Genomic DNA, 113,691 nt, shown 5'->3' with positions numbered 1-113,691 from the left:
GGTGTTTGCCTTTCGCGGCGCCTTCATTTTGTTTCCTGCTTCTCTTCCTGTATACTGACAGTAGAGTTCAATCGCAGGGAGTTGTTCCGTTTGCTGATGAATTTTTTCAGACGAAAAGCAGTGATGCTCTTAACGGTTTTGGGAATTTCCGCTCCTTTTATCGGTATGAAGATGGTCGGCTTTTATTATTACAGCTCTATCATAGGCTGTGCAGCAGGCTTCCTATGCTGCATCCTCGCTCTCATCATCGTTATGAAAAGATCGGATAAAGACAAAAAAGAAGGAAACGCTTGATACATAAAAAACCAGCAGCCCTAATGGACTGCTGGTTTTATTTTAGGAGTCTTAACCCGTTTAATATAACTAAAATCGTACTTCCCTCATGGCCGATCACACCAAATGGCAATTCCATCACCTGCAAAAAGTTTGCACAAATCAGCAGGCAGATCACTGCTAGAGAAAACACGATATTTTGTTTGATAATCTTGTTCATTTTCCGTGACAAGCGGCACATGTTGACGAGCTTTTTTAAATCGTTTTGCATGAGGACCATATCAGCGGTTTCAAGAGCAACATCTGTTCCTCCGCCCATTGCAATGCCGACATCCGCTGCTTTGAGTGCCGGCGCATCATTGATCCCGTCACCGACCATTGCAATCGTTCCGAATTCTTCTTTTAACCGTTTGATTTCATTCACTTTTTGGTCAGGCAGGCATTCTGCCGCAACAGTTGTCATTCCGGCTTCATTCGCTATCGCTTGAGCCGTGTCCTCATGATCTCCTGTCAGCATGGCCGTTTTAATCCCAAGTCGGTTCAGTTCTTCCATGACCTCTTTTGCTTCGGGCCTGATTTGATCTTTCAGTGCGATACAGCCGGCGATTTGATCATCCTTTTTCACAAATACAATCGTGTGGCCGCTTTGAATCACATCTGATGCTGTTTGTTTGATAAATTGTGCTGTGATTTCCTCACCGATAAAACCCGCTTTACCAATCTTCCATTTCGCGCCAGAGACTTCTGCCATCACGCCAAACCCTGATGTTTCTTCTATAGATATATAGCCGGACTGATTCACGCCGCGGCTTTCAGCGTACGTTGTGATCGCTTGAGCGAGCGGATGGCTTGATTGCGTTTCGATAGCATAGACGGCCTCAAGCACCTCCGTTTCATTGAACCCTTCTGCGATTCTGATCGTCTCAACGGCAGGCTGGCCTTTTGTTACAGTGCCCGTTTTATCAAAGGCGATCATTTGCACAGAGCCGAGCTGTTCAAGAAAGACGCTTCCTTTTACAAGCATGCCGTTGCGAGCGCCATTTGAAATCAAAGAAAGCGCTGCTGGCATAATAGAGGCGACAAGCGCACAAGGTGAAGCGACAACCATAAACACCATTGCGCGGTAGAAGGTTTCACTCCAGCTCCAGCCCAGCGCAAAGTGCGGGACGAATAACAGGAGAGCCACCGCAATTAACACACCTTTAACATAAGCATTTTCAAATCGTTCGATGAAAGCCTGTGCGGGTGAAACACTGTTTTGCGCAGATTCAACCAGTTTGATAATTTTTCTGAATAACGAATCTTCATTGGCTTTCGTGACACGGACGGTCAAGGAGCCGTTGCGATTCACAGTTCCCGTAAATACAGCGTCGCCGGTATTTTTTTCTACAGGCATTGATTCACCTGTTAATGCTGACTCATCAAGGCTTGTTGAGCCCGATTCGATGACACCGTCTGCCGCTACGCGTTCTCCTGGTTTAATCACAATCATGTCACCGGCCTGCAAGTCCGAAACCGGAATTTTTTTGGTTTCGCCATTGACCATCAATGTTGCTTCTTCAGGCTCAAGCTGCATTAAAGATGTTAAATCTCTGCTGCTTTTATTCATCGTATATGTTTCTAAAGCGCCGCTTAAGGAAAAAATAAATATTAAAATAGCACCCTCCGCCCAGTATCCGATCAAGGCTGAGCCTATGGCGGCAAAAATCATTAACAGTTCTACATTCAGCGTTTTGGATTCGAGTGTTTCTTCGATTCCTTCCTTTGCTTTTGCAAATCCGCCAATCACAAAAGCCAGCAAGTAAAGCGTTACCGAAAATACTGGATGTTCAGATAAGAGCCAGCCTGCCAAAATAAGCGCGCCTGATACAAGAGCTGCAATAAGCTCCGCATGCTGTGCCCAGTTCTTTTCTCTCTGTTCTGTTTGTAATGGCTCTTGCGGATCACGTTGAACGATAACTTCTTCATTCATATCGAATTCTCCTCTCTAATTGAGAACGCAAATCATATTCATTTCTCTTATAAAAAACAAAATCGCCGCCCAAAAGGCAGCTTGATCTCAGTTATTTCTTGATATCTTCCTTTATTATAGCATGCGGGTTGAGAATTTCAATTATAATTATTTTAATTTCTTTTTGATAATAATTATCATTAATAATTAGCCAATTCTCCACGATATGAAAAAAGCTGAGAGCATATGCTCTCAGCTATTCTTCCGTCCATTCTCTCAGTTGTTCCGCCGTCATCGGGCCAGTCTTTGTTTTTTCAATTTCTCCCTTTTCATTAAGCAAAAACGATGTCGGGATTGTGATGATGTGATACTCCTTCATCAATTCTCCTTTTGAATCAAGAACAATCGGGAACGTCAGCTTGTTAGCTTTAATAAAGTCTTCAACAGCTTGCTGGTTTTGTTCCGAGTTCACTAAATTCACCGTTATCAGCCTTACGCTGCCTGATTGGTGGGCATCATAAAATGATTGGAACTGGGGAAGCTCCTTTTTGCAGGGCGGACACCACGAGGTCCAAAAATGGAGGATGGTTTTTTGCCCTTTATTCGGAATCGAGATATCCTCCCCTTCTATCGTTTTCATAAGAAAAACAGCAGGAACTGCAGGCTGTTTTTCCTCGGCAGCTGCTGTATCAGGAAACCATGCAATCATCACCAATAACAAAAGGGATAAGGTAAGCAAGCGTTTCGTGAACATGGAATCTTCCTTTCATGCTTTTCAATTAGCTTGCCCCAGCTTTTCTTTATCATCCTTCAATCCGCGGCGTTCTGTTTCCTCCTGTAAGGAAAACAGATACCTGCAGCGCTTTGCAGATCGTGGCATAGTGAAGGCTCGTCAGCAAAATCATGCCGGTATTCATTCCCAAGATAATCCCGAGCATTTGCAAATTTTCCATTGATCCCAGCACATACATCATACTTAGTGCAACGATATGGCTCCACACATTGTGATAAAAAGCCTCTTTCACAAACCCCATCCCGATTAAACACGCCTGAAGCGGCATGACAAATAGATGGAAAAGAAAGTATGGCCACAATAGCTGCAAGTAATACTGCGCTTCAGGAGAGTGAAAAAAAAGATGTGTGAGAGGTCCCGCAAACTGGAACATGATCCAGACAGCCGGTATGCCGTATCCAAGTGTAATGAAAATGGACTGCTTCAGCCTTTTTAGTACGATATCATACTGCGAAAGCGCATAAGCTTCCGAAATACTCGGTATCATGACAACCATTAACGAATGAGCAATAAAAGCGGGAAACGCCCCTATCGTTACAGCCACTCCGGCCAGCATCCCGTATTGATCGATCGCCGCTGTCCCGGCAACGCCCGCTGCCAAAAGCGCTCCTTTTACTAAAAAAGGTTCAATCGCGTTGACAACTGCATGGAAAATACGCAGTCCTGTTGTAGGAATGGAAACGGCAAGCAGTCTTTTTCTCACATCCTTTCCGCGCAAATGAATGTGCTGCTGACCGGCTACCGCCCGCCTTGCTATGATGAATTGCGAGTATAAATAAACAAGCACGACCACATCACTTACCACTAGGACAAACAAGGAAATCAGCACAGCCATGTCCAATTCAAATGAGTACCATTGAAAAAAGAGGAATAAGCACAAGAGCTGGATGATTTTTTTCATCACATTGGCGATTGCGATCTTCCCCATTTTCTGCACACCCATAAAGTAGCCTCTGGCAATTGATGTAAAGGCGACAACAGGAATTAAGCCGATGACAATTCCTTTAATAAACGGGTGGTATGTATCAAATACCGGAATAAACGGAAGCGCAATACTGGCGGCGGCAGTAGAAAACGCTGTAAAAATGGCTGTCATTCTGAAAGCGTGCCTCAGCATGCTTTCATGAAGCTTAGGATTGGATTCGGCTATGAATTTAGAAATCGAGATCGGCAGTTCCAGGCTTGCGATGACAATAATTAAAAAGATCGTGGGCAAAATACTCATGTAAAGCCCCATCCCATGCTCGCCAAGCTCCCGCGCCAAAATCATGTTCACGACAAATTCAAGGCATTCAGCGAAAAAGGCGGCAATAGATAAAAGAATGATCCCTTTCACAAATCGATTCATGGTGTCTCCCCTTGTCTCTTGTACTACCAACATCATATGAGACAAGTTCAAAAAATATTTTATTTTTACTCTTTATATGAAAAAAAGCACAGCTGAGACAATTTGTCTCTTCTATGCTTAGATGGCAAAAACATGCCTGCCGATTTTTTCTACGGTTTTTCTAGAACGAATCCAATTATCTGAAGCTGTTTTCGGATTATAAAAGAATATGGCATCTGTTTCTCTATTTTTTGAGGACATCGCTTCTTTGGCAGCAGCAATCGATTCTTTATCAGGCTTTTGATTAATGCTTCCGTTTCCAACCGGTTCAAAGGCGTTTTTCTGATAAATAACCCCTCTTATGGTATCAGGAAACCCTTTTTTCTCCGTCCTGTTCAGCACAACGCTTGCTACAGCGACCTTGCCCTTATAGGATTCTCCCTTAGCCTCTGCGTGAACCAGACGGGAGAGCAATTCTTTTTCAGACGTTGTATATGTCTCTTTCTTTTCAGTTGTTTTATCTGGCTTGTCATTCTCTTTCTTTTCAGTGTGTGCTGATAGCTTGATCGGCTTTATTTTTTTCTGGTCCTTATCAGCAGACAGTGAAGGGAAAGATTCGTATCTGTCTTTCTCTATATGGGTAAGCCATTTCGCTTCTTCATGTTTTGTCTTCTTTGTGCTCAGTAGTGAAGCATGTGTATGTTCAATTTTTGCTGCAGGCATGAAACAAAGAAGAAAAACAGCCAGAGCAGTGAATTTCGCCGTCATACAGTTTCCTCCTTAAAGTGCTCAAAAAACACTTTACTACCTTAACAAGAGATCAATACATTTTCACGGAAAAAGATTTTCCAACAATCCCAAGAAGGCACCAGAATGGAATATGCAGGATAACCGTCTGGTTAATGGAAGGAAAACAACCTATACATTCTATAATTTTTGGAAATACAACACACATTTATCCACTTTTGGTGATTTACAATTTATTTACGCCTGTTACAGCCGAGTGTAATAAAGGGCTTGGAAGTTGTCATATATGATAAAAAGGCTTCTCACGGATGAGAAACCTTCAGCTTCTTGGCTGTTCTAAGTATTGAAAGATGACATCTCCGCCTTGCTGGGCAATTCCTCGGAAATGTTTAAAATCAGCTTGTTTAGATAACACGGACCTAAAATCCAGGAAATGCTCTTTCTGGACTCTCAGTTCGTTTATGGCGCCGGTGCGCAGCTGTTCAATCATTTCTGTTATCTCTTCGGGACGCAACAAAAATTCCCCCTTTTCTTTCTTTTGACGAAAATCAATATATCATCTTTATAGCGACAGGACAATTCATATGGAAAGAAAACTCCTTATCGCTTTACTTCTCAATAAAAATACTGCAAAATACTTTCAAAAGGCATTATTATGTTTAAAGGAGAGGAAGCTTGTGAAAATCGCTAAGGTTGGTAATGTCATTGAATTTAAAAACGGATTAACCGGTGTTGTTGAAAAAGTAAATGAGAATTCTGTTATCGTTGATGTGACGATTATGGATAACTATCGGGATCTTGAGTTAGATTCATTGACAGTTGTTAATCATAAAAATTATAAGATCATCAGAGACTCCTATTAAAACCTCCTAATTTCCACATTCTTTCGCAAAAACTGCAAGACAAAAATTAAACACCTTACATATGAAATTCGCTTTCTCAAAAGCTGCCGGCCGGCAGCTTTTTTACATAAAAACACCGATCACGAATCGGCGTTTTTGTCTATTTCAGTTATTTCTATATAAAACTCGCTGACGGCTCCAGGTTCATACAGGTTGGTCAATGACGTTGAATAATTTGTGATTTCTCCCCGGAAGGCAAGATCGCGTTCCGGAACCTCAACATTAAACGTTTTTTCATACAACAGGACAGCGATATCATGGTAAGTCTCACTCGTAACGTTTAGGGTACATGCAACTTTCCGCTTCGGCCCGCTCTCCTCTTGATATGCAGCTATTTCTAACGTTACATCATTTAATCGCAATGTCTTCACTTCGTATCACTCCTTTATAGTCCATGCATCTTAGCATACCTAAACGAACGTTTACAATAAATCTGTTCTGATCAGTTATGTTAACCAATTCTTTAGAAAAGACACCTTTACAAACATATGTTCGATAAACTATAATAAAACTGACGAGCTGCCATCCAGCATCCCGTCTTTTCATTAGAAAGCGGCGAGTGGAAATCCCCCCGGATTCACTCGTCTTTTTTTAGATTAAGTCCCAAGCGCTGTGGGTTCATACATAAATTTTCACTCTCAAATTATTTTGCTCTCCACCTCCAATTTTTGTTTCTAAAGCTTTCGTACTGTGCTTTTAAAACTTTCATCGTCAACCTTAAGCTTATGAATAACGTCACTATATTTTGTATGTAGACTGTTTGGAATTTCGCGTATTGAACTAGGCTCTTCTTGAATTAAGTGGTGTAAAATTACTCATGATCCATCTTTTATATAGTGCATTCCCTTTTCATAAGCTGAAGGTTTGAAACACCAAATTCAGTTTTTTGATTAATATCAATATCTTTCATTGCGCATTTAATCTTTAATTTCCCCAAGCGGGTATGACGCAAGTAGCAAATACTAAGCTAGAGACAGGAGGAAAACGATTTTTTTATACGACTTCTTCAAGTAAATCCCCATTAACCTTTTTTGGGGACTATTTGTAATCTCTGCGCAGTGAAATTATACCTGTGCTAGCCCGCCATCTACGAACAATTCAACACCCGTCAAGTAACTGCTTTCGTCTGAAGCAAGGAAAGATACAGCGTTTGCTACTTCTTCAGGTGTCCCAACTTTTCCAGCTGGAACAGTATTTCTGGTATTCTCCATTGCTCCTTCAAGTGCATCACCAAAAAGCTCATCGTATGCAGGTGTAAGAATAACTCCTGGACTAACCACATTTACGCGGATTTCAGTCCCTTTTAGGTCAAGAATCCAGTTGCGAACTAGTGCTCTTAATGCTGCTTTAGATGCTCCATATACACTAAACGCTGGGTTGCCAATTGATCCAGCAGTAGAGCCCGTTACAATAATAGAACCTACTTTGTCCGGGAATAGTGATAACGCTTTTTGAACAGTAAAGATGGTTCCTTTAACGTTAATGTCGAACGTTCTATCAACCTGCTCTTCAGTAATTTCACCTAATGGAAGGAAGTTGCCGGTGCCTGCATTAGCAAAAAGAATGTCCAACTTACCTTTTTCCTGCTTTATAATGTCATATAGTTTGTCTAAGTCTTCAAGCTTAGAAATATCACCTTGAACACCGGTTACGTTCTTGCCAATTTGGTTAACAGCTTTATCAAGTTCATTTTGTCTACGTCCCGTGATATAAACATATGCACCTTCGTTTACAAATTTTTGTGCTGTAGCAAGACCAATACCACTTGTTCCACCCGTTACAAGCGCTATTTTACCTTCAAATTTACCCATACTTAACACTCCTTTAGAATTAATTTTATTTTATGTCTAGTACCTTTAAGTACTTGAAGAACAACTTACAAGATATAGTATCCTTCAGTAAGCACTTTATCGGAAGTACCCACTTTTTTGTGATATAGTAACTAAAAAGTAACAAATGTGGAATGGAGAGCTTTAGACATGAAAAAATTTAGCTGTGGGTTTGAAGTGACAAAGGAAGTTATTGGCGGAAAATGGAAAGGTCTTGTATTATACTTTTTAATGAATGGACCAAAGAGAACGAGTGAATTAAAGCGCATTATCCCAAATATAACTCAGAAAATGCTGATTCAAACACTTAGAGAGCTTGAAGCCAGTGGACTTGTGAGCAGATAGATGTATAATCAGGTACCGCCGAAGGTTGAATATTCATCCACTGAACTTGGAGAATCTCTTAAACCTATCTTGCAGGAGCTCTGTCAATGGGGAGCCCATTATGCGGAGCAAGAGTATGCAGAAGGTGAATATGAAATTGTACAACCAGAACACCTAAAGTATTGATAATAATATTTAATGCCTATGATCTCTAGATAAGCATTTTTTCTTTCGAATAAAAAAGAAAAGACGTACAAATTGTACGCCTTAATCTGCTTCTGTACTATCAATTTTTCACTGCATTAAAGTCACAGTTCAGGTTGCACCTTAGGTCACACTTTTTGATGCAATTCCCATGAATAGAGCCATTTTCAGGTGTGACTTTTCCCACTTTTACTGTGACTCCACTTCGTCTCACACTCGGTATCACACAACGGAATGATTAACGATTATCAACCGTCTCCGGATACAAATCATGATTCATCATACGGTATTCCGCCATCTTCTCATACTTCGTGCCCGGCTTTCCGTAGTTTGTATATGGGTCAATGGAAATTCCGCCTCTTGGTGTGAATTTGCCCCATACTTCGATGTAGCGCGGATCCATTAATTCAATCAGGTCGTTCATGATGATGTTCATGCAGTCTTCGTGGAAGTCACCATGATTTCTGAAGCTGAACAGATACAGCTTCAATGATTTGCTTTCAACCATTTTTTCATCAGGAATGTAGCTGATGTAGATGGTCGCAAAGTCAGGCTGCCCTGTTTTCGGACATAAAGACGTGAATTCAGGGCAATTGAATTTTACAAAGTAATCGCGGTTTACATGTTTATTAGGGAAGGATTCCAGCACGTCCGGCGCGTATTCAAACAAATAATTTGTGCCTTGGTTGCCAAGCAGTGTGACACCTTCTAATTCTGATTCTTTTCTTGTCGTCATATTTATCTTCCTTTCTATTATACTCCGCGTTTGTTGCCCCATAACAGGGTATGCAGCTGCGGAAGCACTCTTACGAGATTCAGCTCCGCATCGGCAGCTACCTTATCAACAAGCGCTTCATATTTTCCAAGCAAATGTGCAATCAATGTCTGATCATCTGTCGTGTGCACGTCATCGTTGCCGACTTGTAAATAAAACGGGATTCCCGGGTAACGCTTGTGCACCGTTTTGGCAAACGCCAAATCTTCATCATTGAAAATAACAACCTTTAAGCTGACAGCATGCTGTCTGTTATTCTCTTTAAGTGAAGTCAAAATGTGATCAAGCTTTTGAAAGTCCGTCACCATTTTTGAGCTTGGCGGCTTTGGAGAAATTGTCAAATCATCGATCAGCGTAAACCACTCCTGATAAACAGTCCCCTGGGTTTCGAGCGCTGCACGGATGTTGTTTTCCTTCAGCAGCTCAATAAAAGCATCCAGCTGTTTTAACAAAGCCGGGTTTCCGCCCGAGATCGTCACATGGGAAAACGCATCTCCCCCAATCTCCTTAAGCTCTGTAAAAATTTCCTCAGCCGTCATCCAGCGAATATCTTTTTTAGCAGACCCGTCCCAAGTGAAAGCAGAGTCACACCAGCTGCAGGAATAATCACAGCCGGCTGTCCGGACGAACATCGTTTTCTGTCCGATCACCATGCCCTCTCCTTGAATCGTCGGGCCGAAAATTTCTAATACAGGGATTCCTTTAGCCATTCAAACCACCCTTTTTCGGACGGTAGACACAGTAGCTTGTCGGTGTTTCACGGACAAACACCTGTACACAGGCCGGCTTATTCTCCAAAGTGTCTAAATAAGCCTGTACGTTGTCATAAATCGTTTTCGCCACGACTTCAGTTGTCGGCAGCGAATAGCAATCATCCTGAGAAAAATCTTCATGATCATTCAATAGCGTATGATCATAGTTTCCGTGCACAAGTTTTTTGAGCACGCTGAAATTGACAAGGAAGCCGGAATCGTCAAGTTCGTCGCCGGCAACGGTTATATTTACAGTATACGTATGTCCATGAACCCTGCTGCACGCTCCCGCACTTTCCCGAGGGATAAAGTGAGCGGCTGAGATGTGCATGTCCTTATTCAGTTCAAACGAATAAGGATGCTGGGCCTGCGGATAAATTTGAGATAACAATTTATGCACGCTCTCCTTTCATCACCATATATTCTTCATAACCTTTGGAACGGAGGTGGCATGCCGGACATTCGCCGCAGCCGTCTGCGATGATGCCGTTATAGCAAGTCAGCGTGTTATTTTTTACAAAATCAAGCGCGCCAAGCTCATCTGCAAGCTTCCATGTTTCCGCCTTGTTGAGCCACATAAGAGGCGTATGGATGACAAACGGCTTCTCCATCGCCAGGTTTACCGTTACATTGCAGGATTTCACAAATTCATCACGGCAGTCAGGATAACCGCTGAAGTCTGTCTCGCAAACTCCTGTAATAATGTGGCGCGCGCCAATTTGGTATGCCAGGATAGACGCAAAGGATAAAAACACCAAGTTGCGGCCCGGAACAAATGTAGATGGCAATTCGCCGTCTTTTACTTCTATTTCAATATCATCTCTTGTCAAGGCATTCGGTGCAAGCTGATTTAAAAGAGACATATCAAGCAAATGGTTTTTCACACCAAGCTTTTCTGCAATGGATTGTGCCACTTCAATTTCCTGCGCATGACGCTGATTATAATGAAACGTCACTGTTTCGACTTCTTCGAATTCTTTTAGAGCCCACAGTAAGCATGTGGTGCTGTCTTGACCGCCGCTGAATACGACAATTGCTTTTTCTTTTTTCATAATTCCTCTCCTTCTCCGCAATAAAAACGTCGGCGAGAGACATTGCTACAGCTGATTCACACAAAAAAACACCTTATCGGAAGGTGCTCTAGAAAAACATAAAAAAGGCCGTATCCAAGGATACAGCTCGTCCTTAGTTTTTTATAGAGGGTGTAGCTAGAACCTCTCCCGCATATCGCACGGATTTTCTTCAATTTTTCACTTCTGCTATCTTACCATAATGTTGTTTTTCTTGACAATAAAAAAAGTCGGCTACCAGCTTTCTGATCAAGCTTTGTTCTGCAATGACGGCCCGCTTCATTATATATGTATGTTACAAACTGCGCCGCCGGGGAGCCTTTTTGCAAATCAGTGCGCCTATGAAGGCCAGACTCACATAGCCAAACAAGGGATAAATCGTTGAAATCAGGTTGCCGTATCCAATTTGGCTCGTGATATAAGCTGTAAGCATAATGGCCGTAAATATATATTTTCCTTTCATTGGCAGAAAGCTCTGCACTTGCTTTTCCAATCCATAAAGGTTGCCGATCACTGATGTGAACACTTCGCCGAAAATAATGAGCAAATAAATCAAATGGACAGATCGCGCAAAGAGATAAACCACTTGAGCCATCGGTATATCATACAAAAAAACATCCGGGAGAGTCGACAAAGACAGAAAGCTCGCGGAAAGCACAATCGTCAGCATCGTGCCTCCGATTAAAGCTCCTTTTTTGATCACTTTTTCCGATGACATTTCATTCGCAAGCGGGACCAAAACCGCTTGGGCAAGCGATAAATTCAATGCGCCGTAAGAGAATGCTGACAGGAGCCAATCCCAGCGATGCGGCCAGACCCACTGAACCGCGTTCCGTGTCTCGCTGAAAATAAAAGAGTCGGCCACCACAATCATAGAAAAGATAATCAAAAGAGGAACAACAAACACATTGACACCAAAAATGCCTTTTACTCCTCTGGTCATCACAATTAAGCTCAATCCGATCGTAATCAGCATCCCAATTTGTGCGGACATCCCCAGCTGTTCCTCAAAAAGCGCCCCTGCCCCAGAGAGCATGACAGAAGTTACACCAAGGAGAACAAACAGCATAAAGACATTGATAATCCGCCCAGCCGTCTCCCCGAACAAAAATATGTTCATTTCTTGATATGACTTGGCATTGATTCGCTTAGAAATAATCATCAGCTTGGCACCCAGAAACGTAAACATTCCGCCGCTGACAATAATACCGACTAACCCGAACCAGCCGAATTTCAGAAAAAACTCAACAATTTCCCTGCCAGTCGCAAATCCAGCTCCGACTACTGTACCGACATACACAAAAGCAAGCTGACTTGCAGACCCTTTTGACTGTTCCATTTCTCCCCTCCGAACGAACCGCAGTTTTGTCCATATATGCCTTTTTATAACCTATGAGACAAGTTCCTTGAAAAGACGAAGAAAACATGTTTTACTGTGTGAACAAACCAAAAATTTTTTGTGCAAAAGGCTTGAAAGTCAAAGAAGGTCAGAGTATACTGATAATCAAAGTTGGTCAAACAAACCGGCCTTTTTTAAACATCAATTGGTCAAAGTTAGTCAAATAGTCAGATTGCTCTGAGCATATTGTTTTGAAAGCCTATGGGTTTGCCGTATACTAATAGTCAAAGAAGGTCAAATCAAAACGGCCTTTTTATTCACATTCATTGGTCAAAAAAGATCAAATTTTTAAGGAGGTTTTGGCAAATGCGTTGTCAACATTGTCATCAAAACGAGGCGACGATTCGCCTTAACATGCAAATAAATTCCGTTCATAAACATATGGTTCTATGTGAAACTTGCTATAACGAACTGATCCGTAAACCTTCAATGAGTATGGGTCCTCAATCTTTCGGATTTCCGTTTGAGCAGGCATTCCAGCCGAAAGAACAAAACGCAGCAAAACAAAGCCAGAAAAAAGGCTTGCTTGATGAGCTGGCTCAAAATGTGACAAACGGTGCAAAAGCCGGTCTCATTGACCCCGTCATCGGCCGTGATGAAGAAGTGGCGCGCGTGATCGAAATTCTGAATCGCCGCAACAAAAACAATCCGGTTCTCATCGGGGAACCGGGTGTAGGGAAAACCGCCATCGCCGAAGGGCTCGCTTTAAAAATTGCTGAAGGTGATGTTCCAAACAAACTGAAAAACAAAGAGCTTTACTTGCTGGATGTTGCATCCCTTGTTGCAAACACAGGGATCAGAGGCCAATTTGAAGAGAGAATGAAACAGCTGATCAATGAGCTGAAAGAACGAAAAAATGTCATTCTGTTCATTGATGAAATTCATCTTCTCGTCGGCGCAGGCTCTGCAGAGGGATCAATGGACGCCGGCAACATTCTGAAACCTGCCCTTGCCAGAGGCGAACTGCAAGTCATTGGTGCCACAACACTGAAGGAATACCGTCAAATCGAAAAAGATGCCGCACTGGAAAGACGTTTTCAGCCTGTCATGGTGCAAGAACCTTCCATTGAACAGGCCATCCGCATTTTAGAAGGGATTAAAGACAAATACGAAGCATACCATGGCGTGACATTCAGCGATGATGCAATCAAAGCATGTGTGACTTTATCATCCCGCTACATTCAGGACAGACACCTGCCGGATAAAGCGATTGACTTATTGGATGAAGCGGGTTCAAAAGCCAACCTGTTACTTGATGAGTTAAGTGATGAAGATGCGGCTGAACGCTTAACTGCGATTGAAGCTGAAAAAACAAAAGCCCTGGAAGAAGAAAATTATGAGCTGGCTGCCGAACTCCGTGATGAGGAAATCTCATTGGAGAAAAAGCTGAACAGCTCTTCCGCTCATTCCGATGTCACTGTGGAAGCTGAGCACATTCAAGAAATTGTTGAACAAAAAACAGGCATCCCTGTCGGCAAGCTGCAGACTGATGAACAAACAAAAATGAAAGAGCTTGAAGCAAAGCTTCAGGAACGTGTAATTGGACAAGAAGCTGCCGTTCAAAAAGTGGCAAAAGCGGTAAGACGAAGCCGTGCAGGATTAAAATCCAAAAACAGACCGGTCGGCTCCTTCCTTTTCGTCGGCCCTACCGGTGTAGGGAAAACAGAGCTTTCAAAAACACTGGCAGATGAATTATTCGGCACAAAAGAAGCAATTATCCGCCTCGATATGAGCGAGTACATGGAGAAACACGCCGTATCTAAAATCATCGGTTCGCCGCCAGGATATGTCGGTCATGAAGAAGCTGGACAATTAACAGAAAAAGTGCGCCGTAATCCTTACAGCATCGTGCTATTGGATGAAATTGAAAAAGCACACCCAGACGTTCAGCATATGTTCCTGCAAATCATGGAGGACGGCCGTCTGACAGACAGCCAAGGCAGAACCGTTAGTTTTAAAGACACTGTGATTATCATGACAAGCAATGCGGGCACCGGCGAAAAACAAACAAAAGTCGGTTTCCAAGCAGAGGACAGTGCCATCGAAGAACAAACGTTGATTGATTCACTGAGCATGTTCTTTAAACCTGAGTTCCTCAACCGTTTTGACAGCATTATTGAGTTCCGCTCATTGGAAAAAGAACACCTTGTCAAAATCGTCAGCCTTCTTCTTGGTGAACTTGAAGAAACATTGGCTGAACGCGGCATTAGCTTGAATGTGACAGACGAAGCGAAAGAAAAAATCGCTGAGCTGGGCTACCACCCTTCATTCGGTGCGCGTCCGCTTAGAAGAACCATTCAAGAATGGGTTGAGGACGAAATGACCAATCTGCTGCTTGATAATAGCGAGATCACAAGTTTTCAGGTCACTTTAGAAAATGATAAAATCAAAGTGCGAGCGAAATAACAATTAGCGGTTTCCTTTTAGGAAGCCGCTTTTTTATACATTCATACTCTTGACTGAGAAAATACCGTCCCTTCCCACGAAGCGCTGCTCCCCTTTATCCTTTACACTTTTTTTAAGGAGGAATGGAACATGTTTATACACAGTGAATATTTATTTCTACTCATATATGAAAACAATCTGAAGGAAAGCCTGCAAGCAAACTGCCAATTTCATTAAACCCCAGGGCTTTTCAATTTTGAAAAGCTCATTTTGTTTATTTCTCCCTTCTATGCCTCTTCCTTGAAAATTTCATGAACAAATTCACAATGTCCCTAAAGTTCCGGGCACCAAAACCGATATTAACCATAGACAAGCTAGTAAAAAAGGATTTGGTGAAAACTATGGATAAAACTTCGTTAATTGGTATTATTCTTGCTTTTGTGGCATTGAGTGTGGGAATGGTTCTAAAAGGCGTCAGCTTCAGCGCGCTTGCAAACCCAGCTGCCATTTTAATTATTATTGCCGGGACAATCTCAGCAGTCGTTATTGCGTTCCCAACAAAAGAAATTAAAAACGTGCCTGCGCTGTTCCGAGTGTTATTTAAAGAAAACAAGCAGCTCACAATAGAGGAGCTCATTCCTAAGTTCTCTGAATGGGCTCAGCTTGCACGCCGCGAGGGTCTGCTTGCTTTAGAAGCAAGCATTGAGGATGTAGATGACGCTTTCCTGAAAAACGGGCTCAGCATGGCTGTTGACGGGCAAAGTGCGGAATTTATCAGAGATATCATGACAGAGGAAGTCGAAGCGATGGAAGACAGGCACCAAACCGGAGCCGCTATTTTCACACAGGCAGGAACATACGCGCCGACACTTGGAGTACTTGGCGCCGTAATCGGTCTGATCGCCGCCCTCTCTCATATGGACAATACAGATGAGCTCGGACACGCCATCAGCGCAGCCTTTGTTGCCACCCTTCTCGGTATCTTTACGGGATATGTATTATGGCATCCTTTCGCAAACAAATTAAAACGTAAATCAAAACAAGAAGTAAAACTGCGTGAGGTCATGATTGAAGGTGTTTTATCCGTTTTAGAAGGACAGGCACCGAAAGTCATCGAACAAAAACTTTTAATGTACCTTCCTGCGAAGGACCGCTTGAAATTTGCAGAACAAGGAGAGGCGCAAAATGGCGAGAAAAAAGAAGAAGAAGCATGAGGACGAGCACGTTGATGAATCATGGCTCGTTCCTTACGCCGACATCCTAACTCTTCTCCTGGCATTATTTATCGTGCTGTATGCGAGCAGCTCGATTGACGTAGCTAAATTTAAGATGCTTTCAAAATCATTTAATGAAGTCTTTACAGGCGGCACCGGTGTAATGGACTATTCCAGTGTCACCCCTCCTAAAGAGGAGAAAGATGGAATCGATAAAGTTCAAAAGGATAAAGAAGAGAAAGAAAAAGAGAAAAACAAGAAAGAAAAAGCAGCTGATCAAAAAGAACTTCAAAGTGTGAAAAGCCAGGTGGACAAGTTCATCAAAGATAAAAAGCTGGAACATCAGCTAGAAACAAAGATGACTAGTGAAGGGCTTTTGATTACGATTAAAGACAGCATCTTCTTTGATTCTGGGAAAGCGACCATCCGTAAGGAAGATGTTCCGCTTGCACAAGAGATTTCCAACCTTCTTGTGATTAATCCGCCGAGAAATATCATTATCAGCGGACATACTGATAATATGCCAATTAAAAATTCCGAATTCCAATCAAACTGGCATTTAAGCGTCATGAGAGCGGTAAACTTTATGGGGCTCCTGATTGAAAACCCTAAGCTCGACGCAAAAGTGTTCAGTGCTAAGGGCTATGGGGAGTATAAACCGGTGGCTTCCAACAAAACTGCGGAAGGCCGAGGCAAAAACCGGCGCGTTGAAGTTCTCATCTTGCCAAGAGGCGCAGCGGAAACAAATGAGAAATAGAAAAAAGGAAGCCTTATGAATATCAGGCTTCCTTTTTTTACTTATTATGAAACTGTTTTGCGTTTAAGCCTACTCTTTTTAACATTTCCGTGCACATCTCTACCTCTTCTTCACTTAATACGCTGATCATTTCATCAATTTCTGCAGCATGACCAGGGAAAATATCATCCAAAAGACCGATGCCTTTTTCAGTGATTTGTGCAAATGTCACTCGTCTGTCTGTAGGAGACGCTTTCCGAATGAGGAGTTCTTTTTTCTCCAGCTTATCTACAACGTATGTGATACTCCCGCTAGCCAAGAGAATTTTATCCCCTATCTGCTGCAGCGGCTGATCGCCTTTATGGTACAACAGCTCCAGCACAGCAAATTCAGTCGGATTCAGTCCATGCTTATGAATATGCTTATTCATATGATCATTAATAGACCGATACGCGCGCGACAGCACGATAAATAATTTCAGTGATTTTTCTGTCATGTCTCAATCATCCTTTTAGAAACCGTTACAGAGAAACATTAATAAACAAAGACCGAAATGTCAATAAAAATCTTTCCAATATTTCTCTTCTTTTTTATGATATAAGCATCTAAACATCTTTTTCTATTTTTTTTGGTTATTTTTTCTTATTAAAGAAGAAGAAACAATGATATAATACCTCTAATCAGGTGTATGTTGGAGCGATGCAAATTGAAAATACTAAAAGGCGCCTGCGGGAGTGTCAAACTTTATCTGATACTAGTCGTGATTCCGGCAATCGTCATCAGCTTTTTCGTATATGAAAAAGAAAAAGATACAATAGCTGCAGAACATAAGCAAGAAGCGAGTGTCCTGCTGAACCTTCACCGCAACAAAATCAACTATTTAATCGGAGAAACAAAGGCGAGAATGACTTCCTTGTCCATCGCCATCGACAGACCGGTTGATATAAAGAAAATGCAGTCGATTTTGAAAAAAACCTTTGATTCGGAGCCGAGGTTTTCCGGTCTCTATTTACTGAATGCCAAAGGAGATGTCACCGCAAGCACAACAGAATTAAAAACGCAAGTAAACCTGGCCGACAGATCTTTTTTTACAAAAGCGAAGGAAACAAAAAAGACAGTCATTTCAGATAGTTATTCGAGCAGAATTACAGGCCAGCCGATTTTCACCATTTCTGTCCCTGTTTTGGATTCAAAACGAAATGTGACAGATTATCTTGTCGCAGCTATTCAGGTTGATTATTTAAAAAATCTCATTAACTTGCTGAGTCCTGATGTTTACATTGAAGTTGTAAACCAAGACGGAAAAAGGATTTTTTCGAGCGGACAGGCCTCTCATGCAGAAGATCAGAAACCAGTCAGCGGCTATCTGGATGATATCAGCTGGAATATGAAAGTATATCCGAACCCGGTCACAATAGAAGAACTGACGAAAAGCCTTTTGCTTCCGCTTTCTTGCAGTATTGTACTGCTGAATATTCTTTTTATTCTCGTGCTGTATTATTTGCTGAAGCGGCAGACCCAGCTGGAGCGCTCGGAAAACGAGGCGCAAAAATTAGAGCTGATCGGAACGCTTGCTGCCAGCACAGCCCATGAAATCCGCAACCCGCTCACCGGTATCAGCGGCTTTATTCAGCTGCTTCAAAAGAAATATAAAGGTGAAGAAGATCAGCTGTACTTCTCCATTATTGAACAGGAGATCAAGCGCATCAATCAAATTGTGAGTGAGTTTCTCGTTCTCGGCAAGCCGACAGCTGAAAAATGGGAGCTGAACTCGCTTCAGGATATTATCGGTGAAATTATGCCGATCATCTATTCTGAGGGCAATCTATACAATGTTGAAGTCGAATTACAATATTTAACCGAGCAGCCTTTACTCGTAAAATGTACAAAAGATCATATTAAACAAGTGATTTTAAATGTAGCAAAAAACGGCCTTGAGTCAATGCCTGATGGAGGCAAACTGACGATCTCCCTGGGAGCTTTAGATAAAAAGGCCGTTATCAAAGTTGTGGATAACGGTGAAGGGATTTCTCAGGAAATGCTTGATCATATCTTCCTTCCCTTTGTGACTTCCAAAGAAAAAGGAACCGGCCTCGGCCTTGTTGTATGTAAACGGATCGTGCTGATGTACGGCGGCTCCATTCATATTGAAAGTGAAGCGCGGAGAGGCACAGAGGTAACGATCACCCTCCCCGTATCCGATTCATAGCCCCCCTGACCTTGTCAGGAGGGTTTTTTATTTTCGTGACCGGGCATTGCCATTCGACTTGCTTGCTGTCCTGCCAGAAAAGAGTCTGTTAATGAAGCGCACCAGCAGTTTCAGCAGCAAAAAAAACATAAAGAATACTAAAAACCCCTTTAAACCTTCCGTGGCATCTAAAAACTCCATATTCCCTCTTCCCGTCACCTTTTGCTGAATTTCAATCGCAAATACGATAACGATGATGACTGTAACGGTATAGATAAAGGACAAGGCTGTCATGCTCCATTTAGATAACCATTTAAACACAGCATGCGTGACACCGAAAAAGAAAATGCCAAAAATGCCGATCACCCAAAAATGCATTTCTTTGTCGGTTAAATGAATCCCCAACATTCCGCAGAAAGAAATAAAAGCATCATGAAATTGATTAACCATTTCAGTAATGAGAATCGCCAGTTCTTTCATTAGTTCCCTCTTTCATATGAATTTTTCCAGAAAAAAAGAGCGCTTCTGAAAAGCTCTCTCTTTATATATGCATTTGATAGCGCCGCTATTTATTAGCATCGTATGCTGGCATAACATCTCTGCGAGGCCACAAGCCTAATTTCTTTACAAGGCCTTGAATCCCTTGAGAAAGTTCGTTTTCTTGCATGAGCTGGTGATATTCGTTCATTAAACAATCCAGCTCCTGACTGTGTCTGATCGTGTCATGCCCTGTAAACCCCTGCTTTCTAGCGGCATCTATCATTAACTTTCTTTTTTCATCAATAGACACCAACAATCTTTCTTGTTCAGAAGAACCGCCCATTCACTTCACCCCTCGCCGCTAAGAAATAGGAAACAAGTTTGATTGGGTTATTGTGCATTATTACAGATTATACTTTATTTGTAAACATATTTTCATTAAAATAAGTTATTTTTTCAGGTATAATAGATATATTGATAGGATTAGAAGAACAATACCCAGATGAAGAATATCTTAAACACATCGCCAGGCAGGAGGTATGCTCAATGAAGAAAAGAAAAGCAATGATGCTCGGAGCAGCAGGCGGTAAAGCGATGTTAAAAAGGAAAAACCGAAAAAAATCGATTCAGCACATCCAGGTTTTTTTTCAAATGCTCCGCGATTGGAGAAACGGTGACTATCCCCGTTCACAAGTGAAAACCCTTTTGCTTCTAGCTGCTGCGCTCTTATATATCGCCATGCCTCTCGACATTATTCCGGACTTTATCCTCGGTCTTGGGATCATTGACGATGCAGCTGTTTTAGGTTTGATTTGGATGCTGATAAAAAAAGAAATGTCACAATATGAAAAGTGGCGTTTGCAATAAATCTAAAAAGCCCCGTTCGATGAACGGGGCTTTTCCTGCTTATTGATTCACACTGTCTTTTTCATAAATCGGAACCCAGCCTTCAGTTGTGACAAAGATTCTCACCGCGACAACTTTGCGGTCCTCCTGAAGCGTGAAGTAATGGCGGATATTTTCAGGCACGGAGATTAAATCTCCAGGATTTAAACGGACATCAAAAAACGTGCCGTCCTTGCCTTGAATGACAAAAATGCCGTGTCCGCTTACGATAAAACGAACCTCATCGTCTGTATGGTGATGCTCTCTTTTAAAGTTCTCAAGCAGTTCATCAAGTTTTGGGTTGCTGTCTGACAAGGAAATAACATCCTGCGCTTTGTAACCGCGGCGGGCTGAAATATCTTTAATTTCAGCTTCAAAGGTATCAAGAATTTGCTGTTTTTCTCCTTCTGTCAGATCATATTTCTCCGAAAGCTGATCAGGGAGCTTCGCAATATCCCATTGTTCATAAATCACCTCTTGACTGTCCAGAAAACTTGCTACTTCCTCTTGATTCTCAATGGTTGTATTTGCCTCATTATGAATTCGAATTGTTGCCATTTCAGTTCCTCCTTTTTATTTAACCAGCTGGTGCTGGAGTGTTTTCAATTTCAAATGGCAGCTGAACAAAAATTCATATGCCTCAAGCACTCTTTTTGCTTCAAATGCCGTTTTCCCCCAAGCGGTAATGCCGTGATTTCGGATCAGAACAGCTCCTGAATCTTCTGAAACTTCTCCCGAAAACAGTGCCGCGAGCGTCGGAATATGAGCCGGATTTTCAATGATCGGTATGGTCGCTTCTGCATTCTCTTCCCACAGGCCGAGCGCTTTTATGATTTCCTGGCCTCTGAATGTGATTTTCTTTTGGTCTCCGTACAGCTCTGAGATGACATTATTGTTTACCGTATGAACGTGCAGACAGCATCCTGCATTGGTTTTATTGTACAAATGTGTATGAAGGAGTGTTTCCGCTGACGGTTTTAAAGAATGCCCGCTTTCGACAGGCTCTCCGTTTTGATCCACCAGCAGAAAATCTTCATCGGTTTCTTTTCGTTTATCTTTCCCGCTCGCGGTTACGAGAAATGTTAAAGGCTCATCAGAAACTTTAATTGACAGATTGCCGCTAGTCGCCGGAAACCAATCTCTTTCTGCCAATTCCCGTTTTACTTCAGCGAGCTCTCGCCAGCGTTCTTGTTTTGCAGCCATTCCTGTACCTCCGTTACATTCTCAATCTCTTTTCTAATCTCATAAAAATCGTGATACGGGAGATGATTCAGGTTACGCTCTCGGCATTCGTTTAATAAATAATCCCTTGCAAAGCAAAGGTCAGACAGCTTTGCCGCCTCCACATCTGTAACGGAATCACCGATCATGATGATATATTGGTTCGGTTCAGAAAGGTCATGTATCACCGACGGCTTGCAGCATCCGCATTGATTGCTGCACGTTCCCTTGCAAGAATGCGGCCAGTCAATATGAATATAGTCTTGGTCAAATGACGCATGGTTGCAATAAATATGGTCTTTTTCCACAATGCCTTCAAGCAATGGATACACAAAAAAATCCATACCTCCGCTTACGACATAAAACGGAAGCTCATGCTCCTTGACAAACGCTACAAATTCCCGAAAGCCTTCCCTGATTTTTGCATCTTCCAATACGAATCTCGTCATCTCTTCTTTTAAACTGCTCGGCAGAAGGCCGAACATCCGCCCGACACCTTCCTTAATCGACAGCGATTTGGAGAGCACGCCATCTTTTAATGCCGTCCATTCCGGCGGAGCGAACGTTTTCATAATGCTTATAATGTTATCGTTCATCGTGATGGTTCCGTCAAAATCACAAATAATGAAAGGTTTTCGAGTCGTCATTCTTCCTCAACCTTTCCCCATTTATCTAGCGCAAGCTTCAGATCCTTGCATTGCTTGACTTTTTCATCAATCGGCTGGGCTTCCAGGACAGCATCAATGACGGCTCTGAACGCTTTGCCTCCGCCTTGGGCGCCATTCGGATGTCCGTGTACGCCTCCTCCGGCGTTAATAATATGATCTATGCCGAAATCCCGCATCAACAGCGGAACCATGCCGGGATGAATGCCTGCTGACGGAACGGCAAATGTCTGATTAAAGGCATCCTCTCTCACACATTCTTCGTGAATCGCGAGCGCATCCTCTCTCGGAAGCGCGACCGAACCGTATGGAGACGGAAAGAGACTGAAATCAGCACCGCAATACCGGTTTAATTTTCCGAGCAGAAGAGCGTGAGAAAAGCCATAATCCGGAGAAGACGTAAACGCCCCGCTGACAGCTGGATGCGCCATAATCGGGATCTGGATTTCACGATCTTCCGCAAGGCTTTGCATGACGTCCAGGCCGTAAGCAAAGACATTAAACAAAAGTGCATCCGCTCCCAATTCGGCGGCGCGTCTCGCTTTGTCTTTCAAATCAGCCGTGCGCCCAGTCAAATTCACCGCATACAGCGTTTTATGTCCGGTTTGCTCATATGTTTCCTTCAATATCTGCTTTCCCTCTGTAATTCTTGTTTCAAAAGGCGCCAGACCTGTTTCAAAGAAAATTTCATCGTCCTTAATCAAGTCAACTCCGCCTAGCGCCTGCTGTCTGAGCTGTTCTTTAATATCATTCAGACCTCTTCCGATAACACCTTTAAAAATGCTCATTAACAGCGGTCTTTCAAACTCCCCCAGCAGCTTTCGGATACCGTATACGCCGAACTTCGGTCCAGGCAGCGTGCGCTTAAATGCTTCTGAGAAATGAAGATCAAGCAATTTGATTTTTCCGTCCAGCGACAGCTTGCCAAACACTGTTGTCAGCAAAGCCGGAATGTCCTGAGAGAAATTGATTTCAGGATAGGCAATTGTGATCACTGCTTGTTTTCCTGATGCAGGAGTTCCCTCTATCTCCTCAACCTTTATCACCCGCCCCTTGTGCTTTTGCATTTGCTCCTGTTTTAAAAGGGGCAGATCCGTCCAGGAGCCCACTGTCAATCCTGTTGCGATTTGTTCTGCTTTTTTCTCCGTATCGGCTCCCGGTTCTGTCAGGAGATATGTCGCTAATAACTCACTCATGCCAGAGCTCCTTTCATTTTCATCCATATAAAAAAACCTCTTCAAACAGCAATCGCGTCTAAAGAGGTTTCGTTTCTCGTCCGAATCTTATCTCTCAGCCGCCAGCTGCAAGAATTAGCACCGTGCTTTACAAGTCGGTTGCCGGGCTTCATCGGGCTCGTCCCTCTGCCTGCTCTTGATAAGAAAATATAGATTTTATAAATTATTTTGAATTATCCCATCGTTATCAAATCTTGTCAATGCTTTTTTGGGTAAACAGGTTCAGTTTCCCAATTCGATAGGCGGCTTCCTCAAGTCTTTCTTCACTTGTCAGCAGTCCGACTCTGACATAGCCCTCGCCATATTCACCGAAGCCGGTTCCAGCCGCAACCGCCACATTCGCTTTTTCCAGCAAAAGGTCGGAGAACTGCTCAGATGTATAGCCTTCAGGCACAGGCAGCCATGCAAAAAATGAACCTGCCGGAGCTGTCACATCCCAGCCAATCTCCCGGCATGCCGCGATCCAAGCGTTTCGCCTGCTCTCATAGCGGGCATTTTGCTCCGCCACACACGTTTGATCAGCAAGCAGTGCCGCCGCTGCAGCCTCCTGAGTCGCTCTGAAAAGACTGACAAACATATGGTCCTGATAAAGATTAATCGCTTCAATGACCGAAGCGTTTCCAACGGCAAAGCCGACCCGCCATCCTGCCATGTTATACGTTTTTGACAGCGTGTAAATTTCGATGCCAATATCCTTCGCACCTTCAGTCTGCAAAAAGCTTAACGGCTTGTTCCCGTCAAATCCTACAGCGCCATAAGCAAAATCGTGAACGACACAAATCCCGTTTTCTTTTGCAAAGCTCACGGTTTCTTCAAAAAATTCAGAGGTAGCAACAGCCCCGGTCGGATTATTCGGATAATTTAAATACATCAATTTTGCCTGATCCCTCACCTCAGCTGCGATGCTGCTATAATCAGGAAGAAACGCCCTTTCCTTTACAAGCGGCATCATTTCCATCTTTGCTTTCGCAAGTGTGACACCTGACCAGTAATCAGGATAACCCGGATCGGGCACTAAAATCGTATCACCGGGATTCAGCAAGCATTGCGGGAGCTCGACAAGACCCGCTTTCCCGCCGAATAATACAGCAACTTCAGTTTCCGGGTCGAGATCAATACCGTATTCTCTTTTGTAAAATGCTGCGGCAGCTGACTTCAGACTGTGCGAGCCGCGAAAAGACGAGTATTTATGATTTTCAGGATCGGCAACAGCCCGTTTCATTTCCTCGACGATATGCTCCGGAGTCGGCTGATCCGGATTTCCCTGTCCAAGATTGATCACGTCGTGTCCTTCCGCGAGCTTTCGATTCACTTTCTGCACCAGAGAAGCGAAGAACTGTTTAGGCAATTCCTTCAATACATGAGACTGTTCAAATATCATCTATTCTCACCTTCTAAAAAAATCTTGAAATGATAGTCCATCATCATATATGGTTAAATCAAAAAAGTAAAGAAAAATTTGGGGGCGTAAAAAAATGAAATGGACGATATCTTGTCTTCAATTTGATATTTCTTACGGAAAACCTTCAGAAAATATAAAAAAGGCTGAAAGTTTTATCGAAAAAGAAAGCAAACATGCTGATGTGATTGTTCTGCCTGAACTATGGACGACCGGATATGATCTGGCCAATCTTGATGAGCTGGCTGATGAAGACGGTCGTTCAGCTCAGAGCTGGCTAAAGAAAACGGCTAAAAAACATGGCGTTCATATTGTTGCCGGTTCAGTTGCTGTCAGAGAGGATTCTGATGTTTATAATACGATGTACATTGCAGATAAGGAAGGACAAATCATTAAGGAATATAGAAAAGCCCATCTCTTTCAGCTGATGGATGAACATGTGTATTTATCAGCCGGTTCAGAAGATGGGTACTTTGAGCTTGATGGCGTCAAATGCTCTGGGCTGATCTGTTACGATATCCGTTTTCCGGAATGGATCAGAAAACATACGACAAAAGGTGCCAACGTGCTGTTTATTTCCGCGGAATGGCCTCTTCCACGCCTTGACCATTGGAAAAGCCTGCTTATTGCCCGCGCCATTGAAAATCAATGCTTTGTCGCCGCCTGCAATTGTACCGGTTCAAATCCCGATAATGAATTTGCCGGACACAGCCTGCTTATTGATCCATGGGGGCGCGTACTTGCTGAAGGCGGCCTGGAAGAAGGTATTGTCCGAGCGGAAATCGACCTTCATGAAAGCGTTGAGGTGCGTAAGCGTATACCTGTTTTCGATGATATCAGAAAAGATTTATATTAAAAAATAGATTGACAACTTACTAAAACACCTGTTACTATGTTCATCAACTGATAAATTAGAATTGTTTAACAAGTGAATATATTCTCTTATCGAGAGTTGGGCGAAGGATTTGGCCTTTTGACCCCAACAGCAACCGACCGTAATTCCATTGTGAAATGGGGCGCATCTTTTTCGCGCCGAGACGCTTGTCTCTTAAGGCACGGTGCTAATTCCATTCAGATCTGATCTGAGAGATAAGAGAGGCGGACATAGATGTTAAGCCTCCTTCTCTCTGAGAAGGAGGCTTTTTTTACTGCGCTTCAGCTGCAAACGCATCTAGCGATTACATAAATTGGAGGTTATGACAATGGCAGTCACAAAAACACCTTTATACGAAACGTTAAATGAAAGCTCCGCAGTGGCACTGGCGGTAAAACTTGGTTTATTTCCAAGCAAAAGCACACTGACATGCCAGGAGATCGGTGACGGCAACTTAAATTACGTTTTTCATATTTATGATCAAGAACATGACAGAGCGTTGATCATTAAACAGGCGGTTCCTTATGCAAAAGTCGTCGGAGAAAGCTGGCCGCTGACAATCGATCGCGCAAGAATCGAAAGCAGCGCTCTCATCCGTCAGGGCGAGCATGTCCCTCATCTCGTTCCAAGAGTGTTCTATTCCGATACTGAAATGGCGGTTACCGTCATGGAGGATCTTTCTCACCTGAAAATCGCAAGAAAAGGACTCATTGAGGGCGAAAACTACCCTTACCTGTCACAGCACATCGGTGAATTTCTAGGAAAAACACTTTTCTATTCATCGGATTACGCGCTTGAACCTAAGGTCAAAAAACAGCTTGTTAAACAGTTTACAAATCCGGAGCTGTGCGACATAACGGAAAGACTTGTCTTTACAGACCCTTTCTTTGACCATGACACAAATGATTTTGAAGAAGAGCTTCGTCCTTTTGTCGAAGAGCTTTGGAATAATGACAACGTCAAAATCGAGGCCGCAAAGCTCAAAAAGTCATTTTTAACATCGGCAGAAACACTCATTCACGGTGACTTGCATACAGGAAGCATTTTTGCCAGCGAGCATGAAACAAAGGTAATTGATCCTGAATTTGCTTTTTACGGACCGATTGGCTTTGATGTGGGCCAATTTATCGCCAACTTATATTTGAATGCACTCGGGCGTGACGGTGATGCCAGAGAGCCGTTATATCAACATGTCAAGCAGGTTTGGGAAACATTTCAAAAAACATTCACTGAAGCCTGGGAGAAGGACAGTTTGGATGTTTACGCCAACATCGACGGTTACCTTTCTGATACGCTCAGTCATATTCTTGAAGAGGCAATCGGGTTTGCGGGCTGCGAGCTGATACGCCGCACGGTCGGCCTTGCCCATGTTGATGATCTGGATACGATCGTGCCGTTTGATAAACGAATCGGCAGAAAGCGTCTGGCGCTTACAACCGGCGCAGCCTTTATCGAAAAACGTTCGGAATTCAAGACGATAACAGATGTTACTGAATTATTTGAGTTACTTGTAAAGGAATGATCTGTTCATGACCTATTCATTTGCTGTTCCGCGTTCTGTTGAATGGAAAGAAACAGCTATTACCATTTTAAATCAGCAAAAGCTTCCTGATGTGACGGAATATTTAGAACTGGCAACGAAAGAGGATGTATTTGATGCCATTGTCACGCTCAAAGTAAGAGGCGCCCCGGCGATCGGCATTACGGCAGCCTTCGGACTTGCGCTTACTGCAAAAGACATTGAAACGGATGATGTTACTGAATTCCGCCGCAGACTGGATGATATCAAAGAGTATTTAAACAGCTCACGGCCCACCGCCATTAATTTATCATGGGCGCTTGAGAGACTGCGCCATTCGATCGAAAACGCCATTTCCGTAAATGAAGCAAAAACAAACCTTGTCCATGAAGCGATTCAAATTCAGGTCGAGGATGAGGAAACGTGCCGGATGATCGGTCAAAACGCCCTGCAGCTTTTCAAAAAAGGCGACCGGATTATGACAATCTGCAATGCCGGCTCTATCGCGACAAGCCGCTACGGTACGGCGCTGGCTCCATTTTATTTGGCCAAACAAAAAGATTTGGGACTGCACATTTATGCCTGTGAAACAAGGCCTGTTCTTCAAGGTTCGCGCCTGACTGCGTGGGAGCTGATGCAGGGCGGCATTGATGTCACTTTGATCACTGACAGCATGGCCGCCCATACGATGAAGGAAAAACAAATTTCTGCTGTCATCGTCGGCGCCGATCGCATTGCAAAGAACGGTGATACGGCAAATAAAATCGGAACATACGGTCTCGCAATTTTAGCCAACGCCTTTGATATCCCGTTTTTTGTCGCTGCACCATTATCCACATTCGATACGAAAGTGAAATCTGGCGCTGATATCCCGATAGAGGAACGCGATCCCGAGGAAGTCAGGCAGATTTCAGGAGTCCGGACCGCTCCATCTGAAGTGCCCGTCTTTAATCCCGCTTTTGACATTACACCCCATGATCTCATTTCAGGAATTATTACTGAAAAAGGGATTATGACCGGTAACTATGAAGAAGAGATTGAACAGCTCTTCAAAGGCGAAAAGGTCCACTAAAAACCGCTGCCCTTTGCTCATTTTGAGCGAGTCAGCGGTTTTTTTGTTTGTTTTTATTCATATTGATGATTTCATCTTTTTGAGCGCTTGATATGATATGCAGTTTCACAAACAGTTTGGCAAAAACGGCAATTTTCTCAGAGCGGCTCGGCTTCAATTGCTTTGTCCTCCTTTTTCATCAGACCAACTTTTTTCACTTAATAAAATGATATGTCAGCCGCGAAAAAAAGGAACGTACCATATGTTTTATTTTTCTTTGTAGGAGATTCTCTCGATGTTCAGCAAAAATGCTTTGATATCGGTTTTGCTCCCAGCGTACCCTGTTAACGAGCTGTTTTTGCCGATCACTCTGTGACATGGGACAAAAATCGGCAGGTCGTTTCGTTTATTAGCCTGTCCGACTGCGCGCACCGCTTTCGGACTGCCTACCGCTTCGGCAATGTCAGCATAGCTTCTGGATTCTCCGTATGGTATCATCGCCAGCGCCTCCCACACTTTTTGCTGAAAAGGGGTGCCCTTTTGACTCAGCGGCAGTGAGAATGTCTTTCTTTCACCGGTGAAATATTCATGAAGCTGTTTTTTCGCTTCTGCCAGATAAGGTGTTTCCTTGCGCTCAGTATTCTGAACCGTTTCTCTCCAATCCATCCAATCTTCCTGACTGAGAAACAGACGGGTAATCTGGTCATCCTCCTCGGCAATGAAAAGTTCTCCGAGCGGCGTTTCCGCTGTCGTGTAGTAGTTCATTCATCAATCCTTCTTTCTTCAGCATTTTGTCTGACGGGAAGCGTAAGGTGGAAAACGGTGCCTTTCCCTTCTTCACTTTCCACCATGATTTCGCCTTGATGTTCTTCAATAATTTTATAGCTTACCATAAGCCCAAGTCCAGTTCCCCTTTCCTTTGTCGTATAAAACGGTTCACCAAGGCGTTTTAATTTATCTTCTGTCATTCCGATTCCCTCGTCTTTTAAGGAGATGACCACATGATCCCGGTCCAATGTTCTCATCGTCACAAAAATGTTTCCGCCGTCAGGCATTACTTCGATGGCATTTTTTAATATATTGATAAATACTTGCTTCAGCTGATTCGGTTCACAGTAAATCGGAGGAATGTCGTCAATTAAATCAAGATGCATTTGTACGTTGCTGAGATTGGCTTGCGCATTCAGAAGGTCAATGGTGTCTTTCATAATTTGGGTAACGTGTTTTTCTTCATACATAATCGCTTGGGGCTTCGCTAAAATCAAGAATTCGGTGATAATGGATTCGATGCGCTTTAATTCTGAGGTGATCACATTAAAGTAAAGGGCGTAGTCTCCCTCCACACTTCCTTTCAAAAGCTGAATGAAGCCTTTAAGTGCAGTCATCGGATTTCTGATTTCATGAGCAATGCCGGCAGCAAGTTCGCCGACAACATGAAGGGTATCTGACTTGCGCAGACGTTCCTCCAGTTCTTTTCGCTCGGTTACGTCTTTAAAGATAGCCAGGTTCATATTTTGAATAATATTTCGTTTAAATGAGAATTCGAGTTTCCTATTGTCACTGCTGTTCAGCAAAAATGGAATTTCGTTGTCCATTTCATCAAAATTAATCTGCCTTGCTGATGATGCAAGATTTTCTATTTCATAGGAAGAAATAATCTCTAACAGGCTGTGCTTTTTAATCTCTTCATGTGACAGGCCTAAAATATGGCTTGCTACGGGATTAGCATCGATGATTCGGTATTGATTGTCGAACAGTACATTGCCGTCCATTGAGCCATTAAACACTTTTCTGAATTTCAGCTCACTTTCCCGTAGCTCCTTTTCCATCCGCTTTCTGTCGCTGACATTTCTTAAAATCGTCAAGTGCTGATTTTCAAGTATTGTCCGCTTTGAAGTGAATTCAAGTTCCTTAAACTGACCGTTTCCCATTTGGAACAGCAGCTCTTCTCTAATCTCTCCGTATTTTGCGTATTTCTTTTTCGTTACGCTGTATTTTTTCTGGGAATCAACGAGAAAATCACACAGCCTTCTTTTCAACAGCAAATTCATCGGCAACTCAAAAATTTTACAGGCTGACTGATTCGCCTTGACGATTCTTCCGTCATTCGACCAGATGATAATGGCATCCATCGCATTTTCAAATATTTCTCTGAAGCGCTCCTCACTTTTAAAGAGCTGCAGCTCCATAGACCGCTTCTCTGTGATATCTCTCATAATAGACATATAAAACCCGCTGATGATGTTTGAGGTAATCGTGAATTCAAATAGCTTTTGAACGCCTGAACGAAGCTTAACGGGCAGCTCCCCCTGCGCTTTTCCCTTACGGTTGAGCGTCTTCCAAATGTTGTCTAAATCTTTCCGCGATCCGCTGTCTATGAACTTATACAACGATAGATGAGACAGCTCATTATGATTGATTTCAAAGCTTTTGCAGAAGGACAAATTGGCATCGATAAAGCTGCCGTCTTTATCAAACAGGACGATTCCGTCAACAGCCCTGTCAAACAAGTCTTTAAAAAGCTGTTCATTCATTGAGAATTCCCGTTCCAGAATCTTCTTTGAAGATATATCTCTCATGACAACAAAAAAGAAATCCTCGCCAATCCCTCTTTTGGCCAGAAACTCTATGTATTTTGTCGCCCCGCCATCAAGCCTGATCGGAACCTCCTTCCACAGGAAGCCTTTTTTAAAAAACTTCTTTACGGCAACATTCAGTTCATCTTTTGGGGTTGAAAACAAAAAATCCAAAACGGAACGCTTCCTCAAATCTTCCGCATCAACTTGAAGCATCCTCTCTGTCGCTTCATTCGCCTGAACGATTCGCATTTCATTATCACATATAAAAATAGCATCGAGCGTATTGTTGACAATCACTTGATGCTGATTCAATTCCTTTTTCAGCTGGGCATTTTCTTCTTTGAGGCGCTTCAATTCTTCCCGCAGCTCCGTATTTTCCTGGACACCAAGAGTTTCCATGCGTGTACACTCCTTCTTCAAAACCTATCCCTCAATATTTCTACAAAATGCGGGAACTTCCTTCATTCGCCCTATAAATTTCAGAAAATTTCAGCTTGATTACATAAAGAAGACATTTTCTACTTTCCTTACCTTCACTTTACATCGTCCTAACAATCAGCGTTTTTTCCGATTCCTTTTTCATTTTATATTTTAAAATATATACCAGCAGGGAATAATCTCTTAGTGACTGATGAAAGAGAAGGTGATGCTATGAATAAATCGCGGGACAGTTATTTTGATAATGCAAAATTCTTATTGATATTCCTTGTTGTATTCGGCCATATTCTTCGTTCCTTTATTAATGATAATCACTTTATGCTTTACCTCTACAAGTTCATTTACACATTCCACATGCCTGCCTTTATTCTTGTATCCGGTTATTTTGCGAAAGGCTATAAACGCCCTGGATATGTAAAAAAGCTGGCGGCTAAGCTGATTATTCCGTATTTGATTTTCCAAATCATCTATTCCGTCTTTTATTACTTGATGCAAGACGAAAGCATGGCAAATGTGAATCCGATTGATCCGCAATGGTCGTTATGGTTTCTCGTAAGCTTATTCTTTTGGAACCTGCTGCTTTATCCTTTTTCAAAGCTTCCAAAGCTGTGGGCGCTGTTTGTCAGCTGCGGAATCGCCGTGCTGATCGGCTATCTCGACTTTGTAAGCAACACGCTGAGCTTGTCGCGGACATTTGTATTCTTACCGATGTTCCTTGTCGGATTTTATTTAAATAAACATCATTTTGATTTATTGAGATCAAAACGAGGCAAACAAATTGCACTCGGGGTGCTTGCCGCCGTATTCGTCATCTGCTGGGGCATTGACTTCGACTATTCATTTCTGTTTGGCTCAAAACCGTATTCTTCATTTGGAGACGTTACCTTGGCAAGCGGACTTTCCCGAATCGGCTGGTATGTTCTCGCCTTTGCGGCAACCTTCGGCTTTTTAGCGCTCGTTCCGCAAAAACGGTATTTCTTTACCAAATGGGGAACCCGGACATTTTACGTGTATTTGCTTCACGGGTTTATTATTAAAACGCTGAGACAGGTTGGGCTTGAAGATGTGCTTACTGACTATCACAGCTTAGTCATTCTCTTACTGTTAACAGCAGCCCTGACATCAGTCCTCTCCAGCAACTTTGTTAAGACCGTTGCTCAGCCTTTCATTGAGCTGAGAATGACCAGTCTATTGCAATTTGTCAAAGGGACGGGCAAAAATGCTTATTTAAAATAGAAAAGGACCTCTTAAGCGGAACACCGCCTAAGAGGTTTTTTTATTTTTGTTTTTTCTCTTTATTCTTGTCAGGCTTTGTGACTTCCAGCGTTTCGATGATCTTTCCGGCATTGTAATCCCCAAATTCACTTGAGAATTCTTCCTCCAGCACTTCCTTATTCATAGGCTTTTTATGATTTTGCATGTCACGGCTATGACGGTTTTTCTTCACCATTACATGCCTCCTTGCTGACCCTGCTTGGAATTGCGGTTTGCCCCCCTAAAATTCGGGTCGTCATGATATTGTGTCTTATATGAATTTGGGTCCATGCTCTCTGTAGGTGTATTGTTATTTTTAATGGCTTCATTTACTTCAGCTTTGCGCTTCATAGAAATCCTCCTCGCCAGTTTTTATTTCGCCAAGATGCAGGAGCGTTACACTGCACCTGTTGATGTTAGGTTCTCCAACAGAAACGGGCACCACACTTCTTTTTTTTGGCAATCAAAAAACACCGCAAAACGCGCGGTGTTTTTTCTATCCAATAATCACTCTTTCCTTCGGATAATGATAATTCGCTTCAATTTCCTTTCTGCCGATCAAATACAGGAAGGTCAGAATACCGATTCGCCCGATAAACATGACAATCATGATGACGCATTTTCCAACGTTGCTTAAATCGGCAGTAATCCCAAGTGAAAGCCCGGTTGTACCGAATGCCGAGCACACTTCAAACAAAAGCTCCGTCAGGGAATGCTTTTCTGTAATGGTCAGGATAAGTGTCGCGCCAAAAACGAGCAGAATCGCCATCATCGTGACAACAAGCGATTTCATCAGATCGGCAGGATGCAGCTCACGTTTGAATACCTTTACGGCTTTATTGCCGCGTGCAAAATGAAACAGCGCAAGAAGGTTTAAGGCGAACGTCGTTGTCCGTATGCCTCCCCCGACTGAGCTTGGCGACGCTCCGATAAACATCAGCGCGCAAATAAAAAAGATTGTCGGACCTGATAATTGGCTGATATCAATGGTTGCCAGCCCCCCGCTCCGGGTAGCCGTCGATTGAAACAGGGACAGAAACAAAATATCATGCCATGACTTACCCGCAAACGCGTGGTTTGCTTCCAGAGCATAAATGCCGATGGCCCCAAATAAAACGAGTGAACCGAATGTGATCGTGGTGATTTTCGTAAAAAGTGTAAACGGGTATCTGCGATGCTTTGAAAACAAGAAATCCTTTACTTCGACAAGCACAGGAAACCCAATTGCTCCAAATACAATTAAAAGCATTGTAATAAACTGCACAAAATAATCGTGACGGAATGGAATCATAGATCTGCCGGTTATATCAAATCCGCCATTTGTGGTTGCGCTGATACTGGCAAAAAACCCATGTAAATAAGCTTCCTGAAAGGAATCAAAGTAGGTTAAAAAATAGGTGCCAAGTATAAGCCCGCCAAAAAATTCAATCCACAAAATCAGAAAAAGAACCTGCTTCATGAGATTGACAATTCCTGAAAACTGAGATTGGTTTTGATCAACCATAATCAATTTCCGTTCTTTCAGCCCGATTCGTTTTCCCATGATCAGCCAAATGAACGTCCCGAGCGTCATAATCCCGATTCCGCCAAATTGCAGAACAAATGCCAGTATAAAGATGCCTGTTGTGCTGAAAGTATCAGCTGTATCAACGACCGTCAGCCCCGTCACGCTGACTGAACTGACAGCCGTAAACAGCGCATCAATAAACGTCCACTCCGCCCCCGGTTTATGGGCTGCCGGCAAACTCAGCAATATTACGGCCACTGTAACCGCAAGAAAATAATATAATGCAATCAGCTGGGCTGGTGATAGTGCCTGTATCAATTTTCCAAGCTTAAATTTCATGTAAAATCCTTCTGCCTCTCTTTTTAAGTACGGTAATTATTCTAAAGATATTAGGTTCATTTTTAAAGGCTTTTACGAAACATTTTCTTAACTTGCTTATTTTTTTATTATTTTAGTCAATGGATAAAAGAAAAAAACCTCTGAGGATTCTCAGAGGGACAATGTGTTTGTATTATTTAGCTTCTAACCGTCTGATACGCTCATCTAAGTCAGGGTGTGTAGAGAAAAGCGAAGAACGCTTTTTGCCATTAATCTTTAACGTTTGGACAGCGGTCTGGTCGTCCTCCATAATCCGGGAAGAATAGCCTTTAAGCGTCCGGAGCGCATGAATCATTTTATCCTTGCCGGCAAGATCCGCTCCGCCCCTGTCAGCATGAAATTCACGATGGCGTGAGTACGCAAACACAACCAGGCTGCCAAGTATCGAAAAGACAATCTGAAAAACAATCATTGCAATAAAATGAACGATCGGCGCTAGATCTTCTTTAACAAAGCGGCTTGCAATCCAAGCGGCGATACGCGATAAGAAGACGACAAAGGTATTAACAATACCTTGTAAAAGCGTCATTGTTACCATATCACCATTTGCGATATGCGCGACCTCGTGGGCAAGCACACCTTCAACCGCCGCATCATCCATCTGCTCAAGCAGTCCTGACGATACTGCGACAAGGGAACGGCGTTTTGACGGTCCAGTCGCAAATGCGTTCACTTCAGGTGAACGGTAAATGCCTACTTCCGGCATTTTTGTTAAACCGGCAGAGCGGCTTAATCGATGGACACGATCAACCAATTGCTGTTCCTCATAGCTGAGCGTGTGTTTGTTCGGATTCAGCACTCTGACGCCCATCATCGTCTTTGCCATCCATCTGGACATCGCAAGCGACGTAAAGGAACCGACAAAACCAACAACTAAACTGAACACTAGAAGCGCCATTGGGTCGATACCGCCATCAGCTTTAAAGTACGTTCCGACGCCAGTAACAGAGCTTAAAACAGACAAAACAATCCCGATTGTTGTGAGCACCAAAATATTCGTTAAAATAAACAGAAAAATTCTTTTCGCCATAGCAACCTCCGTTATTTTAAGTTCAAAGGAACCTGTATATTCAAATTATAAAACATACGTTTGAAAATGCAAGGAATTCGACGTATGATGTTAATGTAAATTGCAGACGCTTCAATTTTGAACTTATACATAGCTTGTATCCGCGTCAAATTGTTTAAAGAGGTGAACAATGAACATTTTTAAGCTCTCTCGAACCGATATGGTGCGGCTGCTCTATTCCCTAAAAGGGCAAGGAGAACATAGCCCGCTCGACATTCTCGTCCAATCAGCGAACATGTCAGCAGAAAAAGCAGCCAATCATCTTGAAATTCCTGAGTTTCTTACAAGATACGAACGAAAAAAACAGAAAAAAGAATACGGTCTTTCTACAAACGAAATCGTAGAGCTTGGCAACTTATGTGAGCTGACTTCATTAAAATCAACTGCAATTCAAAACTGGGTAAAGCGCGATATCAAGGATCTGATCGGACACCCTGAGCTGGGCAAAAAATATTCGGTTGAACAGGCAGTTATTCTTTTAATTGTACGTGATTTAAAATCCATTTATGACTTTGAACACATACGGGCTATTTTGAAAGCGGCCTTTAACACAATCTCAGACAGATCTGATGACGTCATCAGCCCGATTGCTTATTATGAGAGCTGTGCATATGTGCTTGATGCCATCCAGCACCACGAAACACCTTCTATGAAAGAATCAAACCTGCAGGAGATCGTCGAACAGGAGACAGAACGCCTCCATCACCGTTTTGAAGTACTGAATGACAGCCAATGGCTTAAAATCAGACAGATTATCGCCATTACAGTCCTCTCCATTTTGACGTTCCATATTCAGACAACCGCTCATCAAATGACAGCAGACTTTTTATAGTCTGTGTCACCCTCGGCCCCAAGGCCGGGGGTTTCTTATTCTCCAAACAATTGCCAGCATAAATCACCCCCGTATATTTCAAACTAAATACGCATTAAGAATTTCTTTATAGAAAAAGGAGATGAAAAAGATGGCGAGCAGAAATAAACTCGTTGTTCCAGGAGTGGAGCAGGCACTAGACCAGTTTAAACTCGAAGTGGCTCAAGAATTCGGTGTAAACCTTGGTTCTGATACAGTTGCACGCGCTAACGGCTCTGTAGGCGGGGAAATGACAAAGCGGCTGGTACAGCAAGCCCAATCACAATTAAATGGCACAACTAAATAAATTCAGGTCATTTATTCGCCGGGGTCACTCGGCGAATCTTCAGTTTGAGCTGAATGATTATCACTGCTTGGATTACGGCGGTCAGAAGCGTTGCCTCTGCTATGATGTTTGTCTTGTTGACCGTTATTCCAGTCCCTGTGATACTGGCCTTGGCCTCTTCCGCCGTTATTCCAGTCCCTGTGATACGGGCTTTGGCCTTTTTTACCGCTGTTGTCTTCATTTCCTTTATCTTGAGGATCTTGTGTTGGGGGTTGCTCATGATCCCCATCTTTTTCGGTATTTTCGTTTTCATCTGATTCCTTTACATTTTGATCTTTGTTACTATCATCAGTCTGCTCATCCGCTGCATCTTCTTTCTGGTCTCCGGTATCTGGATCATCCAGCTGTTCATTGTCCTCTTGCTTGCTGTCCTGGCCGTCGGTTTGATCGACGTTTTCATCCTCATTTCCGGCACCTTTTTGATCTTCTTCCCCGGATGGTTTGCCGGAATCATCTTTTGACTTTTTATCATCATTTTTTTCATTTGATTTGATGTAGCTGCCTGTTGAAACGCCTTCTTTTTTTGCTTTTTCTCTCGTTTGCATATCTGACTCGAGAGATTCCATGCGGTATGTCGTTTTATATTTTTCCGTCACGTCATTCAGCTGTTTTTTCACAGCTTTCTTATATGTATTGTCTTCCGTATTTTCATAAACAGTGGAAATCAATATTTCTTTCGATTTCTCAACATATCCGTGCTCATTGCAGTCGGTTATAATATCGTCAATCACCTTTTTAAAATCGGTCTTCTCCCAATCATCTATATCATTTACGACCTTTTTTCCCTCATCGTTTAAAGGCGTCAGTTCAATAACTTCGTAATCGCTGTTTAACGCCATTTCGAAGCTCGGATTGATATCAATTGTCATATACGCATAGGCCTTATTGTTAGAAAAAATGGGGAGAACTATAAAAATAAAAAGCATAATAGCAGTCATCGTAAAAACCCCCATTTTGAAAGGGCGCAGTTTTAAAAAATCAAAAAAGCTGGCCCTTCTGCCCATGCGTGATTCACTCGGAAGCATGATTTCTTCTCCGATTTCATAGCTGCGGCGATCATTTTTAGCTTTTAAAAATTGTCCGTCAGGGGTCAGCAATGTGACGAATTTTCTATTTTTCTCTACTATAATCCCTCTTCTCATGAGTGCAGCACCCCTTTAAGATAATCTTTTAAATAAATATAATCACCCGTAATGATAATACACATCGCAATAATATATTTCCTGTTTCTCTCAATCGTTTTTCGGCTTACAGATACAAGCTGCTCCAGCTGCTTGACCGGAAGCTGTTTCTTTGTATACAGGATAGCGGCCAATTCTTCATGTTCAACAAGCGTCATTGCCACCTTTATGGCGTTTTGCCTTGCATCCGTGTGCTTTGGAGAATTTTCAAGCAGCTCTTTAAATGATAAACCATAATCCTTGAGCTGCTTTTGAAAATAGAGGATTTCCTCCCGTCTCTGCTCCTGTTCAATCTGACGGCGGTATTCATCAATGGAAAGCTCGGCTTCAATCAGGCTTTGTGATGACTCCTGATCGTCTCCTTCCTGTAAATCGATATTGATATTTTGTGCGCTTCTGGCTTCTTTTCTAATGTAATCAATGACTTTTCTTTTTATAATAAGCTCAGCAAATGCGAGCAGAGAATTGCCTTTTTCAGGTGAGTATTTTTCAATAGCTTCATTAAATGCGATCAGTCCGATGCTGAACTCATCGTCTTTTTCATCTATATATCGTTTACAAACGGATGAAACCGTCTTTGCGATAAATGGCTTATATTGCTGTATTAATTCATTTTGCAGATCTTTATTGCCTTTTTGTATACTTTCAACAGATGTTTCAAGCGTTTGCTTCTTTTTTCCAAATTTAAACAAAAGGCTAAGCACTGGTTTCACCTCAGTTCCTCCCTATAACTACTCATTAATGATAGCTAATTTGATAGGGAATCGCAAAGGAGAAAAAGAAATATTGATTTCCAATGTCTCAATTGTGACAAACCATTCCGACGTCCTATACATGATTTCGTGTCTTTCTAAAGAATTAAGGGGGTTTTATACATGTTTTTTGTAACAAAGCTGTTATAAAAATGTTATTTTATTTCGCCTGTGAAAACGTTTCAAACACAAAAAAACACTGCTTTTCATGCAGTGTCTTTCAGATTACGCCCGTTCCCGGCTGTTATTTTGTTTGTTTTGTGTGCGCTCCGGCTGTTTTTTTACACCTGAGATGAACCAGCCGCAAACCGCAATTGCCGCTAAGACACCCCAGAATATCAGCTTCCATGTTCCCGAATGGATAAAGTGCTCAGAAACCACCGCTATGTCGTGATGGGCAAGTGTATATAAAGCGAGCTTCACTCCAACCCAGCCGACAATCACGAAGGCAGCTGTTTCTAGGCTTGGACGTTCCTTTAATAACTTAACAAACATTGAAGCGGCAAACCGCATGATCACAAGGCCAATGATACCTCCGGCCAAAATGACGATAAATTGTCCACCGTCAAGTCCGCCGATCTTCGGAAGCGATGTTCCGGGAAGCGTCACAGCCAGTGCGACTGCCGCTAAGATGGAATCAACCGCAAACGCGATATCTGCCAGCTCAACTTTTAAAACAGTCGGCCAAAAACCGCTTTGTTTCGCCTCTTTATGTGTGTCTTCCTTTTTAAATACATATCTTTTCAATAAGTGGCTTGCTGAGATATACAGCAAATAGATAGCGCCAATCGCTTGAACCTGCCACACGTTGACCAAAAAAGAAATGGCGAATAAAGAGCCAAACCGCAGAACAAAAGCCCCTGCCAATCCATAGAATAGCGCTTTTTTTCTTTTTTCCTCCGGCAAATGTTTGACCATCACCGCCATAACGAGTGCGTTATCGGCGGCTAAAATCCCTTCCAGACCGATCAAGACGAGAAGAACCCAACCATACTCTAATAATAATGCTGCATCCATAAATGATACCCTCCCAAAAAGTTGTTTTCTTTTCTTCATCCGATCTTATGCCGGCCGGTCCATGCAAAAAAGACCTTTGCCGACATAAGGCAAAGGTCTTGCTAGACATGAATTCAAGGCATGCCAACAAAGCCGATGGATATGGCAATCCATGAAATGACGACTTTGTTTCCGGAAACAAATCCGGACGCTACTCCCCTTTGGGATTTCAAGAAATATGATTTTATACGTCAATCATATGCGCGGCGCGAATTTTTGTCAACGTTTATTTTTTAAAAATACAGACAACTGTTCGGAGTTCGTGCGTTTTTTCCTCTTTTTCATCAGTAAGTAAAACACGAACAGCGCCAAAATCGCTATCCCGATAGGAAGCATATATTGATCGAGAATAGAGCCGACTTCCTTCCAGTTTTCACCGAGCTTCACACCGAGATAAACATATACAAATGTAATCGGCAGCATGGCGATGAACGTATAAAGCGCAAACACCCAAACGTTCATTTTTGCAATTCCGCACGGTATGGAGATCAATGTCCGGATGCCTGGCAAAAATCGGCCGCTGAAGGCTACAAATCCCCCATGCTTTCTGAAAAATTCATCTGATCTATCGAGCGCCTCTGGCTTCATAAAGAGGTACTTTCCAAAACGTTCAAGAAACGGCCTTCCTCCGTACCGGCCGATCCAATACAGCGTAAGCGGGCCGGCCACTCCCCCAAGAGATCCAGCCAAAACAACGCCCAAAAGTGTCATATCACCTTTAGAGACCCAATAACCCGCAAGCGGCAGTACGATTTCAGCAGGGATAAACTCAATACAGAGCGCTAGAAATATCCCTAAATAAGATAAGCTTTTAAATGCTTCAATCCATGACATAACCAGCTCTTCGATCGCCATCACTTCCCCTTGTCCACCTTTATATAGAAGCATTTTGTTTTATCAGCAAACATCAACATGATTTTAACACATTTTTCACGGTCAGCTGAACTAAAAATAGATCTCACCGTTTCTCTATGATCTTAAAGGCTGAAACTCAGCAGTTAAGCATCCGATAATAAAGAGAGTCAACAAGACTGGAACACACGACACGGGGGGAATCTCCATTTGGAAATACACGTTACATATCATACGACGCTCATATGTTTATCTATTCTTATTGCCTGCGCCGCATCGTACATTTCCCTTGAACTGTCATGGAAAGTCACGATTAATACTGGTTTAAAAAGCAAGATTTGGCTGATAGGCGGCTCACTCATTATGGGATTCGGTATTTGGTCCATGCATTTTGTGGGAATGATGGCCGCGGATATGGAAATGCCGATGCAATATGAATTCATGCCTTTAATTGCATCCATCGGAGCAGCTGTGTCTGGATCTTTTGTATCTTTATATTTAGTCAGCCGGCACATTCTTACATATTACAGACTGCTTATCGGATCAGTTGTGCTTGGCGCATCCATAGCATCTATGCACTATCTCGGAATGTCTGCCATTTCCCGGGTAATGATTATATATGAACCGTTTCTATTTACGGTATCCATTATCATTGCGATCGTGGCATCTTTCGTCTCGTTAAAAATATTCTTTGACTTGGCTTTGAAAAAACATTCCGATCATCTTATGCTCTATAAAGTCATCAGTTCGATTATAATGGGTGCAGGAATTTCAGGCATGCACTACACAGGGATGTTGGCAGCATCTTTCCACGAGGACATGGCGCCATCAGAAAGTCATATGGAGGTCTATACGTTTCATTGGTCTATTTTTGTCACTTTAATCATTTTCTGTATACAAACGCTATTATTATTCAGTTCCCATGCTGATCGGAAGTTTATTAAACAGAGCGAACGCATAAAGGATAACGAACAGAGGTTTCAATCTTTAATCGTCCACAATATAGATGCAATCTTCATTCTGTCATTAGAAGGAGAGATTATATCATCCAACCATGCCGGCGAGGATATGATCACAAAATTCGGCTTTAGCATGCAGGATTGGAGAAACTATACATCTCATAAGATCCAGCGTCTATTTGAGCAAGTCAAAAAAGAGAAGCAAGCCATTAACAGCGATAACGATCTTATCACTGAAAAAGGCCAGTTTCACTTAAATATGACGCTTATCCCTGTTGAGGTCAATCAAAAGCTGGACAGCATTTATGTTATTTGCAAAGACATGACGAAGCAGTACAGAGCAGAAAAAGAAATCCATAGAATGGCTCATTACGACTCACTGACAGATTTACCTAACAGAAGGCATGCCATTTCTCACTTAACAGAGGTGATGAAATGCGAGCATGCCTTACATTATCACACTGTTGTATTCTTTCTGGATCTAAACCGATTTAAAGTGATTAACGATGCATTAGGACATAATGTCGGCGATCAGCTGCTTCAGCTGGCGGCGAAACGCCTGTTATCTGTTGTCCCTGATAATGGATTTATCGCCCGTCTTGGCGGTGATGAATTTATTATTATATTAACGGACTCCAACAGCGGAACAGGCGAAGCCGATGCATTAGCAAGAAGAATTATCCAAAAATTCAAAAATCCTTTCAAAGTACAGGATCACACACTTGTCACATCTGTCAGCATCGGGATTGCGATTTCCCCGAAAGATGGGACGGATGGTCTTGAATTGATGAAAAAAGCTGATATGGCGATGTATGCCGCTAAAGAACGAAACAAAAGCAAATACAGATACTATTCCTTTTCAATCGGCAACAAAGAAACCGTCAAGCTTAACCAAGAAATGGCACTTAGGGAAGCAATCGAAAACGATCGATTTGTTCTGCATTATCAGCCGCAATTCAGCACTAAAATCCAAAAAATGACAGGTGTTGAAGCGCTGATACGCCTTGTCACACCCGACGGACAGCTGTGTCCGCCCGGAGAATTCATCAGTGTTGCTGAAGAAACAGGTCTCATTATTGATATCGGAAAGTGGATTATAGATGAAGCATGCAAGCAGGCAAGAGCTTGGCATGACAAAGGGTATAACCTGTCTGTCGCCATTAATATTTCCGCCAGACAGTTTCAATCCGAAGATTTGATCCCCCTGATCAAGGATACGCTTGAAAAATACCAGCTTCCTCCGCAGCTTCTTGAAGCAGAAGTGACAGAAAGCATGACAATGGACAATCTTGATCACTCCAAGAAGGTTTTGTCGTCCTTAACGGAATTAGGAATCAGAATCAGTATTGATGATTTTGGAACGGGGCACAGCTCTCTTAGCTATTTGAAGGACTTCCCGATTCACAGACTAAAAATCGACAAATCATTTATCGACGATATTCAGACCCATCCGAAAGCAGAGCAAATTACCGGGGCGATTATTGCTATGGGCCATCAGCTGTCTTTGCAGGTGATTGCAGAAGGTGTGGAAAATTCAGCTCAAAGACAGCTGCTTTACGAAAAAGGCTGTGATTATTTACAGGGCTTCTTTTTCAGCAAACCGATACCGCCGGAACAACTCGAACAATCCTTTCTGAAACAGCCGCCGCATTAACAGCACGGCTGTTTTTTCACCCATAAGTTACTACACATGAATTATACTCCTTCTCTCCACACTAAAGAAAAAAAGGGGTTTATCAATATGCATACAATGTGGAAGGGATCGATCAGTTTCGGATTAGTTAATATCCCCATCAAGCTATATGCGGCCACGGAAGATAAAGACATTAAGCTGCGCAGCCTTCATAAAGAGGATCACGCGCCGATCAAATACGAAAAAATTTGCACGAATTGCGAACAAACACTCAGTCCTGATGAAATTGTGAAGGGATATGAATATGTAAAAGGAAAATATGTGGTGCTGACGGACGAAGATTTAAAAAGTTTAAAGCAGGAGCATGAAGAGAAAGCGGTTGAAATTGTTGATTTTGTTCAGCTGCAGGAAATTGACCCGATTTATTTTAACCGCTCCTACTTTGTCGGACCGGGAGATAACGGCACAAAAGCTTATACTTTGCTGCGTGAGGCACTGCGTTCAACCGGAAAGATCGGCATCGCCAATATGACGATCAGATCGAAGCAGCAGCTAGCCATTCTCCGCGTTTATGAAAATTGCATTGTGATGGAGTCCATCCATTATCCGGATGAAGTCAGAAGCGCTGCCCATGTCCCGGGTGTACCAGATCAAACAAATGTAAACGAAAAGGAACTGCAAACCGCTATCACATTAATAGATGAGCTGACGACTGAGTTTGAGCCGGAAAAATATGAAGACACGTACCGTCACGCCCTGCTCCAAAGAGTCAACGACAAGCTTGAAAATAAAGAAACAGCCGTCACTCCTGACAAAGCGCCTCCTCGTGAAGATGTCATCGACCTGGTCAGCGCCCTGCAAGCCAGTATCGACCGCACCAGAAGGCCGAACCGGGAAACCCCGGCAGAAGCACCGGCACAAGCCGCTGAATCGAAAGGAGCCGGAGATAAAAAACGAAAAACGACAAGACAAAAAGCCTCCGGCACGTCATAGCCCATGGCGTTTACCATGCAGCCCGTCCTTACTTCGTCACCGCCAATAGGAAATGAATGGCGGTATGAAGTGAAATATGACGGGTACCGCTGTATTCTCCGCATCCATTCAGCGGGTGTGACGTTAACCAGCAGAAATGGCTTGGAGCTTAACAGCACCTTCCCTGAAATCACGCAATTCGCCAAAACAGCCTTTCAGCACATGGAAAAAGATCTTCCGCTGACACTCGATGGCGAAATCGTATGTTTGGTGAACCCTTACCGCGGAGATTTTGAACACCTTCAAGTGCGCGGGCGTTTGAAAAGACCGGACAAGATTCAAGAATCGGCAAACGCGCGGCCGTGCTGCTTTCTGACCTTTGACCTGTTAGAGCGAAACGGAGCAGATATATCGTCTCTTTCGTATCTGGACCGAAAAAAAACGCTGTACGATCTCATATCCGCGGCAAATCTTCCTGCGTCTCCCGACCCTTACGCAAAGGAAACCATTCAATATATCCCCAGTCGTGATCATTTTGATTCGCTATGGAAGATGATCATGAAATATGACGGAGAAGGAATTGTAGCAAAGAAAACAACCAGCAAATGGCTCGAAAAGAAACGGTCGCCCGATTGGCTCAAATATAAAAATTTTAAACAGGCTTATGTTTGTATAACAGGGTTCAACCCCAACAATGGATTTCTGACGGTGTCTGTGTTGAAAAACGGTGTCATGACACCGATTGCCTCTGTCTCGCACGGAATGCGCGATGAGGAAAAAAGCGCGATACGCAATATTATGGAACAGCACGGACATCAAACACCTTCAGGCGAATTTACGCTTGAACCATCAATTTGTGCAATCGTTCAATATTTAACGATTCTCCAAGGCACATTAAGAGAGGTGTCGTTTGTCGGTTTCGAGTTCCAAATGAACTGGACCGAATGCACGTATGCACAAGTCATACGCCACTCAAAACCGGTTCACCCGAAGCTGCAGTTCACTAGCCTGGATAAAATCATATTTGAAAAGAACAAAAAAACAAAAGAAGATTTTATTCAGTATATGATTGAAGCCAGTGACTATTTGTTCCCCTTTCTGAACAACCGTGCTGTCACCGTCATCCGCTATCCTCATGGGTCAAGGAGCGAATCGTTTTTCCAAAAAAACAAGCCGGACTACGCGCCGGATTTTGTTCAATCTTTTTATGACGGAAGCCATGAACATATCGTCTGCGAGGATATGTCTACACTATTGTGGCTTGCCAACCAGCTTGCTTTGGAGTTTCATGTTCCTTTTCAAACCATTAAAAGCAGTCGTCCGGCTGAGATTGTCATTGATTTGGACCCGCCTTCACGTGATGACTTTCTCATGGCTGTGCAGGCTGCGAATGAACTGAAGCGGCTGTTTGACTCCTTCGGCATTGCATCGTATCCGAAGCTTTCTGGCAACAAGGGAATCCAGCTGTATATTCCCTTGTCCCCCGAGGCCTTTACGTATGGAGAAACACGCCAGTTTACACAGCTGATCGCTGAGTACTGCACTCATGCATTTCCCGAGTTATTTACAACGGAACGCTTGATCAAAAACAGGCATGGCAAATTGTATCTTGATTATTTGCAGCATGCTGAAGGAAAAACGATTATCTGTCCCTATTCGACAAGAGGAAACGAGCTTGGCACTGTCGCTGCACCGCTCTATTGGCACGAGGTACAAACATCCTTAACACCCGCTATGTTTACAATCGATACCGTCATCGATCGGATTAAAAAGCAAGGCTGCCCATTTTTTGATTTTTACCGCAACCCGCAAGACGAGCCTCTTAGCGCCATCTTGCATCAGTTGAAGAAAAAGAGCTGACTTTTCATGTGATGGAGTGGCGTTTTGACAGATCTTACATCCAAGAGTAAGTATTAAAAGCCAGATTTGCTGCCACGCCGAAAGAGCTGACTAATGACGTCAGCTCTTTTCCGTTTAACTGTACTTTTTTTCTAACCGCTCTTTTTCCTGGCGCTGGAGCGGGCTTAGCGGCTCATTATATAAATCGATATCAATTGCATATTTAGGGCGTCTTTTCACTTCGGAAAAAATCGTCCCGATATACTCTCCAATGATCCCGATTCCCATTAATTGCAGCCCGCCCAAAAACCAAATGGAAATGATGAGCGACGCCCAGCCTGCATTTGTATAGCCAAGCAGCTTTTGAATAAAGGCGCCGATCCCCGCCACAGCGCTGAGGAAAAATAAAACAAAACCTAAAAGCGTAAAGAAGCGAATCGGCGCGACACTGAATGATGTAATCCCGTTAAAAGCAAATGACAGCATTTTTTTCAACGGATATTTCGTTTTGCCGGCAAAGCGTTCTTTGCGGTCATACAAGACTTCGGCTGATCTAAAGCCGATCATGGGAACGATGCCTCTTAAAAACAGATTCGCTTCCGGATAGCGCGCGAGCTCTTCAAGCGATCTTTTATTCATTAAACGAAAATCAGCATGGTTATAAATTAATGTAATCCCAAGCTTATTCATGAGGCGATAAAACCCCAAAGCGGTCGTGCGCTTAAAAAAGGTGTCGGTTTTTCTGCTGCGGCGCACACCGTAAACAATCTCGCAGCCTTCATGATATTTCAAAATAAAATCCCGGATCACAGAAATGTCATCCTGAAGATCGGCATCTATGGAAATGACGCAGTCTGATCTGTTTTTTGCTTTATGCAGTCCGGCTAAAAGCGCTTTTTGGTGGCCGACATTACAGGCTAATTTTAAGCCGGTTACCTTCTTGTTTCTTATGCTTTCCATGGCAATCAAAGCCCAGGTGCGGTCTTTGCTGCCATCATCGACAAACAGGATTTTACTGTCTTCAGCGATTAATTTTTCTGCAATTAAGCCGTCTACAACCTCTGTCAGCTGACGGCTGGTCTCTTGAAACACTTCCTCCTCATTGAAACACGGAACGACGATGGTTAATACGGGCTGCGACTGTTTCAATCAATATCCTCCTTATCTTGTTTCATATAAATAAATGCGCCAGGCGGAATCTTTATGGTCAAACGTCTTCACGAGTGCGAGATGGTTTTGATCAGCGTTCTTAATCGGAACTGATGAGAAAATATAGCGTCCGCCCATTTTTTTAAATACATCTGTATTTAATTGAAGGTGGTTGATCGTTTTCTTCGAGTTCTTTTTGAAATTATATCGTTTACCGAGTTCATCGACGAAAAGGTAGCAGCGGCTGCCCCATTCATCAAAGTATTGTTTCAGCTGGGCGTTTTTTTCCAGCTCTTTTTCGATGATTTTCCTAAATTCATATTTATATGAGAGCGGGTACAGATTGTTATACGTGTCTAACGTGTAAAATCCGTTATATTGGGCAATTGACGGATGCAGTCCGATACTTGCCACCCTGTACGAATCTTGCGGACGTCCGATGAATTTCTTAATCTCGTTGAATTGCTCGGATGCATAAAACTCCCTGAATGTCGGCGCGTTGTAATGAACGCCGTACGTATATTCTTCATTAAAAGGCGCCAGCACCATCAGCTGTGCAGCGACTGCAGCATATACAAGCCATTTCCACCCTCTTCCCATTCGCCAAATGAGATATAAAGCAAGCGCAAAGCTCACGTATATGACTAGCGGCCGCAGAAAATGAAAACGGGCAAAATTAAATTCAGCTAAAAAAGCAAATTTCTGCTTGGGCACCGCCCATATTTTGTTGAACCAAAACGCATACCATAATGACAGCCCATAATTAAGCACACATAAAAACAGATAAACACTTTCCGGCTTTGTCCGTTTTCGCTTGAAAAGCACAGCCGCAAATACGAGAAGCAGGATCGGCAAAATGACTGCGGTATGAGCGGTCATCACATGATTATGGCCATAGACAAAGTTTTTTACGGATAGACGAAGAGAATGCCAAACGTCATGCCGAGATGAAACAAATTCGATCCGATGCATCGGTGCGTGCTCAAACAGCATCGAATAGACAAGCCGATATTCAACGAAAAGATAAATGCTCGTCATAAATGCAATACTGCCTAAAAAGATCAGGTTCCATCTCTTTTTTGTAATGGCATCATACAGCCAAAGGCACGCCATTCCCGCCAAGAAAAAGAAGAAGCCTAAGACAAAGCTTGAATATAAAGGAAGCAAACCGAGCGTCAGCCACTCTCTCCATGAGATATCCCCTTTACGGATATTCAGAAAAGCCCATAATGCCAAAGGGTATCCAAGCGTACTCAGCATTCCCGAAGGCCAAAAAGGTGTTAAGGCAAATGCCAGTGATACGCCAATGCGGATAAAAGCCGCTTTCGGCTCCGGAATCACATGTGTCTTTAGCAGCATGTACATTCCAAAAAAAGCGACAACTCTTGTAATTGTCTGGCTTAATGCATAGGCGGTCATGGAAGAAAAGAAAGCGTGGAGCCAAACAATACCGCTCCACTCGGTGCCAAAGGCATCCCGCGGCAGTCCGTTAATGATTTGCGGAATCGCCGCGTCAACCTTGCCGACGATTTCTCCGCTATCTGCCAAAACTTTGTACCAAGCGATATTGGAATCTAAATTATCGTGGACGCGAATATGCGCATCTTCCTTTAAAATAAAAAGCGGGGATACATACAGCAAAAGAAGAAATAATGCGACCCATAGATAAAATGTTTCTTTTTTATATTGTCTCATCAATCGTAACATCGCTTACACATCCATCTGTTATTCTGACACCATATCCGGCATGTTCTGCCTCATGTGTCAAATTTTATTATCCCTTTTCCATTCCAAATCATTCATCAAAAACAATCCGTTTTTCAACCTGTCTCTTACCCATTAATTCCCGCTATCCATAAGGCTCGATCACTTACTATACTGATAGGAGGGAGGGGATATATTTTGTTTACAATCTTACTTTCATTGGCCATACTCGTATGTGTGCCATTTATATATAAAGCGAACCGCAATACAAAAGATGTAAAGGTCAACACCATCTCAATTGATCAAAAAGACGGTCTTCCAGCCAGAAAAAAATTAAATATCCTTCATTTATCAGATCTTCACTTAGAAAACATTTCTGTTTCACCTGAAGAGCTGTATCGTTTAACAAAAAATCAGCCTGTGGACATCATCGCGCTTACCGGGGATTTTCTGGATCGAAAACGTAATATCCCGAAGCTGGCGGGTTACTTAAACGCATTGCAACAACTAAAGCCTGCATATGGAATGTATGCGGTGTTTGGCAACCACGATTATGTATTGAAAGAAAAGGACTTTCAGAGATTAAAGCGTGTTCTAGAGGAAAACGGCTGTATTGCGCTGCAAAATGAACATGTTCGAATTGAGACGGCTGCAGGGCCTGTCAATATGATCGGCATTGATGATTACAGCACGAACCGAAGTAATATTACCGACTCTTACAAACATCTAGAAAACGGCTACGATCTTGTATTAACACATGACCCAAACATTATTCTGGATATGAAGGATGTTCATTATGATTACCTGCTTTCAGGCCATTTTCACGGCGGACAAATTCACTGGCCTAAACCGTTTCATTTGGTGAAAATGGGCAAGCTCGTGCGCATGAACATGATTAAAGGTCTTCACTATCATTACGATAAACCGTTTTATATCAGTGAGGGCTTGGGACAAACCGGAGTAAATATCCGTGTCGGAAGCCGCCCTGAAGTGACATTTCATCAAATTTAATCAAAAAAAGACTGTGCTGGCCATGGCATCAGTCTTTTTTTTGATAGATTTTCTGAAGCTTTTCTTTTGATATAAACAAATAGGATGAATTCGGTAAATGGCGTAAGTTCACTGGCTTTGAAGTAAGATATAAAATCGGCACATGGGAAATTTTTTTAAAGCGTCGGTAAAAAGGATTGACCGGGGTGACCACATCAAAGCCAAGTCTTTCCACTCCTTTGTCAAGCATTGTAATTCCAATGATTCCTCTGATTTTTTCACTTTTTTTATGATTGTTGATGTACTCCAAGAGCATTGGCATCGATTGATATACTTTTTGGTATAAAATGATCCCCTTTCTCACTGCGCTTTCAATGCTTTGAAGCTCACTGATCAGCTTGATGTTATGCAAATGGATTTTAACGAGCACATCATTTTTTCTTATATGCGTTCCGTCGCTCAGCACGACATGATGTCCTTTGTACTTCGTCAGCCTGACTCGAAAGACGCTGCGATCTTTGTCAAGCTGGGTCAATCTTGAAAAAAAGAAATAAATCGGGTCAACCGCTCTCCAAATGGAAAGGAAACAGGCTTTCATCTCTTCACCTTCCTCATAATCAAAAACACCCTAATATTTTGCGATTGTTCTCCTCAAAATATAGTTGCCATATTTTTTAAGGAGGACCGGCATGAAAGACATTCTCATTTTCCCTTTTTTAAGCATTTCTACAGGGCATCATCATGCCGCCGATGCCCTTCAGGCTGAATTGAAGTCTCAAGGTCTCGCTGCCGAGAAGATTGATATCTTTTCACATGCGTATAGACGGTTAGAAAAACTGTCCTCCGAAGCATATTTAAAGTGGATTCAATATGTCCCGAAAACGTACAGCGGTATTTACAAGCTCCTCGCCTGCGGAAAATATGAGAATGACAAGCGCTATACCATGTACGAATGGCTGTTCACGCAACAAATGAGGCATATTCTCCAAGAAAAACAGCCCGATACATGCGCTGCCTTCTTATCTGCTCAATCGGCTCAAGCCGGAATATCCGAATATGAGGATTGTGAATGTATACACTGATTTTTTTGTGAATCAATTATGGGGGCGGGAAAACATTGATTATCATTTTGTTCCAATCATAGATGTCAAGAGGCAGCTCGTGTCTGAAGGAATCAGCCAGAAACATATATGCTTGACCGGCATCCCCGTTCACGGGATGTTTGAAATGGCACCAAGAGACACCTGTCAGCATCATCCGCCGTATACCATCATTGTCACAGGCGGCAGTATGGGGGTCGGGGGGATTTTAAAATGGATTCGGTGCCTGTCGCCAAGCGGAAACATCTTATACAAAATATTATGCGGCAGGAACGAAAAGCTCTACTGCTACGTCAAAAGTTTGCGCCACCCTTGTATGGAGGCGATCCCCTATCTTCACAGCAAAGCAGAGATAAACCTTTTATACGAGCAGGCGTCAGGCATTATGACAAAACCCGGTGGCGTGACCATCAGCGAATGCTTGCAGAAACGGCTTCCGATATTTATTTATGACGCGCTGCCGGGACAGGAGGAAATGAATTTGACCCTTCTAAAGGAACGGGGGCTTGTCACAGATATGAGAAACTGGGACATGCAGAAAGCAGAAGAACGTATTGCGGCGTTTTTTCAATCAAATGAACAGGTGAAAGAATATGAAAAACATGTCAATGGATATCTTGCTGAAATATCTGATCGGAAAATTGATGATGCTTTAAAAACAATCATATGACATAAAAAAACACTCTCCTGAAACAGAGAGTGCAGAATGGTTAACGAAACAGCAAATGCTGGCTGTGAATGCCTGCTTTTTTCAGCAGAACAATCAGCTGATCCTGTTCATCAGGCGAAAGGCCTGAAAATGCTCTCGCAATCCGCAGTGCATGAATCGGATAAATTTTATCCAAATACTCATTTCCCTTGTCAGTTAAATGGGCGTAAACGGAGCGTTTATCTTTCGGGTCCTGCTCCCTTACTAAAAACCCGTTTCTTTCTAATTTGTCAATCACATATGTGACGTTTCCGCTCACAAGCAGAAGTCTCGACCCAATCTGCTGCAATTTTTGCGGGCCTCTTGTGTACAGGAGTTCCAGTACAGCAAATTCAGTGGGATTAAAGCCGTGTTCTTTGCTGTCACGGATACTATGTTCGGACACACTTTTGAAAGCCCTCGCAAAAACTTTGTACAAATTCATCGCACGCTCAACTTCTTCTTCGTTAAACGATAATCTCATCATATCTACCTCGTATATAGGATTTTTATAAAAAAATAATGAAAACCCTTACATATAATAAGAGTTCAGTCCCTTACTATACGTATTCGCTATAATTCGAGAGATTCCTTCTGAAAGCAAAAAATCCTTATACATTATCTTGTATAAGGATATTTTTTGTCATTTACAATGCTGCGGAAGAAATACGCGTATTCTTTTCGCAGTTCGGAAATCGTCATTTTGTTCATGACTTCTTTATTATAAACTCCGATTTGAAAGAGTTTTTCAGCATAATGGCTTCGTTCTTTTTCTAAAGCGGATTTCAATAAATTACTCATAGCGCCCTCCTTCATTTTGAGGTATCCTATACACAAGATACTTCATTTTCATGAACGTGGTATGAATCTAATGTAAAGAATTTATGTTTACGAAGATTTTCGGTACAGTCCGTTTTGCACCGATCTCAATAGTTGAAAAGCATGTTCTCCGGCAAGCTGCATAAACGTCTCCAGCATTTCATCACGTTTGATATCCAATTCTATAATTTCCTTAGCCAGTGAGACTGCTTTTTCTTCCTCCATGATTATCCTTCCTCCTCAGTTATTCGTTACATAAAGGATAAAACGCGCTTGTGTGTGATGCATTATTCTTGTTAATTTTTCTGCCGTGTTTTTTCAAAAATCTTCTATTTGATGTTAGAAAATATGACAAGCGTCAGGTTTTTTCTCTTTGTTTTTTATATACTATTATCAAAAGACAGCCAGGGGTGGAAAAATGACCACAGAAGATCATTCTTATAAAGACAAAAAAGTGATTTCAATCGGAATTGTGAGTGAATTGACAGGATTGTCCGTAAGACAGATCAGGTATTATGAGGAACGGAAGCTCATTTATCCGCAGCGGTCCTCAAGGGGCACGAGAAAATATTCTTTTGCCGATGTGGAGAGGCTGATGGATATTGCCAATAAACGTGAAGATGGCGTACAGACGGCAGAGATTTTAAAGGATATGCGCAAAAAAGAACAGATGTTGAAAAACGATCCGCAAGTGCGGAAAAAAATGCTGGAGGGGCAGCTTAATGCTCACTTTCGGTACAAAAACAGGTAAATGACAAAAGTCCGGCTCGCAATTGAGACGGACTTTTGTCATTTATAATGAGTGTATGAATGCAGTGGCAATGCCGAAATAAATTAATAAAGACAAAATATCGTTTAGCGTTGTAATCAGCGGTCCTGAAGCGATTGCCGGGTCTACTTTCAGTTTGTGCAAAATAATAGGGATAATCGTTCCTGACATCGTGCCGATAATTAACGTAAAGAGCAATGAAGAGGAGACAACAAATCCTAAAAGCGCGTTCCCCTGCCATAAGATGGCGATAATCGCAATCAGAACAGAACAAACCGCTCCGATATATATACTTGTTCTAAACTCCCGAAGGATCAGGCGGACAATCGTTTTTTTGTTCATTTCTTCTTTAGACAAGCCTCGGATAACAACCGCGAGTGATTGCGTTCCTGTATTTCCTGTCATCCCTGACACCATCGGCATGAAAAACGCCAGCGCGACAACCTGCTGCAGCGCATCTTCAAAATAACTGATAATGCTTCCGGAAATCAGTCCGATAAACAAGAGTAAAATCAGCCATGGCAGACGCCGGTATGCAGCGACGTAAGCCTTTGTGTCAAAAGTGATGTCTTTACCGGAAGCGGCAAATTTCTCATAATCCTCATCAGCTTCCCGAATGACGACGTCGATAATATCATCGACCGTTACAATGCCGACAAGCACATTGTTTTCTTCCACAATCGGAATCGCCAAGAAATCGTAACGTTCTATCAGACGGGCAACCTCTTCCTGATCCTGAAGAGCGCCTGCTGAAATAACGCGGGTAAACATTAAATCCTGCACCTTTTCTTCAGGTTCGCCAAGAATTAAATCACGGTAGGAAAGGACACCCACCAGCTGTTTGCTTTCATTGATCACATATAAGTAGTTGATCGATTCAGCGATTTCAGCAAAGCTTTTCAGTTTGACGACCGCGTCTTTAACAGTATAATGCTGAGGAATCCACACATACCGGTTTGTCATCATGCGTCCCGCTGAGTCAGCCGGATAATTCATCAAAAGCTGCACAGCTTTTGACTCTGACGCTTCCATGCTGGACAAAAGCTGTTCTTTCAGTTCTTCGTCCATTTCTTCAAGCAATTGAGCGAGATCATCGTTGTCCATTTTGTTCATCGCCAGTGTTGCTCTTGTTTTACCGACTTTATTTAAGACGACAAGCTGAAATTCGCGTTCCAGCTCCCCGATCATATCAGTAATATCATCTACAGTTAAATAAGATAAATAGCGGGCGTGGTGTTTTTCCGGCATTTCTTTAAAAATAAACGCCATATCATAGGGCTGCAGCTCATCAATAACGCTTCTGAAATCCCTGATTTTTCCGTCTCGCAATAAAATAATGATACGTAAAATGAGTTCGTCATAGGTCATGTTTTGAACCATCGGGACTCGTACCTCCTCTACGGAGACATGCCGGCCTCGCCAGAAGGTGCGGCAGATTGTCTCCTCATCGTGTAATCAATTGTCTTGCTGTCATAGTATATGGGTACTTCTTCAGATTGACTCGAATGGGGAGAATCCATACTCCGCACCTCCTTTTGTAAACTTCATTTTAAGGGCATAAAAAAAGCCTTCGGGATTGAAGGAGAAAGAAGCACGGCAAAAAAGCGTGCGGGCGCCTTCAATCGTAGAGCTTTAGCACTGTATGGCATAGGATCAAACATCCAGCTGCATTAAAAATCACCTTATGTCGATGATTTCTGTTGACCCATTGGCGTCTTTGGACATTTTTGGGCAGCAGCGTATCTCCATACAGGAGCCTCACCTAACGAAGTTCCTAATTGAATTGACACACTGAGATTACAGAAAAAAACAAGCTGTGTCAACTCAAAAAAGTATAAATGCGCTTTCATTACAATTACGGAACAAAACAAGGGCCTAAGCCCTTATTCTGTTGTTTGTGTCTCATCATCTTCCGAGAGCAAATGATATGATTCGTGAAGAAATAAAGCATACTCTCCTTCCTTCGTCGGATGAGGGACAAATTCAGCCTGATTGATGTATTGCTCCTCTTTCTTTTCCATGTGTTTCGCCTCCTTTTCCCATTAGATTGTCCAAAAGAAAGGTTCTTATCATGCAGCGGGGTTTTAGATTGTTGACAAAATCCTAAAACAGCTTAAGTTTAGGGGTTATCACCTTGTTTAACAGTAACGCTGTATCCTTCATATTCCAATTCAAGCTAAAGCACGCTGGCGATTTTTTGACAATTAATATGGAGCATTTCCCCAAATGTGATCATTCTCTCCTGCCCCTATATGAAAAAATCATTTCATTGTTTACAAAATGATTCTTATCATCTATGATGATGTCAAATAAAAAATTGCATACGGAAAGCACTAGGGGTGCTGTTTTGGCTGAGATAAAGCGCGGGAGAAACGCGCTTTGATCCCTTATGACCCGATCTGGATAATACCAGCGTGGGGAAGTGCAGGTTGACCGAATGGTGTATTTTTTGTGCGCTTAATCGATCTATGACTGCATATTCCCTTAGGATATGCAGTTTTTTTATTTCATCCTAAAAAACAGGAGGCATTTAGAAATGGAGCATATTTGCGGTACAAGCAGAATCGCCGGTTTTCGCTTCTCTTTATATCCGATGACGGATGATTTTATCAGTGTGATCAAGTCTGCTCTGAAAAAAACAGATACATCCAAGGTTTGGACGAAAACTGACCATATCAGTACAGTCTTGCGCGGATCGATTGATCATGTTTTCGACGCTGCCAAGGCCATTTACCTTTATGCGGCGAACAGCGAAAAGCACATCGTTATGAACGGCACGTTTTCCATCGGATGCCCGGGCGATACACAGGGAGATACATATCTTTTCAAAGACGATAAGCGTGTCAATGAAGATGCTGTCCGAGGCTTGAACGCGGAAGCGCCATGCCAATTTGCCCTTTATCCAATGAATGAGCCGGATTATATGGGATTGATTTTGAAGGCTGTCGACATCGCAAAAACCCAAGGCACCTTTGTACAGGGTGTCCATTACGCGAGCGAGCTTGACGGGGATGCGCATGACGTATTCAGAACATTGGAAACTGTTTTCCGCATGGCTGAACAGCAAACAAACCACGTAACCATGACGGTGAATTTTTCGGCTAACAGTCCATCAAGAAAAAACAGGAAGCAGGGATAACATGAAAAGCTGGAAAGTAAAAGAAATTGTCATCATGTCCGTTATCAGTATCGTTTTTGCCGTTGTTTATTTATTATTTACGCATTTCGGAAACGTGCTTGCCGGTATGTTCGGGCCAATCGCTTATGAACCGATTTACGGCATTTGGTTTATCGTTTCTGTCATTGCCGCTTATATGATTCGAAAACCGGGTGCGGCGCTCGTTTCTGAAATGATTGCAGCGCTCGTTGAGTGCCTGCTGGGAAACCCGTCTGGCCCGATGGTCATCGTTATCGGCATCGTTCAAGGTCTCGGGGCTGAGGCAGTTTTTCTCGCGACACGCTGGAAAGCATACTCTCTGCCTGTCCTTCTGCTGGCTGGAATGGGATCTTCGGCAGCCAGCTTTATTTACGATCTCTTTGTTTCCGGCTATGCAGCCTATTCACCAACTTATCTTCTCATTATGCTTGTGATTCGTCTGATTTCCGGTGCACTGCTTGCGGGGCTTCTCGGAAAGGCTGTCAGCGACTCTCTCGCTTATACAGGTGTATTAAACGGAATGGCGCTCGGAAAGGAACTGAAAAAGAAACGGAAGCGGGCATCAGAACATGCAAGCCTTTAATGAACTCCTGAAGGTTGACAAACTCAGCTTCTCTTATGAAGAAGACGAGAAACCGGTTTTTCAAAACCTTTCGTTTGAACTTCATAAAGGAGAATGCGCTTTATTGCTGGGCCCAAGCGGGTGCGGAAAAAGTTCGCTCGCCCTTTGTTTAAACGGCCTTTACCCTGAGGCTTGCGACGGCATACAGTCCGGGCATGTCTCCCTGTTTCAAAAGCCGGTTACAGGTACCGAATCCATTGCTCAGCGTGCCGGGATCGTCTTTCAGGACCCTGATCAGCAGTTTTGCATGCTGACGGTGGAGGACGAAATCGCTTTTGGGCTGGAAAATCTGCAGATTCCGAAAGAAGAGATGACGAAGAAAATCAATGCTGTTTTAGAAAAATTGCGTATTACCGATTTAAAAGAAAAAACGATATCCACTCTGTCAGGAGGACAAAAGCAGAAAGTGGCTCTCGCCTGTATTTTAGCGATGGAGCCTGAGCTTATTATGCTAGATGAACCGACTTCCCTTTTAGATCCTTATTCAGCGCGGGAGTTCGTTCACATGATGAAGGAGCTTCAGCGGGAAAAAGGCTTCAGCCTCCTCGTCATTGAGCACCAGCTTGATGAATGGACGCCTTGGATTGAGAGAACCATCGTGCTGGACAAATCAGGAAAAAAAGCGCTGGATGGCCGGACGAAAGATCTATTTCAGCATGAAGCAAAGACCTTAAAGGAATTGGGCATCGCGATTCCTAAAGGATGTGATCTTCAGGAAAAGCTCCGTATGCCGTTTTCTTTATCAAAAGAATCATTGTTCAATGAGCCTTTTCCTGCCGGCTATCCTGAAATAAATGAAGCTCCTTCCGGGAAGAGTGTGCTTGAAGTCAGCTGCCTTTCGTTCGCAAGAGGACAGCAGGCGATTTTCAAAGACATCAGCTTTTCATTGTGCGAAGGCTCTTTGACGGCGCTTGTCGGCCCGAACGGCACTGGAAAATCCACACTCTTATCTGTCCTCGCCCGTCTTTTAAAGCCGAAAAGCGGCAAGATTTTTCTATATGATAAGCCGCTGCAAGCGTATAAAGAAAATGAATTGCGTAAACGAATGGGATTTGTTTTTCAAAATCCGGAACATCAGTTTGTCGCCGATACGGTGTATGATGAGCTGCTGTTCGGCCAGAAAGCAAGCACTGAAACTGAGAAAAAAGCGCGGCACCTGCTGCATCGTTTCGGTCTTGCACATTTGGCTGACCATCATCCCTTCGCGATCAGCCAAGGGCAAAAAAGGCGTTTGAGTGTCGCGACTATGCTCATGCATGACGTAAAGGTTTTATTGTTAGACGAGCCAACCTTTGGCCAGGACGCCCGCACGGCGGCTGAATGCATGGACATGATTCAGAAGATCAAACAAGAAGGAACCGCTGTCCTTATGATTACACACGATATGGAGCTGGTCTCCTCGTATGCCGACAGCGTGCTCGTGCTTCACGATACAAGCCTGGCCTTTGACGGATCTCCAGCACGGTTATTTTCTGAGGAAACAGCACTTGTCCAAAAAGCGAAGCTCACTCTTCCCCTCTTATATGAATGGATGGCATATCAAGAGGAGGTGCGTGATGATGCAGTCATTACATCTCATTAATCCGACAGTGAAAGCGGCGGCCGTTTTTTCCTGTGTCGTCATGCTGTCGTTTATTTACAACCCGTACACCCCTGCGTGTTTTTATATCATCATCATTACGGGTGTCCTAACGGCTGCCAGAATCCCATTGAAAAAATGGTTCTTGTTTACGATTCCGTTTTTGATTTTGGCATTCGGTTGCGTGTGGACAGCCGCTGTTTTTGGCAAGGTGCCGACAACTCCGGATAATTTCTTGTTTCAAGCCGGCCCTATCTCGATCAACAGCGATAATGTGTCTGTCGGCATCTCTCTCGGGTTTCGTATTTTGTGCTTTTCCGCCTTGTCGATGATGTTTGTTTTTACAACTGATCCGATTTTATTTATGCTGAGCCTTGTTCAGCAGTGCAAGCTCTCACCAAAGCTTGCTTATGGCGTCATTGCAGGCTTTCGTTTTCTTCCGCTCTTAAAGGATGAGGTCCGGCTGATCCAGCAGGCTCATCAAATTAGAGGAGGAGCAGCGGAAAGCGGCTTCATCGAAAAAATCAGCGCGTTAAAGCGGTATACCATCCCGCTTTTGGCAAGCGCTATCAGAAAAGCGGAACGGACGGCGCTCGCGATGGAATCGAAAGGTTTTACAGGAAGCAGAAACCGGACTTATTACCGGACACTGACTGTGAACAGACGCGATTGGCTGTTCTTTTGCCTCGTTCTCTTGCTGTTCGCAGGATCTTTTCTCGTATCTTTTTGCTTTGTCTCATAAAAACATCCGCTATCACTGATAGCGGATGTTCTTCTTATTGATGATAGTTTAAAGCTTGAGCAAGATTGGTTTTAATTGTAATGTTCGAAAAATCAATCCCCAGCTGTACAGCGGTTTGCGCGATTTCGGGCCTGATTCCTGACAGAGTTGACCGGACACCGATCAAATTGAGCGCCTCAATCAATTTGAAAATTTGGTGAGCCACCATCGTATCAACGACCACAACGCCTGACAAATCGATCAACAGATGCTCCACTCGTCTTTTTGCACAGGCATGAAGCGTGTTTTCCAGAATAAACTTTGCCCGCTCCGTATCAATGTCACCGACAAGCGGAAGCAGAGCTGTTGATTTGCTCAGTGTAATGACAGGCGAGCTTAATTCCAATATCATTTCTCTCTGAGCGTTTAATTGCTGTTTGGCATTCGTTTCAGCGTGATCGACGAATGTATAAATGGTAAAATCAAAAACTTTCACAATCAAATCGGCCCATTTTTGTTTCTCTCCCGGTTCAAACGCCGACTCATTTTCTTCTGCGAATTGCTCAAAATACTTCGTATATAATCTACGGTTTCTCATAAACTCCCGAATGACGTACTGAACTGGAGTGTCGAGATGCTTTTGATCATTCGTCAGCTCAATGACCCACTCTTGAAATTCCTCGAGAAATTGTTTTTCCGGTAAAACATACATGTAATTCAGATGCCGGTAAAATTCCCTGTCCTGCTCTTTTAATTCTTCCGTCACTGTGGCATTATGTAAGGCGTAAAGCGAATTTGGATCACTATCCTTCATCGTTTCTATCCATTCCTCGGCCATTTGCTCTACATGCTCTGAAAAAAACGCATATAATTGTTCATTCAGTTTCATCACACTGCTCCTTTCTCCAACCCTATTATAACTTGACTCAAAGCCGAATCCCAGTCATACACGCTGAAGCCATCCAATATTTTGAAAATCACTAATTCTTTGGATTGTATCCTCTTTTTTCAAAATGCTTCAAATGGCTCTGTCCGAACGGTTGCTTTTTTCATATAATATGAGGCAACACCCTTGAATCCACTTGAAAGCATAAAAAAGGAGGGCTTTTTTATGAATGGTGAAATCCGCTTGATCCCGTATGTGACGAATGAGCAGATCATGGATGTAAACGAGCTTCCTGAGGGCATTAAAGTGATTAAGGCGCCAGAAATGTGGGCAAAAGGGGTAAAAGGCAAGAATGTAAAAATTGCTGTATTGGACACGGGCTGCGACACAAGCCATCCTGATTTAAAGAACCAAATCATCGGCGGAAAGAACTTCACGGATGATGACGGCGGCAAGGACGATGTGATTTCCGACTACAACGGACACGGCACACACGTCGCCGGAACGATTGCTGCTAATGATTCAAACGGCGGCATTGCCGGAGTTGCGCCTGAGGCAAGCCTATTGATTGTGAAGGTTCTTGGCGGTGAAAACGGCAGCGGACAGTACGAATGGATTATTAACGGCATTAACTACGCTGTGGAACAAAAAGCCGATATCATCTCGATGTCCCTTGGCGGACCAAGCGATGTGCCAGAGCTGAAAGAAGCGGTGCAAAACGCCGTCAAAAACGGAGTGCTTGTTGTTTGTGCAGCAGGAAATGAAGGTGACGGAGACGAACGCACGGAAGAGCTTTCCTATCCTGCAGCTTATAATGAAGTCATCGCGGTTGGATCTGTTTCCGTAGCGCGAAAATTATCAGAATTTTCTAACGCCAATAAGGAGATTGATCTTGTTGCACCGGGAGAAAATATATTGTCTACCCTTCCTAACAAGAAGTACGGTAAGCTTACCGGCACTTCAATGGCTGCCCCCCATGTCAGCGGAGCGCTTGCTCTTATCAAAAGCTATGAAGAAGAATCATTTCAAAGAAAGCTTTCTGAATCCGAGGTTTATGCACAGCTGATCCGCAGGACACTTCCGCTTGAGATTGCAAAAACGCTGGCAGGCAATGGATTCCTCTATTTAACCTCTCTTGATGAGCTTGCAGACAGAGCAGAGCAATCACATTTAATGGTCCTATAAAATTATTTTTCTTATATAATATATACCAAATGATGTCATTTTAATTTCAAATTCTATATTGACAACGAATTTGAATTACTGTTAAGATTACCAACAAATGATTCAACTTTTCAAAAAATTAATAACATTTTCTCTTATCGAGAGTTGGGCGAGGGATTGGCCTTTTGACCCCAACAGCAACCGACCGTAATTCCATTGTGAAATGGGGCGCACTGCTTTTCGCGCCGAGACTGATGTCTCATAAGGCACGGTGCTAATTCCATCAGATTGTATCTGAGAGATGAGAGAGGCAGTGTTTTACGCAAAAAAAGCCTCTTTCTCTCATGGGAAAGAGGCTTTTTGTTGTGAGAAAACCTCTTAGCAGCCTGTATCCGCGGGTTAACGAGAGTGTTTTATATATAAAGGAGGAGAAACAATGACAACCATCAAAACATCGAATCTAGGATTTCCGAGAATCGGACTGAACCGGGAATGGAAAAAAGCACTTGAAGCGTATTGGAAAGGCAGCACTGACAAAGATACATTTTTGAAGCAAATCGACGACCTGTTTTTATCTGCCGTAAAAACACAAATTGACCAGCAGATTGATGTTGTGCCTGTTTCTGATTTCACACAGTATGACCATGTACTCGACACAGCCGTCAGCTTCAACTGGATTCCGAAACGATTCAGACATTTGACTGACGCTACCGATACATACTTCGCTATCGCCCGCGGAACTAAAGACGCCGTATCCAGTGAAATGACAAAATGGTTTAATACAAATTACCATTACATCGTGCCAGAGTATGATGAGAGCATTGAGTTCCGCCTCACAAGAAACAAACAGCTCGAAGATTATCGCCGGATCAAGCAGGAATACGGCGTTGAAACCAAACCTGTGATTGTCGGCCCTTATACATTCGTCACGCTTGCTAAAGGCTATGACCCGTCTGAAGCAAAAGCAATCCAAAAACGATTGGTGCCGCTATACGTACAGCTTTTGAAAGAGCTAGAACAAGAAGGCGTTAAATGGGTGCAAATCGATGAACCAGCGCTTGTTACCGCCTCTGGCGAAGATGTCCGCAGCGCAAAACAATTATTCGAAAGCATAACAAGTGAGCTTTCATCTCTGAATGTACTTTTACAGACATATTTTGATTCTGTTGATGCTTATGAAGAGCTGATCTCTTACCCAGTACAGGGAATCGGACTTGACTTCGTTCACGATAAAGGCAGAAACCTCGAACAGCTGACAACACACGGCTTTCCGACAGACAAAGTGCTGGCAGCCGGCGTGATTGACGGACGCAACATTTGGAAAGCGGATCTTGAAGAACGCCTCGATGCCGTTCTCGATATCCTCAGCATTGCAAAAGTAGATGAGCTGTGGATTCAGCCTTCCAGCAGCCTGCTGCATGTTCCGGTAGCGAAGCACCCTGACGAGCATTTGGAGAAGGACCTGCTGAACGGATTATCCTATGCAAAAGAAAAACTAGCCGAGCTGACAGCTTTGAAAGAAGGTTTAGTATCAGGAAAAGCGGCAATCAGCGAACAAATTCAGCAGGCTAAAACTGACATTCAGGCGCTCAAGCAGTTTGCAACAGGTGCAAACACTGAACAAAAGAAAGAACTTGAGCAATTAACCGATAAAGACTTCAAGCGCCCGATTCCATTCGACGAACGGTTGGCTCTGCAAAATAAATCTCTCGGACTTCCGCTTTTGCCGACAACGACGATCGGGAGCTTCCCGCAGTCTGCTGAAGTGCGGAGCGCACGCCAAAAATGGCGGAAAAACGAATGGTCTGATGAACAGTATCAACACTTTATCAATGCAGAAACAAAAAGATGGATTGATATTCAGGAAGAATTGGAGCTTGATGTTCTTGTTCACGGTGAATTTGAACGGACAGATATGGTCGAATACTTCGGTGAGAAACTGGCCGGCTTTGCCTTCACGAAATACGCTTGGGTTCAATCATACGGCTCACGCTGTGTCCGCCCGCCAGTCATTTACGGAGATGTAGAATTTATTGAGCCGATGACAGTGAAAGACACGGTCTATGCACAGTCATTGACCTCCAAGCATGTGAAAGGAATGCTGACGGGTCCGGTTACGATCTTAAACTGGTCTTTCCCTCGAAACGATATTTCGAGAAAAGAAATCGCCTTCCAAATCGGGCTGGCCCTTCGCAAAGAAGTAAAAGCGCTTGAAGATGCGGGCATTCAAATCATTCAAGTCGATGAACCGGCGCTGCGCGAAGGCCTTCCATTAAAAACCCGCGATTGGGATGAGTATTTGACTTGGGCGGCAGAAGCATTCAGATTAACCACCTCTTCCGTGAAAAACGAGACGCAGATTCATACGCATATGTGCTACAGCAACTTCGAAGATATTGTTGATACAATCAATGATCTTGATGCCGATGTGATTACAATCGAACACAGCAGAAGCCACGGAGGATTTTTAGATTACTTAAAAGACCATCCTTATTTGAAAGGGCTCGGCCTTGGTGTATATGACATTCACAGCCCTCGTGTACCGTCAACTGAAGAAATGTACAACATTATCGTTGATGCGCTTGCCGTCTGTCCGACTGACCGCTTCTGGGTAAATCCAGACTGCGGATTGAAAACAAGACAGCAGGAAGAAACGGTTGCAGCATTGAAAAACATGGTTGAAGCCGCTAAACAAGCAAGAGCTCAGCAAAAACAGCTTGTATAATATAGAAATGGCCATCTGCCTCTGGCAGATGGTTTTTCTATTAGAAAGCGGAAATCGGTTTCCGATGCTTCCCGTCCCCTTCTATTATTATTTCGGCTGTTCCATTTTCATCAAATTCCACAAGACTCAATGATGTATCATGTATGTAAGCAGAATTCCATATATCATTAATGCGTCTTCCCTTTATGATATTTAGCAGCATTAATATAAAGACAGAATGGGTAACCAAGAGAACATTACCGGAAGCATGGCTGTCTAAAATGGTTTGGAGAGCCAGCCTTACCCGGTTTTCAAAATCAAAAAACGTTTCACTTCCCTGCTGGCGATAAGCTTCGGGATAATGAAAATAAGTGCGAAAAAGATCTGGTTCGTCCCGTTCAATATCCTCTTGTTTTTTCCCTTCCCATGATCCCAGTGACATTTCTCTGAACATATGATCTATCACCAGTGGAGGCCTGCGCGATCCTAATACATTTTTTGCTGTCTCTTCCGTCCGCTTGCTCGGGCTGATGTATACCTGATTCAATTCAATATCCTTCAGACGCTCCCCAAGAGCACAGGCATTGTATAGCCCAAGTTCTGTTAAATCAGAATCCATCCAGCCCTGCATCCGTTTTTCTACGTTCCATTGGGTCTGTCCGTGTCTGGCAATATATAAATGCAGCATGAGTACCCCTCCTCGTTTCTCCTCTCATCTTAGCAAATCCCCCAAATACTTTGTTTATTTTGCACTTTTTTAAGAATGTTCTTTGCATTCTTTTCCGCTATACTAATAGCACTCTATTGACAGGAGGGTTTAGGATGAACCATGAAACGTTTTTAAAACGGGCTGTCGATCTCGCTCGTGAAGGAGTGAATGCAGGCATTGGCGGGCCTTTCGGAGCCGTTATTGTGAAAGACGGATCAATTATTGCCGAGGGACAGAACAACGTCACAACAAGCAATGATCCGACTGCCCACGCGGAAGTGACGGCTATTCGGAACGCCTGCAAAGCGCTTGGAACATACCAGCTGGATGACTGCATGTTGTATACGAGCTGTGAGCCATGCCCCATGTGCTTGGGCGCCATCTACTGGGCCCGGCCAAGTGCCGTTTTCTTTGCGGCAACGCACACAGACGCTGCCGAAGCCGGGTTTGATGATTCATTTATTTATCAAGAAATTGATAAACCTGCTGAAGCAAGAACGATCCCCTTTTATCAAGTGGCTCTTACGGAGCATTTATCCCCCTTTCAGGCATGGCGGGATTTTACCGAAAAAAAGACATATTAAAAGGATCAGGCGTGTACGGCCTGATCCTTTGTTAATTCGCTGAAAACCCGTTGTGCCCGTGAGCACTTCGGATTGGCTTTCAGCGCTTTTTTCACATACAAAACAGCGGTCATAGGCTGGTGCAATTCAGCATAGCAGACACCGAGCCAGCAGCTTGATCTAAAATCGGCTGCTCCCTTCACCTGTACGTACTGATGATTGTCACTATCGGCTTGCAAACAAGCTTCGAACGCCGTGATCGCTTCTCTGACTTTTTTAAGCTGATACATAATGATCCCTTTATAATAGTGAAGCGTGCAGTAATCCGGATAATGCGCCAGCGCTTCATTGATATCCCGTGCCGCTTCTTCGTACCGTTTTGTGTCAATTAATAATTTATACTTTAAATAATAGAAAGCAGGCGGAGGAATTTGTTTTTTTCTTTTACATATGCTGATAGAATCCACTGACAGCCGTAGCGCTTTATCTTGTTCGTTTCCTCTGTCATATTCAGCGGCTTTGTGATAAAGGAAAAACGCGTCAGCGCTGGATGTCAGCAATGCGGCATTCAATAAGCTCATATTGCGTTTATGCTTTCGCTGTGCCTCCTGCTCTAAATACCCGTAATGGTGAATGATACACGGAAGCGAAAAAGCGGCGCTTGCTTCTTCCCCCTCTGGTCTTTCGCAAACCCTTCCCGTAAACGTGATGTTTCGCTGATTGCGGATCAGCCTAAACTGCCTTTGTTCAAATGCTTCATTTTCATCCCATTGCTTCCCTGTATAGTTCACAACCTTCATGCAACCGAGAGATGGCAGGCTGTCAGTCAGCAGCGAAGGCAATAGGCTGCCCGTGTCATGATCAAGTTCTTCGTCAGCATCCAGGATCAATATCCACTCTCCCTTCACATGCTGTAAACCGGCATTTCTCGCCTTGGAAAAGTCCTGTTCCCATTTGTGATGATAAACCTTGGCATGAAAACTTCTGCAAATGTCTTCCGTACGATCGTTCGATCCGGTGTCTACCACAATGATTTCATCAGCAATATGCTGCACACTCTCTAAACAGCGGACGATATGGCGTTCTTCATTCTTTACAATCATACATACTGACAGTTTTGGTCTCTTCATGTGCTCACCTTTTTTCCAGTCTGAATTCACCTATACTACATGTATTCACACTTTGAAAAGATCATACCCGCCCCCCATGCTTCCGACACAAAAAAACATCCTGAGAACCCTCAGGATGCCGGTCATTATTTTAATTCTAATTTTACATCAATATTTCCTCTGGTTGCCTTTGAATAAGGGCAGAATTCATGAGCAGCATTGACAAGCTCTTGCGCCTTGTCCCGATCCAGATCTTTCGTATTCACAACAAGTGTGACACCGATTTTAAATCCGCCGTCGCTCTCATCTTTCATGAGGCTGACCTGCCCTTCAATCTCCGAATCAATTTCAATATTCTGCTCTTTGGCCACGTGTTCAAGCGCGCCGCCGAAGCACGCAGCGTATCCAGCCGCAAAGAGCTGTTCCGGGTTGGTGCCGGTTTGCCCTTCTTTTTTTGCATTTGGCATCACAATATCAAAGTCAAGAACGCCGTCATCTGATGTAATATGTCCTGCACGTCCGCCGCGCGCGGTTACTTTCGCTGTAAATAATGCCATTTGTTTTCAGCCTCCTTATTTATATCTAGTTGTTATATTTCCCTTTTTGATCTTTTTAAACATGCTATGTTTGCCGAGAATCAGCTATGTTTTTTGCTTTATGCGAGTTTGCGGGAAATGACAAAGCAATACAAGCCGCTGCTTGAAAAGCTGAATGTGACATACCCTCAATACTTGGTTTTGCTTTTGTTATGGGAACACGAAACGCTTACGGTCAAAAAAATGGGCGAGCTGCTGTACTTAGATTCGGGCACGCTCACTCCGATGCTAAAGCGAATGGAGCAGCAGGGTTTGATCACGAGAAAAAGATCTGAAGAAGATGAGCGATCCGTCTTGATCAGCCTGACAGAGGACGGGACGTTATTAAAAGAAAAAGCGGCTGACATGCCGCGGACGATTCTGGGACTCTTAAACCAGTCCGGAGAGGATCTGAAGCAGTTAAAATCTGCTCTATATACATTGCTGGAAACACTTCATCAAAAAAATTGAGGATGCCTTTGCGAGGCATCCTCTTTTTCTTATTCAGCTACTTCAAGTGTAACATCGATATTTCCGGAGGTTGCTTTTGAATACGGGCAGACACCGTGCGCTTTTTGCACGAGTGCCTGTAATTCTGATGCACTGGCTCCTTTTCCTTTCACTTGCAGCGTCACACCAAGTTTGTAGCCTTGATCTGCTTCATCTTTTAACAGGCTGACATGCGCTGTAACCTCAGTCTCTACCTTCACCCGTTCTGTTCTTGCGACAAGCTGCAATGCGCTGTCGAAGCAGGCTGCGTAACCCGCCGCAAACAGCTGCTCCGGATTTGTCGCTTTTTCTCATTTCTTTGCTCTCGGTGTTCCCGGCATTGCGACATCGAATTCGAGAACGCGGTCTGATGAGACCACCTTTCCTTCTCTTCCTCCTACCGCTGATACGGATGCTGTAAATAATGGCTGACTCATGTTTTATTCCCCCTATTCATATTTCGAACAATTAAGCCGTATAAAAAAGCTTATCCCGTTACGGAGATAAGCTTTTTCATTGAACATTGCCGCGCTATTCGCGGATTTGCCCGGTTCCTTTAATGATGTATTTCGTCGAAGTTAATGCAGGAAGTCCCATCGGCCCTCTCGCATGAAGCTTTTGCGTGCTGATGCCGATTTCGGCTCCGTAGCCAAATTCAAAACCGTCGGTAAAACGGGTTGACGCGTTATGATAAACAGCGGCAGCATCGACAGCGGTCTGAAAATAAGCCGCGTGCTTGTCATCTTCAGTTAAAATCGCTTCAGAATGATTGGTGCCGTATTGCTGGATATGCTTCACAGCTTCTTGGACATTCTCAACCGTTTTTACGCTGATGACAGGCGCTAAAAATTCAGTTTCCCAATCTTCTTCTGTCGCTTGTTTACTTGAAGGATGAAGTTCACATACAAATTGATCACCGCGAATTTCAACTCCCGCGTTTTCCAGCTGAGTCAGCAAGTCTTTCCCGTGCTGCTGTGCCCACGCCTTGTGGATCAGCAATGATTCAATCGCGTTGCATACGGACGGGCGCTGCGTTTTCGCATTTACGACAACCTTTCCTGCCATTTGCGGTTTGGCCGTTTCGTCAATGAAAATGTGGCAGTTTCCGGCTCCGGTTTCTAATACAGGGACCGTTGATTCTTTTACAACGAGATCAATCAGTTTCTTGCCTCCGCGCGGAATCAATACGTCTAAGCCATCATTTAGCGTAAAGAGCTCTTTTGCCGTTTCTCTGCTCGTATCTTCAATCAGCTGCACAGCGTTAATCGGAAGCACTGATTGCTCAAGTGCCCTGTGAATGACACTGACGAGCGCTTTGTTGCTGTGAATGGCTGAGGAGCTCCCCCGCAGCACAACCGCGTTTCCTGTCTTTAGGCAAAGGGTAGCCGCATCAACAGTGACGTTTGGCCTCGCCTCATAAATCATTCCAACGACACCGAGCGGCACACGGATTTTTTCTATAAAAAGGCCGTTTTCCTTTTCAATTGTTTCAAGAGATTCGCCGATCGGGTCCGCCAAGCCGATTAACAGCTCGACCGCGTCCGCGATGTCACGAATGCGTTTCTCATCCAGTGTGAGACGGTCAATGACATCCGCTGATAAACCATGTTCTTTTCCGTTTTCAATGTCTTTTGCATTCTCCGACAAAAGAAAATCCAGTTCGCTGCGGAGTCCGTTTGCAATGTGGCTGAGCGCCTCATCTTTCTCGGCCGTTGTTTTCATGATCATTTCGGCTGCCGCTTCTTTCGCCAGCTTCGCTTTTATAGAAACTTCACTCATTTTTCCGCCTCCTAATCTTTTAAATTGACCCAGTCATCCCTATGAATAACCTCAAACGTTTTCTCAAAACCAAGTTCATCACTTCGCTTGCCTCTGGCCTCCATAATCTCCTCGGAGGAGTAATGCGTTTGGCCTTTGCCGATCACGCCGCCCGGTCCTCTGACTTCCACGACCGCTCCTTTCGGAAAGCTTCCGTTCACGCCTACAACGCCAGCCGGCAGCAGGCTGCTTCCATTATGGATCATCGCCTCCTCGGCACCTGCATCAATGAGGATCTCTCCTGCTATCGGCGAGTGAAACTGAATCCATTGTCTCGTGTTGTTAACCGAGGATAGTTCTTTGTCTCCGATATACGTGCCATCTCCCCTGCCGGCCAAAATGTCCGCAAGCTTTTGCTCTCCGCTGCCAGTTCCGATAAACACTTTCACTCCAAGAGACAGCGCGGTTTGTGCGGCTAACAGCTTTGATTTCATTCCGCCGGTGCCGACCTTTGATCCGGCTGAACCCGCATATCCCAGCAACTTAGGCGTAATCTCCGGCAAATAATCAAATCGTTTCGCCTCTGGATTTTCATTCGGATTGGCATCATACAGCCCGTTGATATCAGTGAGGATCATGAGCTGGTCCGCATGAATCAATCCGCTGACTAACGCAGAAAGCATGTCATTATCCCCAAATGTCAATTCTTCAACAGATGTAGAATCGTTTTCATTGATAATCGGAATGACGCCGCGCTCCAGTAATTCCATCATTGTTGCATACGCGTTTCGATACCGCTCTCTTTTCGAAAAATCATTTCTCGTTAACAGGATTTGTCCCGGAGTCAGTGCGTATTGTTTGAATTGATTCATATATTGCTGCATTAACAGTGTTTGTCCGACCGCGGCCGCCGCCTGTTTTCCTTTAATAGTAACGGGGCGGGACGGATAACCGAGGCTGGAAAATCCCGCCGCTACGGCACCCGAGGTAATCAGAATCATTTCATGCCCCGCTTTTTTCAACACTGAAATCGCTTGAACATGCTCGCTGATTTTTGCCTCATCAATGCTTCCGTTGCTGTTCGTGAGCGAACTGCTTCCTATTTTCACTACTATTCTTTGTTTTTTCATTTATTCTCCTCCGCGGCTCTTCTCCAATAAAAAAACCCATTTCGTCCTGATTCATAAGGACGAAATGGGTTTCCGTGGTACCACCTTGATTGAACGCGCTTTGCGCGCTCCGCTTTCCTGTAACGCCAGGTTACGCGCCTAGGTTTTCCCCCTAAGACTCCAAGGCAGGTTCGGCAGGTTTCATGCGGCAAAATGTTTCAGCAATTCATTTTGCTCTCTGTCACAGAAAGGTCTGCTTACTAATCCTCTTCAACGCTCAATGATTTTTTTATATTATGCAAAGAAAAAAGAGTCTTGTCAAGGTTTTTTGTCACCAAAAAGGGCCCGCATGACGCGGGCCTCCTGCCGTCTAGTTAAAGACGATTGTTTTGTTTTCATGGACGATGACGCGGTCTTCCAAATGCCATTTTACAGCACGGGCAAGCACGCTTCGTTCAATGGTTCTGCCGATGTTTTTCAGCGCTTCCGTATTGTCGCGGTGGTCTACACGCTCAATATCCTGTTCAATAATCGGACCTTCATCAAGATCGTTTGTGACATAATGAGAGGTCGCTCCGATCAGCTTCACACCGCGCTCGTAAGCCCGTTTGTACGGATTCGCACCGATAAAAGCAGGCAGGAATGAATGGTGGATATTGATGATCCGATTCGGATGAGCCGAAACAAAGTCAGGAGTTAGAATTTGCATATAGCGTGCGAGAACAATCACGTCAATCTTGTATTGCTCAAGCAGTTCAAGCTGGTTCTTTTCAACTTCCGCTCTGATGTCTTTGTTCGCTTTCATATAATGGAATGGAATGTTCAGCCTTTCAACCAGCTCTCTCGCTTCCTCGTGGTTGCTGATGACAACAGCGATTTCCGCCATAAGGTTGCCGGTTTGCCATTCCCAAATCAGCTCATGCAGGCAGTGAAGCTCCTTTGAGACAAATATGGCGACACGCTTCAGCTCGCTCGCCAAGGTTAAGCTCCATGTCATGTTGAATGTTTCCGCAACAGACGCAAACGCCTGCTGAAGTGTTTCTTTTTTCTCACGAATGTCCGCACAGTCGAATTCGATTCTCAGGAAGAACCGGCCGCCTTCAGGGTCTGTCGTGTATTGATTGGATTCTATAATATTGGCGCCGTGTTCAAATAAAAACGCGGAAACCGCCGAAACGATCCCCGGCTGATCGGGACAGCTGACCAAAAGGCGCCCTTTATCCTCGTTTCCGTCACGGTATTCGTTTAACCGCTGAGTCATATATGATTTCATGAATAATCCCTCTTATCTTTGTAAGTCTAAACTATTTATCCATTATACTGAAGATTTGATAAAAATCAATTTATGACAGAATTTTTAGACCGACCGCTGAGCATAAAATCAAAGCGATAAAGAAGATCCGTTTGGCGTCTTTCGGCTCCTTGTAAAAGAGGATGCCGACAAGCGCTCCGCCGGCGGTGCCAATGCCAGTCCAGACAGCGTAAGCGGTACCCATAGGAATCGTTTCCATGGCATACGACAGCAAGGAAAAGGAAGCGGCAAAACCAACAACGATCAGCAGCACCCATTTCACGCTTTTTTCTTTCGCATATTGATTCATAAGGGCCACGCCGGCCATCTCCAAACAGCCCGCGCACAATAAACTGATCCAGTGCAGCATTATGCCTCGCCTCCTTCTTCATCTGTCTCATCCTGTGTCACAAGCTTCAATCCGATTACACCGATTAAGAGCACGCCGATTAACAAAAGCTTCGGCCATCCAACCGGCTCATGAAACAGAACGATTTCACTCAGCACCGTTCCTGCCGTGCCAAGTCCGGTAAAGACGGCGTACACGGTTCCGACAGGCAGACTGTTTGTCGCCTTCATTAAAAGGTAAAAGCTGACTATGATGCCGACAGCAGTGAAGCTCCATGTTAAAGCTGAGTCAGCGTGCTTTAAGCCTACCACCCAAACAACCTCGAAAACGGCGGCAAGCACGACTAATCCCCATTTCATTGCAAGCCATTCCTTTCTATCTATTAAGATTCTGCGAAAACAAAAAAACCCCGGACAGTCGTCTCACATGAGATTGACTCTCCCGGGCTTTTTTCCCTCCGTGTGCATACACGCCTCTATTTACGCGTATGTGTTTTCTCTCGGACCAGTCCATGCCCAGTGACATGCGGAACCCTAGAAAACTTTAACTTACATCATGATACTATAACGTGGCTCTTTCTTTCAATTGTAAGATTTTCTTTCATATACCGCGATTCGTTTATTCCACTTTATGATCGTTCTATCGTAAAGCATGCCGATTTTCTCGGCTACCCGTATGGACGCTTTGTTATCAGGGTCAATCAAAGCCGTCATTTTGCCGAACAGCCGCTCGTTGAAGCCGTAGTCAAGGCATGCCCGAGCAGCTTCGTGCGCATAGCCGTTTCCCCAGTGGCGGCGGGCAAACATATAGCCGATTTCCATTACTGTTTGATTTTCAACCTGCTGGGGAACGATGCCGCATTGCCCCAAAAAGTCCCCTGTCCGCTTATCTTCAGCGATCCATAGACTGACGCCGTAGCCTTTCTCATTCCTTTTGTTCCAATTGATCCACTCGCGGGTTTGCCTCTTATTTTTTAATCCGGAGTAATATTTCATGACGTCAGGATCGTTAAAAAGCTCAAATAACGAGGCTTGATCCCGATCTTCCATACAGCGCAAACGAATGCGATTCGTGACAAGCTTCGTATTAGCACTCATATTTCGCCCCATCGTGCTTCCATTCTTTTTTGAGGACTTCAATATGGGCTTGATGATAGCGGTTATGATCCGCCATATGCCAAATGCCCCACCGGACAGTCGCGGTGTCACCATCGTAAGAAAGCGGCTGATGCAAATCATGCTCAGTTAAGGTGTAACAAACCGATTTTAGCTCATTTACCACATGCTGATGTCTTTTCAGGAGTTCATCTAAGCCGGGCTGATTCTCCGGTTCTGGCAGCCGTCCGCTTTCATCTGACATCGGGCCGTATACCTGTTCAATATGATCCGGTATTCGGTTTTCCTTGATACGCCAGACCCACCTGATATCAACGTTTGTGATATGGTGCAAAAGCTGGGCTGTGCTGTTTTTTGTTTGACAGCGCCCCTTATAATAAAGTTCACTATGCGTCATGTGACTTACGATAGAAGCCAGACGGAGACTGTTTTCTTCCACTGCGGAATACAGAAGACTGACTGTCGGCGCCATGTCGTTTCTAATAAATAAGTCCTTCATGTTCATTTCCCCCCTAACTAGGTACATTTGACGCCAAACTAAAATTCCCTTTAAAAAAGAAAAAGCTCTCTTTGAAAATAGAGAGCCATCTTAATTGTTATTACCCGGTTTATATAAATAGGGATCATGCTGCGGTTCATTTGAGGTATTCAAATCAAGCGATATATCACCGCGGGCATTCATCGTGCCAAGCGTGACCGAGGACAGCAGTTTGGGGCTGCACCCTTTTTCCTCGAGCTTCTCAAACAGCCATGATCGGTTTTTTTGGAGGTATTTCAAATTATGATCAAGGATTTCACCATCCAGTATAAGCGGAATCGGGATAAAATTCCGTTCAGCTTCCATATTCAAATCCCGCACCTGCACCGCTCTCGCCTCCTCTTTTGGGATGACGCTTACTTCTCCCGTTTCTTCAATGATGGCAAGATCAATGTCAGCCGGATCGGCATAGCCCTTTTCCCTCAGCTTTCCGAGCAGTTCATTAACCGTCAGCCTTTCTTTTCGCAAACCGTGTTCGTCAATGTCTCCGTTTCGGATTAAAACAGTTGGGCTTACGACCAGCAGCCATCGCCATTTATTAGAAAGAGAGAGCTTGCTCATCAGTAGATAAAGCACCAAAAAAGCGCCGGCATAATAAATCGACATCGGCAGCTTGGATGTAAGAATCGGCTCACTGATAATGGTTCCAATCGCGAAGGTCAAAAGCAGATCAAAATTGTTCATTTGTGACACGGCTTTTTTACCGGCAAGCCGAAACAGAATATACGCAATTGAAAATACGATAACTGGCTTCAGTAAAAATGCCCATATCATCCATAACACTGATCTTTACCTCCATCCGCTAGTCATATTGAGCCTATTGTGCCCCGAGGCAGCGCCTCTATGCATCATACCCTTTATCGATATTGAAATCGGCGAACGTGCACACGGCAGACACATACCATAATAGAAAGTAACATCAATTGGAGGCGCAATATGAAACATCAGCAAACGAATACCCATTGGCCCTATGATCTGTCATCCGCTCCTCATCCCGCCGGCTACAAGGAACTGCAGACGTTCGACAGGCTGGCTGGTTTAGAGCTGAAAATGGAGCAATTAATCAGAGCGATTGAGGTAAACAATGAATTGCTGAGAACCTTGCAAGAACAGCAAAGTCGCGTTTGCGCAAACGGCGGCGTCAGTGATTGTCCGGATGTAGAAGCAGGCGCTTGTCCGCATGCTTCTATCACATTAAAAAAACTCTTCTCTGAAAGGAGAAGAGTGATATGCATGTGGTTACACGGACTGTGCCATGCTTAATTGCGGGCCGAACAGTTCGTAATGAATAGACTCCGGCGCTGATCCGAGTTCTGATACAAGTTTATGCATTGCCGTAATAAATGAAGATGAACCGCAAATATAATAATCCGCATCTGTATTGGCAATCAGTTTTTTAAGGAACTGCTGGTCAATCTGCCCTTCATGAAATTGAAGATCACCTGCACGGTCTTCCTCTGTCGGCTCGCGATACACAAATGCGGTTTTGACAGAAGAATGGTCTGCCGCTTCTTCTACTTCATGACGCAATGCATGATATTCACTGTTTTTCGCGGCATGAATAAACAGAATCTGCCGTTCAGGCTGCTTAGAAACAGACGTTTTCAGCATGCTGATCATTGGTGTAATACCGACCCCGGCACTGATCAGGACAAGATCTTTTTGTGATGAAGAATCTAACACAAAGTCCCCTGCCGGTGCGCTGATTTCGATTGAATCACCCTCACGCACTCCATCGTGTAAATAGGAAGACACGACACCGTCTTTTTTCACTGAAATTCGATAATAGTCTTTACCCGGCATATCTGACAGGCTGTATTGACGGATATGGGTATATTCAGAATCAGGAATCCGCACTTTGATGCTGATATACTGCCCTGCTTGAAATTCAGGTAACGGCTTGCCGTCTTCCGGTTTCAGATAGAAGGATGTGATTTCTTTGCTTTCCTGCTCTTTTTTCGCAACGACGAATGACTTATATTCCTTCCAGCCGCCGGCTTGATGCTCCGCCTGCTCATACATTTCTTTTTCGATTCCGATGAATGCGTCAGCGATTACTCCGTATGCTTTCTCCCATGCCTGCATAATGTCAGGTGTCGCAGCGTCTCCCAGAACATCTTTAATCGCAATCAGCAAATATTTGCCGACAATCGGATAATGTTCAGCCTTAATTCCGATACTGCGGTGCTTGTGTCCGATTTGTTTGACGACCGGAATGATGTTGCCGAGCTGGTCAATATTTGCCGCCGCTGCGATAACGGCATTTGCAAGTGCAGCGCGCTGTGTTTTCTTCTTTTGATTTGTTTGATTAAAAATGTTTAGAAGCTCTGGATGGTCTCGGAACATCAAATCGTAAAAACGGCCAGTGATCGTTTCTCCATGTTGTTGTAATACGGGTACTGTGCTTTTAATAATTTCGATTGTTTTGTTATCTAACATTGTATAAACAATCCTTTCGAAAAGATGTATTTAAAATATATCTTTAAAATACATGATCTCACGAATAAAAGATATATCTAAAATGAATCTTTAATAAAGTTGTCACAAAATTATCAATTTAATATGACAATAGTTGCTTTTTTATATAATACCCTAGCAAAAATGGACTAATCGTTGTAATTATCACCATCAGAAAGATGAAAAACACAAAAAAAACCCAAAACAACATGTGTTTTGGGTTTCGCGTTTACCAAGGCTTATCCGTTCCGAGCGCATTGGCAAGCGCCTGGCTGTGTTTTTTGCGGTTCTTTCGTTCATTCGCGCGCTGAACCGCTGTATTATGCAGCATGATTTCTTCTTCTGTTTCCGGCACGACTTTCGGTACAGACACCGGCTTGCCGTTTGAATCTAATGCGACAAATGTCAAAAAGGATGTTGCCGCAAGCTCTCTTTCGCCAGTCATCAGGTGCTCCTTGATGACTTTCACGAACACCTCCATGGAGGAGGTGCCGACCCAGGTCACATAAGATTCCAAACAGACTGACTCTCTTTGCCCGATCGGCTTTAGAAAATCTACTGAATCCATTGAAGCGGTTACTGTGTCCCGTCTGCAATGGCGCGCCGCGGAAATAGAGGCGATATCATCAATGTAGCTCATTAATTTTCCGCCAAACAGTGTATTATGGTTGTTTGTATCAAGCGGGAACACCCTGCTGGTTTTGACAACCTTTGACTCTTTACAAAATTTTGTATCCGGTGTTTCCATACCTTTCTCCCCTTTGATGTCTGATCGTTTAGCTAAATGCACTCATATTCTCCTATTAAACAATATTCTCAGCCATTTGTCTAAAATTTAAAATGATTTGTCGGTCGGTTTTCTTTCTAATACGTTTAATGATTTTCATGATAAGGGAATAATACATGTATTCTTCATACGATCAGGAGGAGAAACAATGGACGTATCCATACCGAAACATCAGCACAAAACAGTATGCCGAACGGAATACGACACCCTGCAAAAAGTGATTTTATGCAAACCCGAGCATATGGCCATAAAAGATGTGATAAACGAAACCCAAAAACATTTTGAAGATGACAATATTCATGTGAAAACAGCCTCAGATCAGCATAGCCGCTTAGTTGAAACACTCAGTTTACACAACATCGAAGTCATTCTATTGCCCGTACGCGACGGACTCCCCGAACAGGTCTTCACCCGCGACATAGGGTTTGTCATTGGAGAAAAAGCCTTCCTCTCAAGCATGACTGAGCCAATTCGCCAAGGGGAAGAAGCCGTTATAACAGAATTTTTTCACAACCAAGGCATTACTTACACCCGCATGCTTAATACAAGCATTGAAGGCGGTGACGTTATCATTGATGGTGATACCGTCTACGTCGGAATCAGCCAGCGCACCGACATATCAGCCATCGGCCAGCTGGAAGATGCGCTTCCTGAATATACAATCGTTCCAGTGCAGCTGCATGAAAAATTTTTGCATTTGGACTGCGTATTTAACATCATATCTGAAAGCGAAGCGTTAATTTTTCCTAAAGCCCTTGAGCCGGAGGCAGCTGATATGCTGGCAAACCGTTACGATCTCATCGAGGTGCCTGAAGACGAACAATTTACGCTTGGCACCAACGTCCTTTCAATCGGAAGAAAAACAATCATCAGCCTCCCTTGCAACCGCCATGTCAATCAACAGTTATCGAAAAGAGGCTATCACATTATCGAAATCGACCTGTCAGAAATAATTAAATCAGGCGGCTCCTTCAGGTGCTGTACGATGCCGCTGATTCGCGGCGAGTGAAGAATATTCCCCTTTTTCATGTTTTGAACAGATTATTTTATCAAGATACGTTAATATAGAGGTGACATCATTTTAAGGGGGTAATAGCATGACAAAGTACATAGGATATGTCGGAACATATACAAAAGGCGGAAGCGAAGGAATTTATTCATTCGAGCTTGATACCGAGAAAAAAACACTCAGCGAGCCAAAGCTTGCCGCTAAGCTCGGCAACCCGACTTATGTGACGCCAAATCAAGACAACACCATTCTTTATTCCATTGAAAAAGCAGATGGCCAAGGCGGAGTGGCTGCCTATCAAATCGATAACACCAGCGGCGAATTAACATTTCTGAATCATCAGTTAATTGATGGCCCTTCCCCATGCCATGTAAGCGTTGATGATCAAAACCAATTCGTATTGACTGCCAATTATCACAGCGGGAAGGTACATGCTTTTCCGGTTCAGAAAGACGGAAGCTTGCGAGAACCTGCTTCTGAAGCGGCTCATACAGGAAAAGGGCCGCACGAAAGACAGGAAAAACCGCATACACACTACGCAGGGTTCACACCTGAACACAATTACGTTGTAGCGGTTGACTTAGGAACCGATAAACTGTACACCTATAAAATGAAAGACGGCGTGTTGACTGAATCTGGAAGCCATTCCTTCGCTCCCGGCTCAGGCCCTCGCCATATCGCTTTTCATCCAAAAGAAAAATACGCTTACGTGATGACAGAATTAAGCAATGAAGTGATTGCGCTTGAATACAATCCGACAGCCGGCGAGTTTAGAGAAATTCAGGTTGTCTCTGCCATCCCTGATGATTTTACGGATAACAGCAATGGAAGCGCAATTCATATCACACAGGACGGCCGTTTTGTTTACGTCGCAAACCGCGGCCATGACAGTATCGCTGTATTTGAAGTCAATCAATATTCAGGCGAGCTGGCTTTCGTGGAAAGAGTTTCGACTGAAGGAAATTGGCCTCGTGATTTTGTATTTGATCCAACGGAAGCATTCCTTGTCGCTTCAAATGAAGAAACAGGCAACCTTGTACTGTTTGAAAGAGACAAAGAAACCGGCCGATTGACAGTGCTCCCCTCAACTGTTTCTGTCCCTTTCCCGGTTTGTGTGAAATTTTTACATCAAGCATAAACACAAAGACTGGCTCCGAAGCCAGTCTTTGTTGTCTATCTCACCTTTTCTTTCGTCTCGGCAGTCCGATATAAATGGCAAGCGACAAATCGGCCCGCTTCGATTTCCTGAAGCTGAGGACGGGATTCCCCGCATTCAGGCATGGCCTCAGGACATCGGGTCCGAAACACACAGCCGCTCGGCGGATTGACCGGGCTCGGCAGCTCCCCTTTTAAGAGAATGCGCTCACGCTTGTCCTCCAATTCAGGGTCTGGGATCGGAATCGAGGATAATAGCGCCTTTGTATAGGGGTGCAGCGGTTCACGATACAGAGTGCCGCTCTCTGTAATTTCCATCATATGCCCTAAGTACATGACACCGATCCTGTCACTGATATGCTTCACCATCGAAAGATCATGGGCAATAAATAAAAATGTAAGCCCCTTTTCTTTTTGAAGCCGCTTCAGCAGATTGACCACCTGCGCTTGAACCGAGACATCAAGAGCAGAAATCGGTTCGTCTGCCACGATACATTCAGGATTCAGCGACAGGGCTCTCGCAATCCCGATTCTCTGTCTTTGCCCGCCGCTGAATTCATGGGGATAACGGCTGCCAAAATCGGGGTGAAGCCCCACTGCCTCAAGAAGCTCGTCCACGACGAGAAGCCGCGCTTTCTGAGTATTGTAGAGATTGTGAATCTCCATCGGCTCCAAAATAATTTCTCGAACGGTCATGCGCGGATTCAGTGAAGCGTAAGGGTCTTGAAAAATCATCTGCAGCTTGCGGTTGAAGGCAAACTGCTCTTTCTCAGTCAGTGCGTGAAGGTTTGCGCCGCGGTATTTCACACTTCCTTCTGTCGGCTGGTACAGGCGCATCAGCACTCTCCCCAAGGTTGATTTCCCGCACCCTGATTCTCCGACAAGCCCGAACGTTTCTCCTTCATGAATCTGAAAGGTGACCCCGTCGACGGCTTTGACTGTCCGCTTTTTTCCTGCGTCAAAATGCATTTTCAGCTGGCTGACCTCTAACAAAGGCAGTGGCGTCATTTCTCTCCCTCCTTATTCTGAAAAACAGCGGCGAACCGCGCATAGTTCTTTTTCATAAATTGTCTCTTTTAATGTAAGGATTTCGATTGATTTTCCCGTCTTTGGAGAATGAAGCATTTTTCCGTCGCCGACGTACAGACCGACGTGATGGACCGCTCCTTTTCCTTCCTCATAAGCAAAAAACAGCAGATCACCGGCTTTCATATTATCAAGCGGGACCTTCTCCCCCGCCTTTGCCTGATCTCCCGCATCACGGGGAATGCTGTATCCATTGGCCTTAAATATACTGTACATAAACCCGGAGCAATCAAATCCAAACCCGCTGATCCCCCCCCATAGGTAAGGAAGCCCGAGAAAAAACGCTCCGGTTTGAATGATGTCTTCGGAGGTTCCTTTCTGTTCGCGGACAGGCACTGCATCAGTCCGCTTCACAAACCTTTCTCCAAAAACGGTTGAAACCTTAACATATCCGTTTTCTTCTGCCATGAAGGGGAGGGCCGTCAAAAAGCTCAATTCGATCTCCTTTTCTCCCTGACTATTGTACAAAAAGGCAGCAGGTTTGCTGATCATGACATCGTTGTTTTGTATAGGGATGGGACTTGTTTTTTTCAGCTGGTTCTTTTTCATCCAGCCCGGATATCCGCGTGGATCCTTTCGGGATGGCTGACTTGGCACAACTACAGACACCCATTCGTCCTGTTCTCCCGTCACCAGCACCTTTTCGCCAAAGAGAACCTGAGTTTGAATGACATTGTCTGTACATAATCCAAGCCGTTCATGATACGTCATGCGCTCCAGCCAATCTCTGATCGATACGGTCGGACGGAGCATCGCTTGATCTAATGGGCGCGGTGAATCAGGCGCCGTCCAGATGTTGGCCACTGCTGATATGACAGTGTGCATCATTGCTCTATTTCCCCTTTCAAAAGTGCGGCACCGATGATTCCGAGGCCTGGTCTGTCAGGCATCGCAATCGTGCTGCCGCTGTATGTGATGCCGCCTTTGATGACATCTGTTTTCAGCATCAGCGGCGCGTCAAAATCAAAGCGTGTAATGTTTCTTTTGCTTGCCGCGAAATGGGCCGCGGCCGTAATGCCCAGCTTCGTTTCGATCATGCTGCCGACCATGCACTCCACCCCGCACGCCTCAGCCATGGCGTTGATTTTCTCTGCTCCGCTGATGCCGCCAGCTTTCATCAATTTAATATTGATCAAGTCAGCGCTCCTGGTTTGAAGAACGTCGAACGCCTGCCGCGGCGTAAAAACACTTTCATCGGCCATAATCGGCGTGTCTGTCGCATCCGTCACCTTTTTAAGCCCGGCGAGATCATCTTTATGGACAGGCTGCTCGACAAGCTCAATGCCAAAACCTGCATCCTCCATTTTCCGAATGGCTGTTATCGCTTCCTTCGGCGTCCAGCCCTGATTGGCGTCCAAACGCAATTTCACGGCTCGGCCGACTCGTTTTCTGATTTCCTGAATACGGGCGATATCTGTTTCGATATCATCTTTTCCAACCTTTATTTTCAGCGTTTGAAACCCTTGATTGAGATAAGCCTCCGCATCCGCCGCCATCTCTTCAGGTGAGTTGACACTGACGGTATAATCCGTTTCAAGCGTATCGCGGTATCCGCCCAGCATTTGATAAAGCGGCAGGCCGCACATTTGCGCAAACCCGTCGTATACCGCCATTTCCACAGCTGCCTTCGCGCTCTGGTTTCCGGTAAGGAGATGCTGGATGTCGTGCAGAAGGGCTTCACAGCCTGACAGGCTTTTTCCAAGCAGCGCCGGTTTCAGAACATTGTGGATGGCGCTTTCAATGCTGTCCATGCTGTCTCCTGTGATGACTACTGTCGGAGGTGCTTCTCCCCACCCGATTGCGCCGCTGTCATAAGTGACCCTTACAATGACCGATTCAGCCGAATACACAGTGCGAAGCGCGGTTTTAAACGGCTTTGTCAGAGGAACTGCGATTCGGCTCGTTTCGATTCGAGTCATTTTCATGTCTTCATGGCCCCTTCTGAAACGCCCGCCTCGATGACGACTGTTTTTTCTGCCGTGTTCATAACAGCCCGCGCACCGACCGGAACGGCGATACTTGGTGAACAGTGGCCGATTTTAAATCCTCTCAGAGCAGGCCTGCCCGCCGATACAATATAGTCTTTGAGCACCTGCTCAAGCGAGAGAGATTTCTCCCTCTTCACAGGGATGCAGTTATGAAAATCACAAACGAGAATTCCGGCGGCATCCGTCAGTTTCCCCGCCATTTTCAGCTGATTCAGCATCCGATCGATTTGATACGGCTCCTCGTCAATATCTTCAATAAACAGAAGCTTTCCTCTCGTATCAATTTCAAACGGCGTGCCCAGCGTAGATGTCAGTAACGAGAGATTTCCCCCGACAAGCGCCCCTTCCGCATTTCCGGGAACAAGCACGGTCAGCTCAGAGAGCTCTTCTGTATAAGTGAATGCTGTTTCTTGGAAGAGCTGCTCATACGATGCTTTTGTCATAGGGTGTACGTCATCAAGGCCAATATCTGTACTGAGCATCGGGCCATGGAAGGTGACAAGGCCAGTGTTTTGATGGATGGCAGTATGTAAAAATGTAATATCGCTGTATCCCCAGAAGATTTTCGGATGTTCGCGGATCAAACTGAAATCAATGCTGGAGGCGATACGTCCTGTCCCAAAACCCCCGCACGCGCACAGCACCGCTTTTACCTCCTCGTCTCCGAACATCTCATGGAGATCAGCCAGCCGCTCATCATCCTGTCCGGCTAAATAGCCGTGCTGGTTTTTCAGCGCCTTGCCCAGTTTTACCTGAAGACCGAGTTCTTCTAAAAATAAAAGCGCGGTTTCCAGCTTTTTTGGATCAGGGGGGCTTGCGGGCGCGATCACGCCAACTGTGTCACCCTTTTTCAATGCTTTCGGCTTGTGATTCAACTGAATCACTCCTTTCATTTGCTCTGCACCTTACGTATACGTGCAAGAAAGAGAAAAAATACCGCTCCTTCGCATAAAGAAGCAGTATTCTCTCAGTCGCCGGCATCAGTTTTTATCTGCCCATTTTAAATCGATATAGCCGACGGGATGCCTGACAATTCCTTTTACATGTTCGTTTTGCAGGTTGACCTGATTATAGAAATAAACCGGGATGATCGGCGCTTCATTGACCAGCAGCTTTTCTGCTTGATGCATAAGAGAGAAACGCGTTTTTTCATCAGCTTCATGTTTCGCCTGTTTGATCAGCTGATCGTATTCTTTATTGGCCCAGCCTGTGCGGTTCATCGAATTTCCTGTTTGAAAGGCTTCCAGAAAACTGATAGGGTCCGCATAATCGGGCAAAAATGAGCTTTGAGAGAATTGGAATTTCAGTGCTTTTTGATCCTCTAAGAACACGTTCCATTCCATATTGGCCAGCTTCACGTCGACTCCAAGGGTATTTTTCAATTTTTGCTGGATCGCCTCGGCAATCTTTTTATGTTCCGGCTTTGTGCTGTAAGTAAGCGTGATCACAGGAAGCTTATGATAGTTTTCTTCCTTCATGCCCTTTTCAAGCAGCTGCTTCGCTTTGCTTTCGTTAGGCGTGATCAGGTCTCCGCCCGCTTCACGGAAATCTTTGCCGTCAGGCTGCGTAAATCCAGGCGATACAAAGGCACGCGCCGGTTTTTCATTATTTTTCGTGACGTACTTTACAATTTCCTCTTGATCCACAGCCATCGCAAAGGCTTTTCTGATGTTTTCATTCTGAAACGGCTCCATATTGACATTAAATCTATAAAAATAGAGACCCGCCTGGTCAACAATATTGACGTTACCCTGATCGATCAGCTGATCGCTTAACTCTGCAGGGACATAAGCGGTATCCAGCTCCCCAGACTGAAACATCTGGTAATCTGTATTTCGATCACTGACCATCGCCCATTTCACCTTATCTAGTCTCACGGTATCTTTATCCCAATACGTGTCGTTTTTCTCCATTGTGATGCTGTCATCATGTTTCCATTCCGTCAGCTTAAACGGACCGTTCCCGACAAATGTATCCGCCTCAGCAAACCACTTTGGATTTTCTTTATCGATTTTTTCGTTTACCGGAAAATACGCCGGATTGGATACAACGCTGAGAAAATATTTTTGTGGCGCTTCAAGCGTTACTTCAAGGGTTCGATCATCCTTTGCCGTCACCTTCACATCGTCTTTTTTCCCTTTGCCGCTGTTATACGCTTCGCCGCCTTCAATAAAATAGCCGAGAAACGCCGATGAAGCGCCCTTTTTCGGATCAAGCATCCGTTTCCACGCGTATTCAAAATCTCCGGCTGTTACCGGATCTCCGTTTGTCCATTTCGCATTTTTCCGTATCGTAAATGTGTAGGTCTTTTTATCTTTTGATACAGACCATTTCTCAGCCATGGCCGGTTCAGGCTTATGATCTTTACCAAGACGCGTCAGCCCCTCCATGATGTTATTTAACGGCTGCCACGACACATTATTAAAACCGATCGGCGGATCGAACGAGGTCGGTTCATTTTCGTTATTTACATACAGCACCTTTTCGCCGCTTGTTTTCGCTTTATCCTTACCGCTTTCTTTTCCGGCTTGTTCGTTCGCTGTACATCCCATCAGCGCAAACGACAGGCCTAATGCAAGGCCCATTCCCCATAGCTTTTTCACTCGTTTCATCCTCTTCCCCCTTTTCATGATCAATCCTTCGCATCCCCGGACAATACCGCATGCTCGGCCCGTTGATCCTGCAGCCAGCAGTTGACAGTGTGCGTGTCAGATCTGATCGCCTGGCCCGGGTATACCCTGTCGCACACGATCATCCTGTTCGGGCAGCGGGCGGCAAACGGACAGCCTGGCGGAGGTGAAAATAAATCCGGCGGCGTTCCGTCGATCGGGATCAGCTCCGCGCCTTCCAAATCAAGCCGCGGGACAGAGTTCAGCAGCCCTTTTGTATAAGGATGCTGAGGCTGATAAAAAATATCTTTTCTCGTACCAATCTCCGCAATTTTTCCCGCATACATGACGGCGACTCTGTCAGCAACCTGGGCCACTACCCCTAAATCATGTGTAATCAGAATGACAGACACATTCGTTTTTCTCTGAATCTCTTTAAACAGCTCCAAAATCTGTGCCTGAATGGTCACGTCAAGTGCGGTAGTCGGTTCGTCTGCGATTAAGATGTCAGGCTCGCAGATCAGCGCCATCGCTATTACAATCCGCTGTCTCATGCCCCCGCTGAATTGGTGGGGATACTGCTTCAGGCGCTCTTTGGGATCGGGAATACCAACCAATGACAGCATGGAAAGCACCTCTTCCCTCGCCGCTTTTTTGCTCATGTTTTTATGGCGGAGGAGCGCTTCCCCAAGCTGGTCTCCGATAGTCAGCGTCGGGTTTAACGCCGTCATCGGGTCTTGAAAAATCATAGAAATGTCGGCTCCCCTTATGCTTCTCATTTCTTTGTCAGAGAGACGGCAAAGGTCTTTGCCTTTAAATAGAATGCTGCCGTCTGTCACCTTGGCCGAATAGGACGGAAGCAAACCCATAATGCTTTGGGAGGTCACGCTTTTACCGCAGCCGGATTCGCCGACGATCGCAAAGGTTTCTCCTTTATACAAATCAAAGCTCACCCCTCTGACCGCCTGAACCGTCCCGCCATAGGTCGTAAAAGACACGTGCAGATTTTTGACTGACAGAACTTTTTCCATACAGCTACCTCCTCAGCTTAGGGTCGAGCGCATCCTGCAATCCGTCTCCAAGCACATTAAACGCGTACATGGTCAGGGATATGAAAAAGGCCGGAAAAAACAGGCGCCACCAATGCCCAGACAAAATCGTAGGCAGACCGTCATTCGCCATCACACCCCAGCTTGCAAACGGAGCCTGTATGCCGAGGCCGAGAAAGCTCAAAAAGGATTCTGCGAATATAGCGGCAGGTACGGTTAATGTCATTTGTACGATGATCGCTCCCATTGTATTCGGCAGCAGATTTTTCCGAATGATGCGAAAGGTTTTGGCGCCAAAGGTTTTCGAGGCGAGTACATATTCATAATTTTTAATCTGGAGCACCTGGCCTCTTACAATTCTCGCCATGCCGACCCATCCAGTCACAGTCAGCGCCACAATAATGGTGCCCAGCCCCGGCCCCATCAGCACCATCAGCAATATGACAACAAGCAGGTACGGCAGCCCGTACAGCACTTCGATAATCCGCATCATGATGCTGTCAGTTCTTCCGCCTTTATAGCCGGCAACGCCTCCGTAAATGACACCGATCACAAAATCAATCAGCGCTGCCATCACGCCGACAAATAACGAAATCCTCGCTCCGTACCATGTTCGGGTAAATACATCCCGGCCGAGCTCATCGGTGCCGAACCAATGATCGGCTGAGGGCGGAAGATTTTGTTCGGTCAGCGATTGGCGCGCGACACTATGGGGGGATAAAAGAGGCCCGATCACCGCCATGACAAAAAGAAATAAAAGAATAAAAAGTCCGGCCATCGCTAATTTATTTTTCTTCAGTCTCCTCCAGGCATCCTGTGTGTATGACAAACTCGGCCGCTTGACCGAATCGGCTTCCCGATTCTTATCTTGATTTGAGACAAACCACTCATCCGGCACCTGAATGTGCTGCTCTGGCTGGCGTTCTTCCGTTTGAACAGGGAGATTCACACGCTTCACCCTTTCTTATGCAGTTTAATGCGCGGGTCTAAAAGACCGTAGGCCAAATCAACCAAAAACAGCATGACGATCAAGATGACGCTGTAAAAAACGGTCGTTCCCATAATCACGGGATAGTCCCGCTGATTAATGCTTTCAACAAAATATTTTCCCATTCCGGGAATGGCAAAGATTTTTTCAATAACAAAGCTTCCTGTTAAGATGCTGGCGACAAGTGTGCCTAAGACGGTAATCACGGGCATAAGTGCATTTCTGAGTGCGTGTTTTACAATAATGCTGAACGGAGAAAGCCCTTTTGCTTTTGCTGTGCGGATATAGTCCTGTGTCAGAACTTCAACCATGCTTGAACGTGTCAGCCTGGCAATGATCGCCATCGGCCCTACGGCAAGCGCTGCGGTCGGAAGCACCATATGAATCGGGCTCGTCCATGTGGCAGCGGGAAATAGTTTGAGATTGACGGCAAATTGCTGAATGAGCAATGTTGCCAGAATAAAATTCGGGATGGAGATGCCAAGCACAGCAAGACTCATCGCGGCGTAGTCCAAAAAACCATTGCGGCGGAGCGCCGCAATCACGCCCAGCACAAGCCCAGAGATTACAGCAATGACAATGGCCGTCATTCCCAGCTCAAAGGAAACGGGAAATCCGCGTTCCAGCATATCATTTACGCTGTCCGATGGTTTTTTAATTGAAGGTCCGAAATCGAATGTAATGATGGATTTTAGGTAGAAAATGTATTGGAAAATGAGAGGATCGTCTAAGTGGTAGTAGGCTTCGAGATTTTTTTGAACGGCTTCATTTGTGCCTCTCTCCTCGTTAAAAGGAGATCCGGGAATGACCTTCATGAGAACAAAAGTCAGGGTGGTAATCACCAAAATCGTAGCTGCCATTGCCCAAAAACGCTTTATCATGTATCGCGCCAAAGCCTAAAACACCCCTTTAGCAGAATGATGTCCGCATCGCAAGCTCCGTCATGACAAGCATCGCCTGATAGGCTTCAAGCATGTCCTTCGCCTGAAATTGAACGGTTGTGGTTTGCGGCTTTATTTCAGTTCCCGGCATCAGGTTCGCCCATTCTGCCTGACCGTAGTTGGCGAATTCAATGCTCAAAACCGGTCTGTCAGGCGGCGTAAGCGGTTTGACTTTATCTTTGTTTTGCAGGGCAAATGCGGTTTTTTCTGTCAGCAGCCGTCCGGCTTTCACAGCCGACAAGCACTTCACCGCGGATCTTGAAATGGTTTGTTTGACAGCAGCTGTCGTAACGTTCGGAATGAGCTCTTCCGCTTCCTTCGCGGCACGGTCATCTCCTGCAACCATAATGACCGGAACATCATAATAACCGGCAACATACGCATTTAACCCGAGCTCACCGACAGGCCGATCGTTTATGTAAAAATGCCGGACGCCAAAAATCATGCTGTGTGACATCACACCCGGAGTCGAGGCTCTCGCATGATACCCAAGAAACAAAGCGCCTGTAAACGTATCATCCAGTCCCTCTACCATTGAAAATGGTTTGACGTCGCCGGAAATCAAGTCTGCTTCAGGGTGAAGCTTTTCAACCATCAGATTATTCATCTTCGAATGGCTGTCATTGACCAGCACCTCGGTACACCCGCTATTAAACGCTTCAGCAATACAATAATTCGCTTCTTCAGTCATAATGAGCCGTCCGCGTTCATAATTGCGCTTGCCGGAATCCACAAAGGTATCATCCGGAAGACCCGAAATACCTTCCATATCTACTGACATGTACAGTTTCATAACGCTCCTCCTTTTTTACTAAATTACGAATATTCCAACAAATTATATTAAAAAAAGAGGAAAAATGCAACATAACTGGGGAAAATCACAATGTTCAAGTGATAAAAAAGAATCCTCTTGCAAGGATTCATGTCTGTTTCTCTGCCTGTTTTGTAAGCTGCTCATATTTTTTCAGCGTTCTTTCAAATACCTGATCAAAAACGTCCGGCACAGAGGCACGTATCACCTCAGCGCCCTCTCCGGTAATTCCGCCTTTCGTGGCGACACGTTTCAGCGTTTCTTCAAAAGACATATTCTTTTCGAGCAGGAGTTTACCAGTTCCGTATAGCGAATGAATCAGGAAATCAAAGGCTTCTTCTTTAGAGAGGCAGCTGTTTCTGACAGCAGACCGCGCCAGTTCTTCAAAAACGGCAGCTATAAATCCTGGTGCCGAGCTCGTCAAATTGCTGGCCGCATCTACATCTGATTCTTTGATTTCTCTGACACTGCTGAAAACCGATAACAACTCATTCAGACGTTCTTTTTTATCCGCTGTCAGTGCTTCACTGTGAACGACAAGTGAGATGCCTGCTTCGGCTTCGGATGTAATGGCGGGAATGACACGTGATATACCGGCTTCCGTTTCAGCCTCCAGAAGACGCAGCGGCACACCGGCGGCAATGGATACGATATGGGTATTTCTGTTCACGTACGGGTGCAGACTGCGCATCGTTTCGACGACATGAAGCGGCGGGACACATATCAAAATCAAACGGCATGTTTCCGCCCAGTTTTCGAGCGAATCAGCCGATACATGCGGATAATCTGACATCAGCGCCTGCAGCCGCTCCCCCTTCGTTCTTGTTTCAATAAAAAGCTCATTCTCTTTTATTTGCTCATGCTTCAACAGCTGCCTGGCGATCATATCAGCCATGCTGCCATATCCAATCAATCCAATCTGTTCCATCGACTCAGTCCTTTCATATACAATATGAAGTGTACCGTTTTCCGCGCTTTTTCACAATTTCCCATAATCTTTTCATTTTTATCCCACAGTTTTTGTTTATGATAAACTCAAGTCATAAACCTATCATAATAAGAAACGAGTGAAAATAGAGAAACGGAGTGAACATGATGGATAACTATCGTGACGACAACAGAACGGAAGGAAATGAGAATGAGGTCTTTTTAGCGAAAGAAAATGATCAGAGCACCTCCTACTCAGCCCGCAATGTCATTCATGACCAGGAGAAGAAGAAACGAGGGTTCGGATGGTTCAGACCGCTGCTTGGCGGAGTGATTGGCGGCAGTCTCGCCCTTGGCATTTACACGTTCACACCGCTTGGCGACCATAATGCTCAGGATACTGCAAAACAGTCATCCAGCCAGCAGCAAACGCAATCTGTCACAGCGAAAAGCACATCCTCTGAGTCTGGCAAAAGCTCATCTGCATTCAAGAACGAGGATTCTTCTAAAATCTCAGATATGGTGGAAAACCTTTCACCGGCGATTGTCGGAATTACAAACCTTCAGGCTCAGCCAAACAGCTCTTTGTTCGGCTCTGACTCATCCGGTTCAAGCTCTGATTCCGGCAAAGATGCAGAAAGCGGTTCAGGATCGGGTGTCATTTTCAAAAAAGAGAACGGCAAGGCTTACATCATTACAAATAACCACGTCGTTGAAGGAGCATCTTCACTGAAGGTATCTTTATACGACGGCACTGAGGTGACTGCAAAGCTGGTAGGCAGTGACTCGTTAACAGATTTAGCAGTCCTTCAAATCAGTGATAACCACGTAACAAAAGTGGCAAGCTTCGGCAATTCATCTGATCTCAGAACAGGCGAGACCGTCATTGCGATAGGAGACCCGCTCGGAAAAGACCTGTCCCGCACAGTAACACAAGGAATTGTAAGCGGTGTGGACAGAACGGTTTCAATGTCAACATCAGCCGGCCAAACAAGCATTAATGTGATTCAAACTGACGCAGCTATTAACCCAGGCAACAGCGGCGGCCCATTGTTAAATACAGACGGCAAAATTGTCGGCATTAACAGCATGAAAATCAGTGAAGATAATGTTGAAGGCATCGGATTCGCCATTCCAAGCAACGACGTAAAACCGATTGCTGAAGAATTGCTGTCTAAAGGACAAATTGAACGCCCGTATATCGGTGTCAGCATGCTTGATTTAGAGCAAGTGCCGCAAAACTACCAAGAAGGCACACTCGGCCTGTTTGGCAGCCAGCTGAATAAAGGCGTGTACATCCGCGAAGTTGCCCCAGGCTCCCCTGCTGAAAAGGCTGGATTGAAATCAGAGGATATTATCATCAGCTTAAAAGGCAAAGAAACCGATACAGGCAGTGAACTGCGCAATATCTTATATAAAGATGCAAAAATCGGTGATACCGTTGAAGTGAAAATTCTCAGAAACGGCAAAGAAATGACGAAAAAAATCAAACTCGATCAAAAAGAAGAGAAAACCTCGTAAGACATAAAGCCTCAGGCCGCAAAATGGCCTGAGGCTTTTTATGAAACAAAAGACCTGACTGCTGCTCTATGAAACTTTCTGTAGGGGGTATCTGGTATTCTAATCAGATGCCAAGGATCGTTTGATAAGCGCACGATATCCAGCTCACGCTTTTTCTTTTTCACGTGTTTTCACTCCTTCTTGTCTCACTTTGAAATCGTGTAACAAGCAAATATGAATAAACGATTAATAAACAAAGACAATATTTTTGTCGAAGTCATTTCATGCCAACTGACCATATATCAACGGTTTTAAGCCTTTTCTCCCCATCGGCATCTGACCCAAGATAAAAAAAGCCTTCCGGCGGCGCCGGAAGGCAAATGAATTGCAATTTATTGAATTGGTTTTAGTTTTGCTTCAATTTCAGCTCTTCGATGCTCAAGATACGGCGGAAGAGCAATCGTTTGGCCAAGCTCATCAAGATTTTCATCAACCATAAAGCCCGGTCCGTCTGTTGATAGCTCGAACAAAATGCCGTTCGGCTCTCTGAAATACAGCGCCTTGAAGTAGTAGCGCTCAACGATTCCGGAATTGCTATAGCCTTCCCGGCTGATGATCTGGTGCCACCCGGCAAGTTCTTCTTCATCTTTTACCCGAAACGCGACATGGTGAACACTTCCTTTGCCTTGGCGCTCGCGCGGAAGATCGTTTCTTTCTATTAAATGGATTTCTGTTGCCGCGCCGCCTTCTCCAGATTCCAAAATAACGGCGGTTCCTTGTCCTTCGACTGATTCACGGCTTATTTCTGTAAATCCAAGAATATTCGTCAATACGTGTAATGTTGAATCAGCGTACGGCACAGTCAGTTCAACCGGTCCTAGCCCGCGAAACGAAAATTCTTCCGGAATGCCGCTTTGTTTAACAGGCAGGCCATACCCGTTACCTTTCTCATCAGCAGTCAGCACAAGGCGCTGTCCTTCATGATCTTGGAATGCCAATATGTCGCGTCCTGCTCTTTTGGTGATGCCGCTATGCGCCACCTGATGCTCTTCAAAACGTTCTTTCCAATAATGCAGGGCTTCTGTGCTTGGAACACGTAAACCAATAGAAGAAATACTGTTTGTTCCCGCATGAAACGGCGCAATGCGCGGAATCTCAAAAAATGTAAGCTCTGTTCCCGGATTTGCCACTTCATCTCCGTAAAATAAATGATACATTGTCGGTTCATCTTGATTGACGGATTTTTTGACGAGCTTTAACCCTAATACTTTCTTATAGAAATCTAAGTTTTTTTGTGCGTCGGCCGTTAATGCTGACACGTGGTGAATGCCGTTGACTTTCATATGCTGTCCCTCCAGGTCATTTTATCTCGATTTCGAGATATCATATCATAGTTGTATATTTATTGTTCTAATAACAAGGTATTTTATTCACACGAGAAAGTCAACACATCAGCCTCACCGACGGCATGTTATTGCACCGACTTCTCATAAGGCATTCCAAACCGGCAAAAGCCCTTATATACAGATACGAACTTTATAGTGCGAAATACATTTTCTCATTCGGTTATAACCTATTTAATCAGACATTTTTGCAAATTTATCAGCTATCTAAGAATAAAATATTGAAAATCAGAAAATTTATTTTATTTCACTTTTCTAAAATAGGGTTTACAATATGAAAAAATAGATGATTCAACATGAAGCTTCAACATCATAGGAGGTTAAGGACATGCATACTGAAGACAACGGTTTGAAAAAAGAGATAGGCCTCTTGTTTGCCCTTACTCTCGTTATCGGAACGATTATTGGTTCAGGGGTTTTTATGAAGCCTGGCGCTGTGCTTGCTTATTCAGGTGATTCAAAGACAGCGCTCTTCGCCTGGCTGTTAGGCGGGATTTTAACACTGGCGGGCGGTTTGACAATCGCGGAAATCGGAACGCAGATTCCAAAAACCGGCGGGCTTTATACGTACCTGGAAGAAGTGTACGGCGAGTTTTGGGGATTTTTGTGCGGCTGGGTGCAGATTATCATTTACGGGCCGGCCATTATTGGCGCACTGGGTTTATATTTTGGATCGTTAATGGCGAATCTTTTCGGCTGGGGATCTGGACTATCTAAAGTAATCGGCATTATAGCCGTTCTCTTTTTATGTGTCATTAATATGATCGGTACAAAATACGGCGGCTTTGTCCAAACGCTGACAACGATCGGTAAGCTGATCCCGATTGCATGCATCATTATCTTTGGCCTTTGGAAAGGCGATCAGCACATCTTCACAGCTGTGAACGAAAGCATTTCGGATATGAACTTCGGCGCAGCCATTTTGGCTACATTGTTTGCATACGACGGATGGATTCTTCTGGCCGCTCTAGGCGGAGAAATGAAAAATCCCGAAAAGCTGCTGCCGCGTGCAATGACGGGCGGATTATTAATTGTAACGGCTATCTATATTTTCATTAACTTTGCATTGCTTCACGTCCTGTCTGCGAACGAAATCGTCACACTTGGCGAAAACGCAACAAGCACAGCTGCCACCATGCTGTTCGGTTCAATCGGCGGAAAGCTGATCAGTGTCGGCATTATCGTCAGTATCTTTGGGTGCTTAAATGGAAAAGTCCTTTCTTTCCCGCGTGTGTCATTTGCGATGGCGGAACGCAAACAGCTTCCATTTGCCGACAAACTGTCACACGTACACCCGACGTTCCGCACACCATGGATTGCGATTTCTTTCCAAATTGCCTTGGCTTTGATTATGATGCTGATCAGCAACCCTGATAAGCTCTCGGAAATCTCGATTTTCATGATCTACATTTTTTATGTGATGGCCTTTTTTGCGGTCTTTATCCTCCGCAAGCGAGCAAAGGGAGAAAATCGCGCCTACAGTGTTCCGCTTTACCCATTCATGCCGATTTTGGCCATCGCGGGCTCATTTTTTGTGTTAGGCAGCACACTCATTACAGATACACTGAGCTGCGGATTATCCATCCTCATCGGTCTTGCCGGACTGCCTGTTTATTACTGGATGAAAAAACGAAAAGCAAGCTGATTAAAACGGTTCCCTTGTTTAGGGAACCGTTTTTTAGTGAAACAGAAGATAAAAGTTGACAGGAAAAACACAACTTTTGATATACTTTTTACGTTAAGCAGAAAGTTTTTGCAAACTTGGGTCGTTTTTTTGAAGTGAAGTAGGCCAAAATAAGGGGACATGATTTCACGAAAAAGTCAAGACGTGTTTTTTTCGACTTTACCTGTTTTTTTTCGACAAAAGGCTATATAATAATTTGATGTGTGCATTGTCTCATTCAAACTATGGAGGGTTTTTAATGATAAGAAGAAAAAAAGATAAGTTCTCACTCCTTTTAACAGAAATTGCAAAGAACATAGACGAAACTGCAGAATATTTTGTGAATTTCAAGGTCACTAACCAAACGACGCTTAAAGAATTTGCAGATACGTTAAAGGAATATGAAACAAAAGGTGACAATCATGTTCATGTCATGATTAAAGAGCTTAACAAAGCGTTCATCACTCCTATCGAACGCGAAGATATCCTTCAGCTGACAAACAGTCTGGATGATGTACTTGACGGAATCGAACATTTCTCTGCCATGATGGAGATTTTCTCTATTACTTCATCAGACGAGCATATCGATAAATTCAGCGGATACATCAGAGAATGTGCGAAAGAAATTTTAATTGCAATTGAGCTGCTGGCAGAAAACCGCTTAAAGGACATTCAGCCTCACGCCATCAAAATTAAAGAGTATGAGCACAACTGTGACAACCTGCACAGAAAATCATTAAAGAATCTTTTCGGAAATGAAACAGATCCGATTAAAGTTATTCAATATCGTGAAATCTATGAAACGCTTGAAGAGATTGCCGACTCTTGCCAAAGTGTTGCCAATAATCTTGAAACCATCATTATGAAAAACGCGTAACGAGGGGTTAAAATGGATATTCTATTAATATTAACCATACTAATAGTCATTTGTGCTCTGGCGTTTGATTTCATTAACGGGTTTCATGATACGGCGAACGCAATTGCGACTTCGGTATCGACAAAAGCCCTGAAACCGCGCCATGCCATCATAATGGCGGCTGCGATGAACTTTATCGGAGCAATGACATTCACAGGTGTTGCCAAAACCATTACGAAAGACATTGTGGATCCTTATACGCTGGAAAATGGTTCAGTCGTAATTTTAGCTGCGTTAATCGCTGCGATTGTCTGGAACCTGATTACATGGTACTATGGCATCCCAAGCAGTTCATCCCATGCTATCATCGGGGCAATTGCCGGTGCGGCAGTAGCGGCAGCCGGGTTTGCTTCGTTAAATTATAAAGGCTTCATTAAAATTATTGAAGCACTGATCCTTTCACCGATTCTTGCTTTTGTCGTTGGGTATATTTTATACACCATCGTCAAGCTGATATTCAAAGACAGCAATTTGGCGAAGACGAACAAGCAATTCCGCAGAGTGCAGATTCTTACAGCTGCCCTGCAATCGTATACACACGGCACAAACGACGCGCAAAAAGCAATGGGTATTATTACAATGGCTCTCATCACAGCAAATTTACATACTTCTGCTAATGAAATCCCAACTTGGGTGCAATTTGCCTGCGCGACTGCCATGGGTCTCGGAACATCAATCGGCGGCTGGAAAATCATCAAAACCGTTGGCGGAAAGATCATGAAAATCCGTCCGGTAAACGGTGTTTCCGCTGACTTAACCGGTGCTGCCATTATTTTCGGCGCCACATTTATTCATTTGCCGGTCAGTACCACCCACGTCATTTCTTCATCAATCCTAGGCGTTGGTGCGTCACACAGGGTAAAAGGCGTAAACTGGGGCACAGCCAAGCGGATGCTTATTACATGGGTCATCACGCTTCCGATTTCTGCGACACTTGGCGCCATCGCCTACTTTATTTTAAATATGATATTTTAACGTCACACCGCTTCTGTTAAAGGAGCGGTTTTTTTGATGGAACAGGAAAACCAGCCGGATCTCTCGAATACAATAAGCAGAACCATAATTCAGATGTGAGGGATTGATGTATGCTTTTATTCTTTCAGATCATGGTCTGGTGCATCATGGCCGGATTAGGCTTATACGTTTACGCCACGTGGCGTTTCGAAGCGAAGGTTAAAGAAAAAATGTCCGCCATCCGTAAAACATGGTATTTGCTGTTTGTTCTGGGCGCTATGATATACTGGACATATGAGCCCTCTTCCCTGTTTGCCGACTGGGAACGGTACCTCATTGTCGCCGTCAGTTTCGCTTTAATCGATGCTTTCATCTTCTTAAGTGCATACGTCAAAAAACTGGCCGGCAGCGAATTGGAAACAGACACAAGAGAAATTCTCGAAGAAAACAACGAAATGCTCCACATGTACCTCAATCGGCTGAAAACATACCAATACCTATTGAAAAACGAACCGATCCATGTTTATTATGGAAGTATAGATGCATATGCTGAAGGTATTGATAAGCTGCTGAAAACCTATGCCGATAAAATGAACTTAACAGCCTCCCTTTGTCCCTATTCGACGCAGGCTGATAAAGACCGGTTAACCGAGCACATGGACGATCCGACAGACGTGCAAACACGGCTTGACCGAAAGGATGTTTATTACGACCAATACGGTAAAATGGTTCTCATCCCTTTTACCATCGATACACAGAGCTATGTCATCAAGCTGACGTCTGACAGCATTGTCACGGAATTTGATTATTTGCTTTTCACATCATTAACGAGTATATATGATTTGGTGCTGCCAATTGAGGAGGAAGGTGAAGGATAATGGATCGCGCGTTTCAAAACGGCTGCGGGCCCCGCGCGGCCAAGCCGTTTAAAATCCTGAAAAAACGTTCAACCACCAGTGTCGCCAGCTATCAAGTCAGTCCGCATACAGCAAGAATCTTCAAAGAAAACGAACGGCTGATTGACGAGTATAAACGAAAAAAAGCATGATCACACTAAAAGGACAAGGGAAAACCGCTCTTGTCCTTATTCCTTTTCCGATGAGGGTTACATATACTAAAACAAACAGAGGACATTGTCAGGTGATAAAGTGAAAAAATTGGTGAGGCGTGTGAAGTTTGTTGATTACGGAAGGTTTGGACTTTCCGGATATTCGCTTCGGGTGAGGGAGCGGAGTGCCATGATATTGAAGCATTTAAAAAAACGGACAAAAAAAAGCGACATTTAAACAATATGTCGCTTTTTATATTCATCATTTTTATCTGTTTGATTAAAGAGCCTTGCATAAATAAGTTCTAAGTACTTCATTGGATAGATGATATATTTCACTACCCGGTTAAATGCGCGCGATCCAAATAGAGACGTTATTCCAAATGCCATCGTAAAACATAAAATCAATCGCGTATCAGGGTTTTGTTCGTTTAACCAGCTATTATGAGTGAGTAGCGGGAAGATAAAGATCATATGAAATAAAAAGATCGCAAGTGAATGTTCTCCCCATTGGGTGAATTTATTTTTGCCAGCACCAACTGCATTTAATAATAAGAAAATGCCTAATACAGCTAAGGAATAATGAAAGAATACAATCCCTGTATAACTATGATTCTCTATATGGAACTTTTGATAGCCTAGAAAACCAAAAAACAGTTGATCAAATTTATCATTATGCTGATCTAAAATAATGAAAATCAATACAGAGACAGCTAAGATAGAAAACAGTTTAAACTTAAATTTGTCTAATGCGCTGTATATTTTACTCATGAGATCTCTTGAACAATAAAAACCCGCCAAGAAAAATGGAAGAAAAACAAAAGTTCTCAATATAGATAGTGTTTGTGTATGCATGCTGCTATAGTATATTTTGATAAATTCTATAATCTGATCTGCATAAAATCTGGAAAAAAAGCTCATTATCAGCAACAAGAACAGCAACACCGCTTTTAAGACATGTCTGCCGTTTATTTTCTTTAGAATAATAGCCAGTGCATACCAGCTGCCCAGACTGACAATATACCACAAATGAGTATGCGGTCTTCCGTAAGTAAATTGAATGACAGAAAAGTTACCAGCATAGTAACGGTACACACAGTAAAAGGTTTGAAAAATAACATATAACAGAATGAGATTGATGACTTTTTTAATTGATGGCCTTTTGGAAAAATAACCATTTAGAAAAATAAAAGCAGGCATGTGGAATGAATAAATGATTTCAATCATATTTTCCAGCCCGCTTTTACTAGCACCCAGCAGATGGGCAAATACAACCAAAAATATTAATACACCTTTGACATTATTTAATTTCATATCTTTTTGCACAGTATAACCACCTAAAAACAAATTCATCAATATTCAGTATGGTTTTACTAGCAAGTGTTGTCAATGTTTTCTTTTTCTACAAGACCAATAAAGTGCTGATCTTCGCTTTTGTCGCAGGCCCGTAAATGCCATCGGCCGTTAAACCGTTAACAGACTGAAAACGCGCAACCGCATCCGCTGTTTTCGGTCCGTAAATGCCGTCTATTCCATTGTTGACAGCGCCTTTATCAGGATAAAAATACAGCGCGGCAAGTGCCCGCTGCACCTGAAAAACATGTTCTCCTGAGGTATATGGTGTTGTCAATTGAATGATGCCATCAGGGAGCGGATAGAGCTCGGGTTCTTCAGCGGACGATGGAGCACTTACAATTAACACTTGACCGACCTGAATGAGATTGGGGTCTTCGATATTGTTCCACTCTTGCAGCTGAGCAACAGTAACCCCGAACATTCTCGCTATGGATGTAAGTGTGTCACCTTTTTTCACGACGTAGGTTTGGCTGCCGCCTCCGCCAATCCCCGCTTTGAACGAATCCCACGTACCCAATAGCTTGCTCGGGCATTCCTTCCCAGACCAATATTTATGAGGGACGACATTGGCGAGACTGATATTGTGCTCACTCATTAATGTTTTGATCAGCCATTGGGCATTTGCTGTTGCTTTTGCAAAGTCTCCATCGACATTTTCGCAAATTTCAATTCCGATAGAAGCCCGGTTGCCGCTGCCATTTCCGTCTCCCGCATGCCAGCCGTTTTCATCTAAAGGCAAGTGCTGATAAATTTCTGTATCATCAACAGTAAAATGCCAGCTTGTCGTCGTACCAGGATTTTTCAAATAGCGGGCGTGCGCAGCAGCATCCGCTCCTGCTGCGGTATTCGCTGTATTGTGCACGGTAATGTAAAGCGGCGTCATTGCATAGCCAGGACGGTTATTTGCACCGACTGGAATAAAGTCTTGAATAATGTTAACCATTTTCATCTCTCCTTATTTCGTCAGATTATTTTCCTTTAACAAGTGGCGCTGTTTTTTTCCTTTTTCTGTTACATAGTTGTTTTTAAACCAAGCGGCAAGTGTCGTTCCAATTGTAAAGGCGATAGAACCTGCTGAATAAAGGGCGTCAGCAAGCTGATTGACCTGCTCCTCTTGAATATCCAATGGTGATTTGCCAAGCATCAGCATGGTCTGGTTGAGTAACGCAACCAAAAGAAGCACAGTCCTGATGACCGTGCCCTTGTCAAACGTTTTCATGAAAATCCCCCTTTAATGCTGCAGCAGGTTGTACATAATGGCGATCGTTCCACCGATGATCCCTGTACAAACTGCTGTAATAATAGCACCTGTGATGGTGCGTTTAATCCATGTTGTATTTTCTTCAATTTTGTTTAATTTTTCATTCAGCGTCATGATTTGCTGGTCTTGTCTATCCGATGATCTCTCTAGAACACTGACTCGCTGCTCAAGCGTTTTTTGTTCTGTTTTTATTTCTGTTATCTCTTTTTCAAGTGAATTCATGTCAGGTACCTCAGACAATGCTGACATATAAACTACCTCCCTACTTCTTTCATACATTCACCTCCTTTGAGGCAAAATAAAAAAGCCTTTTAGTTGACTTTTATCGTTTCCTCGTATGTTTGACCTGTTATTTCTTTATATTGATCATGTGACACGTATTTAGTAGCAACACCTTTCTTTAAGTCATCAATTGAACAGTCACTGTATGTCATTGCGTCCTTTATCATCGATATTGTAGCCCATTTATAAAACAGTGCATATACCCAGAAATTAAGATTCACTTGTCATCTCTCCCTTTAAACTCAGTACGTCTAATTTCAAAATCGCCATTTGTTCACCTAAAGACTGATTCAAATCTTCCGCTTCTTTCCTTGCCAATACTTCCGTAGTCAGTTGTATACCTAAAGTATTTTGAGCCTTCTCAGCTTGTTTTCTGGCAAGTTTTTCGTCTGCGAGTTGTTGCCTCAGAGTTACGAGTTGTTCCATAACCGTATTTGACTCAAATTCATTCTGATATTTGTTTTTTTGAATATCCTTATATTCTTGATCAGCAGATTCATGCCATACATTATTCGCCTTATCAAACTGCGGCCTCCATAAGCCATCAGGAGGCTTTACTGTAGTTGAATTATCTGGCATCTGGATTTCTGGACTGGCCAAAATTTTCGGTCTCAAAAAATAGAAATTATCATCATACAAAAAAACTTGCACTTTCTCTCCTCCTTACAGAGTAAAATTATTATCTAGAGAAACTCCAGTAATGTTGGCCTCAATGTTGGCATGTTTTCCAACCAATCTTAGTTCCCCGTTTGTTTCAGCAATATATTTTGATGTGCCTGTTGTTCCAAATAACGTTGCAGCCATAGATTTTTGTGTCGAAGGACGGGCTTCAGCTGGAAGTATAGCAAAAACGCTATTGAAGTCAGGCGAAACTACTTCACCTCGAGTAAATACCTGGTTACCCCATACAGCATACTGTGGTTTTCTTCCACCTACCTTATTTCCATTTATAAGAGTTAAGTCATACCAAGTCATGCTATTAAAATCCCCATCAGTAATGAGACGCTTCCATCCTAAAAAATCACCTTCTTTATGAATGATTCCAATCCATGTTTGATTATCGAAGGATCTTGTAGCGACAATTTTTTTCAACCCTTGCGGCGGAGCTAGTTCAGCAGATACTTCTGTAATATCATAGTAATACCAGGCTGCCTTATCGTCTCCAGGTAGATTTTGTACAGCGGCACCGAAATAAAAACCTGTGGGCAAATCAAATAAACTTCCCCCGTTTTTTATTTGAATTCTCTGGCCTTTGTCTGTTGTTAGTGGATATAATTGTCCGCTATTCCACTTGGTTCTCTCCATTGATGAAATATGAAGCGTTTGATTCTTAGCATGGTCATTCACCTTCGACTGAGCCCCTGTTATAGTCTCAATCGGATACCAATTGACTTTAGTATGATTCGCATTATAGTAGAACCACCATGCGTTTCCAGATACATCCACAGCATAACCAATTCCAATCCCTGGTTGACCTACCAATTGCATACCTCTCAGACTTCCTGAAGAAGGGTTATCAGTAACTGCGTTTGTCCCATAGAAAGACACAGATCCTAAATCTTTTAACGCTTCATAAAATGTGCCAGAAGTTAGGTTGATTTTTTGCGTTCCATTGTCGGCCGTTATTTTGAATAGTTGTGAATTATTCCACTTAGTACGCTCATCTGATGTGATATGACAGGTTGTATCATTCGTATGTGAACTAAATTCAGCTTTTGAAGCTTGCAGTACATTATCTACATTTCCAAGCCCAACTTGTGCCTTCGTGACTTGGTTTGGATTATCTCTTCTTGCAGCCAGTTCATCAGTGTATGCTTTTGCATTCCTCTCAGCTGTATCAGCCTTACTTTGAGAACCAGCTGGTGTTTCTTTTGCGTTCCAATTCGATCGCTCTGCAGACGTTATATGCCGGGTTGTATCATTCATATGTGAATTAAATTCCGTCTTTGAAGCCTGCTGCACGTTATCCACGTTCCCCAGCCCGACTTGCGCCTTGGTTGTGTTGTGGGGGTTGTTCATGTCGTTTTTGTGGGCAGCCAGGTCTGTGTGAGCGTCTTTTATTCCTTTTTCCCAGCGGTTGACGTCGTCTTCGTTGATCGGATCGTCCGGGAGCCAGTCTGTTTTTTCTTCGTATGCCATGTTTACACCACCTCAAAAGTAAATCTGAAATCGAGTGTTCGGTTTTCGCTGACGTCCAGGTCTGTTTTTCTTTCTGTAATGATGTTGCCCAGCTCGTCAAAAATTTGGACCGTTTCGATATGCTTAATGTCTTCTTCGCGTTTTGTCAGAACGGTGACTGTCGCTCCGTCAATGGCGAGTTCTGCTATTTCTGTTTTTTGTCCGTTAAGCAGCACGTGATCAATTCTGCTCTTCAGATCTGCCGCTGTACGTTCTCTGTATATGGTTGAAATCAAGTTAAAACCACCTCATTGTTGTTAAGGGTGACCGAATAACCGACTTTCAGCTCACTGGCTGTTCGGTATCTGCGGTGATTCAGGATGACTTTGTCTTTGATTTGAAGCGTCTCGTTCAATCCGCCTCTGAGCGTATACGCCAAATGAGCGGGCTTCATGTTTTCTATCGTTTCGATCAGCTCATTCATGTGCTGAAGGTCATCAACATTGATGTCGACGTTAAATCTGTATTCGCTGGGAAGCAGACGGACCTGTGCAGACGGGTTTTTCAAAAAGCGGTTCACCGCCTGCTCAATGGCCTTGTAAGTAATTGGCGGGATGTTCGACATTTTTGAAATAAGCCGCAATCTTCTGATCTCGTCGTTGTCGCCTGATTCCCGCGGGACGTTTAAAATCTTTTCCCAGCGGCTGAGCCCCCATGTCGCTGTCGGCACAAATAATTGATCGGTCAGATCAAATATGCTGTTATTCTGCTTGTCAAACTCAGGTGCCTCCGCTTTCAGCAGCTCGGCCATTTCTTTCAGGCTGGTGAGAAATGGCGGCAGGTATGCTGTCATGTCATCTTGTTTGCTCAATGATCTTCACCTGCCCAAGCTTAGGAATTTCCACGTCGCTCAGCACGAGATTTTCAGACGTGCCGTTGATTTGAATATTAGCGTAGTCACTGACTGACGGTGAATTATAAACAATATTGTTGATTTGCGATAGACGGATGATGTTATCTTCAAACGCCATTTTCTTAAAAAGATTTAAAACGCCTTCTTCAATTTCCGCCTTGACTTCATCAATCGAGTGATTGATCTCAGGCAGCACTTCGGCCGAAATTTCAACTTCTTTCCAGACCGCGCTTTCCACTGTGACAACGGCTCCAATTGGCGCCTGCCCCTCACCCTGCCCCGGTTCAGGATCAATATAATCCTTCACTTTTTGAATTAAGATATCGGAAGCTGGCTCGAGCTTGGCATTCGTGACGACAATTTTGACCGTGCCGTCCCCGTTCCAAAGCGGGAAAATCTTCGCCTTCCCAATACCATCCACTTCTTCAGCCCACTCTTTATAATGCATTTTATTGGCACTGACAGCCTCACGCCGAACCCTTGTAAAATACCGATCTCTTAAGCTGTCGTCTCCTTCTTCCTCGCGGCCCGGAATGAGGATTTCTTTGACAATGGCTGTTTCTAATCCGGGAATGGTATCCAGTGACAGTAAATTACGTCCGGTCAGGTTGGCATTTCCTGCTTCACCAGGTGTTTCACAGACGAGCGTCCCATCTGCTGTATATTGAAAATAAAGATTATCCACATAGAAGCGGGAGCCTGCCGGAATGGTCACACCAGACGTAAACTCTCCCGCTCTGACCGCCTTTGTCGCGGCTGTCCGTTCAATCCCCGCTTCCGCTGCGCGCCGGTCTAAAAACTCCCCTTGCGCGGTATCGGAGAAGACCAGCTCTAGCACAGTATCCAGCCATATATATGACTTCGCAAGCTCGGCCGCCGCCGGGGCTAACGCATTATAAATGACACTGCCTTCTCTTGTGTCAATATCTGCGGAGATGCTGTTCAGCATACGCTCCATAATCTCCTCAAAGGTCTGATCCTCAAACATCTTCGCCAATCACCTCCTCAATCTCAAGCGTCCCTTCATCTGTCTCCACCACGAAGGAAACATGAAACACATCGCCTTGTTTTTCAATCTCAAAATCTGTTACAGCAGATATCCGGTCGTCATAAACGAGCGCTTCCTCTATCAGCCTCGGAATCTCCATTTTTTTATAAGCATCAGTCGTCTCATGATCTGTCAGCACGTCCTGAAGTTCATTGCCGACATTATGGCTGTATACGGAATACGCATAGCGCTCTGTCTGTAAGGCGATATACACAAACTGTCTGATCGCTTCAAGACCGGTAATCAGCTCATTTGTAATTCTTCCGTTTTCAAAATCGATTTTGTACGTTTGCGAGGTTTCAATGACTTCACTGTCATCTTCAAAATCCTCAAACTGAACTTCCGGTGTCAGGGCCATGATGCCCACTCCTTTATAACAAACTAAATAAAAAACCACTTCTAGCTGAAGCGGTTTGTCTATACTTTATCTAAAATAAAAAACGATTGCCCGCCAGTCAGAGCAGCTGTCATAACACGGTCTCCCGGCTCGAGTGCATCGTCTCCTCCGGACTGCATCCGTTTTGGGATGATGAGGGCGTCAGCCGGTATGATCAGTTTGCTGTTTTCATTTAACTTGATCTCAACAGGAGAAACCGAAACCACCTCAGCTGGGAGCAGCTCCACCGGAGACTCAGCGCCAACTGCGCCGACTGCCAAGTGTTTAATAGCCTCACTTAACCTCATCAGGACGCTCCTTCCGGCATCGCATTCTTTTCGACAACATCAATGGTCATCGTATGTTTCGTTCCTTTAAATTCGTGCCGGTCTGTATCTACCCAATAGGTTTTTTTGATTCCCGCTTCCGGAATGGATATATAGACAGGCAGTCCGCTCTGCACTTCCGGAATACCGACCGCCTGAATATTTTTCAGTTCTTTCTTCACGCCCTTTTTTTCAGCAAGACGCACATCTGCCCGCCGCTGAAGCTGTGCTTGGTTGATGTCATCTGTGACCGTTTCCGTATATTGAAGCACACCGTATTTATTTAAGCCTGAACTGTCTTTGGCAGACGCTTTATACGTCTTATTGTCCTTCTGCCGGCGGAGCACCACCCGTGTTGCAGTGTCATTTATAGAAGTGTTGTATTGGTAGCCCGTAATATTGACGCCGGTTTCGAGCACCCATACCTCTGACGGATCTGGCCACGCGCGCAAACCGAGCTTTCCTTTTTCCGAATACAGCTGGTAATGCCGTCCTGTCTGGCTTTTCGTCTGTTTCAGCGCTTTTAAGATGATGTCATACAGGCTCGTATCATTTTTAATGACAAGGCTTTTGATTGTATGGCCTGTGTTCGCAATCGAGGCAGTCGGTATTTGAAAATCATTGGCGATTCTTCTGATCATCTGGTCAGCCCGCTGATTGGAAAAGACGTACACATCCTGGTTTTTGACCAGATACTGAAGCATATCGTATGCGCTGAAAGCAAGCGTATGCTCATCCGGGGTTCTCGCAAAAACAATGCCCCGAAAAAGCTCTTTTCCCTTCCACTTAAATAAGACCGTATCTCCTTCTGTGACGCTGTAATACGTCTGGTTACCCTGTTTGATGACAATGGTCGCTTCAATGGAGCGCGGCGCCTGATAACGATGTCCTTCCAGTGATACGCTTTCAGCCACCAGCTCAAGCCATTCTGTGTCTTTAATAACGAACAGTTCTATCATCATACTTCACCTGTTTCATTGCGGTATCTTTAATTTTTGGCCGGGGAAAATCCAGTGGCCCGGCTGCCTGATGTTTCGTTTGCTTCGTTTAATCATTGCTGTTTTATTGGCGTTCCAAATTTTGCGCCATTGCGTGCTGTTCCCATAAAATCTGCCGGCAATGTCCCACAGCGTGTCTCCCTTTTTCACTGTATAGGTTTTCGGAGAAGCCTTCGACGGGCGTTTTGCCTTTGTTTTTTTCTTCTGCTTGATTTTCCGTGGGGAAGCGGTTTTGTATTCTTTTAATTGAATATCAAACGAGCGATCGCCGATATCCTGCTGGCCTTCGCTATAGGAAAAACCTTCAATGCTGCATGTTACATTCACTTTAGTTCCCGTAATCAAAAACTGAACCGGTTTTTTGGCCTTCATCCATTTTTCAATTTTCGTTATCGCATTTTCCGGGGATGGGAAGTGTTGATATTCAGCTATCGGGCTGTATTTCTTCGGAAAAAACGAAGAGAACGAAATTTCTTTTGCTCCCTGTTCGTCAATAAATGTAAGGTCACCGAACTTGGCTACTTTAACCGTTTCATTCTGAACCGTATTTGAAATATTTAACTGGTCGGGAAGAACGGGGAGCCGCAGTTTGTCCTTCCCTTGTGAAATCCAAAATTCATATACGGATTTAGTCAAATGCAACGACTCCCTTCGTTCCAATATTGATATCCTTTTGCAGCTCGTCTATGAGCGCCTGTTTGATTTTCGCTGCTAGGCTTTCGGCGTCTTGTCCATTATGGAAGTGCTGGTCACCGTTAAATTGGATATAAATCTCTTTTGATCCGGAAACCGCTGCCGCCGGCCGGCTAGCTGAAGTAACAGCTGAAACTTGCCCTGATGAAAGCTCAGATTGCTGGGATTGAGATGGATCTGTCACTTCCATACCAAGAGCCTGTGCCGCTCTCTGAAGGAGATAGCGGCCACGTATGCCTCGCTCCTCCGGAATGATCCATTCTCGCTTGTTTCCTTCACCGACACGGGCGATTTGTTCTTTTGTGATCAGCCCGCCGTTGGCATAACCGACATAGGGACCGCCACGTTTAAGACTTTTAATACCAGGTACATTATCAATTGATCCGTATCTGCTTTTGATATAACCGATCGCAGCAGCAGCGTTGTGAATCGGATTTCTGATATTACCCATGCCTGGCGCTTTATGGGCATTAAATGTAGTTGGAACTGTCTGCATGAGTCCTTGTGATGGATTTCCCGCCTTCGCGTTGCTATCCCACAGGTTAATAGAGTTAGGGTTGCCCCCTGATTCATACTGTGCAATCGTCATTAATCCCGAGAGCCAGCTCAACGGTGTCTTTGTGGCCATCATTGCAGCCATAAGCCACTGTTTCACATTTCCGCCTACTGCACCCATTCCGGAATAAGCAGCTGCCAGTGATCCAGCTTGTTTTTCAGCATATTTTTTCACATCGACAGAATCTAGACCTTTTACAACACCAACAGAGGCAAAACGCCCCAAGCTCATCATGACACGGGAAGGTGAATGGATATCTAATTCCTCACGGAAAGCCTGTTCCACTCGCTTCGCCATATCCTTTGCAGCTTGTTTCACTTCACTGGATTTAGAGTTCATGCCTGTCACAAAGTTTCCAACCAAGCCGGAACCCCAGCTATTGGATGTGTCTTTTGAATGCAGGAACGGTTTGTCAACATGTGAGCTGACATACTGCGCGGTCCCTGTTTGGGTTGAGTTTTGTCCTTGGGCAAAGCCTTTGACCGTCCCTGTGCCCCATGATGATGATTTGTTCACAGTCGCTTGGAAAGGTGTTTTGACCTTTGATTGCAAAAAGCCGTCCGTTCCGGTTGCAGTGCCGTTTTGCCCCTTAGTATAGCCGCTCACCATTTGTTTTCCGTAGTTTGGTGAAGCAGAAATCATTTGTGTAAATGGCGTATTGATGTTTTTCTTTTTCCAGTCTTCCATTTTGACCGGCTGATTGCTGATGCCTTTATCAAAGCCTTCTGAAAATTGCTGTCCGAGTGTGGACGCTTGGCCTGTAAGGTTTGCAGTGTCCATTGACGGAGAGGCTGATCCTGATAACGGGCTGGCAGCAGCTGCTCCTCCTGAAACCGATACCGGACTTGCAGCAGAAGATGAAGCTGCTCCCATGTCGTCTACGACTTGCATACCGAGCTTAGACGCTGCTTGTGAAAGAAGCATTTTGCCTCGACCTCGGTTGTTATCAACCGGGATAACGAATTCCTTGCCGGCTTCACCGATCCACGAGATAGTCGGTTTGGTGATGTAGCCGCCTGTGGCGTTCTGATTCAGCGCTTGTTGAAAAACAGTCATATTATTATTTGATGGAGACTGAGCAAAAATGTTATTAGTAGTAGTTTTAGAACTAGTTTTCTTCTCTTTCGAACCCTTTTTGCTTGGTTTTTTCTTGAGGTGAGTAACTTCCTCCCCCCTGTGTATTACTTTTGCAACGAAACCTCCAACTGCATCTTTTATATCGAATAGCCATGAAAATTTCTCAGCAATTGCCTCTGATACTTTAACCAATGGATCTTTCACATGTTCATTAAACCAAGTTTCAATTCCATCCCATGCATCCTCAAAAAATTTCCTTGCATCATCAAATTTTTCTTTTATTGAAGTTTTAATATCATCTACTTTTTTGACGATCGGGTTCCATACATTATCATAAAACCAATTTGACACGCTTGACCAAACATCAGAAATAGTAGTCCATGCATCGTTAATCTTACTCCAAATCCATGTTGCCGCAGTTGATACTGCTTCACTCACAGGGTTCCATACATTGTCCATGAACCACGTAGAAACAGTAGACCATATTCCAGAAATAAAAGTCCAAGCGTTACATAATCCTGTCCATATCGTTGTAGCCACAGTAGTAACCGCTCCGCTTATTGGATCCCACACGTTATCCTTAAACCATGGGTAGACAACATTCCATACTGCCACTATGCCATCCCAAGCATAAGCAAACAGACCTACTATAAAATTAATTACGGGTACAGCTACATTATAAATAGGCGTAAACACATACTGGTCAAACCAAGTTGAAACTTTACTCCATGTATCTTCAATCCAAGTTATTGCCCCATTGGCTGTATCAGAGATTGAATCCCATTTTCCACTCCACCACTCTTTGTTAAAAAGTGATTTGCTTATATTCTCCTTTAACTTAGACGTATCAAACATCTTACCAATGTTCTTACCTGCTTCTTCTCCGCCGATAGCGCCTACTAAACCGCCGCCGATTCCACCGATAGCGCCTCCAATTGCTGTCCCTTCCGGACCAACGAAGGATCCAATTGTCGCACCTGCTTCTGCTCCGGCAGTTGCACCTGCTTCGGCGCCGACAATGCGTCCTCCGATTGAACCAACCTTTTCGCCAACATTATCTTTATTGATTCCAGCTAAATCGAACATCGCTAAAGCAGATCCCACGTATGGAACAGCCTTTCCCATGCCTCTGAACGCTTTTCCTAGTTTGGATGAATCCTTTCCTAGCGATTTTAATCCTCCAAGCCAGTTCTTTACCTTCGAACCTGAAGTCCGAGGGGCACTTTCACCAGATGTGCCGCCCTGACGTCTTCTTATCACTTCTCCAGGAACCTTCAGCGTTCTGTTTGGAGCCTTTGTCGGGCTTTTCTTTTTTCTATACGTTTTTTTCTTTTTAGTGCCCGGACTGATACCTCCGTCTTCACAGCAGCCGCAACAACAATTTCCGCCTGTATTACGATTAAGGACTTTTTTATCTTTTTCAGAATCCTCGCCTGAATCTTTCTTTTTTTGGGGGCCTAGAATTTTATCAATGATCTTATCGAACACATCATTTTTCAGTTTTTCTAATAATCTCTCTTTGAAACGATCTAAAAAAGCTTTTCCGATTTCGTTGAGTGTATCCTTAATCCAAGGCCAAGCGGATTTGGTCCACCAATCCTTTAGCCAACCTTTTATTTTTCCGACCCATCCAGGTTTTTGATCTGAGCTTTTATCAGACCCTTTATCCGAGGATTTGTCTGATTCTTTCTTAGATGTCTCTTTGTTAATCGGGCTTTCTTTTTTATTGATTTTGTCTGATACTTTTGACTTAACAACAATCTTTACAGAATACGTTTTTTCAAATTTCCTCAAAAGTGCTGTTAATCGATTAACGGTTTTGGTGATTTCATCGATGACTTTTAATTTAACAGTATAACCGTTTTTTAAATTTTTCTTGATATAACCAATCATTTTTTTAACTGTTGACGTAACCTTGTCATCTGGAACCAAAAGAAATGATAGCTTTTGATTAGATAGCATCTTCTTTATTTTTTTATATGCAGTTCTTGTCCTGTCTACCAAAGATACAGTCAGCTTGGTTTCTTTCGGCAGGCGTTTTAGTTTTTGTTCAATCGCTTCCAGCTTTGCAGTTGCTTGATCATCAAGTACAACTTTGATTTCTAGTGATTTCGCGAATTTTAAAATGATGTAGTCATTTATTTTTCTCAGCCGGTAAAATGCCTGATCTTCTGCTCTGATACTGATTTTGATTTGCCGATTAATGGTTTTGACTTTTTTTTCGACCTCTTGGAATCCTTTATGTATCCGTTTTAGTTTTTTAGATACCTTGTCTTCGAGATCAAAACGAGCTGTTAATTTTGCGATATTAGTTCCCTCCTCTCCTTGATTCTTTTTCTAATCGTTCTAGCTTATAACCTATCAACCCAAATAAAAGAGCTTTGAAATGTTTTGGTGCTTCGTATAATTCAAGAAGCTGGGATGGCGAATAATGAAGCTCATGCATTGCATAGTACAAATACACAGCTTCCTTATCGCCATCCTTTACTAGTTTTTTGCTTCTTCTTCTAGATCTTCAAGATCATCCTCAAACCCATTGATTTCAATAGCCTTATTCAGCCAGTTTGCATACTCTCCCCCCACAGATAGTACACGTTTCGCCACTTCTACTGGATCCGCTGTTTTGTAAGCTTCTCTTAAATCTTTTGAACGAAAATCAGGATAAATAGTAGATTCGATGGCAATTCTCGCATAAAAGCGCTGGGAGTCTAAATCTTTCACACGGCCGCGGCCTTTCACATTTTTAAATGTGGTATTTTCTTTCTCCAATTCATCAATTCGTTCGGTTGTAATTGGTTTTAAAATAAACGGAATGACATTCCCTTTTTTATCAACAAAACGCTTTGAGATCGGTACTTTGATTTCTTCGGCTTCAATTGTTTTTCCCGGCATAAAAAAGGAAAGATCATATACGTTTTCGTTCTTCTCGCTCATGTAAAAAACTCCCTTATCTCTTTTAATTGATTTCATCATGTGTAAAAACAGACCTTTCTGAGAAAGGTCTGCATATGGCTACTTCAGTTTTGATTAAAATGTGTCAGAAAGCTTTTCAGGCACGTCGAAGTCTTCGAATGTAAATGGCACTTCTTCTTCCAGCGCTTCTGAATCGACATCAAGGCTTGCGATTTTGGCAGAGTCAAAGTTGACGTCGTACAGCGTGACGCGCTCTGTGCCTCGTCCGGAGGATTTATCATCAAGCACGGCTTGGAGTGTGAAGTAAGGGTCGCTGCCTTTTTTGACATAATCCATCATCAGGAGCACGAATTTTGATGTGACTTTATAGAACGTTGCTGTTCCAGTTCCGTTTGCCCCTGTTGTTTTATGGCCTGTCATGCGGCGGCCCATAATGTTTACTTCAGACTTGTTTTTCTCGACGTTCGCTTCAAATGTTTTGATGTGCGCCATTTCCTCGCCATCGAGAAATAAACGGCCTTCTTTTCCTGAGATTGTGTTTTGAGCTTTTAATGCCATATTAGTTTACCTCCACATTAAAGTAGAATTTTTCTGCTGCGTCGACAGGCTGTACAGCCAGGTCAATCAAGAAGCCGTCACGGTCTTCATTCATTGAAATGGTGATATCTCCATCAGAATCAAAGCCGGTGATACCGCCCGCATCCTGAAGTGTTGTCAGGTATTGCGTGATCATCGTTTTCACATACTGCAGTCCGTCTTCAGACGCCGGGATATCGCTTCCGCTGCCTTTTCTTGATTTAATTAAGGCTTTCAGCTCGCGTGTTAAATCATTATTCACAGCGTCCAGGACACGGACGATTTTATTTTTCGCGAACTTTTTGTTTTTCTCGGCTGTGAATGTAACGAGTGAGTTAATGTCCTTTTCAACGCTGACAGATTTATCGCGGGCGTCAAATGAAAATAAAAATTCGCCTTTGCCCAGACGTTCAACAATCGTATCGTGGTCAAGGCGGTGTAATACATCAACGGCGCCTTCGTACTCTACAAATGTAAGTGATTGATTAAAGGTTGCTCCTGCGCTCGCGCCAGCTACCCAAGCTGTCGCTTTGTCCGGTGTAACCTCCGTGCCATCTTCCAGCAGCACACCTTCTGTTACGTTGATAATGCCTTCATAGTCACCAGCATAATTGGCTGTGACCCCTTGCACTTTTTGTCCTTGACCGTCGCGCAGACGCTTAATGAAGGCAGCAAATGTCGCCTTCAGCTGATCACCTTCCGCAACAGGAAGCACAATCACATCAAAACTCTCCGTCTCAGCAGCTGCTAAGAAATCTGTATAGTCAGAGTTGACAGGGGCTTTATCCGTACCGCCGGATAAACGGATTCCAGCTGATGCATTCAGCGTTTCAGCTGCAGTGTCTTCTTCTGATCCAGTGAGCGGAATCGTCGAAGAAAGATCGCCTGTTCCGGTAAAGGTGACATAGCCGTTTGCTTTTAATTCTTCAGCCTTTTTGACGGTCTGTTTATCAACCTCTGATTCATCCATATACGTTGTCACGTCAAAAGCAGCGGCATCCAGCACATTGGGGTTAATACGGATGATGATGTCATTTCCTTTTGATCCGCCGTATACAGCAGTCGCTTTGACGCCTTCTGCAATATCAGCAGACGCTCGGACACCTTCGGTTAGACGGTACATCAATACCGTTTTCGCGTTTTTCTTTGCTTCACGCAATAGCAATAAAGACGGGTCATCAATGCTGAGGCCCACTTTTTTGTTAAGATCTTCGACGCTGGAAATGGAGACGAACGTTTTCGCTTCGCCCCAGCTTGATGCGACCGGAAGTGCGACTGTCCCCCGTTCACCTAGTGACACCCGCTCCTGTGCTGTCGTTTTAAAGTTAAAATAAATGCCTGCACGTTCTTTTTCTTTACCTGTTGTAAATGTTCCGCCATTCATGATGACATGACCTCCTTAGTTAAAAATGTTTGAATCAATTGTTTCGCTTCTGATTTCGTCATACGTGTTTGATCCACGCCAAATAAAGCCCCCTGAAGGATATCCGGCTTAACGCCGAACAATTCCTTCGCGTGCTTAGTCAAATCCGCTGTATCAAAAAGAGCTTCGCGGCTCTCTGTATGTACAGCCTTCTTCTGTTGTTTGTCCTTTGCCACCGCTTATTTCACCCCGCTGTTCATGTCGATATCCTGTAAGACAGGCTGTTCTGTTTTGTGATAATAATATCGGCTGCTCCACCTGATCACCATGACCGCCTCGCCCCTGTCCCCTATTCTTGTCTCCATTCGGGTGATGCGAACCATATCCCCCGTCTTCTCGCCAAATTCACTGAGCAGCGGAACCATATTTCTCGCTTCTCTGATAGCATCCGCGAGCCTGTCCGCTTCATCCAGCGCCTGAAGGGAGTCATGATGAAACAGCTTGACATTGAGACTGTAGGTTTTTTTAAATGTGGAGACCGTGTCTGTTTCCTCAAAAACAGATGGCGACGGGACATATAATGACGGCACCTGAAACTGATCAGGCAGCTCGCGTTCATAAATGGGAACAGACCACTGGCTGTACAAAAACGCCATGATCGATCCTGTTTCACTGTTCATCCTGCTCCTCCTTTACAGCTTCTTCAGCCACTGGCGCAACTTGCTTTCAAGCGATTTTTCAAACAGCTTTTCATATAAAAGCAGGGCATGATCCCAGTAGCTCGTGCCCGGTGTCCATTTTCTCTTGAGCGCCATTCCGGTTGAAGCCGCTGGATCATACATAAACTGTGAGCCTTGGAAACGCCCAGGCACCCACCTCACATTTTCTTTTGACGTCCAATGGCCGTCATTCAAAAATGAGGCGTAATCAAGCTGTGTGCCGACCTCAAGCGAAAGCCCGCCGCTTTGCACAATCCAGATATTATCCTCTGCGCCTTTCTCGAACGAGCTGAGCAGTTTTTCTG

122 protein-coding genes, 6 pseudogenes, 7 riboswitches and 1 other annotated feature (1 of these 136 only partly in view) are annotated in these 113,691 nt (G+C 43.9%); of the genes and pseudogenes, 38 read left to right on the top strand and 90 right to left on the bottom strand.

Features of this window, described 5'->3' with window-relative positions; genetic code table 11:
* Window positions 1-90 precede the first annotated feature (90 nt).
* On the top strand, window positions 91-294 hold the full coding sequence (locus G4P54_RS07290; RefSeq protein ID WP_024716268.1) for a hypothetical protein: 204 nt from the start codon (window positions 91-93) through the stop codon (window positions 292-294).
* A 37-nt stretch (window positions 295-331) separates the two neighbouring features.
* Here G4P54_RS07290 and pfeT read toward each other — a convergent pair whose 3' ends face one another.
* The 5 genes from pfeT to G4P54_RS07265 form a co-directional block, all read right to left on the bottom strand.
* On the bottom strand, window positions 332-2,245 hold the full coding sequence (gene pfeT, locus G4P54_RS07285) for a metal-transporting ATPase PfeT (protein WP_167872233.1): 1,914 nt from the start codon (window positions 2,243-2,245) through the stop codon (window positions 332-334).
* Between the two features lie 235 nt (window positions 2,246-2,480).
* Window positions 2,481-2,978: an endospore biogenesis thiol-disulfide oxidoreductase StoA gene (gene stoA / locus G4P54_RS07280; RefSeq protein WP_024716270.1), complete on the bottom strand. Its 498-nt coding sequence runs from the start codon at window positions 2,976-2,978 to the stop codon at window positions 2,481-2,483.
* A 49-nt stretch (window positions 2,979-3,027) separates the two neighbouring features.
* Window positions 3,028-4,365, bottom strand: coding sequence for a sporulation protein YkvU (gene ykvU, locus G4P54_RS07275; protein WP_024716271.1), 1,338 nt, complete (start codon window positions 4,363-4,365; stop codon window positions 3,028-3,030).
* A gap of 117 nt (window positions 4,366-4,482) precedes the next feature.
* A complete protein-coding gene (locus G4P54_RS07270; RefSeq protein WP_024716272.1) occupies window positions 4,483-5,112 on the bottom strand; it encodes a cell wall hydrolase in 630 nt (209 codons plus the stop codon).
* Between the two features lie 298 nt (window positions 5,113-5,410).
* Window positions 5,411-5,605 carry a protein YkzS gene (locus tag G4P54_RS07265; RefSeq protein ID WP_024716273.1) on the bottom strand — a complete coding sequence of 65 codons (195 nt, stop codon included), beginning with the start codon at window positions 5,603-5,605 and terminating at the stop codon, window positions 5,411-5,413.
* Between the two features lie 163 nt (window positions 5,606-5,768).
* Here G4P54_RS07265 and G4P54_RS07260 point away from each other — a divergent pair, with 163 nt between their 5' ends.
* Entirely contained in the window at window positions 5,769-5,954 is a 186-nt protein-coding gene (locus tag G4P54_RS07260) for a YkvS family protein (RefSeq protein WP_003232446.1), read from the top strand.
* A 119-nt stretch (window positions 5,955-6,073) separates the two neighbouring features.
* Here the strand turns inward: G4P54_RS07260 and G4P54_RS07255 are convergent, their stop codons facing one another.
* The 3 genes and pseudogenes from G4P54_RS07255 to G4P54_RS07245 form a co-directional block, all read right to left on the bottom strand.
* Complete coding sequence (locus G4P54_RS07255; RefSeq protein WP_167872232.1) at window positions 6,074-6,364, bottom strand: DUF3219 family protein; 291 nt, start codon at window positions 6,362-6,364, stop codon at window positions 6,074-6,076.
* A 272-nt stretch (window positions 6,365-6,636) separates the two neighbouring features.
* A pseudogene (locus tag G4P54_RS07250) lies at window positions 6,637-6,903 on the bottom strand (HNH/ENDO VII family nuclease); the annotation flags it as partial.
* Between the two features lie 154 nt (window positions 6,904-7,057).
* Window positions 7,058-7,804, bottom strand: a complete 747-nt coding sequence (locus G4P54_RS07245; protein ID WP_151296604.1) for an SDR family NAD(P)-dependent oxidoreductase — start codon at window positions 7,802-7,804, stop codon at window positions 7,058-7,060.
* Window positions 7,805-7,972: 168 nt separating this feature from the next.
* Here G4P54_RS07245 and G4P54_RS07240 point away from each other — a divergent pair.
* A pseudogene (locus tag G4P54_RS07240) lies at window positions 7,973-8,332 on the top strand (winged helix-turn-helix transcriptional regulator).
* A 256-nt stretch (window positions 8,333-8,588) separates the two neighbouring features.
* Here the strand turns inward: G4P54_RS07240 and queF are convergent.
* From queF to G4P54_RS07215, 5 genes are all read right to left on the bottom strand, one after another.
* Window positions 8,589-9,086: a preQ(1) synthase gene (gene queF / locus G4P54_RS07235; protein WP_024716285.1), complete on the bottom strand. Its 498-nt coding sequence runs from the start codon at window positions 9,084-9,086 to the stop codon at window positions 8,589-8,591.
* A gap of 17 nt (window positions 9,087-9,103) precedes the next feature.
* Entirely contained in the window at window positions 9,104-9,835 is a 732-nt protein-coding gene (queE, locus tag G4P54_RS07230; RefSeq protein ID WP_024716286.1) for a 7-carboxy-7-deazaguanine synthase QueE, read from the bottom strand.
* Entirely contained in the window at window positions 9,828-10,277 is a 450-nt protein-coding gene (gene queD / locus G4P54_RS07225; protein ID WP_167872231.1) for a 6-carboxytetrahydropterin synthase QueD, read from the bottom strand. The genes queE and queD overlap by 8 nt, the downstream gene beginning before the upstream one ends.
* A complete protein-coding gene (gene queC, locus G4P54_RS07220; RefSeq protein WP_024716288.1) occupies window positions 10,270-10,929 on the bottom strand; it encodes a 7-cyano-7-deazaguanine synthase QueC in 660 nt (219 codons plus the stop codon). Before queC ends, queD begins: the two co-directional genes overlap by 8 nt.
* Before the next feature lie 127 nt (window positions 10,930-11,056).
* Window positions 11,057-11,101, bottom strand: a riboswitch (PreQ1 riboswitch).
* A 141-nt stretch (window positions 11,102-11,242) separates the two neighbouring features.
* Window positions 11,243-12,286 (bottom strand): YkvI family membrane protein, encoded by a 1,044-nt coding sequence (locus tag G4P54_RS07215; protein WP_167872230.1) that lies wholly within the window; start codon window positions 12,284-12,286, stop codon window positions 11,243-11,245.
* 366 nt (window positions 12,287-12,652) lie between these two features.
* Here G4P54_RS07215 and clpE point away from each other — a divergent pair, with 366 nt between their 5' ends.
* The 3 genes from clpE to motB all read left to right on the top strand — a co-directional run bounded on the left by clpE (window position 12,653) and on the right by motB (window position 16,702).
* The gene (gene clpE / locus G4P54_RS07210) at window positions 12,653-14,752 is read left to right on the top strand and encodes an ATP-dependent protease ATP-binding subunit ClpE (protein WP_167872229.1); all 2,100 of its coding nucleotides are present in this window, start codon (window positions 12,653-12,655) and stop codon (window positions 14,750-14,752) included.
* Between the two features lie 380 nt (window positions 14,753-15,132).
* On the top strand, window positions 15,133-15,945 hold the full coding sequence (gene motA, locus G4P54_RS07205) for a flagellar motor stator protein MotA (RefSeq protein ID WP_024716291.1): 813 nt from the start codon (window positions 15,133-15,135) through the stop codon (window positions 15,943-15,945).
* Window positions 15,917-16,702, top strand: coding sequence for a flagellar motor protein MotB (gene motB, locus G4P54_RS07200; protein WP_024716292.1), 786 nt, complete (start codon window positions 15,917-15,919; stop codon window positions 16,700-16,702). The genes motA and motB overlap by 29 nt, the downstream gene beginning before the upstream one ends.
* Window positions 16,703-16,739: 37 nt before the next feature.
* Here the strand turns inward: motB and mhqR are convergent, their stop codons facing one another.
* Window positions 16,740-17,177 carry a MarR family transcriptional regulator MhqR gene (gene mhqR / locus G4P54_RS07195; RefSeq protein WP_024716293.1) on the bottom strand — a complete coding sequence of 146 codons (438 nt, stop codon included), beginning with the start codon at window positions 17,175-17,177 and terminating at the stop codon, window positions 16,740-16,742.
* A 192-nt stretch (window positions 17,178-17,369) separates the two neighbouring features.
* Between mhqR and kinD the strand changes: the two genes are divergently transcribed.
* Entirely contained in the window at window positions 17,370-18,890 is a 1,521-nt protein-coding gene (kinD, locus tag G4P54_RS07190; RefSeq protein ID WP_167872228.1) for a sporulation kinase KinD, read from the top strand.
* A gap of 27 nt (window positions 18,891-18,917) precedes the next feature.
* Here the strand turns inward: kinD and G4P54_RS07185 are convergent, their stop codons facing one another.
* Window positions 18,918-19,349: a hypothetical protein gene (locus G4P54_RS07185; protein WP_167872227.1), complete on the bottom strand. Its 432-nt coding sequence runs from the start codon at window positions 19,347-19,349 to the stop codon at window positions 18,918-18,920.
* An 85-nt stretch (window positions 19,350-19,434) separates the two neighbouring features.
* Window positions 19,435-19,692, bottom strand: a complete 258-nt coding sequence (spo0E, locus tag G4P54_RS07180; protein ID WP_024716296.1) for an aspartyl-phosphate phosphatase Spo0E — start codon at window positions 19,690-19,692, stop codon at window positions 19,435-19,437.
* 203 nt (window positions 19,693-19,895) lie between these two features.
* On the opposite strand from spo0E, the gene G4P54_RS07175 reads away from it, so the two are divergent.
* Window positions 19,896-20,216, top strand: a complete 321-nt coding sequence (locus tag G4P54_RS07175) for a YkvA family protein (RefSeq protein WP_167872226.1) — start codon at window positions 19,896-19,898, stop codon at window positions 20,214-20,216.
* 39 nt (window positions 20,217-20,255) lie between these two features.
* Here the strand turns inward: G4P54_RS07175 and mtnD are convergent, their stop codons facing one another.
* From mtnD to mtnE, 5 genes are all read right to left on the bottom strand, one after another.
* Entirely contained in the window at window positions 20,256-20,792 is a 537-nt protein-coding gene (gene mtnD, locus G4P54_RS07170; RefSeq protein WP_024716298.1) for an acireductone dioxygenase, read from the bottom strand.
* Window positions 20,793-20,807: 15 nt separating this feature from the next.
* Window positions 20,808-21,437 (bottom strand): methylthioribulose 1-phosphate dehydratase, encoded by a 630-nt coding sequence (locus G4P54_RS07165; RefSeq protein ID WP_024716299.1) that lies wholly within the window; start codon window positions 21,435-21,437, stop codon window positions 20,808-20,810.
* Window positions 21,395-22,102, bottom strand: coding sequence for a 2-hydroxy-3-keto-5-methylthiopentenyl-1-phosphate phosphatase (mtnX, locus tag G4P54_RS07160; RefSeq protein ID WP_024716300.1), 708 nt, complete (start codon window positions 22,100-22,102; stop codon window positions 21,395-21,397). The genes G4P54_RS07165 and mtnX overlap by 43 nt, the downstream gene beginning before the upstream one ends.
* Window positions 22,099-23,316 carry a 2,3-diketo-5-methylthiopentyl-1-phosphate enolase gene (gene mtnW / locus G4P54_RS07155; RefSeq protein ID WP_167872225.1) on the bottom strand — a complete coding sequence of 406 codons (1,218 nt, stop codon included), beginning with the start codon at window positions 23,314-23,316 and terminating at the stop codon, window positions 22,099-22,101. The genes mtnX and mtnW overlap by 4 nt, the downstream gene beginning before the upstream one ends.
* 84 nt (window positions 23,317-23,400) lie before the next feature.
* Window positions 23,401-23,501, bottom strand: a riboswitch (SAM riboswitch).
* Between the two features lie 41 nt (window positions 23,502-23,542).
* Window positions 23,543-24,736 carry a methionine-glutamine aminotransferase gene (gene mtnE / locus G4P54_RS07150; protein WP_167872224.1) on the bottom strand — a complete coding sequence of 398 codons (1,194 nt, stop codon included), beginning with the start codon at window positions 24,734-24,736 and terminating at the stop codon, window positions 23,543-23,545.
* Between the two features lie 94 nt (window positions 24,737-24,830).
* Here mtnE and G4P54_RS07145 point away from each other — a divergent pair, with 94 nt between their 5' ends.
* The 3 genes from G4P54_RS07145 to mtnA all read left to right on the top strand — a co-directional run bounded on the left by G4P54_RS07145 (window position 24,831) and on the right by mtnA (window position 28,219).
* Complete coding sequence (locus G4P54_RS07145; protein ID WP_167872223.1) at window positions 24,831-25,610, top strand: carbon-nitrogen family hydrolase; 780 nt, start codon at window positions 24,831-24,833, stop codon at window positions 25,608-25,610.
* 83 nt (window positions 25,611-25,693) lie between these two features.
* A riboswitch (SAM riboswitch) is annotated at window positions 25,694-25,850 on the top strand.
* 106 nt (window positions 25,851-25,956) lie between these two features.
* Window positions 25,957-27,150, top strand: coding sequence for an S-methyl-5-thioribose kinase (mtnK, locus tag G4P54_RS07140; protein WP_167872222.1), 1,194 nt, complete (start codon window positions 25,957-25,959; stop codon window positions 27,148-27,150).
* Window positions 27,151-27,157: 7 nt separating this feature from the next.
* Window positions 27,158-28,219 carry an S-methyl-5-thioribose-1-phosphate isomerase gene (gene mtnA / locus G4P54_RS07135; protein ID WP_167872221.1) on the top strand — a complete coding sequence of 354 codons (1,062 nt, stop codon included), beginning with the start codon at window positions 27,158-27,160 and terminating at the stop codon, window positions 28,217-28,219.
* A gap of 31 nt (window positions 28,220-28,250) precedes the next feature.
* On the opposite strand, the gene G4P54_RS07130 is transcribed toward mtnA, so the two are convergent.
* The 3 genes from G4P54_RS07130 to kinE form a co-directional block, all read right to left on the bottom strand.
* On the bottom strand, window positions 28,251-28,376 hold the full coding sequence (locus G4P54_RS07130) for a hypothetical protein (RefSeq protein ID WP_032682182.1): 126 nt from the start codon (window positions 28,374-28,376) through the stop codon (window positions 28,251-28,253).
* A gap of 89 nt (window positions 28,377-28,465) precedes the next feature.
* Window positions 28,466-28,963, bottom strand: coding sequence for a methylated-DNA--[protein]-cysteine S-methyltransferase (locus tag G4P54_RS07125; protein ID WP_167872220.1), 498 nt, complete (start codon window positions 28,961-28,963; stop codon window positions 28,466-28,468).
* Window positions 28,960-31,176: a sporulation two-component system sensor histidine kinase KinE gene (gene kinE / locus G4P54_RS07120; RefSeq protein WP_167872219.1), complete on the bottom strand. Its 2,217-nt coding sequence runs from the start codon at window positions 31,174-31,176 to the stop codon at window positions 28,960-28,962. The genes G4P54_RS07125 and kinE overlap by 4 nt, the downstream gene beginning before the upstream one ends.
* 252 nt (window positions 31,177-31,428) lie before the next feature.
* Here kinE and G4P54_RS07115 point away from each other — a divergent pair, with 252 nt between their 5' ends.
* The gene (locus G4P54_RS07115) at window positions 31,429-32,451 is read left to right on the top strand and encodes an acyltransferase family protein (RefSeq protein ID WP_167872218.1); all 1,023 of its coding nucleotides are present in this window, start codon (window positions 31,429-31,431) and stop codon (window positions 32,449-32,451) included.
* Window positions 32,452-32,491: 40 nt separating this feature from the next.
* On the opposite strand, the gene G4P54_RS07110 is transcribed toward G4P54_RS07115, so the two are convergent.
* The 4 genes from G4P54_RS07110 to htpX form a co-directional block, all read right to left on the bottom strand.
* Window positions 32,492-32,662, bottom strand: coding sequence for a hypothetical protein (locus G4P54_RS07110; RefSeq protein WP_032682215.1), 171 nt, complete (start codon window positions 32,660-32,662; stop codon window positions 32,492-32,494).
* Window positions 32,663-32,664: 2 nt separating this feature from the next.
* Window positions 32,665-32,820: a protein YkzP gene (locus G4P54_RS07105; protein WP_003232510.1), complete on the bottom strand. Its 156-nt coding sequence runs from the start codon at window positions 32,818-32,820 to the stop codon at window positions 32,665-32,667.
* 145 nt (window positions 32,821-32,965) lie between these two features.
* On the bottom strand, window positions 32,966-34,315 hold the full coding sequence (ktrD, locus tag G4P54_RS07100; protein ID WP_024716309.1) for a Ktr system potassium transporter KtrD: 1,350 nt from the start codon (window positions 34,313-34,315) through the stop codon (window positions 32,966-32,968).
* Window positions 34,316-34,487: 172 nt separating this feature from the next.
* Window positions 34,488-35,384 carry a protease HtpX gene (gene htpX / locus G4P54_RS07095; RefSeq protein ID WP_167872217.1) on the bottom strand — a complete coding sequence of 299 codons (897 nt, stop codon included), beginning with the start codon at window positions 35,382-35,384 and terminating at the stop codon, window positions 34,488-34,490.
* A gap of 169 nt (window positions 35,385-35,553) precedes the next feature.
* Here htpX and htpK point away from each other — a divergent pair, with 169 nt between their 5' ends.
* Together htpK and sspD are read left to right on the top strand one after the other, a co-directional pair.
* Window positions 35,554-36,255 (top strand): transcriptional regulator HtpK, encoded by a 702-nt coding sequence (gene htpK, locus G4P54_RS07090; RefSeq protein WP_024716311.1) that lies wholly within the window; start codon window positions 35,554-35,556, stop codon window positions 36,253-36,255.
* A gap of 130 nt (window positions 36,256-36,385) precedes the next feature.
* Complete coding sequence (gene sspD, locus G4P54_RS07085) at window positions 36,386-36,580, top strand: acid-soluble spore protein SspD (protein WP_003218568.1); 195 nt, start codon at window positions 36,386-36,388, stop codon at window positions 36,578-36,580.
* 11 nt (window positions 36,581-36,591) lie between these two features.
* On the opposite strand, the gene G4P54_RS07080 is transcribed toward sspD, so the two are convergent.
* The 4 genes from G4P54_RS07080 to G4P54_RS07065 form a co-directional block, all read right to left on the bottom strand.
* Window positions 36,592-37,761 carry an anti-sigma-I factor RsgI family protein gene (locus G4P54_RS07080; RefSeq protein WP_167872216.1) on the bottom strand — a complete coding sequence of 390 codons (1,170 nt, stop codon included), beginning with the start codon at window positions 37,759-37,761 and terminating at the stop codon, window positions 36,592-36,594.
* Window positions 37,758-38,513 carry an RNA polymerase sigma factor SigI gene (sigI, locus tag G4P54_RS07075; RefSeq protein ID WP_024716313.1) on the bottom strand — a complete coding sequence of 252 codons (756 nt, stop codon included), beginning with the start codon at window positions 38,511-38,513 and terminating at the stop codon, window positions 37,758-37,760. Before sigI ends, G4P54_RS07080 begins: the two co-directional genes overlap by 4 nt.
* 264 nt (window positions 38,514-38,777) lie before the next feature.
* Entirely contained in the window at window positions 38,778-39,569 is a 792-nt protein-coding gene (locus tag G4P54_RS07070) for a TerC family protein (RefSeq protein WP_167872215.1), read from the bottom strand.
* Window positions 39,570-39,827: 258 nt separating this feature from the next.
* On the bottom strand, window positions 39,828-40,496 hold the full coding sequence (locus G4P54_RS07065) for a DedA family protein (RefSeq protein ID WP_081719937.1): 669 nt from the start codon (window positions 40,494-40,496) through the stop codon (window positions 39,828-39,830).
* Between the two features lie 174 nt (window positions 40,497-40,670).
* Between G4P54_RS07065 and G4P54_RS07060 the strand changes: the two genes are divergently transcribed.
* The 3 genes from G4P54_RS07060 (at window position 40,671) to G4P54_RS07050 (ending at window position 45,884) form a co-directional block, all read left to right on the top strand.
* Window positions 40,671-43,073 (top strand): EAL domain-containing protein, encoded by a 2,403-nt coding sequence (locus G4P54_RS07060; protein ID WP_167872214.1) that lies wholly within the window; start codon window positions 40,671-40,673, stop codon window positions 43,071-43,073.
* An 87-nt stretch (window positions 43,074-43,160) separates the two neighbouring features.
* Window positions 43,161-44,045 (top strand): non-homologous end joining protein Ku, encoded by an 885-nt coding sequence (ku, locus tag G4P54_RS07055; protein WP_476693167.1) that lies wholly within the window; start codon window positions 43,161-43,163, stop codon window positions 44,043-44,045.
* Window positions 44,046-44,048: 3 nt separating this feature from the next.
* Window positions 44,049-45,884, top strand: a complete 1,836-nt coding sequence (locus G4P54_RS07050) for a DNA ligase D (protein WP_167872212.1) — start codon at window positions 44,049-44,051, stop codon at window positions 45,882-45,884.
* Between the two features lie 114 nt (window positions 45,885-45,998).
* On the opposite strand, the gene G4P54_RS07045 is transcribed toward G4P54_RS07050, so the two are convergent.
* Both G4P54_RS07045 and G4P54_RS07040 read right to left on the bottom strand, forming a co-directional pair.
* Window positions 45,999-47,012 carry a glycosyltransferase family 2 protein gene (locus G4P54_RS07045; RefSeq protein WP_167872211.1) on the bottom strand — a complete coding sequence of 338 codons (1,014 nt, stop codon included), beginning with the start codon at window positions 47,010-47,012 and terminating at the stop codon, window positions 45,999-46,001.
* 12 nt (window positions 47,013-47,024) lie between these two features.
* A complete protein-coding gene (locus G4P54_RS07040; RefSeq protein WP_167872210.1) occupies window positions 47,025-48,719 on the bottom strand; it encodes a DUF6044 family protein in 1,695 nt (564 codons plus the stop codon).
* 195 nt (window positions 48,720-48,914) lie between these two features.
* Between G4P54_RS07040 and G4P54_RS07035 the strand changes: the two genes are divergently transcribed.
* On the top strand, window positions 48,915-49,727 hold the full coding sequence (locus tag G4P54_RS07035; protein ID WP_167872209.1) for a metallophosphoesterase: 813 nt from the start codon (window positions 48,915-48,917) through the stop codon (window positions 49,725-49,727).
* A 28-nt stretch (window positions 49,728-49,755) separates the two neighbouring features.
* Here G4P54_RS07035 and G4P54_RS07030 read toward each other — a convergent pair whose 3' ends face one another.
* On the bottom strand, window positions 49,756-50,304 hold the full coding sequence (locus tag G4P54_RS07030) for a YkoP family protein (protein ID WP_167872208.1): 549 nt from the start codon (window positions 50,302-50,304) through the stop codon (window positions 49,756-49,758).
* A gap of 91 nt (window positions 50,305-50,395) precedes the next feature.
* Here G4P54_RS07030 and G4P54_RS07025 point away from each other — a divergent pair.
* Window positions 50,396-51,476, top strand: a pseudogene (locus G4P54_RS07025) (MGDG synthase family glycosyltransferase).
* 40 nt (window positions 51,477-51,516) lie between these two features.
* On the opposite strand, the gene G4P54_RS07020 reads toward G4P54_RS07025, so the two are convergent.
* From G4P54_RS07020 to G4P54_RS07010, 3 genes are all read right to left on the bottom strand, one after another.
* Window positions 51,517-51,981 carry a MarR family winged helix-turn-helix transcriptional regulator gene (locus G4P54_RS07020; protein WP_081719939.1) on the bottom strand — a complete coding sequence of 155 codons (465 nt, stop codon included), beginning with the start codon at window positions 51,979-51,981 and terminating at the stop codon, window positions 51,517-51,519.
* Window positions 51,982-52,112: 131 nt separating this feature from the next.
* A complete protein-coding gene (locus G4P54_RS07015; RefSeq protein ID WP_024716324.1) occupies window positions 52,113-52,295 on the bottom strand; it encodes a hypothetical protein in 183 nt (60 codons plus the stop codon).
* A gap of 87 nt (window positions 52,296-52,382) precedes the next feature.
* Window positions 52,383-52,538 (bottom strand): hypothetical protein, encoded by a 156-nt coding sequence (locus G4P54_RS07010; RefSeq protein ID WP_003218545.1) that lies wholly within the window; start codon window positions 52,536-52,538, stop codon window positions 52,383-52,385.
* Window positions 52,539-52,731: 193 nt separating this feature from the next.
* Here G4P54_RS07010 and G4P54_RS07005 point away from each other — a divergent pair, with 193 nt between their 5' ends.
* Complete coding sequence (locus G4P54_RS07005; RefSeq protein WP_003232541.1) at window positions 52,732-53,064, top strand: MerR family transcriptional regulator; 333 nt, start codon at window positions 52,732-52,734, stop codon at window positions 53,062-53,064.
* 42 nt (window positions 53,065-53,106) lie between these two features.
* Here the strand turns inward: G4P54_RS07005 and mgtE are convergent, their stop codons facing one another.
* The 3 genes from mgtE to G4P54_RS06995 form a co-directional block, all read right to left on the bottom strand.
* Entirely contained in the window at window positions 53,107-54,462 is a 1,356-nt protein-coding gene (gene mgtE / locus G4P54_RS07000; RefSeq protein WP_024716325.1) for a magnesium transporter, read from the bottom strand.
* 17 nt (window positions 54,463-54,479) lie between these two features.
* Window positions 54,480-54,602: a hypothetical protein gene (locus tag G4P54_RS21465; protein WP_032682186.1), complete on the bottom strand. Its 123-nt coding sequence runs from the start codon at window positions 54,600-54,602 to the stop codon at window positions 54,480-54,482.
* A 90-nt stretch (window positions 54,603-54,692) separates the two neighbouring features.
* Window positions 54,693-54,859, bottom strand: a riboswitch (M-box (ykoK) riboswitch).
* 106 nt (window positions 54,860-54,965) lie between these two features.
* A complete protein-coding gene (locus G4P54_RS06995; protein WP_032682188.1) occupies window positions 54,966-55,103 on the bottom strand; it encodes a transcriptional regulator SplA domain-containing protein in 138 nt (45 codons plus the stop codon).
* A 304-nt stretch (window positions 55,104-55,407) separates the two neighbouring features.
* Window positions 55,408-55,520, top strand: a riboswitch (TPP riboswitch).
* Between the two features lie 98 nt (window positions 55,521-55,618).
* Here G4P54_RS06995 and thiU point away from each other — a divergent pair.
* From thiU to thiX, 4 genes are read left to right on the top strand one after another with little or no spacing between them, the layout of a single operon-like run.
* Window positions 55,619-56,221, top strand: a complete 603-nt coding sequence (gene thiU / locus G4P54_RS06990; protein WP_167872207.1) for an HMP/thiamine ABC transporter substrate-binding protein ThiU — start codon at window positions 55,619-55,621, stop codon at window positions 56,219-56,221.
* Between the two features lies 1 nt (window position 56,222).
* On the top strand, window positions 56,223-56,822 hold the full coding sequence (locus tag G4P54_RS06985; RefSeq protein ID WP_167872206.1) for an ECF transporter S component: 600 nt from the start codon (window positions 56,223-56,225) through the stop codon (window positions 56,820-56,822).
* Complete coding sequence (locus tag G4P54_RS06980; protein WP_167872205.1) at window positions 56,809-58,443, top strand: ABC transporter ATP-binding protein; 1,635 nt, start codon at window positions 56,809-56,811, stop codon at window positions 58,441-58,443. The genes G4P54_RS06985 and G4P54_RS06980 overlap by 14 nt, the downstream gene beginning before the upstream one ends.
* Window positions 58,418-59,182, top strand: coding sequence for an HMP/thiamine ABC transporter permease ThiX (thiX, locus tag G4P54_RS06975; RefSeq protein ID WP_167872204.1), 765 nt, complete (start codon window positions 58,418-58,420; stop codon window positions 59,180-59,182). The genes G4P54_RS06980 and thiX overlap by 26 nt, the downstream gene beginning before the upstream one ends.
* A gap of 34 nt (window positions 59,183-59,216) precedes the next feature.
* Here thiX and rsbRB read toward each other — a convergent pair whose 3' ends face one another.
* A complete protein-coding gene (gene rsbRB / locus G4P54_RS06970) occupies window positions 59,217-60,050 on the bottom strand; it encodes an RsbT co-antagonist RsbRB (protein ID WP_167872203.1) in 834 nt (277 codons plus the stop codon).
* A gap of 222 nt (window positions 60,051-60,272) precedes the next feature.
* Between rsbRB and isp the strand changes: the two genes are divergently transcribed.
* Window positions 60,273-61,232 (top strand): serine protease Isp, encoded by a 960-nt coding sequence (gene isp / locus G4P54_RS06965; RefSeq protein ID WP_167872202.1) that lies wholly within the window; start codon window positions 60,273-60,275, stop codon window positions 61,230-61,232.
* 131 nt (window positions 61,233-61,363) lie between these two features.
* Window positions 61,364-61,519: riboswitch (SAM riboswitch) on the top strand.
* A gap of 128 nt (window positions 61,520-61,647) precedes the next feature.
* Complete coding sequence (metE, locus tag G4P54_RS06960; RefSeq protein WP_167872201.1) at window positions 61,648-63,936, top strand: 5-methyltetrahydropteroyltriglutamate--homocysteine S-methyltransferase; 2,289 nt, start codon at window positions 61,648-61,650, stop codon at window positions 63,934-63,936.
* Between the two features lie 40 nt (window positions 63,937-63,976).
* Here the strand turns inward: metE and G4P54_RS06955 are convergent, their stop codons facing one another.
* A complete protein-coding gene (locus tag G4P54_RS06955) occupies window positions 63,977-64,603 on the bottom strand; it encodes a histidine phosphatase family protein (protein WP_167872200.1) in 627 nt (208 codons plus the stop codon).
* Between the two features lie 134 nt (window positions 64,604-64,737).
* Between G4P54_RS06955 and guaD the strand changes: the two genes are divergently transcribed.
* Entirely contained in the window at window positions 64,738-65,208 is a 471-nt protein-coding gene (gene guaD / locus G4P54_RS06950; RefSeq protein WP_167872199.1) for a guanine deaminase, read from the top strand.
* Window positions 65,209-65,213: 5 nt separating this feature from the next.
* Here guaD and G4P54_RS06945 read toward each other — a convergent pair whose 3' ends face one another.
* A complete protein-coding gene (locus G4P54_RS06945) occupies window positions 65,214-66,317 on the bottom strand; it encodes a glycosyltransferase family 2 protein (protein WP_167872198.1) in 1,104 nt (367 codons plus the stop codon).
* A 125-nt stretch (window positions 66,318-66,442) separates the two neighbouring features.
* Window positions 66,443-66,853: an organic hydroperoxide resistance protein OhrB gene (gene ohrB, locus G4P54_RS06940; protein WP_166853464.1), complete on the bottom strand. Its 411-nt coding sequence runs from the start codon at window positions 66,851-66,853 to the stop codon at window positions 66,443-66,445.
* Between the two features lie 66 nt (window positions 66,854-66,919).
* On the opposite strand from ohrB, the gene ohrR reads away from it, so the two are divergent.
* Complete coding sequence (ohrR, locus tag G4P54_RS06935) at window positions 66,920-67,342, top strand: organic hydroperoxide resistance transcriptional regulator OhrR (RefSeq protein WP_167872197.1); 423 nt, start codon at window positions 66,920-66,922, stop codon at window positions 67,340-67,342.
* Window positions 67,343-67,371: 29 nt separating this feature from the next.
* Here the strand turns inward: ohrR and G4P54_RS06930 are convergent.
* The 9 genes and pseudogenes from G4P54_RS06930 to G4P54_RS06890 form a co-directional block, all read right to left on the bottom strand.
* Window positions 67,372-67,797, bottom strand: a pseudogene (locus G4P54_RS06930) (organic hydroperoxide resistance protein).
* A gap of 94 nt (window positions 67,798-67,891) precedes the next feature.
* Window positions 67,892-69,139 carry a glutamate-5-semialdehyde dehydrogenase gene (proA, locus tag G4P54_RS06925; RefSeq protein WP_167872196.1) on the bottom strand — a complete coding sequence of 416 codons (1,248 nt, stop codon included), beginning with the start codon at window positions 69,137-69,139 and terminating at the stop codon, window positions 67,892-67,894.
* An 11-nt stretch (window positions 69,140-69,150) separates the two neighbouring features.
* Window positions 69,151-70,248, bottom strand: a complete 1,098-nt coding sequence (gene proB, locus G4P54_RS06920; RefSeq protein WP_167872195.1) for a glutamate 5-kinase — start codon at window positions 70,246-70,248, stop codon at window positions 69,151-69,153.
* Between the two features lie 52 nt (window positions 70,249-70,300).
* Window positions 70,301-70,510: a binding site (T-box leader), on the bottom strand.
* Between the two features lie 87 nt (window positions 70,511-70,597).
* Window positions 70,598-71,500: a formyltetrahydrofolate deformylase gene (gene purU / locus G4P54_RS06915; RefSeq protein ID WP_024716341.1), complete on the bottom strand. Its 903-nt coding sequence runs from the start codon at window positions 71,498-71,500 to the stop codon at window positions 70,598-70,600.
* Window positions 71,501-71,570: 70 nt separating this feature from the next.
* Complete coding sequence (ykkD, locus tag G4P54_RS06910; protein WP_167872194.1) at window positions 71,571-71,888, bottom strand: multidrug efflux SMR transporter subunit YkkD; 318 nt, start codon at window positions 71,886-71,888, stop codon at window positions 71,571-71,573.
* Complete coding sequence (gene ykkC / locus G4P54_RS06905) at window positions 71,888-72,226, bottom strand: multidrug efflux SMR transporter subunit YkkC (RefSeq protein ID WP_167872193.1); 339 nt, start codon at window positions 72,224-72,226, stop codon at window positions 71,888-71,890. Before ykkC ends, ykkD begins: the two co-directional genes overlap by 1 nt.
* A gap of 77 nt (window positions 72,227-72,303) precedes the next feature.
* A riboswitch (guanidine-I (ykkC/yxkD leader) is annotated at window positions 72,304-72,415 on the bottom strand.
* A gap of 33 nt (window positions 72,416-72,448) precedes the next feature.
* Window positions 72,449-72,964: a GNAT family N-acetyltransferase gene (locus G4P54_RS06900; RefSeq protein ID WP_167872192.1), complete on the bottom strand. Its 516-nt coding sequence runs from the start codon at window positions 72,962-72,964 to the stop codon at window positions 72,449-72,451.
* Complete coding sequence (locus G4P54_RS06895) at window positions 72,954-73,481, bottom strand: DinB family protein (RefSeq protein WP_167872191.1); 528 nt, start codon at window positions 73,479-73,481, stop codon at window positions 72,954-72,956. The genes G4P54_RS06900 and G4P54_RS06895 overlap by 11 nt, the downstream gene beginning before the upstream one ends.
* Before the next feature lie 90 nt (window positions 73,482-73,571).
* Window positions 73,572-74,303 (bottom strand): DUF421 domain-containing protein, encoded by a 732-nt coding sequence (locus G4P54_RS06890; protein ID WP_167872190.1) that lies wholly within the window; start codon window positions 74,301-74,303, stop codon window positions 73,572-73,574.
* A gap of 153 nt (window positions 74,304-74,456) precedes the next feature.
* On the opposite strand from G4P54_RS06890, the pseudogene G4P54_RS06885 reads away from it, so the two are divergent.
* Window positions 74,457-74,682: pseudogene (locus G4P54_RS06885) on the top strand (hypothetical protein).
* 77 nt (window positions 74,683-74,759) lie between these two features.
* On the opposite strand, the gene hmpA reads toward G4P54_RS06885, so the two are convergent.
* Both hmpA and G4P54_RS06875 read right to left on the bottom strand, forming a co-directional pair.
* Window positions 74,760-75,959 (bottom strand): NO-inducible flavohemoprotein, encoded by a 1,200-nt coding sequence (gene hmpA / locus G4P54_RS06880; RefSeq protein WP_167872189.1) that lies wholly within the window; start codon window positions 75,957-75,959, stop codon window positions 74,760-74,762.
* A 247-nt stretch (window positions 75,960-76,206) separates the two neighbouring features.
* Window positions 76,207-76,725: an acyl-CoA thioesterase gene (locus G4P54_RS06875; RefSeq protein WP_024716348.1), complete on the bottom strand. Its 519-nt coding sequence runs from the start codon at window positions 76,723-76,725 to the stop codon at window positions 76,207-76,209.
* A 187-nt stretch (window positions 76,726-76,912) separates the two neighbouring features.
* On the opposite strand from G4P54_RS06875, the gene G4P54_RS06870 reads away from it, so the two are divergent.
* Entirely contained in the window at window positions 76,913-77,773 is an 861-nt protein-coding gene (locus G4P54_RS06870; RefSeq protein ID WP_167872188.1) for a dimethylarginine dimethylaminohydrolase family protein, read from the top strand.
* Between the two features lie 88 nt (window positions 77,774-77,861).
* Entirely contained in the window at window positions 77,862-78,911 is a 1,050-nt protein-coding gene (pgl, locus tag G4P54_RS06865) for a 6-phosphogluconolactonase (RefSeq protein ID WP_167872187.1), read from the top strand.
* A 35-nt stretch (window positions 78,912-78,946) separates the two neighbouring features.
* Here the strand turns inward: pgl and G4P54_RS06860 are convergent, their stop codons facing one another.
* The 10 genes from G4P54_RS06860 to proG form a co-directional block, all read right to left on the bottom strand.
* Window positions 78,947-79,936: an ABC transporter ATP-binding protein gene (locus G4P54_RS06860; protein WP_167872186.1), complete on the bottom strand. Its 990-nt coding sequence runs from the start codon at window positions 79,934-79,936 to the stop codon at window positions 78,947-78,949.
* 12 nt (window positions 79,937-79,948) lie between these two features.
* Window positions 79,949-80,842, bottom strand: coding sequence for a gamma-D-glutamyl-L-lysine dipeptidyl-peptidase (eepC, locus tag G4P54_RS06855; protein ID WP_167872185.1), 894 nt, complete (start codon window positions 80,840-80,842; stop codon window positions 79,949-79,951).
* Window positions 80,839-81,939, bottom strand: a complete 1,101-nt coding sequence (gene ykfB / locus G4P54_RS06850; protein WP_167872184.1) for an L-Ala-D/L-Glu epimerase — start codon at window positions 81,937-81,939, stop codon at window positions 80,839-80,841. The genes eepC and ykfB overlap by 4 nt, the downstream gene beginning before the upstream one ends.
* Complete coding sequence (locus tag G4P54_RS06845) at window positions 81,936-82,895, bottom strand: S66 peptidase family protein (protein WP_167872183.1); 960 nt, start codon at window positions 82,893-82,895, stop codon at window positions 81,936-81,938. The genes ykfB and G4P54_RS06845 overlap by 4 nt, the downstream gene beginning before the upstream one ends.
* A gap of 87 nt (window positions 82,896-82,982) precedes the next feature.
* Entirely contained in the window at window positions 82,983-84,632 is a 1,650-nt protein-coding gene (gene dppE / locus G4P54_RS06840; RefSeq protein WP_167873842.1) for a dipeptide ABC transporter substrate-binding protein DppE, read from the bottom strand.
* Between the two features lie 2 nt (window positions 84,633-84,634).
* A complete protein-coding gene (gene dppD, locus G4P54_RS06835) occupies window positions 84,635-85,642 on the bottom strand; it encodes a dipeptide ABC transporter ATP-binding subunit DppD (protein WP_167872182.1) in 1,008 nt (335 codons plus the stop codon).
* A 4-nt stretch (window positions 85,643-85,646) separates the two neighbouring features.
* Complete coding sequence (dppC, locus tag G4P54_RS06830) at window positions 85,647-86,609, bottom strand: dipeptide ABC transporter permease DppC (RefSeq protein ID WP_167872181.1); 963 nt, start codon at window positions 86,607-86,609, stop codon at window positions 85,647-85,649.
* A 5-nt stretch (window positions 86,610-86,614) separates the two neighbouring features.
* Window positions 86,615-87,541 (bottom strand): dipeptide ABC transporter permease DppB, encoded by a 927-nt coding sequence (dppB, locus tag G4P54_RS06825; protein ID WP_167872180.1) that lies wholly within the window; start codon window positions 87,539-87,541, stop codon window positions 86,615-86,617.
* 16 nt (window positions 87,542-87,557) lie between these two features.
* Window positions 87,558-88,382, bottom strand: coding sequence for a D-aminopeptidase DppA (dppA, locus tag G4P54_RS06820; protein WP_167872179.1), 825 nt, complete (start codon window positions 88,380-88,382; stop codon window positions 87,558-87,560).
* A gap of 127 nt (window positions 88,383-88,509) precedes the next feature.
* Complete coding sequence (gene proG / locus G4P54_RS06815; protein ID WP_167872178.1) at window positions 88,510-89,328, bottom strand: pyrroline-5-carboxylate reductase ProG; 819 nt, start codon at window positions 89,326-89,328, stop codon at window positions 88,510-88,512.
* A 167-nt stretch (window positions 89,329-89,495) separates the two neighbouring features.
* Here proG and htrA point away from each other — a divergent pair, with 167 nt between their 5' ends.
* Window positions 89,496-90,848: a serine protease HtrA gene (gene htrA, locus G4P54_RS06810; protein WP_167873841.1), complete on the top strand. Its 1,353-nt coding sequence runs from the start codon at window positions 89,496-89,498 to the stop codon at window positions 90,846-90,848.
* Window positions 90,849-91,219: 371 nt separating this feature from the next.
* Here the strand turns inward: htrA and G4P54_RS06805 are convergent, their stop codons facing one another.
* Window positions 91,220-92,170: a ring-cleaving dioxygenase gene (locus tag G4P54_RS06805; RefSeq protein ID WP_024716362.1), complete on the bottom strand. Its 951-nt coding sequence runs from the start codon at window positions 92,168-92,170 to the stop codon at window positions 91,220-91,222.
* Window positions 92,171-92,558: 388 nt separating this feature from the next.
* Here G4P54_RS06805 and steT point away from each other — a divergent pair, with 388 nt between their 5' ends.
* The 6 genes from steT to spoIISC all read left to right on the top strand — a co-directional run bounded on the left by steT (window position 92,559) and on the right by spoIISC (window position 97,049).
* Window positions 92,559-93,875 (top strand): serine/threonine exchanger, encoded by a 1,317-nt coding sequence (gene steT / locus G4P54_RS06800; RefSeq protein WP_024716363.1) that lies wholly within the window; start codon window positions 92,559-92,561, stop codon window positions 93,873-93,875.
* Window positions 93,876-94,152: 277 nt separating this feature from the next.
* Complete coding sequence (locus tag G4P54_RS06795; protein ID WP_024716364.1) at window positions 94,153-94,770, top strand: DUF47 domain-containing protein; 618 nt, start codon at window positions 94,153-94,155, stop codon at window positions 94,768-94,770.
* Between the two features lie 12 nt (window positions 94,771-94,782).
* Window positions 94,783-95,784: an inorganic phosphate transporter gene (locus tag G4P54_RS06790; RefSeq protein WP_024716365.1), complete on the top strand. Its 1,002-nt coding sequence runs from the start codon at window positions 94,783-94,785 to the stop codon at window positions 95,782-95,784.
* A gap of 110 nt (window positions 95,785-95,894) precedes the next feature.
* Window positions 95,895-96,641, top strand: a complete 747-nt coding sequence (gene spoIISA / locus G4P54_RS06785) for a toxin-antitoxin-antitoxin system toxin SpoIISA (protein WP_024716366.1) — start codon at window positions 95,895-95,897, stop codon at window positions 96,639-96,641.
* Window positions 96,641-96,811 (top strand): three component toxin-antitoxin-antitoxin system antitoxin SpoIISB, encoded by a 171-nt coding sequence (gene spoIISB, locus G4P54_RS06780; protein ID WP_024716367.1) that lies wholly within the window; start codon window positions 96,641-96,643, stop codon window positions 96,809-96,811. The genes spoIISA and spoIISB overlap by 1 nt, the downstream gene beginning before the upstream one ends.
* 85 nt (window positions 96,812-96,896) lie before the next feature.
* Window positions 96,897-97,049 carry a three component toxin-antitoxin-antitoxin system antitoxin SpoIISC gene (gene spoIISC, locus G4P54_RS06775; protein ID WP_167872177.1) on the top strand — a complete coding sequence of 51 codons (153 nt, stop codon included), beginning with the start codon at window positions 96,897-96,899 and terminating at the stop codon, window positions 97,047-97,049.
* Here the strand turns inward: spoIISC and G4P54_RS06770 are convergent.
* From G4P54_RS06770 to G4P54_RS06665, 23 genes and pseudogenes are all read right to left on the bottom strand, one after another.
* A complete protein-coding gene (locus G4P54_RS06770) occupies window positions 97,046-98,137 on the bottom strand; it encodes an acyltransferase family protein (RefSeq protein ID WP_167872176.1) in 1,092 nt (363 codons plus the stop codon). The two genes, spoIISC and G4P54_RS06770, sit on opposite strands and share 4 nt — an antisense overlap.
* A gap of 76 nt (window positions 98,138-98,213) precedes the next feature.
* Window positions 98,214-99,110: an N-acetylmuramoyl-L-alanine amidase gene (locus G4P54_RS06765; protein WP_167872175.1), complete on the bottom strand. Its 897-nt coding sequence runs from the start codon at window positions 99,108-99,110 to the stop codon at window positions 98,214-98,216.
* Window positions 99,111-99,122: 12 nt separating this feature from the next.
* Window positions 99,123-99,386, bottom strand: coding sequence for a phage holin (locus G4P54_RS06760; RefSeq protein WP_167872174.1), 264 nt, complete (start codon window positions 99,384-99,386; stop codon window positions 99,123-99,125).
* 12 nt (window positions 99,387-99,398) lie between these two features.
* Window positions 99,399-99,650, bottom strand: coding sequence for a hemolysin XhlA family protein (locus G4P54_RS06755; protein WP_420809525.1), 252 nt, complete (start codon window positions 99,648-99,650; stop codon window positions 99,399-99,401).
* Between the two features lie 89 nt (window positions 99,651-99,739).
* Complete coding sequence (locus G4P54_RS06750; RefSeq protein ID WP_167872172.1) at window positions 99,740-99,931, bottom strand: XkdX family protein; 192 nt, start codon at window positions 99,929-99,931, stop codon at window positions 99,740-99,742.
* Window positions 99,921-100,361, bottom strand: a complete 441-nt coding sequence (locus G4P54_RS06745) for a YomQ N-terminal domain-containing protein (protein WP_167872171.1) — start codon at window positions 100,359-100,361, stop codon at window positions 99,921-99,923. The genes G4P54_RS06750 and G4P54_RS06745 overlap by 11 nt, the downstream gene beginning before the upstream one ends.
* 12 nt (window positions 100,362-100,373) lie before the next feature.
* Window positions 100,374-100,685, bottom strand: a complete 312-nt coding sequence (locus G4P54_RS21785; protein WP_489687038.1) for a hypothetical protein — start codon at window positions 100,683-100,685, stop codon at window positions 100,374-100,376.
* Window positions 100,686-100,721: 36 nt separating this feature from the next.
* Window positions 100,722-101,849 (bottom strand): annotated as a pseudogene (locus tag G4P54_RS21780) (terminase); the annotation flags it as partial.
* A gap of 2 nt (window positions 101,850-101,851) precedes the next feature.
* Window positions 101,852-102,124, bottom strand: coding sequence for a hypothetical protein (locus tag G4P54_RS06735; protein ID WP_167872169.1), 273 nt, complete (start codon window positions 102,122-102,124; stop codon window positions 101,852-101,854).
* Window positions 102,121-102,699 (bottom strand): YmfQ family protein, encoded by a 579-nt coding sequence (locus tag G4P54_RS06730; protein WP_167872168.1) that lies wholly within the window; start codon window positions 102,697-102,699, stop codon window positions 102,121-102,123. Before G4P54_RS06730 ends, G4P54_RS06735 begins: the two co-directional genes overlap by 4 nt.
* Window positions 102,683-103,729, bottom strand: coding sequence for a baseplate J/gp47 family protein (locus G4P54_RS06725; protein WP_167873840.1), 1,047 nt, complete (start codon window positions 103,727-103,729; stop codon window positions 102,683-102,685). The genes G4P54_RS06730 and G4P54_RS06725 overlap by 17 nt, the downstream gene beginning before the upstream one ends.
* Window positions 103,722-104,147, bottom strand: a complete 426-nt coding sequence (locus tag G4P54_RS06720; RefSeq protein ID WP_167872167.1) for a DUF2634 domain-containing protein — start codon at window positions 104,145-104,147, stop codon at window positions 103,722-103,724. Before G4P54_RS06720 ends, G4P54_RS06725 begins: the two co-directional genes overlap by 8 nt.
* A gap of 59 nt (window positions 104,148-104,206) precedes the next feature.
* Window positions 104,207-104,473 carry a DUF2577 family protein gene (locus G4P54_RS06715; RefSeq protein ID WP_024716379.1) on the bottom strand — a complete coding sequence of 89 codons (267 nt, stop codon included), beginning with the start codon at window positions 104,471-104,473 and terminating at the stop codon, window positions 104,207-104,209.
* Complete coding sequence (locus G4P54_RS06710; protein ID WP_167873839.1) at window positions 104,473-105,450, bottom strand: XkdQ/YqbQ family protein; 978 nt, start codon at window positions 105,448-105,450, stop codon at window positions 104,473-104,475. The genes G4P54_RS06715 and G4P54_RS06710 overlap by 1 nt, the downstream gene beginning before the upstream one ends.
* Window positions 105,451-105,465: 15 nt before the next feature.
* The gene (locus G4P54_RS06705) at window positions 105,466-106,125 is read right to left on the bottom strand and encodes a LysM peptidoglycan-binding domain-containing protein (protein ID WP_167872166.1); all 660 of its coding nucleotides are present in this window, start codon (window positions 106,123-106,125) and stop codon (window positions 105,466-105,468) included.
* A complete protein-coding gene (locus G4P54_RS06700; RefSeq protein WP_167873838.1) occupies window positions 106,118-110,122 on the bottom strand; it encodes a transglycosylase SLT domain-containing protein in 4,005 nt (1,334 codons plus the stop codon). Before G4P54_RS06700 ends, G4P54_RS06705 begins: the two co-directional genes overlap by 8 nt.
* Window position 110,123: 1 nt before the next feature.
* Window positions 110,124-110,273 (bottom strand): hypothetical protein, encoded by a 150-nt coding sequence (locus G4P54_RS06695; RefSeq protein WP_081719940.1) that lies wholly within the window; start codon window positions 110,271-110,273, stop codon window positions 110,124-110,126.
* A 29-nt stretch (window positions 110,274-110,302) separates the two neighbouring features.
* Complete coding sequence (locus tag G4P54_RS06690) at window positions 110,303-110,749, bottom strand: phage tail assembly chaperone (RefSeq protein WP_003232676.1); 447 nt, start codon at window positions 110,747-110,749, stop codon at window positions 110,303-110,305.
* A gap of 93 nt (window positions 110,750-110,842) precedes the next feature.
* Window positions 110,843-111,286, bottom strand: coding sequence for a phage tail tube protein (locus G4P54_RS06685; protein ID WP_024716383.1), 444 nt, complete (start codon window positions 111,284-111,286; stop codon window positions 110,843-110,845).
* Between the two features lies 1 nt (window position 111,287).
* Window positions 111,288-112,688 carry a phage tail sheath family protein gene (locus tag G4P54_RS06680; protein WP_167872165.1) on the bottom strand — a complete coding sequence of 467 codons (1,401 nt, stop codon included), beginning with the start codon at window positions 112,686-112,688 and terminating at the stop codon, window positions 111,288-111,290.
* Window positions 112,685-112,903, bottom strand: a complete 219-nt coding sequence (locus tag G4P54_RS06675) for a YqzN/YkzM domain-containing protein (RefSeq protein WP_167872164.1) — start codon at window positions 112,901-112,903, stop codon at window positions 112,685-112,687. Before G4P54_RS06675 ends, G4P54_RS06680 begins: the two co-directional genes overlap by 4 nt.
* A gap of 3 nt (window positions 112,904-112,906) precedes the next feature.
* Window positions 112,907-113,347 (bottom strand): phage tail terminator family protein, encoded by a 441-nt coding sequence (locus tag G4P54_RS06670; protein ID WP_167872163.1) that lies wholly within the window; start codon window positions 113,345-113,347, stop codon window positions 112,907-112,909.
* 12 nt (window positions 113,348-113,359) lie between these two features.
* On the bottom strand, window positions 113,360-113,691 hold the 3' portion of the coding sequence (locus tag G4P54_RS06665) for an HK97 gp10 family phage protein (protein ID WP_167872162.1). It continues 154 nt past the right edge of the window; 332 of the gene's 486 nt are visible here — the last part of the coding sequence; its start codon lies off the right edge, out of view; the stop codon is at window positions 113,360-113,362.

Origin of the sequence: Bacillus tequilensis (genome assembly GCF_012225885.1) — a bacterium.
GTDB lineage: Bacteria > Bacillota > Bacilli > Bacillales > Bacillaceae > Bacillus > Bacillus tequilensis.
The sequence above is the reverse complement of the archived record's forward strand: the minus strand, read 5'-3'. Positions and strand labels throughout refer to the sequence as shown.

Coding starts and splice junctions, on each gene's coding strand:
- pfeT (WP_167872233.1), bottom strand. CDS start 2,245: ATGAATGAAGAAGTTATCGTTCAACGTGATCCGCAAGAGCCATTACAA.
- stoA (WP_024716270.1), bottom strand. CDS start 2,978: ATGTTCACGAAACGCTTGCTTACCTTATCCCTTTTGTTATTGGTGATG.
- ykvU (WP_024716271.1), bottom strand. CDS start 4,365: ATGAATCGATTTGTGAAAGGGATCATTCTTTTATCTATTGCCGCCTTT.
- G4P54_RS07270 (WP_024716272.1), bottom strand. CDS start 5,112: ATGACGGCGAAATTCACTGCTCTGGCTGTTTTTCTTCTTTGTTTCATG.
- G4P54_RS07245 (WP_151296604.1), bottom strand. CDS start 7,804: ATGGGTAAATTTGAAGGTAAAATAGCGCTTGTAACGGGTGGAACAAGT.
- queF (WP_024716285.1), bottom strand. CDS start 9,086: ATGACGACAAGAAAAGAATCAGAATTAGAAGGTGTCACACTGCTTGGC.
- queE (WP_024716286.1), bottom strand. CDS start 9,835: ATGGCTAAAGGAATCCCTGTATTAGAAATTTTCGGCCCGACGATTCAA.
- queC (WP_024716288.1), bottom strand. CDS start 10,929: ATGAAAAAAGAAAAAGCAATTGTCGTATTCAGCGGCGGTCAAGACAGC.
- G4P54_RS07215 (WP_167872230.1), bottom strand. CDS start 12,286: ATGGAACAGTCAAAAGGGTCTGCAAGTCAGCTTGCTTTTGTGTATGTC.
- clpE (WP_167872229.1), top strand. CDS start 12,653: ATGCGTTGTCAACATTGTCATCAAAACGAGGCGACGATTCGCCTTAAC.
- motA (WP_024716291.1), top strand. CDS start 15,133: ATGGATAAAACTTCGTTAATTGGTATTATTCTTGCTTTTGTGGCATTG.
- motB (WP_024716292.1), top strand. CDS start 15,917: ATGGCGAGAAAAAAGAAGAAGAAGCATGAGGACGAGCACGTTGATGAA.
- mhqR (WP_024716293.1), bottom strand. CDS start 17,177: ATGACAGAAAAATCACTGAAATTATTTATCGTGCTGTCGCGCGCGTAT.
- kinD (WP_167872228.1), top strand. CDS start 17,370: ATGTTGGAGCGATGCAAATTGAAAATACTAAAAGGCGCCTGCGGGAGT.
- G4P54_RS07185 (WP_167872227.1), bottom strand. CDS start 19,349: ATGAAAGAACTGGCGATTCTCATTACTGAAATGGTTAATCAATTTCAT.
- spo0E (WP_024716296.1), bottom strand. CDS start 19,692: ATGGGCGGTTCTTCTGAACAAGAAAGATTGTTGGTGTCTATTGATGAA.
- G4P54_RS07175 (WP_167872226.1), top strand. CDS start 19,896: ATGAAGAAAAGAAAAGCAATGATGCTCGGAGCAGCAGGCGGTAAAGCG.
- mtnD (WP_024716298.1), bottom strand. CDS start 20,792: ATGGCAACAATTCGAATTCATAATGAGGCAAATACAACCATTGAGAAT.
- G4P54_RS07165 (WP_024716299.1), bottom strand. CDS start 21,437: ATGGCTGCAAAACAAGAACGCTGGCGAGAGCTCGCTGAAGTAAAACGG.
- mtnX (WP_024716300.1), bottom strand. CDS start 22,102: ATGACGACTCGAAAACCTTTCATTATTTGTGATTTTGACGGAACCATC.
- mtnW (WP_167872225.1), bottom strand. CDS start 23,316: ATGAGTGAGTTATTAGCGACATATCTCCTGACAGAACCGGGAGCCGAT.
- mtnE (WP_167872224.1), bottom strand. CDS start 24,736: ATGATATTTGAACAGTCTCATGTATTGAAGGAATTGCCTAAACAGTTC.
- G4P54_RS07145 (WP_167872223.1), top strand. CDS start 24,831: ATGAAATGGACGATATCTTGTCTTCAATTTGATATTTCTTACGGAAAA.
- mtnK (WP_167872222.1), top strand. CDS start 25,957: ATGGCAGTCACAAAAACACCTTTATACGAAACGTTAAATGAAAGCTCC.
- mtnA (WP_167872221.1), top strand. CDS start 27,158: ATGACCTATTCATTTGCTGTTCCGCGTTCTGTTGAATGGAAAGAAACA.
- G4P54_RS07125 (WP_167872220.1), bottom strand. CDS start 28,963: ATGAACTACTACACGACAGCGGAAACGCCGCTCGGAGAACTTTTCATT.
- kinE (WP_167872219.1), bottom strand. CDS start 31,176: ATGGAAACTCTTGGTGTCCAGGAAAATACGGAGCTGCGGGAAGAATTG.
- G4P54_RS07115 (WP_167872218.1), top strand. CDS start 31,429: ATGAATAAATCGCGGGACAGTTATTTTGATAATGCAAAATTCTTATTG.
- G4P54_RS07105 (WP_003232510.1), bottom strand. CDS start 32,820: ATGAAGCGCAAAGCTGAAGTAAATGAAGCCATTAAAAATAACAATACA.
- ktrD (WP_024716309.1), bottom strand. CDS start 34,315: ATGAAATTTAAGCTTGGAAAATTGATACAGGCACTATCACCAGCCCAG.
- htpX (WP_167872217.1), bottom strand. CDS start 35,384: ATGGCGAAAAGAATTTTTCTGTTTATTTTAACGAATATTTTGGTGCTC.
- htpK (WP_024716311.1), top strand. CDS start 35,554: ATGAACATTTTTAAGCTCTCTCGAACCGATATGGTGCGGCTGCTCTAT.
- sspD (WP_003218568.1), top strand. CDS start 36,386: ATGGCGAGCAGAAATAAACTCGTTGTTCCAGGAGTGGAGCAGGCACTA.
- G4P54_RS07080 (WP_167872216.1), bottom strand. CDS start 37,761: ATGAGAAGAGGGATTATAGTAGAGAAAAATAGAAAATTCGTCACATTG.
- G4P54_RS07070 (WP_167872215.1), bottom strand. CDS start 39,569: ATGGATGCAGCATTATTATTAGAGTATGGTTGGGTTCTTCTCGTCTTG.
- G4P54_RS07065 (WP_081719937.1), bottom strand. CDS start 40,496: ATGCTTCTATATAAAGGTGGACAAGGGGAAGTGATGGCGATCGAAGAG.
- ku (WP_476693167.1), top strand. CDS start 43,161: ATGCATACAATGTGGAAGGGATCGATCAGTTTCGGATTAGTTAATATC.
- G4P54_RS07050 (WP_167872212.1), top strand. CDS start 44,049: ATGGCGTTTACCATGCAGCCCGTCCTTACTTCGTCACCGCCAATAGGA.
- G4P54_RS07040 (WP_167872210.1), bottom strand. CDS start 48,719: ATGTTACGATTGATGAGACAATATAAAAAAGAAACATTTTATCTATGG.
- G4P54_RS07030 (WP_167872208.1), bottom strand. CDS start 50,304: ATGAAAGCCTGTTTCCTTTCCATTTGGAGAGCGGTTGACCCGATTTAT.
- G4P54_RS07020 (WP_081719939.1), bottom strand. CDS start 51,981: ATGATGAGATTATCGTTTAACGAAGAAGAAGTTGAGCGTGCGATGAAT.
- G4P54_RS07015 (WP_024716324.1), bottom strand. CDS start 52,295: ATGAGTAATTTATTGAAATCCGCTTTAGAAAAAGAACGAAGCCATTAT.
- G4P54_RS07010 (WP_003218545.1), bottom strand. CDS start 52,538: ATGGAGGAAGAAAAAGCAGTCTCACTGGCTAAGGAAATTATAGAATTG.
- G4P54_RS07005 (WP_003232541.1), top strand. CDS start 52,732: ATGACCACAGAAGATCATTCTTATAAAGACAAAAAAGTGATTTCAATC.
- mgtE (WP_024716325.1), bottom strand. CDS start 54,462: ATGGTTCAAAACATGACCTATGACGAACTCATTTTACGTATCATTATT.
- G4P54_RS21465 (WP_032682186.1), bottom strand. CDS start 54,602: ATGGATTCTCCCCATTCGAGTCAATCTGAAGAAGTACCCATATACTAT.
- G4P54_RS06995 (WP_032682188.1), bottom strand. CDS start 55,103: ATGGAAAAGAAAGAGGAGCAATACATCAATCAGGCTGAATTTGTCCCT.
- thiU (WP_167872207.1), top strand. CDS start 55,619: ATGGAGCATATTTGCGGTACAAGCAGAATCGCCGGTTTTCGCTTCTCT.
- G4P54_RS06985 (WP_167872206.1), top strand. CDS start 56,223: ATGAAAAGCTGGAAAGTAAAAGAAATTGTCATCATGTCCGTTATCAGT.
- G4P54_RS06980 (WP_167872205.1), top strand. CDS start 56,809: ATGCAAGCCTTTAATGAACTCCTGAAGGTTGACAAACTCAGCTTCTCT.
- thiX (WP_167872204.1), top strand. CDS start 58,418: ATGATGCAGTCATTACATCTCATTAATCCGACAGTGAAAGCGGCGGCC.
- rsbRB (WP_167872203.1), bottom strand. CDS start 60,050: ATGAAACTGAATGAACAATTATATGCGTTTTTTTCAGAGCATGTAGAG.
- isp (WP_167872202.1), top strand. CDS start 60,273: ATGAATGGTGAAATCCGCTTGATCCCGTATGTGACGAATGAGCAGATC.
- metE (WP_167872201.1), top strand. CDS start 61,648: ATGACAACCATCAAAACATCGAATCTAGGATTTCCGAGAATCGGACTG.
- G4P54_RS06955 (WP_167872200.1), bottom strand. CDS start 64,603: ATGCTGCATTTATATATTGCCAGACACGGACAGACCCAATGGAACGTA.
- guaD (WP_167872199.1), top strand. CDS start 64,738: ATGAACCATGAAACGTTTTTAAAACGGGCTGTCGATCTCGCTCGTGAA.
- G4P54_RS06945 (WP_167872198.1), bottom strand. CDS start 66,317: ATGAAGAGACCAAAACTGTCAGTATGTATGATTGTAAAGAATGAAGAA.
- ohrB (WP_166853464.1), bottom strand. CDS start 66,853: ATGGCATTATTTACAGCGAAAGTAACCGCGCGCGGCGGACGTGCAGGA.
- ohrR (WP_167872197.1), top strand. CDS start 66,920: ATGTTTGCCGAGAATCAGCTATGTTTTTTGCTTTATGCGAGTTTGCGG.
- proA (WP_167872196.1), bottom strand. CDS start 69,139: ATGAGTGAAGTTTCTATAAAAGCGAAGCTGGCGAAAGAAGCGGCAGCC.
- proB (WP_167872195.1), bottom strand. CDS start 70,248: ATGAAAAAACAAAGAATAGTAGTGAAAATAGGAAGCAGTTCGCTCACG.
- purU (WP_024716341.1), bottom strand. CDS start 71,500: ATGAAATCATATATGACTCAGCGGTTAAACGAATACCGTGACGGAAAC.
- ykkD (WP_167872194.1), bottom strand. CDS start 71,888: ATGCTGCACTGGATCAGTTTATTGTGCGCGGGCTGTTTGGAGATGGCC.
- ykkC (WP_167872193.1), bottom strand. CDS start 72,226: ATGAAATGGGGATTAGTCGTGCTTGCCGCCGTTTTCGAGGTTGTTTGG.
- G4P54_RS06900 (WP_167872192.1), bottom strand. CDS start 72,964: ATGAGTGCTAATACGAAGCTTGTCACGAATCGCATTCGTTTGCGCTGT.
- G4P54_RS06895 (WP_167872191.1), bottom strand. CDS start 73,481: ATGAAGGACTTATTTATTAGAAACGACATGGCGCCGACAGTCAGTCTT.
- hmpA (WP_167872189.1), bottom strand. CDS start 75,959: ATGTTAGATAACAAAACAATCGAAATTATTAAAAGCACAGTACCCGTA.
- G4P54_RS06875 (WP_024716348.1), bottom strand. CDS start 76,725: ATGGAAACACCGGATACAAAATTTTGTAAAGAGTCAAAGGTTGTCAAA.
- G4P54_RS06870 (WP_167872188.1), top strand. CDS start 76,913: ATGGACGTATCCATACCGAAACATCAGCACAAAACAGTATGCCGAACG.
- pgl (WP_167872187.1), top strand. CDS start 77,862: ATGACAAAGTACATAGGATATGTCGGAACATATACAAAAGGCGGAAGC.
- G4P54_RS06860 (WP_167872186.1), bottom strand. CDS start 79,936: ATGACGCCACTGCCTTTGTTAGAGGTCAGCCAGCTGAAAATGCATTTT.
- eepC (WP_167872185.1), bottom strand. CDS start 80,842: ATGATGCACACTGTCATATCAGCAGTGGCCAACATCTGGACGGCGCCT.
- ykfB (WP_167872184.1), bottom strand. CDS start 81,939: ATGAAAATGACTCGAATCGAAACGAGCCGAATCGCAGTTCCTCTGACA.
- G4P54_RS06845 (WP_167872183.1), bottom strand. CDS start 82,895: ATGAAAGGAGTGATTCAGTTGAATCACAAGCCGAAAGCATTGAAAAAG.
- dppE (WP_167873842.1), bottom strand. CDS start 84,632: ATGAAAAGGGGGAAGAGGATGAAACGAGTGAAAAAGCTATGGGGAATG.
- dppD (WP_167872182.1), bottom strand. CDS start 85,642: ATGGAAAAAGTTCTGTCAGTCAAAAATCTGCACGTGTCTTTTACGACC.
- dppA (WP_167872179.1), bottom strand. CDS start 88,382: ATGAAACTGTACATGTCAGTAGATATGGAAGGTATTTCGGGTCTTCCG.
- proG (WP_167872178.1), bottom strand. CDS start 89,328: ATGGAACAGATTGGATTGATTGGATATGGCAGCATGGCTGATATGATC.
- htrA (WP_167873841.1), top strand. CDS start 89,496: ATGGATAACTATCGTGACGACAACAGAACGGAAGGAAATGAGAATGAG.
- G4P54_RS06805 (WP_024716362.1), bottom strand. CDS start 92,170: ATGAAAGTCAACGGCATTCACCACGTGTCAGCATTAACGGCCGACGCA.
- steT (WP_024716363.1), top strand. CDS start 92,559: ATGCATACTGAAGACAACGGTTTGAAAAAAGAGATAGGCCTCTTGTTT.
- G4P54_RS06795 (WP_024716364.1), top strand. CDS start 94,153: ATGATAAGAAGAAAAAAAGATAAGTTCTCACTCCTTTTAACAGAAATT.
- G4P54_RS06790 (WP_024716365.1), top strand. CDS start 94,783: ATGGATATTCTATTAATATTAACCATACTAATAGTCATTTGTGCTCTG.
- spoIISA (WP_024716366.1), top strand. CDS start 95,895: ATGCTTTTATTCTTTCAGATCATGGTCTGGTGCATCATGGCCGGATTA.
- spoIISB (WP_024716367.1), top strand. CDS start 96,641: ATGGATCGCGCGTTTCAAAACGGCTGCGGGCCCCGCGCGGCCAAGCCG.
- G4P54_RS06765 (WP_167872175.1), bottom strand. CDS start 99,110: ATGGTTAACATTATTCAAGACTTTATTCCAGTCGGTGCAAATAACCGT.
- G4P54_RS06760 (WP_167872174.1), bottom strand. CDS start 99,386: ATGAAAACGTTTGACAAGGGCACGGTCATCAGGACTGTGCTTCTTTTG.
- G4P54_RS06755 (WP_420809525.1), bottom strand. CDS start 99,650: ATGAATTCACTTGAAAAAGAGATAACAGAAATAAAAACAGAACAAAAA.
- G4P54_RS21785 (WP_489687038.1), bottom strand. CDS start 100,685: ATGACTTGGTATGACTTAACTCTTATAAATGGAAATAAGGTAGGTGGA.
- G4P54_RS06725 (WP_167873840.1), bottom strand. CDS start 103,729: ATGTTTGAGGATCAGACCTTTGAGGAGATTATGGAGCGTATGCTGAAC.
- G4P54_RS06720 (WP_167872167.1), bottom strand. CDS start 104,147: ATGGCCCTGACACCGGAAGTTCAGTTTGAGGATTTTGAAGATGACAGT.
- G4P54_RS06715 (WP_024716379.1), bottom strand. CDS start 104,473: ATGAGGTTAAGTGAGGCTATTAAACACTTGGCAGTCGGCGCAGTTGGC.
- G4P54_RS06710 (WP_167873839.1), bottom strand. CDS start 105,450: ATGATAGAACTGTTCGTTATTAAAGACACAGAATGGCTTGAGCTGGTG.
- G4P54_RS06690 (WP_003232676.1), bottom strand. CDS start 110,749: ATGAGCGAGAAGAACGAAAACGTATATGATCTTTCCTTTTTTATGCCG.
- G4P54_RS06685 (WP_024716383.1), bottom strand. CDS start 111,286: ATGGCATTAAAAGCTCAAAACACAATCTCAGGAAAAGAAGGCCGTTTA.
- G4P54_RS06680 (WP_167872165.1), bottom strand. CDS start 112,688: ATGAATGGCGGAACATTTACAACAGGTAAAGAAAAAGAACGTGCAGGC.
- G4P54_RS06670 (WP_167872163.1), bottom strand. CDS start 113,347: ATGAACAGTGAAACAGGATCGATCATGGCGTTTTTGTACAGCCAGTGG.